Here is a 110,648-nt window from a genome sequence, read left to right on the forward strand (position 1 = left end):
GTTGATGCGGGTCGACAGGGCCAGGTCGTCGGTCCACTGGGCGAGCACGTTGCCGGACGCCAGCACGTCCCCGGTGTCGGGCCGGACCAGCTTCACCCAGCCGGCCCTGATCTCCTGGCCGATCTGGCCGGGCGGGACCTCCACGCACAGGTGGTACTCGCGTTCCTCCCGGCCCCACGCACCGGTCGGGTAGTCGCCCGTCAGCGGGTTGACCTCGGCACGCTTGCCGGTCAGGTCGAGCAGCGTGGGCGAGACCTGCTTGAGGAACTTGAGCGTGGCGGTCTGCGGCACCCACACGCGCAGCGACAGGTCGGGCACCGTCTTGGCCATCGCTGTCCGGGTGATCCTGCGGAAGAACTCGGCCAGCTCGTGCTGGTTCCTGACGAACTCGAACGTGCCCAGCAGCGCCTCGGACACCATCCGGAGCTGGGCGGGCGCCCAGTCGTGGCCGATGCCGAGGCTGTCGCAGACGAACCTGCCGCTCCAGGCCCGCAGCACCCCCGAGAAGACCTCCTCGCGCTCGTTGTTCTGGCCGTCCGTCATGAGGAGGGCGTGGCGGACCGCGTTCGGGTGCGCCGACAGCAGCTGACCTGCCAGATCGAGCCACGCGCCCATCGAGGTGCCGCCGCGGGGGCTCAACCGGGAGATCGCCTGCTGGGCCTCCGCCCTGGTCGCCCGGCTGGCCCGGACCATGCCGGTGCCGTGCGGGTACACCACCTTGGCCACCGAGGTCCCCGCGATCACCGCGAAGTGCACGCCGTCACGGAGCGTCTCCACCGCCGCGGCGGCCGCCGTCCGGGCGTCACGGATCTTGCTGCCGCTCATCGACCCCGACGTGTCCACGATGATCACTTCGGCCGCCTCGGCGGGGGCTTCGGGCGCCGCCTCCCCGGTGGAGCCGATGGTCAGGATGGCGTGCACCTCCCGGCCGTCCATGGACAGATACTTGTTCTGGTCGATGTGCAAGGTGAACGTGGGCTGGTCACCCATGCGTGCCTCCTAGAGGGATCAAGGCAATGGTCACGTTGTCGTGGCCGCCGGAGTCGAGCGCGTGCCGGAGCATCTGGCGCGCCTGCTCGATCGGGGGACCGGCGGCGGGGAAGCGGTAGCCGGCCAGGTAGCGCCACAGGCCGTCGCTGCACACCAGCAGCAGGCCGGGGCCCGGCGGGGTGAACGTGCGGATCCTCGGCCGCACGTCGGGATAGTCGGCGCCCAGCCACGCGGTGATCTCGCCGGTGGGCGCGGAGTCGTCCTCCGTCAGCAGCATCCCTTCCCGCCGCACCCCGCCGCCCGGGGCCGCGACGTCGGCGAGCCAGTACGCCCGGGTGTCCCCGGCCCAGCAGATCGTGACCTCCCCGGGCCGGGCGACCGCTGCCACGTACGTACAGGCCGGTGCGTCGTCGGGGGAGGTGGCGAGCCTGCCGACCGCCCGGCTCGCCAGCGCGAACGCCTCCTCGTGCGTCCTGCCCTCCGCCAGCGCCGCGGCGGCCGCGGTGACGGCGGCGGCGGACGCCTCATCGGCCCTGGGCGAGCTCCCCACCCCGTCACAGACCACCGCGGCGACCCCCACCTCCGCGCCGTACGTGGCGGGCGTCACGTTCGGGAGGTTCGCCCCGGCCGCGGGGATCGTGGTCGGTCCGTACGGGATGGTCCGGGCGTCGTCGGGGTGTTCGAGGGGCGTCATGGCCATGGCGTCTTCGTTGCGGGCCCGGCGCAGGCCCCGGTCCGTCACGGCGGCGGCGCCGGAGGCGTCGAGGACGATCTCGGCGTGGTCCCTGTCGGTGGTCTGGCGTACGCCGCAGCGTTCGCAGTAGCCCTCGGCGTCCACGGCGGAAGCGCCGCAGGACTCGCAGTCGGGGGAGCCGAGGGGGTGGCCGCAGGCTTCGCAGAAGGAGTCGCCCGGGGCCACGGGCGTCTCGCACAGCGGGCACTTCACAGCCACGTCCGGGGCCGGACCGTGTTGGCCAGGTCGACCAGCGCGTGCCGCTCCTCCCGCGTGGCCGCCACCCCGGCCAGCTCGCGGTAGAGGGACTCCAGCCGCCTGCGCACGCCCCGCTCGGTGAACGGGGTGTCCGCCACCCGGGCACCCTCCGGCGCCCGGTTGCCCTGCAGCCAGGCGAGCGCGGCCCGCAGGATCTCGGCCGTCAGCCGCTTGCGCCGGCGCCGGTCGAGGTCGGCCAGCCTGCCGAGCCGTTCGGCGGCGGCGGTCAGCTCGGCCGGGTCCAGCCACTGCCGGTCCCGCCGGGCGGCGGCGGCCACCAGCGCGAGCTGCGCGGCCACCCGGTGGCTGGAGGAGGACGGCACCTCGTCCAGCACCGCCATCCGGCCCGCCCTGGCCAGCCCGAAGGCGGCGCTGACGTAGGCGTGGTCGGTCCGCCAGACGCTCTCGTACCAGGGAACCGGATCGCGCCCGGCCCGCTCCAGCGCGAAGGCGAGCGCGAGCTTGGGCGCCCGCTCGCCCGGCAGCAGCGACACGCACCGGTCGAACGCCCCGATCGCCAGGTCGTGGTGCCCGGTCGCGAGCCCGGCCACGCCCCGGTACCAGGTCACGCGCCAGTCGCCCGGCAGCGCCCGGTCCAGCTGGTCGAGCAGCGGGTGCACGCCCGCGTCGCCGTCCTCGGCCAGCAGCCTGGCCAGCGTCAGCTGGGTCTCCGGCGTCTCCGGCATGGCCCGCACCTGGGCGGCCAGCTCGCGCGGGTGGCTGCCGGCCAGCCCGGCCAGCGCCCCGGCGGCCGGGTCGGCGGGGTCGGCCAGCGGCACCGGCAGCGCCGTCACCGCCTCCACCGGGTCCAGCTCCTCGAACACCCGGTGCGGGTCCTCGGCCAGCGCCCCGCCCACCGCGTCCCGCTCGGGCCCGAACAGGTGGGACGGCGCCGGGTACGGCACCCCGTCCTCCAGCGCGGAGACCTCGCGCAGCACGCCGACGAGCTGCTCCTCCATCTCCAGCGCGCTCTGGAACCTGTCGGCCGGGTCGGGGGCGGTGGCGCGGCGCAGCAGCCGGGCGAAGGACTCGTGGCCGCAGTCGTCCGGCAGCGGCGCGGCCACGCCGCCCCTGGTCGGGCTGAACCCGGGGACGGCCAGCACGGCCAGCGTCCGGGCCACCGTGTAGAGGTCGGAGGCGACGGACGACGGCTGGGTGTCCAGCTCGGGGGCGTGGTAGCCGGTCGTCACCCAGGAGGTCCCGGGCGGCGAGCCGATGCGCTGCACCGCGCCCAGGTCGATCAGCTTGAGCTGCCTGCCGACCCGGATCACGTTCGCCGGTTTGAGGTCGCAGTAGACCAGGCCGTTCTCGTGCAGGTAGGCGAAGGCACGCAGGATCTCCCGCCCGTACATGAGCACTTCCCGCAGCGGCAGCGTGCCCTGGCGGCGCAGCTCGTGCAGCGACTGGCCGCCGACGTACTCCATGACGATGTAGCCCTGGCCGGCGTGGCGCTGGAAGTTGAAGATCTTGACGATGTTCGGGTGGTCGACCATCGTCAGGAAGCGCCGCTCGGCCTCCGCCGCCGCGAGCGCCTCGGCGTCGGCGGTGTTGAGCAGGCCCTTCAGCACCATCCAGCGGCCGTCCAGGTTCTCGTCGGAGGCCAGGTAGATCCAGCCGAGCCCGCCGTGCGCCAGGCAGCCGAGCACCCGGTACTGGCCGCCCACCAGGTCGCCCTTGGCCAGCTTCGGGCTGAACGAGTAGGGGGTGCGGCAGTGCGGGCAGAACCCCTCGGTCCGGCCCGGCCGCCCCTGCACCGACCGGCCGACCGGCTGGCCGCAGTCGAGCTTGGCGCAGAACCGCTTCTCCTCCGGCACCTGCGGGTCGCTCTGCACCGCGCTCGCGGGGTCGCGGTACGGCACGGACGGCAGGTCCGCGATCTCCGCCAGCACCCCGGCCCGCGACCGGCCGCTGCTCGCCGGCCCGGTCACACCCCTGCTGGAGGGACCCGTACCGCGGACCGGCCGGGTGGCGGAGGACGGCTGCGTCCACACTCCCGCGCCGGAAGGAGCGGGCTGGGGTGAGGCGGCGGTGCCGCACAGGTCGCAGTAGCCCTCGTCGATCGTGCCCGTGCAGCCGGGCTGGGCGCACGAGGCCGTCGTCCCGGCCGGGGCGGGCGGCTGGGGTGAGGCCGCGGCGGTGCCGCACAGGTCGCAGTAGCCCTCGTCGATCGTGCCCGTGCAGCCCGGCTGCGCGCACGACGTCATCGCCCACCTCCGTGGATCGCCCGCTTGTACTGATCGACGGCCGCGGCCGCCCTCGTCAGGTCGCACGGCGCGGTCCACAGCAGCACCCGCGCCTCCTCGTACAGCCGCATCGCGACCGGATCCTCGACCATGCCGGTGCGCGCGGCCTTGGCCTGGATCGCGCCGAGCAGGCCGCGCAGCTCGTCGCGCCGGCCCAGCAGCCCGTGCAGGGCCCGCGCCGCCGCGCTCGCCCGCGCCTCGGCCTCCTCGGCCCGTTTCTCCAGCTCCGCCAGCCGCCCGGCCCGCTCCAGCCAGCCGCCCGCCGCGACGTCCAGCCTCGCCAGCTCGGCCTCCAGCTCGGGCACGCCGCTCCGGGGACGCGCCTGCGGCGGCAGCGCGATCTTGGCGACGACCGCGCCGTGCGCCAGCCGGGCCTCGCTCTCGGCAGCCCGTACGCGGTCGAGCGCGGCCTGCAGATTCTCCCTGCGCGTCCCGTACTCGTCCTTGACCTTCAGCGCCCGCTCCAGGTCGGCGCGGACCCCCTCCGCGCGGCGGACCAGGGCGTCCAGCTCCTGCTTGACGTGCCCCGCGCCGAGCGGATCCGCCAGCACGACGTCGCGCAGGCGGGCCAGGTCGGCGTCCTCGCGGGACAGGTCCACCGGCTCACCCAGCCGGTCGCCCAGCTCGCGCGCGCCCGCCAGCGCGGCGGCGGCCGAGTCCAGCCGGGGGAGCAGCGCCGACCAGACGGAGTCGATCTCGGTGAGCGCGTCGGTGGCGAGCTGGAAAGCGGCGTCCATGCGCAGGACCGTCTCGTCCAGCGTGAGCCGCTCGTCCGCCGGAGGCAGCAGCGAGCGCTCCTCGACCGGCCGCCTGGGCGCCTTCAGCACCACCGACGGGCCCGACAGCAGCGCGGTCAGCGCCTCCAGCTGCTCGCCGCCGAGCCGGGACCGCTCCGCCCTGATCTTCTCCGCCTCACGCAGCACGCCCCGGTACGCGTCGTACAGAGACCAGAGCGTGGCCAGCGCGGCCTGCGCCTCCGCCCAGCGCCGCCGGGTCGCGTCCGTCAGGGTGGCGCTCTTGAGCACCTGGTAGGTCGTGTGCGACTCCAGGTCGAGCAGGTCGCCCGAGATGCGGTCGCGCTCGGCCGCTCTCATCCGCAGCGCGTGCTCGGCTGCCTCGCTGCTCAGGGGTGGTCGCTGGCTCATCACCCTCCTAGGGGGGACCCTGACTTGTCCCTGATTGAACCCTGTCTTACCTGCAATTGGCTTAAATCGTCTCGTACGGTCAGGTCATGGGACGAATTCTGCTGATCCTCGCGGCCGTCGTCGCGGCCCTCTTCCTCATCGGGCCGCTCGTCGGCCTCTTCTTCACTCTGGTCAAGTGGACCCTCGTCATCGGCGCCGTGGTGCTCGGCGTCATGCTGCTGACGAAGGCGGTGGGTAGAACGTAGCGTGATCGGACTTGGCGGCGCATAGTGGGTGAATGACAGCGCGGCCCGCGGTCGACGACGCCGCGCTCGGGCGCGAGGCACTTGCCGTGCTCGAGGCGAACTGGACGGGGTGCGCGACCGTGCCCGCGCCCGGCCTCTATCCGCACCAGTGGAGCTGGGACTCGGCGTTCGTCGCCATCGGCCTGGCCCGCCACCGGCCCGGCCGGGCCCGCGCCGAGCTGCTCAGCCTGCTCGACGGGCAGTGGGCCACGGGCATGCTCCCGCACATCGTCTTCCACACGCCCGAGGCGTACTTCCCCGGCCCGGACGTTTGGCGCTCCCAGGACCACCCTCTGGCGCCGCGGGTCCGCACCTCAGGACTGACCGCGCCCCCGCTGCACGGGCTGGCGCTGTGGTGGCTCTACCGCCACACCGGCGACGCCGCCTTCGTCAGGCGGGCCTTCCCGGCGCTCGCCGCCCAGCACGCCTACCTGGCCCGCGACCGCGACCTCGGCGGCGCCGGGCTGGCCGCCATCGTCCACCCCTGGGAATCCGGCATGGACGACAGCCCCGCCTGGGACGCCGCGCTCGCCGCCCTCCCCGAGATCCGCTACGGCTACCGCGACGCCTGCCTGGAGGAACGGCACCCCGACAGCGACCACGACCGGTACGTCTGGCTGGCGCTGCGCTACCGCGACGCGGGCTACCGCGCCGAATACCTGCGCGACGAACACCCGTTCGCCATCGAGGACCCGATGTTCAACGGCATCTGGCTCGCCTCCAGCCAGGCCATGGCCGAACTCGCCCCGGTCGCCGGAGCCGACCCCGTCCCCTACGCGGAACAGGCCGAACGCATCAGGAGCGCCCTGCTCGACCGGCTCTGGGACGACGGCTTCTACGCCCGCGACCTGCGCGCCGGCGAACTCGTCCGGATCCACACCATCGGCGGGTTCGGGCCGCTGCTCGACCCCGGGCTGCCCGCCCAGCACCTCGCCGCCGCCGTCGAGACACTCGAGTCGGCCCGGTTCATGGGCGCCACCGGCTACCCGGTGCCGAGCTGCGAGATCCGCGCCGCCCAGTTCGACCGCACCCGCTACTGGCGCGGCCCCTCCTGGGTGAACACCAACTGGCTGCTCCGCCACGCCGCCGCCGTGCACGGCCTGGAATCCCTCGGCAGGCAGCTCACCAACGGCACCCTCCGCCTCGTCAGGCAGGCCGGGTTCCGCGAGTGCTTCGACCCGTTCGACGGCAGCGGGCGCGGCTGCCGCGACTTCTCCTGGAGCGCGGCGCTCACCCTGGATCTGCTCGCGGATACGGTGGAGAGGTGAAGCTCTTCCGACGCCTGCCCGCCGGCGTGCGCGCGTCCCTGGCCACCGAGCCGGGGGAGCGGGTGCTCGCCTTCACCTCGTCAGACGACGGCCACCTCGTCGCGACCACGCTCGCGCTGTTCCTTCCCGACGGCACGCGAATCCCGTACGAGACGATCGACAAGGCGTCGTGGGACGAAGACGGGCTCCGGCTGGTCCTCACCGGCGGCGACCGCCACGAGGTCAGGGTCCCGGAGCCGCGGCTGCTGCCCGAGACCCTGCGCGAACGCGTCAACGCCACCATCATCGTCAACAAACACGTGCACCTGCCCGGCCGCGGCGGCGTGCGCCTGGTGGCCAGACGGCGGCCGGCCGGCGAGGTCGTCGGCTGGACTCTCGTCTTCGACGAAGGCCTCGACCCGGACGACCCGGGGTTGCGCGCCCAGGCCGAGCAGGCACTCGAAGGGATGCGCCGCAGTATGGGCGTGTGACGCCGTCAGTAAGGGATACCCGTGCGGTCGGCCGTGGTCGTCTCGGCGACCTTCTTCTCCTCCGGCCACCCGGTTCCGGGCTCCTCACGGGTCTTCTTGCCGAACGGCATCTTGTCCTGCATCGACCCGCTCATCTTCGACCGGGCCGTCTCACCCATCTTCGCGGCCTTCGCGCCCACCACCCCCGCGGCCTCCTGCACCCTGGGGTTGTCGGCGACACGCTGGGCCGTCCGTTTGATCTGCTCGTACCGCTCACGTCCGGCCCTGCTGCCGAGCACGTACCCGACGGCCAGTCCCATGACGAATGGCATTCGATAACGCATCTTGCACCTCCGCTCTGACGGCACTACCCGCATCACGATGCGACACGCACTCCAGGAGTGCGCTAATCTATTCCTGCGCCCGACGGAGCGGCCCCCAAAGGCCCTCTGGTCAGCGTGGATCACCCGATCCCGCGTAGCTCAACGGCAGAGCAGCCGGCTGTTAACCGGCAGGTTATTGGTTCGAGTCCAATCGCGGGAGCTGCCACCAGGCCCCCTCACCATCAGCAGGTGAGGGGGCCTGAGTCGTTCCCGGGCCTACCGTGTTTCAGGCTGGCCGGTGCGTACACTCTGCCCGTATGCGATTACGGCTGATCTTCACGCTTTGCGCCCTTTACGGTGTCGTAGCCGCGCCCACGTTCTTGCCAGGAGACGGGCGGATCATCGTGCAGCCTGCGACCAAGGACGCGGTTGAGGTCTACGTCATGCCGGTCAATCCTGTGCTGCTCAGGTCCTACGAGGGCGTCGAACCGTTCAATCGCGCTCTGGAGATCGCTCAGCGTCGGGCGGAGGCCTACCCGCACGATCTTGCTCCGCCGTACATCCTGCATGCGCCGTACCGGCTCGTCGTGCCCTACGTCACCCCGCGCGGACGCGAACTGGCCGCACCGCCGATCTCCGGGGCGTACTGGGAGAACGGGAAAAACGTCCGCTTCAGGATCGTGCCTCGGCTGAGACTGGTGGAGAACAGCCGCGCAGAGCTGGAGACCTTGACAGACGTGGCGAGCGGGCCGGTGGAGGAGACGGAGGCTTCTCTGAGCCTGAGAATCGCGCCGGAACTCAATCGGGTGGTTCTCGGAGTGAACGCGTTCGACCAGGATCTGCGTCGCAGGTTGGCCAGGAAGTACGGCGGGCTCATCGCTGTCCACTGGGAACCCTTCGAGCGGCGAATGGTGCTCGGCTAAGAAGTCGGCCGCCGTGTTTCAGGCCAGGCGGTGGCGCGCGAACTCCGGATGAGGGGTGCCGAGTTCGATGCCGTTCTCGTCGAGGGCGTTGGCGATGAGAAAGCCGCCCGTGTCGAAGACGAACTCCACCGCGACGGTGCCGTACGCCAGGTCATAGCATGACGGACGCCACTCCAGCAGGGCGACCTCGCGGAGCTCCTGGCCGGCGAACGCCTCCAGCCGCTCGTCGTCGCCGGACCATACCGGCGTCAGCTCGTACCACTCCCAGTCGGTGATCGGTGCGGATGTGTCGATGGTGTTCCAGCCGATCGACAGTTCGTCGAGTTTCCAGTGGCAGATCTCGACCCGGACGCCGTCGAAGTCCAGGATGACGGGGCAGTCGGCGAACCACTCCCCGTCCTCGGCGAAACGGACGATCGCGAAGGACGTCAGCCGGCGGCCGGGCAGCGTGGCGAGCCTTGGTCCGTGGGTGTCGCGGACGGCCTCAAGCCCGACGAGGAAGGTGGGGGAGAAGCCGGAGATCCCTAGCACGATGGATGATTGTTCAGGTTTCTCGTGGAGCCGGCCAGGGGAAATCAGGAAACTCACCGGTTGTAGTCAGAACGTCACACAGTTTCCCGTTTTGCCGGACAGGGGCACCCTCGGCAGACCAAGATGGGGCTGCTGCGGACAAGCCGTCATGGCGGTGTGGAAAGGGGCGCCGCCACCAGGACGTGCCGCCGGCCCGGAACCGGTGGGGCGATCCGTGACCGGAAAAGTGCTGGTTACCTGCGTGCCTACCTGGATCAGAACGCTCAGACCCTTCGATGCCCTGCCCGTCCCGGGCCTCATCGAGCGCACCACCGACTACCGCGAGGCGGAGCGCTTCGTCAGGCTCTTCCACGCCGAGAACCCGAAGGCCGGCGGGATGGCCGCGCGGCTGCGGGACGTGGCCAAGGAGATCTCCCGGCGTGGCTCGTACACGCACACCTACGAGGAGCTGGAGTTCGGCGCCCGGGTGGCGTGGCGCAACAGCAACCGCTGCATCGGCCGCCTGTACTGGAAGTCGCTGAAGGTGCGTGACCGCCGGAGCACGACGAGCGCCGAGGGGGTGGCCCTGGAGTGCGTGGAGCACCTGCGGGAGGCCACCAACGGCGGCAAGATCAGGCCGGTCATCACCGTGTTCCCGCCCGACCGGCCCGCCCGGCCGGCGCCCCGGGTGCTGAACGAGCAGCTCATCCGCTACGCCGGGCACCGCTGCCCGGACGGGTCCGTCGTCGGGGATCCGCGGAACACCGCCATCACCGCGCTGGCCCGGTCGCTGGGCTGGCGCGGCGGGGAGGGCAGGTTCGACGTGCTGCCGCTGGTGATCCAGCCGGGGGCGGGGGAGCCGCTGCTGTGCAACCTGCCGGGCGACGTGGTGCTGGAGGTGCCGATCGAGCATCCGGAGTTCCCGTGGTTCGCCGAGCTGGGGCTGCGGTGGCACGCGGTGCCCGCGATCTCCGGGATGTGTCTGGAGATCGGCGGGATCTGCTACCCGTGCGCGCCCTTCAACGGCTGGTACATGGGGGCCGAGATCGGCGCCCGGAACCTGGCCGACACCGACCGCTACGACCAGCTTCCCGTGGTGGCCGAGCGGCTGGGGCTGGACGTCTCGACCGAGCGGTCCCTCTGGCGCGACCACGCGCTGGTGGAGCTGAACGTGGCCGTGCTGCACTCGTTCGAGAAGGCCGGGGTGACGGTGACCGACCATCACACCGAGTCGCGGCGGTTCCTCACCCACCTGGCCAAGGAGGAGAAGGCGGGGCGGGTCTGCCCGGCCGACTGGTCGTGGATCGTGCCGCCGATCTCGGGCGGGGCCACCCCGGTGTTCCACCGCTACTACGACGAGATCCAGCTCATGCCGAACTTCGTGCCGCGTCACTGAGGGGGTTGGACGGCACGACGTCTGTCTCACGCCGAGCTTCGTGGCGTGCCACTGGAGGGGCGTTGCGCGGCGCGGCATTCAGCTCCGTGGCGCGCCGCTGGAGGGCGTTGCGCGGTCATCTAGAACATGGTTCGGTTGGCGCATGGCAGAACTCGTACTCTCCTCGCTCGACCGGGGCGTGCTCACCCTCACCTTCAACCGCCCGGACCGGCTCAACGCCTGGACCGACGCCCTCGGCCGGCGCTACTTCGACCTGCTGGCGGAGGCGGAGGAGGATCGGCGGGTACGGGCCGTCGTCGTGACGGGCGCCGGCCGGGGCTTCTGCGCGGGGGCGGACTTCGAGACGCTGGGCGCCATCCAGCAGGGCGCGTACGAGGCGGAGCCGGACCCGAGGCCCAACACCTTCCCCCTTACGATCGGCAAGCCGGTGATCGCGGCGGTGAACGGCGCCTGCGCGGGGCTCGGCATGGTGCACGCGCTCATGTGCGACCTGGTGTTCACCGCCGAGGAGGCCAAGTGGACGACCGCCTTCGCGCGCCGCGGGCTGATCGCCGAGTACGGGCTGGGGTGGGTGCTGCCGCGCGTCATGGGGCAGCAGCGGGCGATGGACGTGCTGCTGTCGGGCCGCACCTTCAGCGGGCGCGAGGCGTACGAGATGGGGCTGGCCCTGCGGGCGGTGCCGGGGGAGCGGCTGCTGGCGGAGGCGCGGGCGTATGCGGGGGAGCTGGCCGCCTACAGCTCGCCCGCGTCGATGGCGGTGATCAAGCGGCAGGTCTGGGGGGACTGGGCGGCGACGCTCGACGAGTCGTACGAACGAGCGACGCGGGAGATGCTGACCTCGTTCCGGCGGCCGGACTTCGCCGAGGGCGTGGCCAGCTTCGTGGAGCGCCGCGACCCCGACTTCCCCGCCCTTGGGAAGGACGTCAGCTGAGGCGCCCTTGAGAGGGATGTCAGGTGAGGTGGCCTAGGGAAGGGCGTCAGCTGAGGCGCCCCGGGAAAGGCGTCAGCTGAGGCGGTGCGCCCCGGCGGCCGGGGTGGCCGGGAGGAAGCGGGGCTCCTGCCAGGAGCGCTCGGCGAAGGACGACGTGACCTGCTGACGGACCGCGTCCAGCCGGTCCTCGGCCACCAGGGCGATGGCGGCGCCGCCGAAGCCGCCGCCGGTCATGCGCGCCCCCCGGGCCCCGCCGCGGACGGCCGCCTCCACCGCGACGTCGAGCTCCGGCGAGGACACCTCGTACTTGTCCCGCAGCGACAGGTGGGAGGCGTTCATCAGGGCGCCGATCTCCGCCGGATGGCCGGCGCGGAGCAGGCCCACGACCGCCTCCACCCGGTGGCTCTCGGTCACCACGTGCTCGACCCGCTTGCGCTCGTCCCCCTGCAGCCGGGCGAGCGCCGCGCCGAGGTCGGTGACGTCCCGCAGTGCCTCGACGCCGAGGGTGCGGGCGGCGGACTCGCACTCGGCGCGCCGCTTGGCGTACTCGCCGCCGGCGTGCTCGTGGTGCACCCGGGTGTCGATGATCAGGATGCGCAGCCCGTCGGCGGCCAGGTCGAGCGGGACGTTGCGGGAGCCGAGCGTGCGGCAGTCGAGGAAGAGCGCGTGGCCTTCCCGGCAGAGCGCCGATGCGGCCTGGTCCATGATGCCGCACGGCATGCCGACGAACTCGTTCTCGGCCCGCTGGCTGAGCAGCGCCACCTCCATGGGGCTCATGCCGAGGTCGTGCAGCTCGTTCAGCGCGGAGGCCACCGAGACCTCCAGGGCGGCGCTGGAGCTGAGCCCGGCGCCCTGGGGGACGTCGCCGTCGAGGGCGATGTCGGCGCCGCGCACGCGGTCGCCGAGCACGGCGAGGACGCCGACGGCGTAGCGGGTCCAGCCCTGGGCCTCGTCGCGGGAGGCGAGGACGACGGGCTCGGGGGAGGGCGCCTGGAGCGACAGCAGGCGGATCGTCTGGTCGTCGCGCGGGCTGACCGCCGCCGTGACGCCCCACGGGACCGCGAACGGCAGCACGAAGCCGTCGTTGTAGTCGGTGTGCTCGCCGATCAGGTTGACCCGGCCGGGCGCGCGCCAGACGGTGGCCGGATCGGCGCCGAACGCGGCACGGAAAGCTTCAACAACGCGCATAATCGAACACCCTTCAACAAGGACCCGACCGTAGACTAGCGCCACGGACGGCACGAGGGGCACACAGGACGGTGATGGAGGAGCTGCGCCATCCCGCGCTCGGCGCGGTGCGGGTCTTCCTCATGCCCGACGACAACAAGGCGCGCAAGCTCCGCTACAACCTCGGCCACCCGCGTGTCCTCACCTTCGGCGGCGCCTACTCCAACCACATCAGGGCCGTGGCCGCCGCCGGGCGCCGCCACGGCTTCGAGACCATCGGCGTGATCCGCGGCGAGGAGCGCCTGCCGCTCAACCCCTCGCTGGCCTACGCCGCCGCCTGCGGGATGCGCCTCGACTACCTCGACCGCGGCTCCTACCGGCGCAAGCACACGCCCGAGGTGCTGGCGCGGCTCCGCGAGCGCTGGGGCGAGGTGACGATCCTGCCCGAGGGCGGCAGCAACGCCGCCGCCGTGCGCGGCTGCGCCGAGCTGCCCGCCTGCATAGACGTTCCGTACGACGTCGTCTGCTGCCCGGTCGGCACCGGCGGCACGCTCGCGGGGATAGCGGCCGGGCTGCCTCCGGGCAAGCGGGCCCTCGGGTTCGCGGTGCTGAAGGGGGCCGGGTTCCTCGCCGGCGAGGTGGCCAGGCTGCAGCGCGAGGCGTGCGGGCGCGTCCTGGACAACTGGTCGATCGACCTCGACCACCACTTCGGCGGATACGCGCGCACCACCCCGGAGCTCGACGCGTTCGCCGCCGAGCACGGCGTGGAGCGGCTGTACGTGGCCAAGATGCTGCTCGGGATCGTCGACCTGGCCCGCCGCGGCGCGTTCGCGGCCGGCACCCGCGTGGTGGCCGTGATCACCGGTCAGCCCTGGACCCCGGTGGCCGAGTGGGGCGCGCCGACCGGCTTCGACTCGGGCGAGCCGCGCTGACGCAGGTAGATCGAGAGCACCACCATCGACAGCACGGCCAGCAGCTCCGACTGCCAGTTCTGCAGGCTGCGGTTCCAGAAGTCGGGCGAGGTCACGTACGCGCCCCAGCCGACGGGGTCGCGCAGGTCGGCCAGCCGCTCCGAGTTGTACGACGACTGCCCCGCCACCGACTGCGCACCCCACGACAGCAGGAAGATCAGCCCCATCACCAGGCCGAGCGAGTTGCTGAAGAGCCACAGGCGGGCCCCCTTCGCCCGGGCACAGGCGGGCGAGTCAGGCGCCGCGTGCCGGCCGACCAGCTGCCGCTCGTCGGACTCGGCCCCCTCCTGGCCCGGCTCCTTCGACTCCGGCGAGCCGCGCTGCACCACCCAGACGGTGACCATGATGAACAGGAAGAACTGCAGGTACTCCGACTGCCAGTTCTCGGCCACGTTCGCCGCGTAGTCGGACGAGAACACGTACCGCCCGAAGGAGACCGGATCGCCGCCGCGCACGAGCTGCCGCTCGTTGTAGTCCAGCATCCCGGCCAGCGCCTGCCCGGCCAGGCTCAGCAGGAACATGACGAGGAAGACCAGAGACAGCGCATTGTCCTTGAACCGCCTCACAGGTGCGACCATCCGATGGCGTAGACGAAGACCAGGCCGGACGCGATGACGAGCAACGTCAGCGTGAACATCACCCTCATCAGCTCTCGACCTCGCACTCGTACGGCAGATCGCGGACCGGCACGCAGCCCGCCGCCACGACCCGCCAGCCGTCGCCGAAGTGGCGCAGGAACAGGGTGTCGTCCTCCAGCCGCACCTGCGCCTCGTCGCCCCAGACGCTCACCTCGGTGACGGGGCCGCCCGCCCGCAGCCGCAGCTCGCGCAGCGCGGCGGCGCACGACTGGCCGGGGCCGGGCAGCTTCTCGGCCGTCTTACGGGCGAGCAGGCCGCAGGCGACCTCCGCCTGACCGGCGGCGAGCGCGGCCGTGAAGCGCTCCGCGGCCCGCGCGGCCCCGGCCGTGTCGGCGGCGCAGCCCGCCGCGAGAGCAGTGAGCAGCACACCCGCGAGGAGTCTCATGCGCCTCCGCTACCCGGACGGTCATCCGGCATGCTCAGGGGCCGAGCTGCTCCAGGATGGGCGCGACCAGCGCGTCCAGCTCGCGGGCCAGCACCGTCACGGCCCGCTGGGCGCTCTGCTCCACCTCGTCGTGCGGCCCCTCGGGCTCCGGCGGCAGGTCGCCGAGCGGCACCGGCGCCTCCACCAGCAGGCTCGCCCGCAGGAACGGGTTGCGGGCCAGGTCCTGCTGGCTCGGCTCGACGTACTGGCCGAAGGTCTCCTGCCAGCCGAGCCAGCCGCGGTCACGCCACCAGGCGCGCGAGCGGGTCAGCTCGGCGGGCAGCGGCGAGGCCAGCCGGACGCGCGCGGTCAGCGAGCCGTCCCAGGTGTTGCGGACGCAGGACGCCTCCAGCACCCGCCGGTCCCAGCGCACGTAGCCGGGCGAGAGCGACGGCGGCGTGGCCAGCTCCCAGGCCGCGCACGCGAACCGGACCGGCGCGATGTCGCCCCACTCGAACGCGTCGAGGTTCTTGCGCACGTGCATCGCGAAGCGGCCGTCGCGGTCCCTGTCGAACTCCTGGTCGATCCAGAACGCCTTGCCCATGCCCCTACGGTACGGCCCCGAGTATCGGCGAATGGCGAGTGACCACAGGGGCAGATGTGTAGCTTTTTCACTTCAGGGGGCGACCAGGGAGCGGGATATGACGTCAGGGCGGCTCGGATCGGCCATGGACCGCTGGGAGGCGGGAGACCTCGAAGGGGCCGCCGCGCTGTTCCGGGAAGCGGCGGCGGCCGGGGACGCCCAGGCCGCCCACCTGCTGGCGAGCCTGCTGGAGGAGCAGGGCGACCTGGACGGGGCCGAGGCGGCGCACCGGTCGGTGATCCGGTCGGGCGACCCCGTGTACGGGCAGCGCTCGGCGATGGCCATGGGCATGATGCTGATCGAGGCCCGGGAGTGGGCCGCGGCGCACCGGGTGCTGTCCATCGCGGCCGACGGGGCCGACTTCGAGGTGGCCGCGCTCGCCGACACCGCGCTGGTGCTGGTCCGTACCGAGCTGGGCGACGCGGCGGGCGCCGGGGAGGCGCTGGAGCGGGCGCGCCGCTCCGACAGCCCCGCCGTGGCCGAGCTGGCGGCCCGGCTCCGGCTGCCGGACCTCCCCCCGGTGGACGACCTGCTCGCCGTGCGCGACCCCGAGGCGGTGTCGCTCACGGCGTTCCGGCTCTATCGGCGGTACGCGGACGAGGCCCGGTACGAGGAGGCCCGCGCGGTCTGCGAGCACGCCGTCGCCGCCGGTCACCCCAGGCACCTGACCCTGACGTACCGGCTGCTCGGCGCGGCCCTGACGGACCTCGGCGAGTACGACGGCGCGGTCGCCGCCTACGCGCGCGCCGCCGAGGACCCGCGGCCCGAGATCCGGCTGCCCGCGCTGCTGGAGCAGGCCAAGGTCATCGGCCAGCTCGGCGACGTGGACGAGACCAAGGCGATCTTCCGCCGGGTGATCGCCGGCGGGCGGCCCGAGTACGCCCTGGAGGCGCAGGCCTGCCTGGCCCAGCTGCACACCGAGGCGGGCGAGGTGACCGAGGCGCTGGCCGCGCTGCGCGCCGTGCTCACCGCCGGGGAGACGGAGTGGGCCTCGGTGTCGGTGACGCTCCTGGCCATGCTGCTCGAACGGCACGCCGAAGCGTACGAGGAGATCATGGATCTGGTGTACCTGGCGGCGCGGAACCCCGACCCCGACGCGGCCTTCAAGGCGACGCTCCTGCTGGACCAGGACGCCCGGCGGCGGCCGTCCGGTCCTGCCGGGAAAGAGACGCTGCGGGATGCCGGCGAGGGGCCGGACCGGCTGCGCACCGGCGGCCTCGGGTGAGGCCACGTCACCGGCGTGTCCGGTGCTCTCGCCCAGCTTGATCACGACATGTACTCGGCGGGTCTGACGGGCCACGGCCCCGACCCTCCCGCCCGAACGTCACAGCCACGACCGGGCAGGAGAGACACCGGCCACCCCCCGAGTCCACGCTGGCGGTGTGATAGCGCTCCCGGACGTTCTTCCCGGTCGTCGCCTACCCGCCCACCCAGTGACCGTTCGGTCCGTGCCGAACCCCCCTAGAATTAAATGACCAAATATGATTATCTGGTCAAATATCTAAAAGGGGGGTGGATGGCCAGGCCAGGACGACCTCCACAGGATCCGGCCCGCCATCTGGAGCGGGCGCACCGGATCCTGGACGCCGCCGCCGAGCTGATCCTGCGCTGGGGCTACGACAAGACGACGGTCGAGGACGTGGCCCGTGCAGCCGGCGTCGCCAAGGGCACGATCTACCTGCACTGGAAGACCCGCGACGCGCTCTTCACCGCGCTGCTCCGGCGCGACCGGGTGCGCCTGGTCGAGGAGGTGCGTGCGGCGGAGCCGGCCACGCTGCCGGAACTGATCGGCGAGCTGACCGCGGCGCTGCTGCGCCGGCCCCTCACCCGGGCGGCCGTGGTCGGCGACTCGGAGGTGCTCGGCAAGCTGACCCGGCAGAAGCTGGAGCGCGGCACCAGCGAATCCGACGCCGCCTTCGGGCGCTACCTGGACGAGCTGGCCCGGCTCGGCGCGGTCCGCGCCGACCTCACCGCCGACGAGCGGACCGCCCTCGTCACCGCGCTGGTGTACGGGTTCCTGATCCCGCAGAGCATGCTGCCGCAGGACCGGAGACTGCCGGACAAACGCGTCGCCGAACTGGTCGCCGACGCCACCGCCCGGGCGCTCGGCACCGGCGCGCCCCCCGGCCAGGACGTCACCCGCGCCACCCGCGCCCACCTCGACGAGATCGAGGAGACCGCCGCCCATCGGCTGGCCCGCTCCCTCGGCCAGGAGACGCGATGAACCGCCACGACGGGTGGTCTGCCCACAATCAGGACCGTGCTGCCGCTGGGCACCGGGGATCACGCCTGCCCACGGTCAGGACCGGGCCGCCGCTGGGCGCCGGGGATCACGCCGCGGCGGGGGTGCTGTCCCGCTGTGTTCACCTCGCGGTAAGGAGATGCGATGAAGACCGTGCTGCCGCTCGGCGCCGCCGGGGATCTCGCCACGGCGGGTGGGAAGGGCGCTTCGCTGGCGCGGCTGGTGGGTGCGGGGATGCCGGTGCCCGGCGGGTTCGTCGTCACCACCGGCGCCTACAGGGCGTTCACCGCCGCCTTCCGGGACGAGATGCTCGAAGCGGCCGCCGCCGGGGATGACGCGCGCATCGCCGGGCTGTTCGCCGCCCACGACCTGCCCGCGGACCTCGCCGACGACATCCGGGCCGGCTATGCGGCGCTGGGCGACGGGGTGCCGGTGGCGGTGCGCTCGTCGGCCACCGCCGAGGACCTGCCGGACCTGTCCTTCGCCGGACAGCAGGACACGTACCTGAACGTCCGGGGCGACACGCTCCTCGACGCGGTCAAGCGCTGCTGGGCCTCACTCTGGAACCCCCGCGCCATCGCCTACCGCGACCGCAACCGGGTCCCGCACGCCGACGTGGCGCTCGCCGTGGTGGTGCAGGAGCTGGTGGACGCCGACGCGGCGGGCGTCCTGTTCACCGCCGACCCCGTGACCGGCGCCCGCGGCGAGACCGTGATCAACGCCGCCTGGGGTCTCGGCGAGGCGGTCGTCGGCGGCCACGTCACCCCCGACACGGTGGTGGTCTCGGAAGGCAAGGTCACGCGCTCCCGTACCGGGGACAAGGCCGTCATGACCGTACGCACCGGCGACGGCACGCGCGAGCGGCCGGTCCCGGCCGAGCTGCGCCGCGCGCCCGTGCTGGACGAGCGGCAGGCGGTCGAGCTCGCCGCGCTCGGTCAGCAAGCCGAGAAGCTGTACGGGACCCCGATGGACGTGGAGTGGGCCAGGCGCGACGGCGCGTTCGTCATCCTCCAGGCGCGCCCGATCACCGCGCTGGGGCGGCAGCACGAGGAGTGGAACGACTCGCTCAAGGGCGACTACCTATGGACGGCGGGCAACCTGGGAGAGGCCATTCCCGACGTGATGACGCCCGTCACCTGGTCGTTCGTGCGGCTGTTCATCGCCGAGGCCATGTCCGCGTCCACGATCCCCGGCTTCGATCTGGTCGGCAACATCGGCGGCCGGTTCTACATGAACCTCAGCATCGCGTTCTCCGTCGCCCGCGCCTTCGGGCTGCGGAGCCGGCGGAGCGCGCTGGAGCAGGTGTTCGGCAGAGTGCCGGCCGGGCTGGACGTGCCGATGCTGGACGCGTCCCGCTGGGAGCTGCTGAGGCGGGTGCTGCCGGTGGCCGTCCAGGTGCGCCGGCGGGTGCGCCGCAACCTCAGGGGCATGCGGGCGTTCCTGGCCGCCTCGCCACAGCGGGCTGGGGAGCTGCGCGCCCGGATCGCCGCCATCTCGGACCCGGCGGAGCTGGCCGGCCTGGCGGACCGGGAGATCCTGCCGTACCTGGTCACCGCCTGCCGGACGCTGGAGGCCGCCGGTCGGCAGGGCGGCGCGACGCTGGTGCTCACCCGCGTGCGGCTCACCAAGATGGCGGGCGAGACGGACGCCGAGGCCATGCTCACCGGCGCGAACGCCGACGGCGAGCTGGCCAGCCTCGGCCTGCTCGTCGGGCTCGGCCGGGTCGCCGCGGGCCAGCTCTCCCGAGAGGAGTTCGCCCGGCGTCACGGGCATCGGGGCCCGCACGAGTTCGAGCTCTCGGCGCCGCGGCCCGGCGAGGACCCGGCCTGGCTGGACGCCCAGCTGGCGGGGCTGCGCGAGCTGCCCGACGACCCCGAGACGCTGCTGGAACGGCAGCGCGAGGCGGCGGAGGCGGCCTGGGACCGGTTCGCGCGGCGTCACCCGCGCCGGGTCGCCGGGATGCGGAGGCGGGTGCGGCGCTGGAACGCCGTGGTGCGCGACCGGGAGGCCGCCCGCTCGGAGGTGGTCCGCGCGTTCTGGGTGCTCCGCGCGTACGTGCTGCGCGCCGGGGAGCTGACCGGGCACGGCGACGCGCTCTTCTTCCTGGAGCGGGAGGAGATCGCCGCGGTGCTCCGCGGCGACACCGCGCCCCTCGCCGAGGTTCCGGTCCGGCGGGCCACCTACGAGCGTTACGCCGCGCTGCCCGCCTACCCGGCGCTGATCGTCGGCCGTTTCGACCCGGTGCGCTGGGCGGCCGACCCCGACCGGCGCGCCGACCTGTACGACGCGCGCGGCGGCGTCCCGCCCGAGGACACGGTCACCGGTTTCCCCGGCGCCCCGGGCGTGGTGGAGGGCGTCGCCCGGCTGATCGGCAGGCCGGAGGACGGAGACCGGCTCCGGCCGGGCGAGATCCTGGTGACGACGCTGACCAACGTGGGCTGGACCCCGCTCTTCCCCCGGGCGGCGGCGGTGGTCACGGACATGGGCGCGCCGCTGTCGCACGCCTCGATCGTGGCGCGGGAGCTGGGCATCCCGGCCGTGGTGGGCACCGGCAACGCCACGATGCGGCTCCGCGACGGCGACCGCGTCCGCGTCGACGGGGAACGAGGCACGGTTGAGGTGCTCGGCTGACCCGCGGCTCGCGTCCGCGTGCCGGGAAGCGGTGCCCGGCTCGCTGGGCCGGCCCCTGGGCGCGTCGCGGGAGCGCTCCCGCGACGCATCCAAGGGCGCAGGCTGGACGCGCCGCTGTCACACGTCCCGAACGCCACGTGAGCCGGGCACAGCATCCCGGCTTACCTGGGGTTTCGTCGCGGGAGCGCTCCCGCGACGGGCCTGACGACGTGAGCGGGATCAGGGCGTGGTGGCCTCGGCGGGGAGGGCGTTGGCGGCCACCACGTCGCGGTACCAGTGGGCGCTGTCCTTCCAGGTGCGCTCCATGGTGTCCCGGTTCACGCGGATGATGCCGAAGCGCTTGCCGTACCCGTGGGCCCACTCGAAGTTGTCCATCAGCGACCACAGGAAGTAGCCGCGCACGTCGGCGCCGCCCGCGATCGCCTCCGTCACCGCCGTCAGGTGGCGGCGCAGGTAGTCGATCCGGTCGGCGTCGTGGACGCGGCCGTCGGCGGAGACCTCGTCGGGGAAGGCCGCGCCGTTCTCGGTGATCATCACGGGCAGCGACGGGTAGTCGCGGCGCAGCCGCAGCAGCAGCTCGGTCAGGCCGGTCTCGTCGATGTTCCAGCCCATCTCGGTGTACGGTCCGGGCTGCTGCACGAACTCGACGTCGTCGCAGTTGATCCAGGGCGAGGCCGCGCCGTCCCCGTGCCCGTCGGCCGTGTCGCGGGGGCCCTTGCCGTCCCACTGCCGCACCAGGACCGGGTTGTAGTAGTTGACGCCCAGCACCTCGATCGGGGCGGCGGCCGTGGCCTCGTCGCCGTCCTTGACGAACGACCAGTCCGTGACGGAGGCGGTGTCGTCGATGAGGTCGCGCGGGTAGGCGCCGTCCAGCATCGGGCCGAGGAAGGCCCGGTTGGCCAGCGCGTCCACCCGCCGCACCGCGTCGGCGTCCCCCTCGGAGACGCCGCGGGCGTGGTGCAGGTTGAGAGTCACCGACACCTGGGCGGCCGGGTCGATGACCTCGCGCAGGGCACGGGCGGCGAGCCCGTGGCCGAGGTTGAGGTGGTGCAGCGCGGCCAGCGCCGCGGCGGGCTCGGTGCGGGCGGGGGCGTGCACGCCGGAGGCGTAGCCGAGGTAGGCCGAGCACCACGGCTCGTTCAGCGTGATCCAGGTGGCCACGCGGTCGCCGAGCGCCTCGCCCATCCGGTGCGCGTAGGCGGCGAACCGGTAGGCGGTGTCGCGGTTCGGCCAGCCGCCCGCGTCCTCCAGCTCCTGCGGCAGGTCCCAGTGGTAGAGGGTGGCGACGGGGGCGATGTTCCGGGCCCGCAGCCCGTCCACCAGCCGCCGGTAGAAGTCGAGCCCGGCCTGGTTGAGCCGGTCGCCGCCGCCGGGCAGCACACGCGGCCAGGAGATGGAGAAGCGGTAGGCGCCGACGCCCAGCTCGGCGAGGATGTCCAGGTCCTCTTCCAGGCGGTGGTAGTGGTCGCAGGCCAGGTCGCCGGTGTCGCCGTTGGTCACCAGGCCGGGGGTGTGGGAGAAGGTGTCCCAGATGGACGGCCCGCGGCCGTCCTCGTTCCAGGCACCCTCCACTTGGTAGGCGGCCGTGGCCGTACCCCACAGGAAGTCGTCGGGGAAAGCGGGCATGACGGATCTCTCCTCATTGTTCTCGCGGGTCATGCGTCGATGGTCCGCAGCGCGGCGACGCCCTGGGGGGCGAGCGTGACCGCGCCGTCGGCGGCGGCCCCGGTCAGCAGGTCGCGTGCCGGGGCGGGGATCGGCACGCGGGCCGTCTCCGCGCCGTGGTTGAGCAGGAAGAGCACGGGGCCGCGGCGGACGGCCTCGACGCCGGGCGGCGGCGGGCCGGGCAGCGCGCCGGTCACGCCCGCGTCGGCGAGCAGCCGTCCGGCCAGCGCGGTGAGCGCGTCGTGCCCGGGCAGCGTGGCGACGTACCACGCGGTCCCGGCACCGTAGGAGTGCCGCAGGACGGCTGGGCCGCCGCCGTCGGCGAAGACGGCGACCGGTTCGGCGCCCTCGGCCCGGACCAGCTCGGTCCAGAGGCTCGCGGTGAACGCGCCGCCGTCCGCCCAGGCGCAGCGCACCTCCCGGTCCTCGGGCACGGGCAGCCACTCCTCGCCCGACATGCCCAGCACCTCGCGGAGCGGCACCGGGAAGCGCCCCTGGTAGACGCGCGCGTCCAGGTCGGCGACCGCGGAGAAGGGACCGGCCGCGAAGGTGCCGCCTGCTCGTACGTACGAGGTCAGCGACGCGGCGTCAGCCTCGGCGAGCAGGAACAGGCTGGGGGCCACCACCAGCGCGTAGCCGGACAGGTCGGCCGACGGCGGGATCACGTCCACGGCGACCCCGCGCTCCCAGAACGGCCGGTAGTAGCGGAACAGCTCCTCCACCGGGTCGAGGCGGTCGGTGGGCAGGCCGCGCTCGGTCGCCGCCCACCAGCTCGGCCAGTCGAAGATCAGCGCCACCCGCGCGGGCGCCCGCGTGCCGGCCACCCCGGCGAGTCTCCGCAGTTCGGCGCCGTGCGCGCGCACCTCGCGGTGGAGACGCGTGTCCGGGCCGGCGTGCGGCAGTATCGCCGAGTGGAAGCGCTCGGCGCCGGAGCGGGAGGCCCGCCACTGGAAGTAGCAGAGCCCGTCAGCGCCGCGGGCGACGGCCTGGAGGGACTCCAGCCGGAGCCGCCCGGGCGGTTTGGGCAGGTTGTGGGAGCGCCAGTTCACGGCCGAGACGGACTGCTCCATGAGCATCCACGGTCCGCCGGCGAGGGAGCGCATCAGGTCGTGCGTGAGCGCGGCCCGCACGTGGGTGAGCGGGTCGGCCGGGTCCGTGTACCAGTCGTTGGAGACCACGTCCTCCTCGGGCGCCCACGACCAGTAGTCGGCGTGCGGGAAGAACCCCATGAAGTTGGTGGTGACCGGGATGTCCGGAGTGTGCGCCCGTAAGACGTCGCGCTCGGCCTTGAAGTGCGCCAGCAGCGCGTCCGAGCAGAACCGCCGGAAGTCCAGCCGCTGCGCCGGGTTGATCAGGTACGGGGCGCGCCGCGGCGGCAGCACCTCCTCCCACGCGCTGTAGCGCTGGGACCAGAAGGCGGTGCCCCACGCCTCGTTGAGCCCGTCCAGGCCGCCGTGCCGTCCGCGCAGCCAGGCCCGGAACGCCTCCGCCGTGGTGTCGCAGTGGCAGACCTGCCCGTACTCGTTGCCCACGTGCCACAGGGCCAGCGCCGGATGCCCGGCGTACCGGGCGGCCAGGTCGGTCACCAGCGCCAGCGCCCGCTCCCGGTAGACGGGCGAGGACGGGCAGAACTGGTTGCGCGAGCCGTACCAGAGCCGGTGCCCCGACTCGTCCACCGGCAGCGTCTCCGGCCACCGGTGCCCCATCCAGGGCGGCGGAGACGCGGTGGGGGTGGCCAGGTCCACGGCGACGCCCGCCCCGGCGAGCAGGTCGAGCACCCGGTCCAGCCAGCCGAAGTCGCGGACGCCCGGCTCCGGCTCGATCCGCGCCCAGCTGAACACGCCGACGGTGACCAGGTTGACCCCGGCCTCCTTCATCAGCCGGACGTCCTCCGCCCAGACCTCCTCCGGCCACTGCTCGGGGTTGTAGTCGCCGCCGAACAGCAGCCCCCGGTCCCGGGTCAGGCCGCGCAGGCCGGGGCTCACCGCCCGGCCCCGCTCCCGCGCGGCGCCGCCGAGCTGTCGCCCACCACCAGCCGGCACGGCACCAGACGGCTCATCGGCGGCGCGTCCGGGCACTCCAGCCGGTCGATCAGCATGCGGGCGCCCAGCCTGCCCAGCTCGGCCCCGGGCGGCTCCAGCGTCGTCAGCCGGGGCCGGAACATCTCCGCCACCCGGGCGGAGGCGCTGGCCAGCATGAGCGTGAGGTCGCCGGGGACGCGCCGGCCGCACTCCTCGACCGCCTGCAGCACGCCGACGGCGGCGCGGTCGCTCATCACCGCCACCGCCGTCACCTCGGGGTGCTCGGCCATCAGCCGCTCGAAGGCGAGCCGTCCCTCCTCGGCCGTCTCGGCGCGCACGTCTCCCGCGTACCACAGGCCCGCCTCTCCGGCGGCGGCCGCCCACTCGCGCCCGGCCCGGACCGAGGGCCCGTACTCGGGGGAGTAGGCGCTGGTGGAGTGGTTGAAGAAGGCGATCGCCCGGTGTCCCAGCCCGGCCAGGTGCGCGACGGCGTCCCTGGCGGTGCGGGCGAAGTCGATGTCGGCGTGGTCGATCGCGCCGGGCTCCCGGGTACGCCCGATCATGGCGAACGGCACCCCCGACTCCAGCAGGAAGTCGGTCCGCTCGTCGGCCAGCCGCACCTCCATCAGCAGCACCCCGTCCACCAGGCCCATCCCGGTCAGGTAGCGCAGCTCCTCGACCGGGTCGGCGGACTCCGGCGACAGCAGCATGTGGTAGCCCAGCTCGGCGGCGGCCTCGGCGGCCCCGGTGGCGAACCGCATCTCGGTCAGCCCGAACCCGCTGCCGGGCGGCGGGAACAGCAGCGCCAGGATCCGGGTGCGCTTGCTCACCAGGCCGCGGGCCAGCAGGTTCGGCCGGTAGCCGAGCTCGGCCGCCGCCTGCTCGATGCGGCGTTTGGTCTCCGCCTTCACCGGCCGGGTGCCGTTGAGCGCGGCGGAGACCGTGCTGACCGCGACCTGGGCGCGCTCGGCCACGTCACGCAACGAGGTCATGCCCCTCCGGTTCCGCCGGTCGAAACGTTTCGCACCGAACGTATGAGGCGGTTTGGGGGAATGTCAACGGTCTGACCGGATCTTTCAGGGCTCTATGAGTCCCGCCCTGATCGCGTAGCGGGTCAGCTCCAGCCGGTCCCGCATGCCCAGCTTGGCCAGCACGTTCGCGCGGTGCCGGTCGACCGTCTTCGTGCTTATGACCAGGAGGTCCGCGATCTCCCTGGACGAGTGACCCTCCGCTATCAGCTTGACGATCTCCTCCTCACGCGGCGTGAGCAGGCTCGACGGGTGCTCGTTGCCCTGGTGCTCGCGCTGCAGGAAGTCGCGGATGAGCGCGGTCACCGCGCCCGGGTAGAGAAAGGGCTCGCCGCGCATCGCGGCCCGGCACGCCTCCAGCAGGTCGCGGTCGGCGACGGACTTGAGCACGTAGCCGGAGGCTCCCGCCTTCAGCGACTCGAACAGGTACTGCTCGTTGTCGTACATCGACAGCATCAGCAGGCGCACCTCGGGCGCGCGCCGCGAGATCTCCCGCGCGGCCTGGATGCCGGTCATGCGCGGCATGGCGATGTCCAGGATCGCCAGATCGACCCCCTCACCGGCCAGTTCGACGGCCTCCGCGCCGTTGCCGGCCTCCGACACCACCACGAGATCGGGCTCGGCGTCCAGGATCAGCCGCAGCCCCCGGCGCACCAGCGCGTGGTCGTCGGCGAGCAGGATGCGGGTCCGTTCCAACCTGATCAGTTCCTTCCCGGCCGCACCGGAATGGTCAGCCGTACAGTGGTTCCGCCCCCCGGCGGGTTGGTGATGGACAGGCGGGCGCCGATCAGCAGCGCGCGCTCGCGCATCCCACGGACACCCGCTCCCTCGGCGATCGGGCCGCCGCGGCCATCGTCGGCGATCTTCAGGATCACGTTGCCGGGCTCCCGGCAGAGCGAGAACTCGACCCTGGACGCCTTGGCGTGCCGGGCCACGTTGGTCAGGCTCTCCTGGGCGATCCGGTAGATCACCAGCTCCGCCTCCTCGCCCAGCTCCGGGAGGTCGGACTCCATCCGCCGGACCACGATCGCGTCGGACATCTCGGCGAAGTCGGCGGCCAGCGCGTGCAGCGAGGCGATCAGGCCCAGGTCCTCCAGCATGCCCGGCCGCAGCCGCCGGGCGACCTGGCGCACCTCGTCCAGGCTGCTGCGGACCATCTCCTGGATGCCGTGGAGCTCCTCGCACAGCTCCTGCGGCGCGCGGTCGACGGCGCGCTTCAGCCCGAGCAGCACCACGGTCAGGCTCTGGCCGATCTCGTCGTGCAGCTCGCGGGCGATGCGCTGCCGCTCGCCCTCCTGGGCGGCCAGCGCGTGCGCGGCGGCGGTGCTGCGCTCGGCCTCCAGCCGGTCCAGCATCTTGTTGAACGTGGCCACCACGTCGGTCAGGTCGCCGTTGCCGCTCTCGGCGAGCCGGTCACGGGAGCTCAGCAGGTCGACCCGCTGCATGAGCGCGGTCAGCGCCACCAGCGGCGCCAGACTCCGGTGCAGCAGCACCGCGTTGATGGCGAGCATCACCGTCAGGCCGATCGCGAGCACCGGGATCTCGGTGGGCAGCACCAGCGGGGACACGGTGGCCGGGGAGACCGCCAGGATCAGAAAACCGGTCGTGAGCACCAGCCCGTTGATCAGAATGAGCCGCCGGAACAGCGCCTGCGCAGGTGAGCGCGCTGAGACCGGACCTCGCTGGTTCATAGCATCAGCGTCGCCGCAGGACCGCTTCGATGTCCATCGGTGGCAGCACCCATCTACCTAGGCGGCCCTACATGCTGTCCCCCAGCCGAGATGGGTGTCAGACCTGATGGCGTCTTTACCCTCTCGTTACCGAAACTGTAGGCCATGAGATCTCTGGACATATCAGCACCGTATCTGTTGCCCATGGCCCGCCCGGCCCGCACCGGCCCGCCGGGGCGCGCCCGATGAGCGGTGTCATCGCCCTGACCGTCTTCGTGGTGGCCTACGCCTTCATCGCCACCGAGAAGGTGAACAAGGTCAAGGTGGTGCTCGTCGCCGCCGGTGTCATGGCGGTGCTCGGGCTGATCCCCGGCGCGCACGTCTTCTTCTCCGAGACCGAGGGGATCGACTGGAACGTCATCTTCCTCCTGCTGGGGATGATGATCATCGTCGGGATCGTCAAGCAGACGGGCCTTTTCGACTATCTCGCCATCTGGGCCGCCAAGAAGTCCCAAGGCAGGCCGTACCGGTTGATGGTGATGCTGATGGCGATCACCGCCGTCGCCTCGCCCTTCCTGGACAACGTCACCACGATCATGCTGGTCGTGCCCGTGACGCTGATGGTCTGTGAGCGGCTGGACATCCCCGCTCAGCCCTACATCATCGCCGAGGTGCTCGCCTCCAACATCGGCGGCGCGGCCACGCTCATCGGCGACCCGCCGAACATCATCATCGGCAGCCGCGCGGGGCTCACCTTCAACGACTTCCTCGTCCACATGACGCCCATCGTCGTGGTGACCTTCGCCGCCTTCCTGCTGCTGGCCTTCTTCATGTTCCGCCGGTCGTACGTGTACAACCCCGAGCGGGTGGCCGAGGTGATGAAGCTGCAGGAGAAGCGGGCCATCACCGACGGCCGGCTCCTCATCCGCTGCATGGTCGTGCTCAGCCTGGTCATCGTCGGCTTCGGCCTGCACGCCCTCGTGGACGTCGAGCCGTCCATCGTGGCGCTGGTGGGCGCCGGGGTGATGATGCTCGTGGCGCGGGCCGAGACCTCCGAGGTCATGGCCGAGGTCGAGTGGCCGACGCTGGTGTTCTTCATGGGCCTGTTCGTCATGGTCGCCGGGCTGGTGCACACCGGGGTGATCGAGACCATCGGCACCTGGGCGATCGCCGCCGTCGGCGACAACTTCTTCGGCGCGGCCACCGCGCTGGTCTGGGGTTCGGCGATCCTCGGCGCGTTCTTCGACAACATCCCCTACGTGGCCACCATGGCGCCTATCGTGGAAGGGCTGGTCGCACAGGCTCCCGATCCTGGCACCGGGCAGGCGTTGTGGTGGGCGTTCGCCCTGGGCGCGGACTACGGCGGCAACGGCACCGCGGTGGCGGCCAGCGCGAACGTGGTGGCGATCGGGCTCGCGGCCCGGTCCGGTCACAAGATCACGTTCTGGCAGTTCACCAAATACGGCATCCTCACCACGGCGATCAGCACGGCAATGGCCTGGCTCTACGTCTGGCTGCGCTACTTCGTCTGAGTAGGGAGGGCAACGATGACGTTGCCGCAGCTGTACGTGGTGTTGCTGGCGGGCGGCCTGGTGCTGCTCGCCAGCATCGCCGCGGCGCGCACCGCCGCCCGCCTGGGCCTGCCCAGCCTCCTGCTCTTCCTCGGGCTGGGCGTACTGGTCGGCGAGGACGTGCTGGGCGTGCCCTTCGACGACGCCCAGCTCGCCCAGACGCTCGGGACGACCGCGCTCGCGGTCATCCTCGTCGAGGGCGGGCTGAGCACCCGGTGGGCCGACGTCCGGCGGCTGCTCGCCCCCTCGGCCCTGCTGGCGACGGCCGGCGTGGTCATCAGCGTGCTCGTGACCGCCGCGGGCGCGCACTACCTGCTCGGCATGGACTGGCAGCTCGCGCTGCTGCTGGGCGCCATCGTGTCGTCCACCGACGCGGCGGCCGTCTTCGCGGTGCTGCGGTCGCTGCCGCTGCCGCGCAAGCTGGCCAGCATGGTGGAGGCCGAGTCCGGTTTCAACGACGCGCCCACCGTGATCCTGGTGCTGGTCTTCAGTGCCTCCGGGGGAGTGCCCGGCCCGGGGGCCATCGCAGGGCAGATGGTCTACCAGATCGCCACCGGCGCGGCGATCGGGCTGGTCGTCGCCATGGCCGGCGTGGCGACGCTGCGCTACGTGGCGCTGCCCGCCAGCGGCCTGTACCCGCTGGCCTCGTTCGGCTTCGGCATCATCGCCTTCGCGGCGGCGGGGGCGGCCAACGCCTCCGGGATCATCGCCGCCTACCTGTCGGGGATCGTGCTCGGCAACGCCGTCCTGCCGCACCGGGCCGCCACCCGCTCCTTCGCCGAGGGGGCCGGCTGGCTGGCGCAGATCGGGCTCTTCGTCATGCTCGGCCTGCTGGTCGACCCGAGCGACCTGCTCGGCGCGCTGGTCCCGGCGCTCGTCATCGGCGCGTTCCTGCTGCTGGTGGCCCGGCCGATCTCGGTGTTCCTGTGCCTGTTCCCGTTCCGGGTCCCCTGGCGCGAGCAGGCGTTCATCTCCTGGGCGGGGCTGCGCGGCGCGGTGCCGATCGTGCTGACCACGTTCCCGATCGTGGCCCAGGTGCCCGGGGCCATCTACGTACTGCACATCGTCTTCGTCCTGGTCGTGGTCTTCACCCTGATCCAGGGGCCCGCCCTGCTCGGGATCACCCGCATGCTCGGGCTGGTCAGGCCGGAGGAGGCCAGGGAGGTGGGCATCGAGTCCGCGCCGCTCGACGTGCTCGACGCCGAACTGCTCACCGTCACGGTCCCCGAGGGGTCCAAACTGCACGGCGTCGAGGTGTCGGAGCTGCGGCTGCCCAGACCCGCCGCCATCAGCCTGGTCATCCGCGGCGGGACGGCGCTCGTGCCCGCTCCCGACAGCAGGCTGTACGAGGGGGACCAGCTGCTGATCGTGGCCACCGCCCGTACTCGCGACGAGGTCGAGCGGCGGCTGCGCGCGGTGGGCCGCCGGGGCCGGCTGGCCCGCTGGCACGGAGAGGACGGCGATCCGGACCCCCGCCCCGGCCGCACCGACGGGAACGGCGGCGGATGGAGACCACACCGGCCGCGCTTCCGGAAACCGGCACCGCCGGCCGGACCCCGGCCCGAGGAGGAGGCCGGCTCCAAGCCGTCGGTCTCCGCCACGGCCGACGCGGGCTGACCGGTGCGGCACCACCGTAGCAAGCCCTCGCCCGGAGGCGAGGGCGGGGGTGCTACGGCCGCGGGTACCCGAGGGCGCAGGACAGCTCGTTGGCCGTCTTGGCCACGGTCATCCCCAGCTCGTGCAGGTGCGGTTCCTCCGGGACGCGGGTCAGCGTCATGCTGATGGCCGCGACGATGAGGCGCCGGTGGTCGCGCACCGGGGCCGTCACGCCCGCCGGGATGTCGTCCAGCTCCATCTCGGTCACCACGTACCCGAAGGTCCGCACGTGCGTGAGGTCGGCGAGCCACTGCTTCTCGCTGGCGACCGACGAGTCGAGCTCGGCCGGCAGGGTGGCGCGCAGCAGCTCCCGCACGTGCTCCTGGTGCCAGTCGGCGAGCAGCGACCGGCCCGCGCCCGCCATGATGACCGGGACCGTGATGCCCTCCCAGACCAGGTGGTAGGCCCGCGACGAGGGGGCCGACAGCAGCGTGAGAACCTGTTCGCCGCGGAGGACGCACAGGTGGACGTCCTCGTCGTAGGCGGTGGCCAGCCGCCGCAGGTACGGCTCGGCCACCTGGACGAGCCGGGACTGCTGGGTGCGGGCCGCGAGCGCGAAGAGCCGCCAGCCGAGGCGGTAGCGCCGGGTGAGTGGATCGCGCTCTACCATGCCTTCAGCCTCGAGTGCGCGCAGCGCCCGTGAAACCTGGCTCTTCTCGCGTCCCAGGCGTTGCGCGATCCAGCTCACGCCGAACCCGTCGGCATCGCGTTCATCGCCGTGACCAGCGAGAACGTCAAGAATCTCCAGGTCGCGGCGGAGTCCCGCCGACGGCACTGTCGGCCTCTCGGTCATCCTCATCCGTTCATAACAATGGTGTTGCGCTAAGTGCAACGAATTTTGCAATCACTGCAACACGGCCATACGTTTACAAACCAGTGCAAGAGTAAGCGAAGGCGGTTCATCCATGACTTTCGGCGAGTACGTGGTCTCGCGATGGGAGACTCTCTCGCTGGCCGCCGCCGAACACGCGCTGGTGGTCGCCATAGCGATCGGCATCGCCACGGTGGTCGGAGTCGGCATCGGGCTCCTCGGTTTCGAGACGCCCAAGCTGCGGGCGGCGTCCCTGACGCTCTCCGCTGGCATCCTCACCGTCCCCTCGCTCGCGCTGCTCACCCTGCTCATCCCGCTCACCGGTCTCGGCTGGGGACCGACCCTCGTCGCGCTCACCGCGTACGCGTTTCTGCCGATCATCAGGAACACCGTGACCGGGCTGAGCGGCGTGGACGCCGCCACCGTTGAGGCGGGTCGCGGAATGGGACTGAGCGCGGCGCGAGTGCTCCTGAAGGTACGGCTTCCCCTGGCCTGGCCGCTGATCCTGACCGGTATCCGGATCTCAGCCCAGATGCTCATCGGTATCGCGGCCATCGCCGCCTACGTCGACGGCCCCGGCCTCGGCACCCAGATTTTCGAAGGACTGTCCCGGCTCGGCTCGGTGAACTCACTGAACGCCACGCTCGCCGGAACGCTCGGCATCGTCATCGTCGCGGTGCTTTTCGACGCGTTCTTCTTCGCAGTCCGTCAGTTCACCACCCCGAGGGGGCTTCGTGTTCGACCGTGATTCCGCAGGCGTCCGCATCGAGTTGCGGGGGCTGACCAAGCAATACCCGGGACAGCCCGCTCCAGCGGTCGACAACGTCACCCTCGACATCCCGGCGGGCGAGCTCGTCGTCTTCGTCGGGCCGTCCGGGTGCGGCAAGACCACCACGATGAAAATGATCAACCGGCTGGTGGAACCCACCTCCGGCGAGATACGCATCGGCGGCGAGGACGTCCTCAACCTCCACCCCGACGAGCTGCGCCGGCACATCGGCTACGCGATCCAGCAGGTCGGCCTCTTCCCGCACCTGACCGTCGGCGAGAACGTGGCCCTGGTGCCCAGGCTGCTCGGCTGGCCCGCGACCAAGGTCGACAACCGGGTCGAGGAGCTGCTCGCGCTGGTCAACCTGGAGCCGGGCGTGTTCCGCGACCGCTACCCGCGCCAGCTGTCCGGCGGACAGCAGCAGCGGGTCGGCGTGGCCCGCGCGCTCGCGGCCGACCCGCCCGTCATGCTCATGGACGAGCCCTTCGGCGCCACCGACCCGATCACCCGCGAGCACCTGCAGACCGAGTTCGCCAAGCTCCAGAAGCAGCTGCGCAAGACGATCATCTTCGTCACGCACGACTTCGAGGAGGCGATCCTGCTGGGCGACCGCATCGCGGTGCTCCGCGAGCGCTCGCGCATCGCCCAGTACGACACGCCCGCCAACATCCTGGCCGCGCCCGCCGACGACTACGTGGCCGGCTTCATCGGCCAGGACGCCACGCTCAAGCGGCTCGCGCTGCTGACCGTGGAGGACATCGAGCCCACCGAGCCCTTCCCGTCCAGCAACGGGCTGCCCCGGGTCGACGCCGGCGCCAGCCTGCGCGAGGCCCTGGACGCCATGGTCGCGCACGGCAGCGACCGCTGCGCCACGCCGACCGGCGTGCTCACCTACAGCGCGCTCTGCGACGCCGTGGGGTCGAACGGCGCGGTGACCCCCAAGGGGGTGTCGGCAGGTGACCGCTGACACACTCACCCTCGGCGGCCGCGCCGAGGCACCCACCCGCACCACCTCCGGGCTGCGCCAGGTGGTCACCCCCGTGGCGATCGTGGCCGCGCTGGTCGCGCTGTACGCCTGGGTGAGCACGCTGGAGCTGGACTCCATCGAGCAGCGCAGCCTCAACCGGGAAGTGATCGTCGCCAAGGCGATCGAGCACATCCAGATGACGGTGGCGGCCACCGTCCTCGTGGTCGTGATCGCGATCCCGCTCGGCATCGTCGCCTCCCGGTCCAAGAACCGGTTCATCACCCCGATCATCCTCACCGGGGGCAATCTCGGTCAAGCGGTGCCGGCCATCGGGCTGCTCGTGCTGGCCACGTTCATCATGGGCGTGGGCTTCCAGACGGCGCTGCTCGGCCTGGTCGCCTACGCCATCCTGCCCGTGCTGCGCAACACGATGGTCGGCGTGCAGCAGATCGACCCGACGCTCATCGAGGCCGCCCGGGGCATGGGCATGACCAAGGGTCAGGTGCTGCGCCGGGTCGAGCTCAAGCTGGCCGTCCCCACCATCCTGGCCGGGCTGCGCACCGCGCTGGTCCTCACCGTCGGCATGGCCACGCTCGGCGCCTTCGTCGCCGCCGGCGGCTTCGGCGAGCTGATCATCAACGGGCTCAAGCTGAACCGGATGCCCGTCACCATCGTGGGCGGCGTGCTGACCGCATGCCTCGCCTTCTTCATCGACTGGCTGGGCGCGCTCGCCGAGAGCCTGCTCAAGCCCAAGGGCATCTGACCCCGCGTCGATTTCCCAACCCCCCGATTTCCTGTTAGTTCCACCGTGAGAGGTGTTTTCACGTGCTATCCCGCCCCCTCCGCACCAGTTTCGCCGCGCTCGCCGCAGCAGCTCTGACCCTTACCGCCGCATGTGGCGGTGGCGGCGGCGCCGTCGAGGAGGCCAGCGCGGGCAACGAGCTCGAAGGCGCCTCCATCGTCGTCGGCTCCAAGGACTTCACCGAGAACATCGTGCTCGGGAAGATCGCCGTCCAGCTGCTGAAGGCGCACGGCGCCTCGGTCACCGACAAGACCAACCTGGGCGGCACCGTCACCAACCGCCAGGCCCTGCAGTCCGGTGAGATCGACCTGTACTGGGAGTACTCCGGTACCGGCTGGATCGAGCACCTGAAGAAGACCGAGCCCATCCAGGACTCGGCCGAGCAGTTCAAGGCCACGGCGGACGAGGACCTGGAGAAGAACCAGATCCGCTGGATCGGCCCGACCCCGCTCAACAACACCTACGCCCTGGCCATCCGCTCGGAGAAGGCCCAGGAGCTGGGTGTCAAGACGGTCTCCGACGTGGCCGAGCTGTCCCGGACCAAGCCGGAGGAGGTCACGCTCTGCATCGAGACCGAGTTCTCCACGCGGGACGACGGCCTGCCCGGCCTGCTCAAGACGTACGACATGGAGATCCCGAAGGACCGGATCGCGCTGCTGGACACCGGTGTCGTCTACACCGAGACCGACAAGGGCGAGACCTGCAACTTCGGTGAGGTCTTCACCACCGACGGCCGGATCGCCGCGCTCGACCTGACGGTGCTGGAGGACGACAAGAGCTTCTTCCCGCTCTACAACGCCGCCGTCACGGTCAAGGAAGACCTCTACCAGAAGCACCCCGAGCTGGAGCAGGTCTTCAAGCCGGTGATCGAGAAGCTGGACGACGCCACCATGCAGCAGCTCAACGCCAAGGTCGACGTCGACGGCATGGAGCCCGGTGACGTCACGGCCGAGTGGCTGAAGGAGAACGGCTTCCTCGGCTGATCCGTACGAGCTGAGACGACCGACAGGCCCGGGCCCGCGCGCCCGGGCCTCGGCGTGTTCCCAGAGATCCCGAAAGTTTCGGAGTCCCGGCGCATCCCCTACCCTCGTTGAGTCGGCGTCGCGGAAGAAGGGAACGAGCCGAATGCCTCACGCGGCGAGACGCACGGTCACGCTGCGGGACGTCGCGGCGGCCGCCGGTGTCTCGGTCGCGACCGCCTCGCGGGTGCTGGGCGGCAGCTCCCGCGCCGTCGCCCCCGAGTACGAGCGGCGCGTCCTGGCCGCCGCGTCGGCCCTGCGCTACACCGCCGACGCGGCCGCCCGCGCCATGCGGCGGGGGAGCGAGGCCGTCACGCTCGTCACCGACGACCTGACCACCCCCGCGATGGGCATGATCGTCTCCGCGATGGAGCGGCAGGCCACGATGAGCGGCGTCTCCGTGACCGTCTCCGCCACCCGCGGGGCCCTGGAGCGGCAGCTCGAAACGGTGAGCCTGCTGCGCGCGCTGCGGCCGCGCGCGCTCGTGCTGACCTCCTCCCGGTTCCGCCCGGACGCGCTCGACGCCCGCCTCATGGACGAGCTGCGCGCGTACGAGCGAGCAGGCGGCAGAGTCGTGATCGTCGGCGTGACGCACCGGGCGTTCGACTCGATCGGCTTCGACAACGACGGAGCAGGCCGGATGCTCGGCGCCCACCTGGCCGGGACCGGGCACCGGAGGGTGGCGATCCTGGCCGGTCCAGGGGAGCGGGCGAACTTCGCCGCCAGGGTCGTGGGCTGCGCCGACGCCCTGCGCAGGGGCGGCGTCCCGGCCCGGGGGATCCGCGTGGTGCCCTGCGAGGCCAGCAGGGACGGCGGTTACGCGGCGGCCCGGCGGCTGATCGGCAGAGGGCTGCCCGGGGCCGTGGCCGCGGTCAGCGACGTGCTCGCGGTCGGCGCCCTGACGGCGTTCCGCGAGGCCGGGGTGGCGGTGCCGGCCGAGGTGTCGGTGGCGGGCATCGACGACATCCAGCTCGCCCAGGACCTGACGCCGCGGCTGACGACGGTCGCGCTGCCGCTGGCCCACGTCGGCGCCGAGGCCATCCGCCTGGCGCTCCGGGCGGCCCCCGGGCCCGAGAACCTGATGGTGCGGGGCAGCCTGGTCGTCCGCGAGAGCACGCGCCCCTGACCCCTGCCGTCCCGCGGAAACCCCCTTGACGGTGATCTCCGGGAAAGGCAGACTGCGGAATGCGTTTTCCCGGCGCGCGTCCCCCACCCCCCGAAGGGTCACATGTCTCAACGCCACTACCGGTCCGCCGTCGTCGGCACCGGTGGGATCGCCACCGCCCACGCACAGGCCGTCGCCGGGTCCGGCGGGCGGGCCGGCCTCGTCGCCGCCGTCGACGTCGACCCCGCCCGCGCCGAGTCCTTCGCCGCCGTCTGGCAGGTGCCCGCCTACAGCAGCCTCACCGAACTGCTCCGCGAGGAGCAGGTCGACCTGGTCCACCTCTGCACCCCGCCGCTCCTGCACGCCCCGCTCGCGCTCGAATGCCTCGAAGCCGGCGTCACCGTGCTGGTCGAGAAACCGCCCGCGCTCTCCCTGGCCGAGCTCGACACGCTCATCGAGGCCGAGAACCGCTCGGCCGCCCACATGGCCACGGTCTTCCAGCACCGCTTCGGCCCCGGCGCCGCCAGGCTGCGCCGCATGATGGCCGCCGGAGAGCTGGGCCGCCCGCTGGTGGCGACCTGCCTCACCCAGTGGTACCGCGGCGACGCCTACTTCGAGGTCCCCTGGCGCGGCACCTGGGAGTCGGAGGGCGGCGGCCCCACCATGGGACACGGCATCCACCAGTTCGACCTGCTGTTCTCGGTGCTCGGTCCCTGGCGCGAGGTCAGCGGCCTGGCCGTCCGGCAGGCACGCGACACCCAGACCGAGGACGTCTCCATGGCGATGGTCACCTTCGAGAGCGGCGCGGTCGCCTCCGTGGTCAACTCGCTGCTGTCGCCGCGCGAGACGTCCGTGCTCCGCTTCGACTTCGAGCGCGCCACCGTCGAACTGGAGCACCTGTACGGGTACACCGACGCCGACTGGACGGTCACCCCCGCCCCCGGCCACGAGGACGTCGCCAAACGCTGGACCGCCGGCGGGCTCAGCACCGACCCCAGCGGCCACCGCGGCCAGCTCGCCGCCGTGCTCGACGCGCTCGACCGGGGCGAGGCGCCGCCCGTCACGCTCGCCGACGCCCGCCGGACGATGGAGTTCGTGGCCGCCCTGTACGCCTCCGCCTTCACCGGCGAACGGGTCACCAGCGGCCAGATCGGCCCCGGCAGCCCGTTCGCCCGCCGCATGGACGGCACCGGCGCCCCCTGGAAGGACCGATGACCGCACTTCAGGCCGTCCACACCATCGGCCGCTCCGTCTCGGTCTCCTTCGGGGCCGTGGAACTGTTCGCCTACGTCTACCGCCCCGACACCCCCGTCCTGGAGTCGCCCAAGCCCTACCTGCACCCGGTGCGGACCCTGGCCGGCGACCTGGTCTCGCTCTACCGGCCGCACGACCACGTCTGGCACAAGGGCATCGCCTGGTCGCTGCCGCACGTCGGGGAGCACAACTTCTGGGGCGGTCCCACGTACGAACGCGAACGCGGCTACGTGCAGCTCCGCAACAACGGCAGCGCCGTGCACCGCGAGATGACCGCGGTCGGCGCCGACGGCGACCGCGCCGGGCTCGCGCACCGGCTCGACTGGATCTCCCAGGAGGGCCGCCCGATCATCGAGGAGCGGCGCTCGCTCACCGCCGCCGTGCTGGACGACTCCGCCTGGGCGCTGGTGTTCGACACCGCCATGACGAACGTGTCCGGCGGCCCGCTCGACTTCGGCTCCCCGACCACCAAGGGCCGCGAGAACGCCGGATACGGCGGGCTGTTCTGGCGCGGCCCGCGCTCGTTCACCGGCGGGATCATCCAGTCGCCCGCCGGGGCGGGCGGCGACGAACTGCGCGGCACGCGGTCCGGGTGGATGGGCTTCCGCGGCCGGCACGACGAGACCGGCGGCTGGTCCACCGTCGTCATGGTCGACGACGCGGCCAACCCCCGGCACCCGCCGCAGTGGTTCGCCCGCAGCGAGATGTTCGCCTGCCTGTGCCCCGCGCCGTTCTTCAGCGAGGAACTGCGGGTCGAGGACGGCCGGACGCTCTCCTTCCGGTACGCGGTCGTCATCGCCGACGGCGACCACGGCGAGGAAGGCACCGCCCTCCTGGCCGAGCAGGGCCGCACCGCCCTGACCGCCCCGCCCCTCAGCCCCTCCGCCACCCCGTCCTTCACCACCCCCGCCACCCGCCCCGCCACGACCTCCCCTCCGGCTGCTCCCACCGGGCAGGCGCCGCCCGGGCGGGGCACGTCATGACGGCGTTCCCCGGCGGCACCTCCGTCTCGCGGGTGTCGGTCTACAGCGGGGCGTGCGCCGACGGCCTCGAAGGCGGCACCCCGCACCTGCACACCGCCTCCACAGAGGCGTACGTCGTCACCGGAGGGCGCGGCGCGCTGCAGACGCTCGACATGAACGGCCTGCGCGAGACCGAACTGGCCCCCGGCACCACCGTCTGGTTCACGCCGGGCACCATCCACCGGGCCGTCAACCGGGGCGGCCTGGAAGTGGTCGTCGTCATGCAGAACGCCGGGCTGCCCGAGGCGGGCGACGCCGTCATGACGTTCCCGCCCGAGGTGGTGTCCGACCCGGACGCCTACCGGGACGCGGCCCTGCTGCCGTCCGGCGGAGAGGAGCCCGCGGTGGCCCGGCGCCGCGACCTCGCCGTCGAGGGGTTCCTGAGGCTGGCCGAGAGCGCCCGCGCGGGCGACTTCGGGCCGCTGCTGCGCTTCTACGACAGCGCTGTCGCCCTCGTCCGGCCCAAGATCGCGACGTGGCGGCGGATGTGGGAGAGCACGGTCGCCGCCGAGACCCGCAACACCGCCGAAGTGCTCGACGCGCTCGGCCGCGGCGACGGCATCCACCTCCGGCACGCCACGCTCCTGGAGGCACCGCCGCAGGAGCGCTGGGGCATGTGCGGCCACCTGCGCGCCCACGACGTCACCCGGCCCTTCGTCCACCCGCCGGTGCAGCCGTCCGTCCACCCGCCCGTCCACCCCACCCAGCCGCCCGACCGCCCCGTCCATCCGCCGGTGCAGCCGTCCGTTCACCCGCCCGACCGCCCCGTCCACCCGCCCGACCATCCGCCGGTGCAGACGCCCGGCCATTCGCCCGACCACCCCCGGGCCGGTCACGATGCCTGAGGCTCCGGAGCGGCAGACCGCGGTGACCCTGCACGACGTGGCCCGGGAGGCGGGCGTCTCCGTCGCCACCGCCTCCCGCGCGCTCAACGGCAGCAGCCGCAAGGTCCGCACCGAGAACGCCACCCGGGTCCGGGCCGCCGCCGCCAAGCTCAACTACCGGCCGCACCTGTCGGCCCAGGCCACCGCCCGGGGCCAGACCAGGACCGCCGCCCTGGTCGTGGGCGACATCGCCGACCCGTACTTCTCGGCCATCGCCGCCGGGGTCACCCAGGCCGCCGAGGAGGCCGGGCTGATCGTCACGATGGCGGTCGCCGGCCGTTCCCCCGCACGCGAGCTGGAGATCGTCCGCACGCTGCGGGGCCAGCGCCCCCGGCTGATCGTCATCGCGGGCAGCCGCATCGACGGCGCCGAGACGAGGACCGCGCTCATGGGCGAGTTGGAGGCGTACCGGTCCGCCGGGGGCCGCGTCGTCATGATCAGCCAGCGTGACCTGCCGTTCGACACGGTGACCATCGACAACGCGGGCGGCGCGTACCAGCTCGCCCGCGCGCTTGCGGCGGCCGGTTACCGGCGCTTCGCTGTCTTCCGCGCCCCGGCGTCCGTGCGCACCTCGCGCGACCGGTGCGCCGGCTTCCTGGCCGGGTTACGTGAGATGGGCCTCGGCGTCGAGGACCGCTTCGTGATGGAGACCGAGTTCACCCGGGCGGGCGGCTACGAGGCGGCGCGCCGGCTCGCCGAGCGCGGCCTGGACGGGGTCGAGATGGTCTTCGCCGTCACCGACGTGATGGCGATCGGCGCGATGTCCGCCTTCCGCGACGCCGGTCTCGTGCCCGGCCTGGACGTCGGGGTGGCCGGCTTCGACGACATCGACTCCGCGCGGGACGTCACCCCGGCCCTCACCACCGTGGCCGTGCCGCTGCGGCAGGTGGGGCTGACGGCGATGCGGATCGCACTGTCGGACGACCCGGGGCCGGTGAACGTGCAGACCTCGACGACTGTCCTGCTGCGGGAGAGCACTCCGTCTCGCAGAACCCAGTGACAGCGCCCAGGCCGGCAAATCCTTCTGTCGGCACCCGAAACAGCAGAACCCTCTGACGGCGCCCAGGCCGAAGGTCCCCGGGACGCGGGACCTTGGCCCCTCCGCGCGCCGCCGCCACGCGGCGCATGATGGAGACGCGGTTCCTTACCGGCTCGAAGGGCCGCGGCACCGTTCCCCCCTGGCGCCGGTGGGGTCCCAGGGGGGACGGCGCGTGCCTCAGGTGGCCGTGCCGGGCGCGCTCTCGTGCCCCCGCAGGCCGGGGGTGCGGCGGCGGGCCTTCATCTCGGCCTCGTAGACGTGCCGGCGGCCGCCCATCAGCAGCTCCCGGGCCTCCGCCTCCAGCCCCTGGAACGCCGCGTAGTAGCCGTCGTCGTACTCCTCGACGACCTGGTACGTCCACCGGCCCTCCAGCACGTTCAGCCCGATCAGCTCCCGCTCGATCCGCCCGGCCAGTTCCTCGTGCCCGGCGCCGCGCAGCAGCTCGGCCACCCGGTCCAGGGCGCCGTCGGCGCCGCCGGTGAGCTGGTGGAAGGCGTACAGGTGGCCGCGCGCCCGGTGGATCTTCTCCAGTGCCTCGCTGAACAGGCCGAGCGCCTCGACCACGTCGTCGCCCGCGCCGGGCGGCCGCCGGTGCGCCTCGTCGGGAACCCTGCTGACGTGCTGATCTGTCATGCACTCACCGCTACCCCGTCAGAGGCCCGCGAGCACGTCCGGCCGGTTGGTGATGATGCCGTCCACCCCGTACGAGGCGAGCCGCCGCATGGCCCGCGGCTCGTCCACCGTCCAGGTGAAGACTTCCATGCCGAGGTCCTGGATGGCCCGGACGAAGGCGGGCGTCAGATCGCGGTACGGCGGGTTGATCTGCTCGGCGAACCGGGCCAGCTCCGGCAGTTCGTCGCCCTGGGGCGTGCCGAGCAGGCCGATCGGCACGTCGGGCATCAGCCGGTGGAAGGCCCGCATCGAGTCCCAGTCGAACGACTGCACCACCACGGACCTCTCCCAGGAGCGCTGCAGCTCCCGCATGACGCGCCGCTCGATGCCGGGGTAGAGGTGCGGTGACTTGACCTCCAGCAGCAGGTCGAGGCCGGTGCCGCTCATGGCCTTGAGCGCCTCCCGGAGCGTCGGCACCCGCTCGCCCGCGAACTCGTCGCCGAACCACGAGCCGGCGTCCAGCTTGCGGATCTCGGCGAGGGTGAAGTCGGCCACCCGCCACGGCGACCGGTCCGGGTAATGGGATTTCACGTCCGTGGTGCGGGAGAGCGTGGTGTCGTGCATGAGTATCAGGTGGTGGTCCTTGGTCTCCTGCACGTCGAGCTCGAACATGTCGGCGCCCCGCCGGGCGGCCAGCCGCAGCGCGCTGACGGTGTTCTCCGGCGCGTAGGCGGAGGCCCCGCGGTGGGCGACGTTGGTGACCCCCTCGGCCGTCGCGGTGGCGGGGACGAGGTTCGTGACGGGTGCGGTCAGAGCCAATAGTGCGGTCATGAGGATGATGCGTGCGCTTCGGAACATGGATCTCCTCGTATCGGGGAGTAGCCGATGATCCGAAGCTGACTGACCGTAGTGACCGATTGTTGAGGAAGAAGTGGCCGTACGATGAGCTCTGCCGGTCAGGTCTCAGGCAGGAGCGGCAGCACCACGTACCGCATCGTGGCCCAGACCACGTACAGCAGCGGCGCGAGCGCCAGCAGCAGCCCGATGACCGGCTTGAGCAGCACGACCGCGACGGCGAGCGCGAGCACCGCGAGCGTCGGCGCCGTCAGGTACCAGCGCCGCGCCACCAGATACAGGCAGGGCCGCACCAGCTCGCGCACCCGGCGCGGCGTCTCCGCCACCACCACCAGCACCGCCACCGTCACGGCCACGACCAGCGCCGCCCCGGTGGCGAAGAACGGCACCAGGGCGGGCCCCCACGCGGTGGACGCGACCACCAGCACGTCCACCGCGAGCACGCTCACCGCCGCCGCGCCCGCCAGCCACACGAGGAGCGCGCGCTTCCCGGCCCGCCGGTAGCCGCCCCAGAACGCGGCGAGCACCGCCGTCGAGCCCTCGCCCAGCAGGGCGAAGCAGCGGAACGCGCCCGTCAGCGCGGGCGCGCAGACCGCCGACAGCAGCGCGAAGAACGGCCACGACAGCAGCGGGTCGCGCACTAGCGCGAGCGCCGCCAGCAGCGGCGCGCACGAGAGCGCGACCAGCAGGTTCGTCATCAGCCCGACGTAGACCGCATTGAAGATCTTCTCGTACGTCTCCTGCCGGGCGGGACGGAGCAGGCCGCGCACCGTGCTCATCCCTTCAGGCCGCTCGTCGCGATGCCCTGGATGAAGTAGCGCTGCCCGAACAGGAAGATCACCACGACCGGGAGCACCGACAGCGTCGCCCCCGTCATGATCATGGCGTAGTCGGCCTGGTACTGGCCGACGAACGAGCGCAGCCCGATCTGCACCGTCCACAGGTCGTTGCTCGTCAGGTAGATGAACGGCCCCATGTAGTCGTTCCAGGTGTTGACGAACGTCAGCAGGGCCAGGCTCGCCAGCGCCGGCTTGGACAGCGGCAGGATGATCCGCCGGTAGATCCCGTACTCGCTGAGCCCGTCGATCCGCGCGGCCTCGCACAGCTCGTCGGGGATCGACATGTAGTACTGCCGCATCAGGAACACGCCGAACGCGCCGAACGCCTGCAGCAGGATGATCGACAGGTGCGTGTTCGTCAGGTCGGCCCGCTGCATCATGATGTACTGCGGCACCATGTACGCCTGCCACGGCACCGCGATGGTCGCGATGTAGGCCAGGAAGAGCCCGTCGCGGCCGGGGAAGCGCACCTTGGAGAAGCCGTACGCGGCGAAGCTGCCGGTGAGCACCTGGAGGAACGTGATGACGACCGCCAGGAAGGCCGAGTTGGCCAGGTAGGTCGCCATGGGGATCTGCTCCCAGATCTCCACATAGTTCGACCAGCGGAACTCGCGGGGGATCCACTCGATCGGGATCGTGAAGACCTGGTTGTTCCGCTTCAGCGACGAGGAGATCATCCACACCAGCGGCAGCAGCACCAGCGCCGTCACGGCGGCGAGCGACGCGTACGCCAGCGTCCAGCGGAACACGCGGCGCCCGCCCGCGGGCGGGGCGGCGGGACTGCCGCCGTGCCGGGCGGCCGGGGGAGCCTCGCGCAGCACGGTCATCAGGAGCTCCTCCGTTCGTTGATGCGGAACTGGACGACGGTCACCGTGAACACGATGAGGAACAGCACCAGCGCGATCGCCGACGAGTAGCCGAACCGGCCCTCCCGGATGCCCTCCCGGTAGATGAGCTGGGCCAGCACCAGCGTGCTGCGGCCGGGCCCGCCGTCGGTCATGACCATGATCAGGTCGAGCACCTTGAAGCTCTGGATGGTCAGCATGACCAGGACGAAGAACGTGGTGGGGCGGAGCGACGGCAGCGTGACGTTCCAGAACCGCTGCCAGGCGCCGGCCCCGTCGACCTTGGCCGCCTCGTAGTACTCCCGCGGGATCGTCTGCAGCCCGGCCAGGTAGAGCACCATGTAGTAGCCCATGTCACGCCAGACGCTGGTGAGGATGACCGCGGGCATCGCCCAGTCGGTGCTCGCCACCCAGCGCGGCGGGTCGTCGAGGCCGATCGCCTGCAAGAACAGGTTGACCGGCCCCGCGTTGGGCTCGAACAGCATGTTCCAGACCACGGCCACCGCGACCAGCGAGGTGACGTACGGGAAGAACGCGGCGGTGCGGAAGAACTCCACGCCCCGCAGCTTGCGGTTGAGCGCCATCGCCAGCCCGAGGGCGGCGGCCATCGTCAGCGGGATGTGGCCGACGGCGTAGAAGAGGGTGTTGTGGAGCGCGACGTGGAAGTTCTCGTCGCCCCACATCCGCACGAAGTTGTCCAGCCCCACCCACTCGGGCGTGCTGTAGGAGTCCCAGGCCATGAACGCCAGCGCGAACGCGGCGAGCACCGGGACGAGGGTGAACAGGGCGAAGCCCAGGAAGTTCGGCAGGATGAAGCTCCACCCGATCAGGATGGAGCGCCAGTGCCGACGACGGCGGGGCGCCCGCGGTCCGCCCGGCGCCGGCTGCGTCATTACGTGCGCCATGGTCCTTCGTGACTCCTTCGCGAACCAGGCGGGCGCCCCCCGGCGCCCGCCAAGGCATTCCCTAGCTGAGGACCTGGCTCTTCACGCGGTCGTTCATCGACTTGATCCCCTCGGGCACGGTCTTGTCGCCGACCATGATCAGCTCGTGCTCTTCCCTGAGGATGGTGTCGACGTCGGAGGTCTTGTCGCTCACCGGCATCTCCAGCACGACCTTGTCCGGCTCGAACGCCTTCTTCGACAGGTCGTCGGTCGGCATGCCCGTGAGGCCGAAGTACGCCTTGGTGATCTCCGGGTCCTGCAGCGCCGGGACGACGCCCACCTTGCTGATCGCGGTGGCGCCTTCCTTGCCGGCGGCGAACTCGACGAACTTCTTGGCCAGGTCGGCGTTCTCGCTCCGCTTGTTCACCGCGAACGCGGTCGGCGAGCCGAACGTGACGACCTCGCTGGAGCCCGGCCGCTGCGGCATCGGGGCGAGCGCCCAGTCGACCTGGGTGTCACCCTTCTCCTTGGCCTCCAAGATGCCGGAGATGTACCAGGTGCCCATCGGCATCATGGCCGTCGCCCCGGTCTCGAACATGGTCCGGTAGTCGGCCTGCTGCGCCGTCGCGGTGCCGAAGTCGAGCGCGTGGCCGCCCTTCTGCAGGCCCAGCGCCATGTTGTACTGGTCCGTGAAGAAGTTGTAGTCGCCGCCGAGCTGGTCGCCGCCGGTCTGCGCCGCCGAGATCGCCTGGATCACCGACCGCCAGGTGTGGTGGTAGGTGCCGTAGGTCTTCTGGCTGCCCTCGCCCTGGGTGAGCTGCTGGGCGTGCTTGGCGTAGTCGTCCCAGGTCATGGCGCCGTCGAGGGTGATGCCGGCCTTGTCGAACAGGCCCTTGTTGTAGTACAGCAGCCAGAAGTCCTGGCGGTACGGGAGCGCGAAGTAGGTGTCGTTGACGTTGAACGCGTCCAGGCCCGCGAGCTTGGAGGTGTCGATCGACTTGACCATGTCCGTGATGTCGAGGAGCTGCCCGCGGCTGGAGTAGCGCGAGTAGTCCGTCACGTTCTTCATGGTGATGACGTCGGTCTTGTCGCCGCCGGCGAGCATCGTGGTGACCTTGTCGGGGTAGTCGTCGGCGAGGATGTCCACCGGCTCGACCTTGACTCCCGGGTTCGCCTTCTCGAAGGCCTCGAACAGGGCGCCGAACTCCGGGGTCTTGGCCAGGTTCCACACCGTGACGGTGAGGGTCTGGCTGCCGCCGCCCTCGGCCGCGGAGTCGTCGGAGCCGCCGCCGCTGCCGCACGCGGTGAGCGCGAGAGCGAGCGAGGCCGCCGCCCCCAAGGTCTTCACCAGGGTGCGGCGGGTGTACGGACGTGAAACGTTCATTGATCCGGTCTCCTTTCCTTGAAGCCGGGCTCAGGCGCTCACGACGATCTCTTCTGCCGTCACCGGCGCGCGTGGCGGCAGGCCGGTTAAGTAGCGTTCGAGCTCGTCGAGGGCGCTCTCACTCATGCGCCGGGTCTCCGATCCCAGAGACCCGGCGATGTGGGGGGTGATCATGACGTTGGGTAGGTCGTACAGCGGCGAGTCGGCAGGAAGCGGCTCCGGTTCGGTGACGTCGAGGATCGCGTCGAGCCGCCCCGACACGCACTCGCTCTCCAGAGCGGCCGTGTCCAGGACGGATCCACGCGCGGTGTTGATGACGGTCGCGCCGTCCCTCAGCAGGGCCAGCTCCGCGGGCCCGATGAGGTGACGGGTGGCGGGCAGCGCGGGCACGTGCAGGGTGAGCACGTCGCAGCGCCGCAGCAGGTCGTGCAGCCCGACGAGCCGGCCGCCGGCCGCGCGCACCTCGGCCGGGTCGGCGTACGGGTCGGCCACCAGGATGTCGACCTCCAGTCCGCGCAGTCTCTCGGTCACCCTGCGGCCCACGCGGGAGAATCCGACGACGCCGATCGTGCGCCCGCGGTTGGACAGCTCTCCGCGCTGGGCCGCGTACGACCAGTCGTCGCGATGTTTGCGCGCGTCCTGGGCGAGGAACGGGGCCTTCTTGCCCGCGAAGATGATCGCGGCGAGGGTGAACTCGGCGACCGGTATCGCGTTTTCGTCGGCGGCGTTGGTCACGAGGATGTCGCGCCGCCAGACCTCGTCGGTGACGAACGAGCGTACCGTGCCCGCGCAATGGAAGATCGCCCGGAGCCCGGGTGCGCCGTCCAGCAGCTCTTTCGTCAGCGGCGGGCAGCCCCACGAGGTCACGAGCACTTCGACCTCGCTCAGCCTCCGGCGGGCGAGCGGGTCGTCGAGGTTCTTGGTCGAGATAGGATCGGTGAGTTCGACGAGATCGTGCAAGCGGCGTAACTGCGGCTCCTGAAACTGCACCCTGAAGTGCGCAGGATCCATGACCAGCAGGGCCTGTGGTCGTCGGCGGTCTCTCACCCCGGTCCTTTCGGCAGCAAGCGCTTACCAGTGCCGCTGATCATGTCCGGGGGCTCTAACCGGGGTCAATAAGGCTGGAACGATCGTTATCGATCGTTATTCTCAGGCAGGGCGGGAAATTTCGCCTTATCGGATGATCGATATGAGTGAATCTGATCGGTCTTGCTCTTGACGTGTTCGCTCCACAATGCCAGCATCTCGTGGACCCACGCCCAAGATCGCTGACTGGAGGCCCCGATGCGCTGGCTGCGGGAGCTGGACGACCGGACACTCTCGCCGCACACCGGCTGGACCAGGGACCACTGGACGGCGCTCGCCGATCACCTGCTGCTGTCGGCCCGGCGCCACGCCTCCCCGTCGCACGCCCGCATCTCCTTCCCCGGCCGCCCCGGCGGCTACGGGCCAGACGTGGACGCGCTGGAAGGGTTCGCCCGCACGTTCCTGGCCGCCGGATTCCGGGTGGCCGGCGAGCACGGCCGCGACCCGCACGGCTACCTCGACTGGTACGCGCGCGGCCTCGCCGCCGGCACCGACCCGCGCTCGCCCGAACGGTGGGTCCGGCTCGACGAGCACGACCAGGCCAAGGTCGAGGCCGCCTCCATCGCCCTGGTGCTCCACCTGACCCGGCCCTGGCTGTGGGACCGGCTCGACGACGGCGTCCGCGAGCGGGTCGTCGACTACCTCGCCCCCGCCATCGGCGGCGCCTACCCGCCGATCAACTGGGTCTGGTTCCAGATCGTGGTCGAGCAGTTCCTCGCCTCCGTCGGCGGACCGTACTCGCGCGACGACATCGAGGCCGGACTGGAGCTCACCGACGGCTTCGTCCGCGAGGAGGGCTGGTACGCCGACGGCGACCGGCGCGCCTACGACCACTACGCCGGCTGGGCGCTGCACTTCTACCCGCTGCTGTGGACCGAGATGGCCGCCGGCGACCCCGCCGCCGACGCCCGCCGCCCCGCCTACCTGTCCCGGCTCGAACGCTTCCTCCACGACGCCGTCCACCTCGTCGGCGCCGACGGATCCCCGCTCATCCAGGGCCGCAGCCTCACCTACCGGTTCGCCGCCGCCACCCCGTTCTGGGCGGGCGCCCGCGCCGGCGTCGCCACCCCCGCGCCCGGCCTGCTCCGCCGCGCCGCCTCCGGCATCGCCCGCCACTTCGCCGAACACGGCGCCCCCGGCGACGACGGGCTGCTCACGCTCGGCTGGCACGCCCCCTGGCGGCCGATCGCCCAGACCTACTCCGGCACCGGCTCCCCCTACTGGGCCGCCAAGGGCCTGTACGGTCTCACCCTGCCCGCCGACCACCTGGTGTGGACCGCGGTCGAGGAGCCCCTGCCCGTCGAAGAGGACGACTTCCGGCTCGCCGTCCGGTCACCCGGCTGGCTGGTCTCCGGCACCCGCGCCGACGGCGTCGTCCGCGTCGTCAACCACGGCACCGACCACGCGCTGCCCGGCGACCAGCTGACCGACTCCCCGCTCTACGCCCGCCTGGGCTACTCCACCGCCACCTCACCCGTCCTCGCCGGCCCGCACGCCGCCGACCCCCTCGACCAGTCGGTCACCCTCCTGGACGCGTCCGGCAGGCCCAGCCACCGCACCGGCTTCGACACCCTCCTGACGGACCTCCTCCCCACCGGCACCGCCGTCGGCGCCTCCCGCTGGCAGGCCCACTGGGTCGACCCCGACACCGACCTCCCCGACCACGGCCACGGCCGCCCCGGCACCGTCACCCTCGGCCCCCACCTCACGGTCCTCTCCGCCCTCCGCGGCCCCTGGGAGATCCGCCTGGTCCGCGTGTCGTCCCCCTGCCCGCACCCCCTCCGTATCGGCGGCTGGCCCGCCACCCCGTCCACCACCCACCTCGTCCCCGGCCCGGACCTGGACCTCACCGACGTGACCACCGCCCCCGACGCCACCCCCCTCTCCCCGGAGACCTCCATCCCCTGGTGCGGCACCTCGTCCCCGGCCCGCCCCGACCACTGGTACACCGCCTCCCTCCACCTGGGCCCCACCCCGGCCACCCCGCCCACCCTGAACTGGACGTCCACCACCGTCCACATCACCTGGCCCGACGACGTGACGGACACCCTCGACCTCCCCGCCCTCCTCCCGTAGCGCTCCCTCCGTACGGACCTCACGGACGCGCAACGGAATGAACTGCGGACCCCGTCGGCGAGGTCAGGCGCGTGATCAACCTGCTCCTCGTCGGAGGCCCCGTCTCGTGGAGTCTTCTCGTACGGAGGAGCGGCTGATTCTTCGTGAGGCTGTCGGCGCCCGTGGTGAGGTCGCCGCACCGAGAGCGGCCGATGGACCCGCTCCTCCGGGGAGGTGTCGCGTTCTCTCGTACGGAGGAGCGGCTGAGGGTCAGGCGGAGGAGGAGCGGACGATCAGACGCGGTTCCACGACGACGCGGTGAGCAGGGCGGTGGGGGTCCTGGTCCGCGAGGCGGGCCGACAACAGAGAGAACGCCGCGCGGCCGATCGCCGCCTTCGGGGGCCGGACCGCCGACAGCGGCGGGTCGCAGAGCTCTGCCACCTCGTCGTCGTAGGTGACGACCCCCAGGTCGCCGGGCACCCGGATGCCGCGTTCCTGGCAGCGTTCGACCAGGCTGATGGCCTCCGGGTCCGAGTGGACGAGGAGCGCGGTGGTGCCGGTGGCGAGGCAGGCGTCGAGGGTGTCGTCCAGGGCGGCCGCCCAGCCGGGGTCGCGCTGGTCGACGGTGGTCATGTCGGGGGTGCCGTCGAGCTCCAGCCCGAGCTCCCGGCACGCATCCCGCCAGCCGCGCCGCACGTGCGGGGTCGTCGGGCTCTGCACGGTGGTGACGACGCCGACCCGGCGGTGCCCCAGCGCGGCCAGGTGCCGCACCGCCATGGCGGCCCCGAGCGCGTGGTCGCTCACCACCGACTCCATGGCCTCCTGGTAGGGCCCGGTGGTGGCGGCCCGTTCCACGAGCACGACGGGGACGGGCGCCTGCCGCAGCCACCGCACCAGTTCCTCGCCGTCGTCGCCGGTGGTGGTGGGCGCGACGAGCAGCCCGTCCACGCCGACGAACTCCACCAGCCACGACAGCTGCCGCCGTTCGTCGGCCGCCTGGTAGGAGGCGCCGCGCAGCACGATCCGGGCCCCGGCCGCGGCGGCGGCCTCTCGGACCCCGCGGATCACGTCCGGCCAGTAGTAGTCGAGCGACGGCACCACCATCCCGATCGTGAGCCGCCGCGCGTCGCCGCCGTTCTCCTCGGGGGCGGGCTGCGGCTGCGCGGCCCCGTCCGGCTCGCCGACCAGCACGCCGCCGTGGAGCACGGCCCCGCCGCGCACCCGCCGGATCACCCCCTGGGAGGCGAGCAGCGCGATGTCGCGGCGGATGGTGATGGCGGAGACGTCCAGCTCCTCGGCCAGGTCGGTGACGCGTACGACGCCGCGCTGCCGCAGCAGCTCGACGACCTGGGCGCGGCGCTCGTCGGGCAGCGGCGCTGGCGAGCCGCTCATCCCCGCACCTCCGCCCGCACCCGGACGGATCCGCCGGCGGTGCCGGGCAGCGCCAGCTCCAGCCGGGTCAGCCGGTCGCCCCACACGCCGGTGAGCATGGGGTCGTCCAGCTCGCGCACGTCCAGCGAGCCGGCCGCCAGGTCCGGATCCCAGCAGAGGGCCAGGCCGCGCCCGCCGCCCGGCGGCCGCACCTCCACCTCCCCGGGCCGGTCCTGCCGCACCTCACCGGCCAGCAGGAACCGCAGCACGCTCGGCTCCCCGTCGGCGGCGAAGCGCCAGGTGTCCTCGATCGTCACCTCGCCGGACGACCGGTCGAGCCGCGCCGTGCGCCACCACCGCTCCAGCCCGTCCACCGGGTAGGCGCCCGCCAGGTCCATCCGTACCTGGAAATGGTCCGGCTGGTCGGCCACCTCGACGTCCCCGGCCCGGAACGACGCCCCCTCCCGCTGCGGCGTGCCGCGCACCTCGGGCACGTTGTGCCAGTCGCTGCGCATCGTCCAGATCTCGTACCGGTCGGGCCCGAATGTCTGCGCCGTGTACGTGGGCCGCCCCGCGTCGACCACGACCGGCACTCCGTCGACGGCCACCATCACGGAGCCGACGTCGTTGTGGTTGTGGTTCTCCGCGTTGTGGCCGCCCTTCACCACGAGCGCCGGCCCGCGCGCGCTGCCGCCCGCCGTCCGCGCCACCCCCACCTGCGTGCCGGGCAGCCACGCCGAGGCGACCAGCGGCGGCTCGGCCGCCCCGGCCGACATCCAGGCCGGGTCGCCCAGCTCGGCCATGACCCGCCCCAGCTCGGCGCCGGGGGAGACGGCCCCGGTGCGCTGCGCCGCCGCGTGGCGGACCCCGTCGGGCTCGCCGACCCGCCGCGCCCACCGGTGCAGGACGTGCCAGGGCTGCCCGGCGGGAGGCAGCGCGCGGGCGTCGGCGACGTTCACGTACCATCCGCCGCCCAGATGCATGAGGTACGGGAAACGCACGGTCGCCCGGACCACCGGCACCGCACTGGCGTCCAGCGCCCCGGCGGTGGCGTGCGCCAGCACGTCGAGCGCCTCCAGCGCCCGGCAGGCGCCGTTCCACCAGTACTCGTAGCCCTCGTCCACCGACCCGTCGGCGGGCAGCGCGCCCAGGTAGCGGTCGATGCCCTCGACGGCGAGCGCGACCTGCAGCGCCCGCTCCTCGCCCGGCTCGGCCAGGCGCAGCGCGGCGACCAGCACGTTGCCGCAGATCCACGGGCACCAGTTGTGGACGTGGCCGTCGAGCCCGAGCCAGTGCCAGTCGCGCCGCCGGGTGAACGGCTCCAGCACCCGCGTCCGCACCTCGGCCCGCACCCGCTCGCGCAGCCCGGGGAAGCGCTCGTCGAGCCGTTCGCCGAGCGCCTGGTCGGCCCAGGCGAGCTGGGCGGCCACGTCACCGGCGCCGAGGTCGAGGCAGGGGGAGGCCGGGTCGGGCAGCACGGTGCCGCGCGGCCGGCAGGACTCCTCGTGCGCGGGCCAGCACCACGAGCTCTGCTCGCACAGCAGCACGATCCCGTCGGCGGCCTCGGCCAGCCACCCGTCGTCTCCGGTGGCCGCCGCCATGAGCACGGCCCGGGTGAGCCGGGCCTGACGGCCGAACACGTTCTCCTCGTAGCCGGTGCGGTCGCCGTCCTGGAAGTAGCGCGCGTACTGGGAGGCGAGCGGCTGCGGCCACGGCGAGCCACGCTCGGCCTCCGCCCGCTCGCGCACCGGCTCCAGCGCCCGCCGCGACAGCTCGCTCCGCAGGTCGGCGGGCGGCAGCGCGCGGCCGGGGTCCAGCAGGACACGGGCAAGGGTACCGGGGGAGGCGGTGGCCCCCCAGGCGCGGAGCAGCGGGCCGGAGGCCGTGCTCGCCGCGGCCGGGGCGGGTGAGCCGGTCGCCGTGTTCGTCATGGTCCTCCTCAGGGCCACCACATGGTACCGATCGAATCTGATCGAAGATGATCCTCTGCGAACCTCCGTGGAGCAACTGATCGAAGCCTTACACTTCTGCGGATCATGAAAAAGAAGCTCGCGGCCGTCGCCGCCGCACTCGTCCTCCTGGCCGCGTGGGGCGGCTACGAGCTGATCAACGCCCGGACGTTCCAGCTGGCCGGGACGCTCGTCCACCGGGTGGAGACCGCGGAGAAGGTGGTCGCGCTCACCTTCGACGACGGCCCCGGCGAGCAGACGCCGGAGATCATCGACGCCCTCGCCGGGGCTCCGGCGACGTTCTTCGTCGTCGGATCGGAGCTGCGCGAGCACGAGGCGACATCCCCTTCCGCCCGCCCACCGGCAAGAAGCTGCTCACCCTCCCTCGCTACCTGGCCGACCGCGGCACCGTCACGGTCATGTGGGACGTCGAACCCGACTCCGGCCGCACCCCCACCGCCTCGCAGCTCGTGGCCGAGGTCCGCGAGCAGGTGCGGCCGGGCTCGATCGTGCTGCTCCACCCCTGGTACGCGAGCGGAGCCGAGACGCGGGCCGCCATCGCCGGGATCGTCGCCGGGCTCCGGGCGGACGGCTACCGGTTCGTGACCGTCGCCGAACTCCTCGCCCAGGACTGAAGAGCGGACCTGCCGGGCAGTGGCCCCGGATGGGCATCGAGCAGCAGGCGGAACGGGTCGCGAGAGAAGCCCTCGGGCTCGACGAGCTCCGCCCCGGGCAACTGGAGGCCATGACGGCGCTGGCGCAGGGCCGCGACACGCTGGTGGTGATGCCCACCGGGGGCGGCAAGTCGGCCATTTACCAGGTGCCCGCCCTCATGCTGGACGGCCCCACGCTGGTCGTGTCGCCGCTGATCGCCCTCCAGCGCGACCAGGCCCAGGCGCTGCGCGAACGGGACGAGCAGGCGGTCAGGCTGGACGCCGACACCTCGAAGGGCGAACGGGCCTCGTCGTTCGAGTCGCTGCGGGCGGGCGCGGCCGAGTTCCTGTTCTGCGCGCCCGAACAGCTCGCCAGGCCCGACGTGGTGCGCGAACTCGCCGCCGCCCACCCGTCCCTGCTCGTGGTGGACGAGGCGCACTGCGTCTCGGCCTGGGGCTACGACTTCCGGCCCGACTATCTGCGGCTGGGCGCGGTCGCCGACGCGCTCGGACGGCCGGTCGTGGCCGCGCTCACCGCGACCGCCGCGCCGCCGGTGCGCGCCGAGATCGCCGAACGGCTCCGCATGCGCGACCCGCTGGAGGTGGTGTGCGGGTTCGACCGGCCCAACATCGATCTGGAGGTACGTCGCGCGACCGGCGACGGGGAGGACGTGGCCGAAACCGTCGAAGCCCTCGTCTCCGGCGGCCACCCCACCTTGGAACCCCCGGGCAAGCCCGGCCTCGTCTACACCGCCACCCGCAAGCGCACCGGCGAACTGGCCGCCCGGCTCGGCGGGCGCACCGCCGCCTACCACGCCGGGATGCGGCGGGCCGACCGCGACGCCGTCCAGGAGGCGTTCATGGCCGGGGACCTCGACGTGGTGGTGGCCACCAGCGCGTTCGGGATGGGCATCGACAAGCCGGACGTCCGGTTCGTGGTGCACGCCCAGGTGCCCGGCTCGCTCGACTCGTACTACCAGGAGATCGGCCGTGCGGGCCGGGACGGCGAGCCCGCCGCGTCGGTGCTGTTCTACCGGCCGGAGGACCTGGGGCTGCAGCGGTTCTTCACCGGCGGGCTGCCCGGCGAGGACGCGCTGGCGGCGGTCGCCCGCGCCCTCGCCGAGGAGGGCGGGCACACCGGCCGCAAGGACCTGCGCGAACGGCTCGGCCTCACCGCGCGCCGCCTGACGTCGCTGCTGAACCTGCTGGAGAAGGCGGGCGCGGTACGGCTCGGCACCCGTACGGTCACCGCCGCCGAAGACGCGCCCTCACCGGAGGAGGCGGCCCGGGCGGCCCGCGAGGTGGCGGAACGGCACCGCGAGGTGGAACGCACCCGCCTGGAGATGATGCGCCGCTACGCCGAGACCCGCGACTGCCGCCGCGGCTTCCTGCTCGGCTACTTCGGCGAGCGGCTGCCCGGCCCGTGCGGCCACTGCGACACCTGCCGGGCCGGCACCGCGTCCTCCCCGGAGCCCGTCCGCGGCGTCCGCTTCCCCGTCCACGCCCGCGTCGAACACGTCGAATGGGGCCCCGGCGAAGTCATCCGCCGCGACGAGGACCGGCTGACCGTGCTGTTCCACGAGAGCGGCTACCGCGAACTGCTGCTGTCGGCCGTGCTCGCGGAGGACCTGCTGCACGAGTCCGGATGACCGGGCATTTCGCTCGGTCGTGCACCATGGACACTTGACATCCTCCCCGCGCTGAAGCTGAAGCACGGGGATTCCAACGGCAACTACCCCACGAGGAGGAGGTCGCGTTGAGGTTCGCGGTCCACCGGCCCGGCAACCCGTGGCCCTTCCCGCGCAGGCACGGCATGCCCTGCCGCGTGTGCGATGTTCCTGGCCGCGTTCACATCGGCGTTGCCGGCGTATCCGCAGGACCGGCACCGGTAACGCGCTTGGCTCTCACGCGCTCGCCGGTCCACGGTGCCACGCGCCGACCGGGTTATGGCACGGATCTTCAAATCCTCGACGCCGATCACGTCGAAGCGCCGGGCCAGGTCCGTGCTGACCTTCTCCACCCAGTCCTTGCGCCGGTCGCTCTCGCGCGCCTTCAGCCGGGCGATGGCCGCCTTGACCCTGCCGCGCCGGTTCGACCCCCGCTCGGCCCGCGCCAGCTTGCGCAGCAACCTGAGCAGGCGAGCCTTCTCCGCATCACCCAGACCGGGGGCCTTCAACTGCTGCCCGGTGGACAGGGCCGCCGACACAGCCACACCCCGGTCCATGCCGACGACTTCGCCCAGGCCCGGCGCCGGGATGGGGTCGGGGATGGCGGCGAACGCGACATGCCAGCGGCCCGCCCGGTCACAGGTGATCCGGTAGGACTTCACCCCCTCGGGAAGGGCGCGGGACCAGCGGAACCGGATCCAGCCCACCTTCGGGACCTTCATCTCGCCCACGTGCCGCGACACGCGGTGCACGTCACCCGCTTTGACGGCGACGATCCGGAATCCTTCACTCTGGCCGCGTTTGCGCCAGGTCGGACGACGGTGGGTTCCGCCGAAGAAATTGCTTATGGCCTGCACGAAGTCCTTCAGGGCCTGCTGCTGGACGATGATCGACCCCGCCCGCAGCCACGCGAATGCCGCCCGCGCCTCGGTCAGCTGGCGGCACTGCTCGGCGAACCCCGGCGCACTCTTACGGCCCGGCTTCCAATGCGCGTGCTGCTCAACCGCGAGATTCCACACAAACCGGGCATGCCTGCAATGCTCCAGCAATGCCTGCTCCTGGGCAGGCGAAGGCTGGAGCCGGTAGCGGGACACGCCGATCAAACTACCGACCGCCACCGACAGAACCAGGAGACAGAAGTGTCCGACCGTTTCAGCTTTCCTCCCCGCCCTGAAGGACGGGGCCTCCAGCCTGTAGATATCCGGTGACCGTACGAGCAGAAGGCACCGCGCTCGCCCGGCTGGCCGGGCTGGTGGGGGACGGCGGGGTGGTCGTGCTCAGCGGGGCGGGCCTGTCCACCGAGTCCGGCATCCCCGACTACCGCGGCCCGACCGGCCGGTCCCGGAACGCCGAGCCGATGACGTACCAGCGGTTCGTCGGCAGCGAGGAGGCGCGCCGCCGCTACTGGGCGCGCAGCCACGTCGGCTGGCGGCAGATCGCCGCCGCCCGCCCCAACGCCGGTCACCGCGCGGTCGCCGACCTGGAGAGGCGCGGCCTCCTGGCAGGCATCGTCACCCAGAACGTCGACGGCCTCCACCAGGCGGCCGGAGCACGCCAAGTGATCGAACTGCACGGCGGCCTGGACCGCGTGGTCTGCCTGTCGTGCCGCGAACGCACCCCGCGCGCCGACCTGGACGCCCGGCTCCGCGCCGCCAACCCCGGCTGGGCCGCCGACGCCGGCCAGATCAACCCCGACGGCGACGCCGTACTCACCGACGACCAGGTGAAGGGCTTCCGCGTCGTCGACTGTCACTCCTGCGGCGGCATCCTCAAACCGGACGTGGTCTTCTTCGGCGAGAACGTCCCCCGCCCCCGAGTAGACCACTGCTTCGCCCTCGTCGGCTCGGCGCGGGCGCTGCTCGTCCTCGGCTCGTCCCTGGCCATCCGCTCCGGCCTCCGCTTCGTCGCCCGCGCCGCGGAACTCGGCCTCCCCATCGCCATCGTCAACCAGGGCCCCACAGGCGGCGACCACCACGCCACCCTCACCCTGGACGCCCCCCTCGGCCCGACCCTCACCGCCCTCACTTCCGTCGGGCCGCGTGACGCTGGTGCGGTGGGGTCTGGGACGCGCGCGGCACAATAGGGGCCATGCCTGCCACCTGTCATTGCGGCTTGCCTGCCGCTTACGCCGACTGCTGCGGACGGTTTCATCGGGGTGATGCCGTCGCCGGGACGGCTGAGCAGTTGATGCGTTCCCGGTTCGCCGCGTTCAAGGTGGGTGATGCCGCTTATCTGTTGCGGACGTGGGATCCGGGGAGCCGGCCGGCGAGCCTTGATCTCGATCGGAAGATGCGGTGGGTGAAGCTGGAGATTCTGGAGACGACCGGGGGCAGCGTCATTCACACCGAGGGGACGGTTCGGTTCCGGGCCCACTACGTCCATCGCGGTGAGCCGGGGCAGATGGAGGAGCGCAGCCGGTTCGTCCGCCACCAGGGCCGCTGGGTCTACGCCGGCGCGCTCTAGGTGGCCGGTGCTGAGCGGGTCATCTCGATCGGACGATCCAGAGTGACCCCCCTCAGGGCCGGCCCGGCGCATTCCAGATGTCGCGCAGGGGGCGCATGCCTTCCTCCACATAGTCGGCGATGGGGCGGTCGCCGTCGTTGAGGTACCACTGCTCGAGTGCGGCGAAGTAGCCGAAGGCGAGGGCGTTCGCGAGCACGCGGGCCTGCGTCTCGCTCATCTTTCCGGTCGCCGCGATCAGCGGTGCGAGCCGTTGACTGGCGCGGTCGAGCGTGGCGCAGACGGCCATGCGCACCGACGGCTCGGCGAAGAAGTAACAGACCCTGCGCCACGGGCTTCTCCCGGTCCGGGAGTCTTCGCCGGCACCGGTTGTGCCCACCGGCTGAGATTCGTACGCGCGGACGGCCTGGAGCAGGCTGCCGACGGGATCAGCGGGGTCCAGGAGGCTTTCGAGCGCTTCCGGGCTCATCTGGTCGAACTCGATGTCGGCGACCACGATGCCTTCCTTCGTACCGAAGATGCGGTACACCGACGACGGCGAGACCTCGGCCGCCGCCGCGATCTCCTCGATCGTGACGGCGCCGAACCCTCTCTCGTCGAACAGGTCGAGGGCGCGTTCCTGGATGGCGCGCATGGCCTTGAGCCGCCAGCGCTCACGAAGTCCGCTCATGCTTCACGGTATCAGAATGTCACTATCTCGTGCATGTCACTGTCTGAAGCAATTGACTGCCCGCTGTGTCGTGCTTAGAGTCACTCGCCAGAGATAGTGACTGTCTCAATTCACCGGAAGGACTCATGGCATGACGACGCCGAAGAAGAGGCCGCCCAACCAGGTCGTGCTGGCGTTGATGTACGCGGGGGCCGCCCTCACCGCGTTCGCCGCCCTTTTCCCGTTCATCGACCGAGCCACCGCCACCGTTCTGGCGGACCACATCAGGGCGGGCTACCCGGCCTACGAGCCAGGGGCGATCGACGCCGCCGTCACCGCGTACCTGATCCTCCTGTCCGTGGTCGGGGCGCTGGGGCTCCTCGGCTGGATCAGCACGATCTGGGCGGCCCGCGCCGGCAAGCGCTGGACTCCCTGGCTGGCGATCGGGCTGCTCGCGACCGCGCTCTGCGTTTCGATCGCCGCACTGACCACCCAGGACACCTCGGGTGATGTCGGGCTGGCTCCGCTGCTGGGCTGGCTACTGGTTCTTCCGTGCGTTCCCGGCCTGGTCGCGGTCACGCTGTGGAGAAGGGCGGGATGACCGAACGCTCCGCGGTGACGGGGGGTATCGGCCGTGCTGCGGCGCGCGGGGCTGCGGCGTTCAAACGGGCGATGTATCGAGGAGGGCGGCCGAACGCGCTCATGCGGCTCATGAACCGGCTCGATGTCCTGATGTATGGGGCACGTCGGCTGTCACCGCGGCATGCCGCCGTCTTGAAGGTGGCGGGGCGCCGCAGCGGGAACATCACGTCGGTTCCGGTCGCGGTCACCCACTACCGCGGCTCCGGGTTCCTTGTCTCGATGCTCGGGCCGGATGCGAGCTGGGTACGGAACGTTCAGGCCGCGGGCGGCAAGGCGACGCTCCGCCGCCAGGGGCGGGATTCTCCGATCATGCTCGAGGAGATCCCGGCCAAGCATCGAGCCGAGATCCTGCGCCGCTATCTTGCCGCCGCGCCCGGTGCGCGGCCTCACCTGGGGCTGGGGCCGGCGGCACCGCTGCCCGAATTCCACCGGATCGCGCCTCGGCACCCCGTGTTCCGCATTCACGAGCGTCCCGTCCACTGATCGAGATGACCCGCTCGACACCGGCCACCTAGGAGGCCCGCCCCCGCCGGGACCGCCGGTTCCGGCGGGTGAGGGCCGGGACCAGGCCCTGGGGGAGGAACAGCACGACCCCGATCAGCACCAGGGCGTAGACCGCGTACGACAGGACGCTGGGCGCGTACGACGGCATGCCCGGCAGTGCGGCCAGCCGGTCGAGGCCCTGCACGAGCAGCGTGATCGCGCCCGCCCCCGCCACCGCGCCCCAGACCGTGCCCAGCCCGCCCACCACCGCCATCACGATGAACTGGATCGAGATCAGCACCGGGAACGACCCCGGCGCCACATAACCGGTGTAGAAGCAGTAGATGCCGCCCGCCAGCCCAGCAAAGGCGGCCGACAGCGCGAACACCACCAGCTTGTAGCGGCCGACGGGGATGCCGGAGGAGGCGGCGGCCGTCTCGCTGGTGGCCAGCGCGCGCAGCGCCCGCCCGGGCCGTGAGGTGATGACGTGGTGGGTGATCAGCATGACGAGCGCCAGCGCCGCCCAGGTCAGCCAGGCGTACGAGGCCGCGCCGTCCATCTCCCATGACCCGATGCCGAACTGCGGGATGCCCTGCAACCCGATGTCGCCCCCGGTGAATTCGAGCTGCCCCGCCAGCGACAGCAGGATGAGCTGCACGGCGAGCGTCGCGAACGCCAGGTGGTGGCCTCGGAGCCGCAGCAGCGGCATCCCGATCACCGCCGCGAAGACGGCGGCCACCAGCGGCGCGGCCACCAGCCCCACCAGCGGCGGGAACCCGTTGAGGGCGAGCAGCGCCGCCGTGTACGCGCCGACGCCGTAGAACGCCCCCTGCCCGAGCGACACCTGCCCGGCGAACCCCATCAGCAGCGACACCCCGACCGTCACAATGGCCGCCAGCCCCAGCAGGACGTAGACGGCCAGCGCGCTGTCGTCGAGCACCAGCGGCAACGCCAGCGCGACGGCCAGCGCCGCAGCCCCGGCGACGAACCGCGCGGTGATCCGGTTCAAACCGCCTCCTCGTGGATCGCCGAGCGGCGGCTGGCCTGGACGATCATGACCACGAGCATGAGCCCGAGCGCCACCTCCAGCTGGTGTGCGCCGTACCCGTACCCGGCGGCCATGGTCTCGGCCACCCCCAGCAGCAGCGCCCCGCCGAGGGCGACCACCGGCCGGGTGAGCGCGCCGAAGACGGCGGCGGCGAAGGCGTTCACGATCAGCGTCACGTCCGTGTCGAACGAGATGGGCCGCAGCGGCGTGATCAGCACCCCGGCGAGCCCGCCGAGCAGCCCGCCCAGCGCGAACGCCAGCAGCCCCATCCGCCGGACGTCGATGCCGACCACCCGGGCCGCGTACGGGTTGGACGCGCAGGCGGTCAGCGCCTTGCCCAGGTAGGTGCGGCCGAAGAAGAGCGCGAGCAGGACGAAGGCGGCGGCGGTGACGGCGATGACGAGCAGGTGCTGGGTCTGGATCCGGGCTCCGGCGATCGTGACCGACCCGGCCAGGCCGGGCGCCGAGCGGGGCTGGTCGCCCCAGAGCACGATCTCGACCGCGTACGCCAGCACCCCCACCCCGAGCGTGATGATCAGGGACGACAGCGGCGTGGTGCCGGGTTTGCCGATCGCGGCGAGCCCGGTGAGCAGCCCGGCCACGCCCGCCAGCAGGACGGCCGTCACCTCGCTGATCCCGTGCGGCAGCCCGAGCCCGAGCAGGGAGGAGGTGCAGAGCCCGGCGACCACGGCGAACGTGCCCTGCGCGAAGTTGACCACCCCGGTCACCCGGTGGATGGCGACCAGCCCGCTGGCGATGAGCGCGATCGCGCATCCGACGGCGAGCCCGTTGAGCAGGTAGGTCAGGAACGCGCTCATGTGATCGCCCCGCCCAGGTAGGCGCTGGCCACCCGCGGGTCGTCGGCCAGCTCGGCGCACGGCCCCTCGGCCCGCACCTGGCCGGATTCGAGCACGTACGCGCGGGTGCACAGCTCGAACGCGAGCCGCGCGTTCTGCTCGATGAGCAGCACCGCGAGGTCCTGTTCGCGGTTGAGCCGGGCCAGATGCCCGGCCAGGTCGGCGGTGATGTTGGGGGCCAGCCCGAGCGACAGCTCGTCCACCACGAGCACCTGCGGCCGGGACATGAGCGCCCGCCCGACGGCCACCATCTGCTGTTCGCCGCCGGACAGCACCCCGGCCCGCCGTCCGGCCAGGCCGGCCAGGCGGGGCAGCAGCTCGTACACGGGGGAGGGGTCGCGCTGCCCGGAGCGCCAGCCGCCCAGCGCCAGGTTGTCCGCGACCGACATATCCGGGAAAAGCTGGCGGCCTTCCGGGACCAGCGCCAGCCGCCCCCCGATCCGCACCGTGCCCGACACCGGGGTGAGCAGCCCGGCCAGCGTGTTGGCCAGCGTGGACTTGCCGGCCCCGTTCGGCCCGAGCAGCGCCACCATCTCGCCCTTGCCCACCGCGAGCGTGACGTGGTCGAGCGCGGTGGCCGTGCCGTACGAGACGACCAGGTCGGCGACGTCGATCATGAGGCCTGCCCGAGGTAGGCGGCGAGCACCAGCGGATCCTCGCGGACCTCGGCCGGCGGCCCCTCGGCGATGACCCGCCCCAGATCCAGCACCACGACCCGGTCGGCGAGCCGGGTCACGAAGCCCACGTCGTGCTCGATGAGCAGGATCGTCAGCCCGCCCGCGCGCAGCTCCTCCACCAGCGCCGCCAGCCGCTCCCGCTCGTGCCCGCGCAGCCCGGACGCGGGCTCGTCGAGCAGCAGCAGCCGGGGCCGCGCGCAGAGGGCGCGGGCGAGCTGAAGCGCCCGCTGCTGGCCGATAGGCAGCCGGTCGGCGGGCCGGTCCGCCCACTCGGCCAGCCCCACCCGTTCCAGCGCCGTGTCGGCCTCGCGGCTGATCTCCCGTTCCTCGCGGTGGTGCCGGGGCAGCCGCAGCGCCGCCGACACGAACCCGGACCGGGTACGGCCGTGCGTGCCGACCATGACGTTCTCCCGGACGGTCATGCCGCGGAACACCCGCGCCCCCTGGAAGACGATCGACATGCCGAGCCGGGCCCGCCGGTGCGGGGCCAGCCGGTCCACCCGCCGCCCCAGGAAGGCGATCTCCCCGTGGTCGGCCGCCAGGTGGCCGGTGACGAGGTTGAACAGGGTGGACTTGCCCGCCCCGTTCGGCCCGATGATGGCGCACACCTCGCCCTCGGCGACCGCCAGCGAGACGTCCCGCACGGCGTAGACGCCGCCGAAGGAGCGCGACACCCCGGTGATCGCCAGCACCCGCTACCCCAGCTCGGCGACGGTCTTGTTCAGCTGTTCCTGCGCCCACTCGGTGGGCACGAACGCGCCATCCCGCACCGTGTTGACCGAGATGAAGTCGGGCGTCAGGCCGGAGTGGTCGGTGGGGGAGTAGCGGAACCGGCCGTTCGGGGTGATCAGGTCCATGGTCTCCAGCGCCTGCTGGACGGCCTCCTTGTCGGTGCTGCCCGCCTTCCTGATCGCCTCGAAGAGCAGCAGGCTGGCGCTGTAGCCGTCCTGGGCGAACTGCGGCGGCAGGTAGCCGTGCTTCTCCAGGTAGGGCTTGGCCATCTGCTCGATGACCTGTTTCTGTTTGCCGTCCGGCAGGTGCTCGCCGATGACGCCGATCGCGCTCTGCACGGTCATGCCCTCGGCGGCCTCGCCCATCGGCTCCAGCCACAGCTTGCTGGCCTGCGACGCGGTGAGGTACAGCGGCGTCTCCAGCCCCGACGCCGCGTACTGCTTGGCCGCCGTCACGCCGGGCGCGCCCGAGCCCCAGAACACCAGCACCTCCGCGTCGGAGTCGCGCACGTGCTGGAAGAGCGGGCTGAAGTCGGAGGTGGTGGTCTCGTACGCCTCGTCCACCGCGACCGTGACCCCGTACTTGGGAGCCAGCTCGATCATGGAGTCGTGCCCGGAGACCGAGTAGGCGCTCTTGGAGTCCCAGGCCACCGCGACCGTCTTGATGCCCTGCGCCTGGATGTACTGCAGGTAGCGCTCGGCGTACATGCTGGACAGCGCGGGGGTGACGAAGATGTACGACTTGATCGGCTCGACCTGCTCCACGGCGGGGGCCAGCGACAGGTAGGGCATCTTCTCGCGCTGCGCGAGCGGTTCGATGGCCAGCGCCGAGTTGGAGAAGACCGGGCCGATGAGCGCGTCGATGTCGCCCTTGATCTGGTTGTAGGCGACGATGCCCTGGTCGGGGGCGGTCTTGTCGTCCCGTACGATCAGCTCGACCTTGCGGCCGAGCAGGCCGCCGTCCGCGTTGACCTGCTCGACGGCGAGTTCGACGGCCTTCTTGTCCTCGCTGCCGAGCGGGGTGTAGTTGCCGGTGAGGGAGACGATGAGGCCCACCCGGATCGGGTCCTGCTCGCCCGAGCCGCCACCGCCGCCGCCGCCCGCGTCGCCGCCGCATGCGGCCAGCGCCACCGTGAGACTTGCCAGGATCGGGAGCAGCTTGCGCATCAGGTCCTCCTGGTGGGCGTGGCCCGAATGTAGGCATGTACATTACGGCTGTCAATAGAGTGCCTAACATTGCGGCGGGGCGGCTGTGGTGGAACGGGGCGGCGGCGTGCGGCCGCAGTCGGTGATGCTCACCTTCCTCGGTGATTACGTGTACGGACGAGGCTTCTGCGTGTTCTCGGGCAGCTTCATCGAGGCGTTCGCCCGGATCGGCATCTCGGAGGAGGCGACCCGTTCCACGCTCACCCGGATGGTCCGGCGCGGCCTGCTGCGCCGCCAGCGCGCCGGGCGGCGCATGTACTTCGGGCTCACCCCGGCCAGCGCCGAGGTGCTCAAGGACGGCGAGCGGCGGATCTGGCACACCGGGGTGGTCAACGACGCCGACGGCGACCGGTGGACGCTGGTCGGCTTCTCGCTGCCGGAGTCGTGGCAGCGGCAGCGGCACGAGCTCCGCTCGCGGCTCGTCTGGGCCGGTTTCGGGCCCTTGCAGAACGGGCTCTGGATCGCTCCAGGAGAGGTGGAAACCGCCGGGCTGATCAAGGACCTGGACGGCGGGGTGAAGGTGTTCGCCGCCGAGCCCCGGCAGCCCACCGACATGCAGGCGCTGGTCGCCGACGCCTACGACCTGGCCGGGCTGGGCCGCCGCTACGAGGAGTTCCTGTGCCGCTGGGACCGGCCCGACCCGGTGCCCGCCGCCCCCGACGACCTGGCCCGCTCGCTGCTGCTGCTCACCGAGTGGCTGGAGATCATCCGGACCGACCCGCGGCTGCCGCTGCGCTACCTGCCGCGCGACTGGCCGGCCGAGCGGGCCCAGCGGGTCTGCCACGCGCTCCACGACCGGTTCAAGCCGGAGGCGACCGCGATCGCCGCCGGGCTCCTCGACACCGTTCCCGATCTATGTTGGGCAGAACCGTGACAGCTGTCGCATAGTGGCCTAACTTGAGGGCGGGAGGAGCGCGATGCGGAATCAGGGGCTCGGCTCATGGCCGGCACGCAGGACCCGGATGACGCCCGACCGGGTGGCTCTTACGTACCGGGAAGGACACCGCACCTACCGCGAGCTGGCCGCCCGCGTCGACCGGCTCGCCTCGGCGCTGCGCCGGCTCGGCGCGCGGCGCGGCGACCGGATCGCCTACCTGGGCCCCAACGACCCCGCGCTGGTCGAGACGTTCTTCGCCGCGGGGGCGCTGGGCGCGGTGTTCGTGCCGCTCAACACCCGCCTGGCCGCGCCCGAGCTGGACTACGTGCTGCGCGACTGCGGCGCGGAGATCCTGCTGCTCGGCGCGGGCCACGACGGTGCCGGCCTGCCCGGGCGGCACGTCACGGCGGCCGAGTACGAGGACCTGGTGGCCTCCGGCGACCCCGGCCCGCTCGACGAACCGGTGGACCGCGACGACCCGTGCCTGATCATGTACACCTCGGGCACCACCGGACGGCCCAAAGGCGCCGTGCTCACCCACGCCAACCTCATCTGGAACACCTTCAACCTGCTCGTGGACGTGCCGTTACGGCACGACGAGGTGACGCTGATCAGCGCGCCGCTCTTCCACATCGCCGCGCTCGCCCAGACCCTCATCCCCAGCGTCCTCAAGGGCGGCCGGGCCATCCTGGAGCCGTCCTTCGACGTCGAGCGGACCTTCGACCTCGTCGAGAGCGAACGCGTCACGGTCATGTTCGGCGTGCCCGCCATGTTCACCTTCCTCGCCCAGTCGCCCCGCTGGCCCGACGCCGACCTCGGCAGCCTGCGCCACCTCCTCTGCGGCGGCGCCCCCGTGCCCGAACCCCTCATCCGCCGCTACCAGGAGCGCGGCCTCACCTTCCTCCAGGGCTACGGCATGACCGAGACCGCCCCCGGCGCGCTCTTCCTCGCCGCCGAGCAGTCCGTCGCCAAGGCCGGCACGGCCGGCGTCCCCTGCTTCTTCTCCGACGTCAAGCTGGTCGCCGCCGACGGCTCACCCGCCGCCCCCGGCCAGCCCGGCGAGGTGTACGTGCAAGGCCCGAACGTCACGCCCGGCTACTGGGGACGCCCCGAGGCGACCGCCGAGGTGCTGTCGGCCGACGGCTGGTTCCGCTCCGGAGACGTCGGCGTCGCCGACGAAGACGGATATATCCGCATCTCCGACCGGATCGGCGACCTGTTCATCTCCGGCGGCGAGAACGTCTACCCGGCCGAGGTGGAGAGCGCGCTCTACAGCCACCCGGCGGTGGGGGAGGTCGCCGTCATCGGCGTCCCCGACGACAAGTGGGGCGAGGTCGGCAAGGCCCTCGTCGTGCTCCGCCCCGGCGCCCGGGCCGAACCCGGCGACCTGATCGCCCACCTGTACGGCCGGCTCGCCCGCTACAAGATCCCGAAGCACGTGGAGTTCGTGCCCGGACTCCCCAGGAACGCGGCGGGCAAGCTGCTCAAGACCCAGATCAGATCCCTGTACGGCGGGACGGCCCGCCGCGCGCACCCATGACAGCGCACATCCATGACAACGAGGAGATGACCCGCATGCGTACCTCACCGCCGTTCCGCGCGGACCACGTCGGCAGCCTGCTGCGGCCCCAGCACCTGCTCCAGGCCCGGCAGACCCTGTCCGGGCAGGAACTGCGCGAGGCCGAGGACGAGGCGATCCGCGAGGTCGTGCGCAGGCAGGAGGAGATCGGCCTGCAGTCGGCCACCGACGGCGAGTTCCGGCGCGCCTCCTGGCACATGGACTTCATCTACCAGCTCGGCGGCATCGGCCAGGCCACCGACGAACAGATCACGGTCCGCTTCCACAACGAGCAGGGCGACATCGAGTTCACCCCCGCCGCGCTGCGCGTACACGACAAGATCCGGCTGGAGCGCCCGATCTTCGCCGACGACTTCGCGTTCCTGCGCGACACCGTCACCAGCGCCGTGCCCAAGCTGACCATCCCGTCGCCCAGCATGGTCCACTACCGTGGCGGCCCCGCCTCCATCGACGCCGGCGTCTACCCCGACGTCGAGGAGTTCTGGGCCGACCTCAGCGCCGCCTACGCCGAACAGGTCCGCCGCATCGGCGAGCTCGGCTGCACCTACCTGCAGTTCGACGACACCAGCCTCGCCTACCTGAACGACCCCGCCCAGCGCGCCGAACTGGCCGAACGCGGCGACGACGCCGACCACATGCACCTGCGCTACATCAAGCAGATCAACGCCGCGCTCGCCGCCAAACCCGAGGGCATGACCGTCACCACCCACATGTGCCGCGGCAACTTCCGCTCCTCCTGGGCCGCCTCCGGCAGCTACGACTTCGTGGCCGAGGCGCTCTTCTCCGAGCTGGCCGTCGACGGGTTCTTCCTGGAGTTCGACGACGAGCGCTCCGGCGGGTTCGAGCCGCTGCGCTTCGTGCCGCCCGGCAAGATGGTGGTCCTCGGGCTCGTCACCACCAAGCGCGGCGAGCTGGAGTCCAAGGACACCCTCAAGCGCCGCATCGACGAGGCCGCCAAGTACGTCGACCTCGACCAGATCTGCCTCTCGCCGCAGTGCGGCTTCTCCTCGACGGTGGAGGGCAACGTGCTCACCGCCGACCAGCAGTTCGCCAAGCTGGCGCTGATCGCGGAGACCGCCCGGGAGGTGTGGGGCTGACGGCCCGGACGCCCCCGTCAGCCCCCACCGCCCTCTACCTTCACCTCCCGCCGTGGGGAGGTAGAGGTAGAGAACGGGCAAGAGACCCTGAGGTCGTACGTCCGAGCCGGGTCACGATGGTGGCCGGGCACGTTCACCTGAGTCGTGACCCGGGGGTGTCAGGGCAGGAGGTCGCGGATGCGGCCGATCACGTCCACGATGACCGTCACCTCGGCGGCCCTGCGGGAGAGCCGCTTCAGGGCGTCGAGGACGCGGTCCCGGTCGGGCTCGGGCTCCGCCAGCTCCCGCCCGATGTCCTGGACGTCCCGGCGGGCCAGGGCAGGCTCCGCCACCTGGGCCTCGTGCTCGTCGATCAGGTCGCCCAGCTGCTGGACCAGCGGCTGGGCGGCCGTCATGACGGCCCTGGCCTGATGGCCGACCGCGATCGGGCCGTTCACGTTGCCGCCGTGGATGTTGACGGTGTTCTGTTCGGACATCTCTCTCCTCAACCCATCGAGGCCGACGAATGGTCGCCGACGGAGACGGGGGCGTTGATGTCGCCGTCGATGTTCAGCTGGTTGCCGAGGATCACGTTCGCCGCCTGCAACCGGTACCCCCTGGTCTCCACGTCCCGCTCCTCCAGGAAGTCCAGCACCGCCTCGGTCAGCCGCTGCTCGATGAGCTTGATGTACTTGGCCGCGTCGAGCCGCTGGATGTGGGTGTCGAGCCGGTCGCTCGCGCCCAGCTCACGCACACTGAGCCGCGCCCCGTACGGATAGACCGCCTCGCCGGACGGGTCCGGCTGGGAGAGCTGCTGACGGACGGTCTGCACGCCCGCCCGCACCAGCCGGACCGGCGCGGCGAGCACGTCGCGCAGCAGGTGGAGCCCCGTCCCGCGGAGCGCCTCCCACGCGATCCGGGACCCGGCCATCGCCGGGAGCCGGTCGACCACGTGGTACTCGGCCTTCACCGGCGGCAGCACCGTGACCACGAACTGCGTGTAGAGCATCCGCCCCTCGACCGCCAGGTGGATGAACGCGGAGGTGAGCGCCTCCTGGTCCTCGGCCGGGGCGATCAGCCGGTTGGCCGTGTCGCGGATCTCCTGGCCCGCGTTCGCGATGGTGACCCGCTGGTAGTGGCGGACGCCGCCCTGCGGGTGGCGGGCGATGGCCTCGATCTCCTCGGGGCGGGTGCGGTGGCGCGGGAGCCCGGCGTGGTCGATCATCGGGTGCGAGGGCTGGCCGCGCTTCCAGTCGGCGACCCGGTAGACGCCCCTGGTCACCACGTGATCGCCGATGTCGAGCCGGTGGATGCTCTCGTTCTGCCGGTTGACCTGGTCGCGCATCTCCAGCAGCCGGGCGCGGACGAACGCGTGCAGCTCCATCGGGTCGATGTCCACGGCCCGCTCCCGGCGGCCCTTGCCCTTGCCCGCCCGGTCCAGCTCGACGGCGATCGACCAGCTCCGCCAGACGTCGCCGGTGCCCATGAACGGGTTCTCGTTCGCGTACATCGTGATGTCGCCCCACTGCGCCCGGCCCACGTAGTCGAGCCGCCGCCCCGTACGAGGGGACGCCGGCCCGGGGGCGGGCGGCGGCGCGCCGGGGCCGAGCTGACCCGCCATCGTCAGGTAGACCCCGATCCGGTAGGCGACCGCGACGGCCAGCGTGGCCAGCGGCACCATGAGCGCCTCCACCAGCGCGCCGGTCAGGGCCCCGCTGAGCGTGGACACCGGCGCGTAGGCCATCGACACGGTGATCGCCGACAGCGCGGTGAGCGGCAACAGGAGGCTGGAGCCGATCCAGATCCACAGCAGCGCCCGCACCAGCACGGACCCGCGCCGCACCGGTTCGGTCGTCATCAGCGCGAACGGGATCAGGAAGCTCAGCCAGGCGACGACGGGCGTAGGCGACACCAGGAAACCCACCACGAGGACGGCGGTGATCAGCGCGTCGCGGACGACGAGCATGGCCCGCGCCCGGCGGCAGTGGTGGGCGATCGGGATGAGGTCGCACCCGCCGTACGAGGGGGCGACCGCGCGGTAGCGGTCGAGCAGGAGCTCGCCCAGGACGCGGTCCCGGAACCACGCGTCGAGATAGGCGGCGGCGCTCAGATATCTCGTCACGTTGCTCATCTGAGGATGATTCATTTCCGCTGGCGCCGTGATGGTGGGGGATCTCTCCGGGTCCATGCGCTTCCTCCTCTGTCGGATCGAGCGTACGACCGGAAAGAAGGTCGGGAGCGCGCCGTTATCGAATATTCTCCATAAAGGGAGAAGCGCTTCGGGGGTTTCTTGTTTCCTTAATTTCATACTTTTTCAGGAGGTGTCCTTTATGGAGGATTTTGCCCCCGAACGCGTATGTCCCCGCTGCTCCTCCCGCGTCCCTGCCACATCCCCCTGCCCCCGCTGCGGCACACCCCCCTCCCGGCCGGCCCCCACCTCCTCGCCTGACGCAGACCCCTCCCGGCGTGAAGGACCGGAGCCCACTTATGCGGACTCCTCCTGGAGTGGAGGGCCGGAGCCCGCCCCGCCTTACGAGGAACCCTCCTGGCGCGGGCAGCCCGACTCCACCCCCTCCTCCTCGTATCGGGACTCCAAGGCCGCTGCCTCTTCCTCGTCTTACGACGACTCCTCGTGGGAGCCGCGGACGGGGTGGGTGCCGGGGCGTCGGCGGCGGATGCCCTTCCTGCTGCCTCTGCTGGTGGTCGTGCTCGGGGGTGCGCTGCTCGCCTGGGTTCTGATGGGCGGGGACACCGGCGGGCCGACTGTCGGGGCGTCCACTCAAGCGTCACCGGCGGATCCTGCGGCCGTGCCACCGGACGCCGCTCCGACGGATGACGCACCGAACGACGTCTTGCCGTCGGACGACGGGACCAGCTCTGATGAGGCCTCCGCAGGCCCGTCGGATCCCGAAGGCGGGTGGCAGGCGTCCGCGATGAACGGGCTGCTCTCCGACAGCCGCAGGTCCAGGAGCGGCATTCAGCAAGCCGTGGACGCGGCTGTCCGGTGCGACGCCTCCGCCGTACAGGAGCTGAAGAAGATCACCGACGCCCGCGCCGCCCAACTCGCCGAAGCCGGGGAACTGACGGTGGACGCGCTGCCCGGCGGACAGGAGCTCAAGGACACCCTGATCGAGGCACTGGACGCCGCCCGCGACGCCGACGCCGGCTTTCTGGCCTGGGCACGCCGCCACCGGGACCAAGGCTGTACGGGCAGTCCCACGGACGACCCCGGGTACAGGCGGGGCATGAGCCGCTCAGTCGACGCCCAGGCGGCCAAGGAACGCTTCGTGGAGCTGTGGCGGCCCGTCGCCGACTCCTTCGACCTCCCGTACTGGGAAGCGAACGACATCTGACCCGTACGGCGGCACCTCCCGCGCGAGGTCTCGCCCCCACGGATTCGCAGCACGCGAAGTTGCCACCACGGCCCCGCAGAAGGCGAGGTTGCCACCACGGACCCCCAGGACGCGGGGTTGTCACCCGCGAACCATGGCACGCGGGCTTGTCGCCCGCGAACCATGGCACGAGGGGTTATCGCCGCGAACCCACGGCACGGGGGTTCCCTGCATCGGTCCGCCGCCCTCCGCTGTCAGCAGGCAGGAGGCGCCCCCGGCGCGGGCCGCGTCAGGAACAGATGCGGACGTCCTGGCGGTCGAGCACGACCACCACCAGAGGGCGGCCCTCGTCCCCGCAGGACTCCGCGCCGGTGGACGGACCCGCGAAGGGCCGGGCGTTGATCAGCCGCGGGCATCCCGGGTGCCGCTCGCACGACGGGCGGGAGACGGGCATTCCGAGCGCGGTCATCAGGGCGTGGGCGCCGGTGGTGGTGAGGCTGACCGGAGGTCCTGCCAAGGCCTCCGGGCGGACGGTCTTACGGGAGCGGGGCGGTGGCGGCTCCCCGCGCACCCGCAGGATTCCGAGGGTGCTCAGGACCAGGAAGAGACCGGCGATCACACCGGAGACCTCGTCGGCCGCGTTCGTCCCGTCCACGATGAAGGTGAAAACCAGATACACCAGCCCGATCGCGGCAAGGATGGTGGTAATTGTCTTTTTCGCTCTATTCTTCTGGCTCTTCGACATGGAGGTACGACTCGGCTTTCCCGTAAGCGGTGCATTCACCGGGATCTGACGCAGGTCGGCCGAGATTCGCCGATGTCAGCCCGTCACGATTCCGCAACGTTGAAACTTGTACGAGCTGAGCCGGGCGACATTTCCATAAATGTCAGAGAACAGTGCACGAAAGGGATGGCGCGCTGTTCGTACCGTCCCACGACGCCAGGAATCCGAAAGCGGTGGACCCGCCGGGCGTGAGGAGCGCGTTCCACCCGACATGCGTCACCGTCACGTCGGCCCCGTCGGCGGTCAGCGTCCCGTTCCAGATCTGGCTGATCCGCTGCCCGTCGGCGAACGTCCACGACACCCGCCACCCGCTGATCGCGGCGGCGCCGGTGTTGGTGACCGTCACCTCGCCCTGGAACCCGCCTTGCCACTGGCCCGCGTTCCGGTACTCGGCGGTGCACCCACCGGTCGGCGTCACCGTCGGCGTCACTGTGGGAGTGACGGTGGGAGTGACGGTCGGCTGCGGACCCGACAGAACGTCCACCAGCGCCGGATACCACCGATCGGCGATCTTCTGGTCACCCGACGCGTTCGGATGCACCCCGTCGTAGGTGTCGGCCCCGGTGCTGAACCCCGTCCACTGGTCGACCACCACCACCGGCGACTGCGCGGTGGAGATGCCCGCCGCCCACCCCGGGATCGCGTCGTTCAGCGCCACCACCCGCTGGGCGCACTCCCCGCAGGTGGCCGGCGCCATCGGGATGATCTGCGCGACCAGGATCCGCATCGCCGGGTTGCTCGCCCGCATCTGTCCCACCAGCGTCGTGTACGCGTCGAGGATCGCGGTGGTCGGGACGTTGCTCCACACGTCGTTGGTGCCGAAGTGCATGAGCACGACGTCCGGGCTGGTCGCCGCCAGCCAGCCGGGAAGCTGGTTCTGCCGGGCCACGTTGGTGACGAGCGCGCCGCCGTGCCCCTCATTGTCCCCGTCGTACGCGACCGAGCAGCCCTGCGGCGGCAGCGTGCCCACGAAGTCGACATCCCGATAGCCGGCGTCCTGCAACTGATTCCAGAGCAGCGCCCGCCAGCACCCCGGAGACCCGGTGATCGAGTCACCCAGCGGCATGACCCGGGTGGCGGCGGCGCCCGCCGCGATCCCGTTCGCGGCCACCAGCATCCCCGCCACCAGCGCCAGCACCGCCACCAGGATGACCCGCACCCGCACCATCGCCCGCTCCCGTCGTTCGCCTGCGCCGATCGTAAGAAGCACCCCCGCCCCCGCAAAGCCACCCAGCCCCCGCCAAGCACGTGACCTGCGGAGACGACCCCAGAACCCCTGCAACTTTCACCCGGCTCCCACGTAGGTGGCCTCCTCCAGCAGCCGCGGCGTCATCGCGATCCCGGTGAGGCGCCCGGCGAAGAGGAACGCCGGCCCTTCGTGAGGGGCGGGAATCGGGTAGACGGGGGAGTCGATCCGCTTCATGATCTCCGCGAGCTCGTCCGGCATCTCGTCCGAAGAGCTCGCGTCGTACGAGAGGTGCGCGTGAGCGCGGGCGCAGGCGGGGCAGGGGTGTTGGATGAAGAAGACACTTCTCGCCACGGCGCTCGGGACCGCCGCGGCCGCCGCCGTGGGTGGGATCGCCACCCGGGCGGGCATGCCGTGGTTCCAGAAGCTCGACAAGCCCTCCTGGCAGCCGCCCCCGGTCACCTTCCCGCTGGTGTGGAACCCGCTGTACGCGCTCATCGCCTACGGCGGGGCCCGCGCACTGGACCGGGCGGGTGGCGAACGTGCCGCGCTCGGCCGTACGTTCGCCGCGAACCTGGCGCTGAACGCCGCCTGGCCCGCGCTGTTCTTCCGCGCCCGGCGCCCCCGCCTGGCGCTCGCCGAGCTCGTCGCGCTCAACGCCGCGAACGTGCTGCTCGTCCGCAAGGCCCTGCGCGCCGACCGCGCCGCGGGGCTGCTCCTCGTCCCGTACGCGTCGTGGACGGTCTTCGCTACGGCGCTTAACGCGGCGATTGTACGGAAGAACCCCGAGTAAAGGTCGCGGGATCAGAACATTAAGTACGCAATCCCTCACCAAGGGTAGTGATCACCTCGAACGAGCAGATCACTGCCCTCAGGGGGATGCATGTACAAGCACGCCATAACCGCACTGGCCACCGCGGCCACCAGCGTGATGCTGGTCGCGAGCCCCGCGACGGCCGAGGAGACCCGGCCCGCGACGGCCGCAGAGGCCCACGCGTGCGTGCCCGCGGCCGTCGCCCCGCAGTCGACCTCCGACGTCGTCGACGCCTTCAGCGACGAGGTCGAGCGGCTCGTCGAGCGGCTGGTCCAGGTGCTCACGGCGGGCCCGGCGGCGTCCTGGAACCAGCCGGCCACGCCGATGCTGGACCAGGCGGGAGCCCGGGCGCTGCTCGGCGAGTTCGGCTGCGCGTCGGTCGGCAGCGTCCCGACCGCGGGCGTCGCGGCCACGACCGGGACGCAGCCGGCGGCGACGCCCGAGGCGCAGCCGGCGGCGACGGACGACAAGGACAACTGCCTCAGCTACAAGGTCGGCCCCGGCTGGGCGCCGAACTGGCCGATGCTGGACGCACTGGGCATCCGGGAGCTCATCCTGCAGTCGTCGGGCGTAGCCACCCTCTGCGTCGTCGAGTCGGACGACGAGACCACGCCGGAACAGACCCCCAGCACCACGGCCGTCCATCCGCAGCCGCAGACCCAGACCCAGCAGCAGCCGTCCCAGCCGCAGCCCTTGTCGCAGACGCAGGTCCAGCAGCCGAGCGCGCCCGGGTCCCAGGTGGCCCAGCAGCCGGTCCAGACGGCGCCGCGGATCCGGAACGAGACGCGGGTCACGCAGGTGAGGACGGAGTCCAACCGGGCGAAGTCGAACGTCAACGTCTCCGTCCAGGGCACCCCGCTGATCGGGCTGGGGTCCGGCGAGGGATCGCTGCTCGACAGAGTCGGCGTCACGGCGCAGCTGCGCCTGCTGGCCGGTATCTAACGAGTTCCGGGGCCCGCCGAGGCCGTACGCTGCTGCCCATGGGGAATCGGGTGATCGACGGCCGCTTCGAGCTCGTGGAGCGGCTCGGCGGCGGGGGCATGGGGCTGGTGTGGCGGGCCTGGGACCAGGTGCTGCACCGGGAGGTCGCGCTCAAGGAGGTGCGGCCGCCCGACCCCGCCCTGGGCGGGCACAGCCCCGCCGAGGCCGCTGAGCTGCGCGCCCGGATGCTGCGCGAGGCGCGCGCCCTGGCCCGGCTCAACCATCCCCATGTCGTCACCGTCCACCACATCGTGGACACCGGTGAGGAGAGCTTCCCGTGGCTGGTCATGGAGCTGGTGAGCGGCGGCTCGCTGCAGGACCGGCTGTCCGACGGGCCGGCGGAAGCCGCCGAGGCGGCCCGGATCGGGCGGGAGGTGCTGTCCGCGTTATGCGCCGCGCACGCCGTCGGCATCCTGCACCGTGACGTCAAACCCGCCAACGTCCTGCTCCAGGCGGACGGGCGCTCCATCCTCACCGACTTCGGCATCGCCGCCTTACGGGAGTCGTCGGGGCTGACGGCGACCGGCGCGTTCATCGGGTCCCCGGAGTACATGGCGCCCGAACGGATCCAAGGCCATGAGGGCGATCCCGCCTCCGACCTGTGGTCGCTCGGCATGCTCCTGTACGTGGCCGTCGAGGGCCGCCATCCGCTGCGCCGGGCCACGCCGCTGGCGACCCTGGCCGCCGTGCTCAACCAGGAGGTCCCGCCGCCGGAACGGGCAGGCGCGCTGGCGCCCGTGCTGTCGGCCCTGCTCAACCGCGACCCCGCCGCCAGGCCCGACCCCGAAACCCTGGACCGCATGCTCGCGGCCGCCACCCAGAACCCCTCGTCCCACGCCGACCTGGCCCAGACCACCCGGGTACGTCCGGCCCCGCACAGCGGCCCCACCCATCCGGGCATCTACGGCAGCCCTCCGCACCCCACCCAGCCCTCACACCGCAAGCCCGCCCACCTCCAGCCGGGCACTCCCACCCACCCCAGCTCGTCGTTCCCGGGCGGTGTGTCCTACTCCGGCTCACCCTCGGGCGGTCCTTCCTATCCCGGCCCGCCGTCCCCCGGTGGCGCTTCGTACTCCGGCACGTCCCCGAGCGGTGTTCCGTACTCCGGCTCGCCGACCCCGGGAGGCCCGGCGTATCCCGGCTCGTCCCCGGGCGGTGTCTCTTATCCCGGCTCGCCCTCTCAGGGTGGTGCTCCGCACTCCGGCCCTCACTCCGGCCCTCACTCCGGCCCGCACTCTGGCCCTCACTCCGGTCGTGCTCCGCACTCCGGCTCGCCATCCCAGGAAGGCCCCGCGTACCCCGGCGTGCCGGGTTCCGCGTACTCGGGCTCGGTGGCGCCGGAGGGCGGGTCTCCTTCGTACGGTGAGACGGCGCCGACCGGCTCGGCCGGGCGGCGCGGCAGGGCGACGGCGGCCATCGTCATCGGCGTGGCGGCGGTGCTGGTGACGGCGGTCGTGATCTGGGTGCAGCAGGGACAACGCGGCGGTGCCGAGACCCCGGCCGTGGAGTGGCAGACCGACATCGAGCCCACCGGAGAGACGACCCCGACCGAGGCCGCCGGCAGGAGCCCGGACAGAAGCTCGGACGAGAAGCCGGGCGAGACCGGGGATCAGGCGCCCGTCGATCTGCTGACCCCGGCGGGCGTCCGCCGGGTGATCGCCGAGCTGCGCCCGGTGATGGGCGGCACCAGGGTCGTCGACCTGGTCGTCTATCCCTCGTACGCGATCGCCGAAGCCCCGGTCAAGGGACGGGAGACGGTGTCCGACCGGTTCACGTTCCTCGGGGGAGTGGCGTCCAAGGACGGCCCCGGCGGCCCGGTCCGCAAGCCCATCGTGGACCTGCGGAAGTACGACTGGGACAAGCTGCCCGCCCTGCTCCGCCAGGCCGAGAGGGAGCTCGGGGTCAAGAACCCCACTACCCGCTACATCATCGTGGACGCCGCCTTCCACAAGACGGGCGCGATCCGGGTCTACGTCGCCAACGACTACCGGGAGGGCGGCTACCTGGCCGCCGACCCGACGGGCAAGGTCCTGTCGAAGTACCCCGCGGGCGAATGAACCGGTCCGATCCGGGCACCTGATCGGCCATGACGGAGCGCGGGTACCTGGTGATCGGCAACGCCGCGGCCGGCGGCGTGGACGACGAGGCGCGGGAGGCGGTGCTGGCCGCCCTCCCGGGCGACGTGGTCTCCTGGGACGGGCCCGGCGACCTCGACCAGGCCCTGGCCGCGCACCCCGAACGGGTCCCGGTGGTGCTGGGCGGCGACGGGACCGTGCACGCCGTGGTGGCGGCGCTGCTGGCCAGGGGAGAGCTGGCCGACCGCCCGATCGGGCTGGTCCCGCTGGGCACCGGCAACGACCTGGCCCGCTCGCTGAACATCCCGCTCGACCCGCGGGAGGCGGCGAAAGCGCTGACCGGCGGCCGGGAGCGGGCGCTGGACCTGCTGGTGGACGACGAGGGCGGCATCGTGGTGAACGCCGTCCACGTCGGCGTCGGCGCGCAGGCCTCCGAGCGGGCGGCCGCGCTCAAGCCGCTGCTGCGCAAGGCCGCGTACGGGGTGGGCGCGCTGGTCGCGGGGGTGCGCGGCAAGGGGTGGCGGCTGCGGGTGCGGGTGGACGGCGAGCCGGTCACCGACGGGCGGCGGCGGGTCCTCATGGTGGGGGTCGGCAACGGCGTCTCGATCGGCGGCGGCACCCCGCTCGCGCCGCGCGCCCGCCCGGACGACGGGCTGGCCGACGTGGTCGTCTCGTACGCGGTCTCGCCCCTGGCCCGGCTGGCCTTCGGGCTCCAGCTGCGGCGCGGCAGGCATCCGGAACGCGCCGACGTGGTCACCGTCAGGGGCAGGGGAATCACGGTCGAGGGCGAACCGGCCCCGGCCAACGCCGACGGCGAACTCTTCCCTCCGGCACCCCGCCGCGCCTGGACGCTCCATCCCGCGGCCTGGCGAATCATCGTCCCCAAGGACGCCTGAGCCCTGGCGGTTTGGCGGATCACCGTCTCCAACGTCGCGTGAACCCTGGCGGTGTGACGTGAGATCGATGGCCCTCCACCCCTGCGGTTTTGCGGATCACCGTCTCCAAGATCGCGTGAACCCTGGCGGTGTGGCGTGAGATCGATCAGAGTGGGTTTGTGAGCGAGTCGACGTTAACGCCGATGTACATGCGCAGGGACGGCTTCGGCCCCGCGCCCGAACTGTCAGCCCTGCGCGAGGAGCGGGTCAGCAGGGTCAGCACCCCGTTCGGGGTGGACGCCTGGATGGTCACCCGCTACGCCGACATCCGTGAGGTGCTGAGCGACGCCGAACGGTTCCCGATCGCCATCCGCGGCCTGGCGCAGCTGCCCGGCGCGCCCGAGATGACCGAGGAGCAGCACGCCCGTCTGCGCGCCGGCAACCTGCTCCAGATGAACCCGCCCGACCACACCCGGGTGCGCCGGCTTCTGGCGCCCGAGTTCACCCTCCGCCGGATGCGCCGCCTGGAGCCGCGCGTCGCCCGCATCGTCGCCGACCACCTGGACGCGATGGAGGCGGCCGGTTCGCCCGCCGATTTCATCCGGTCGTTCGCGCTGCCGATCCCGTCGCTGGTCATCTGTGAGCTGCTGGGTGTCCCGTACGAGGATCGCGAGGGTTTCCAGCGGCGCACGAGCCGCATGATCGACATGCTCACCCCGCCGGAGGAGGCGGTGGCGCTCCAGCTGGAGTCGCGCGCGTACATGGCCGAGCTGGTCGCCCGCGAGCAGGCGGACCCGGGCGATGACCTGATCGGGACGCTGGTGCGCGAGCACGGCGACGAGCTCACCGCCGACGAGCTGGTCGGCGTCGGCGGGCTGCTGCTGCTCGCCGGGCACGAGACCACCTCCAACATGCTGGCGCTGGGCACGCTCGCCCTGCTGCGCCACCCGGAGCAGCTGGAGTTCCTGCGCAAGGAGCCGTCGCGCATCGACGCCGCGATCGAGGAGCTGCTGCGCTGGCTGAGCATCGTGCATTCGGGCACGCTGAAGCTGACCAGCACCGAGGTGGAGATCGCGGGCCAGCGGATCGGGCCGGGTGAGCTGGTGGTGTGCGCGCTCCCGGCGGGCAACCGCGACCCCGAGCTGATCGACGACCCGGACCGCCTGGACTTGTCCCGCGGCGAGCCCGGCCACCTCGCCTTCGGCCACGGCGTCCACCACTGCCTGGGAGCCCCGCTGGCCCGGATGGAGATGCGCATCGCCCTCCCGGCCCTGCTGGAGCGCTTCCCGGGGCTGAGGGAGGCGGAGCCCGCCCCGGGGTTCCGCCCGCAGGCCATCGTGTACGGCCTGACCTCGATGCACGTCGCCTGGTGATTTCTGTACGGGCTGACCGCCAAGAACGTCGCCTGGTAGCGGTCAGGCGGGGTTGACGGGGAAGTTGTGCCGGAAGACGTTGGCCGGGTCGTACGCGGCTTTGACCTGCCGCAGCCTGGCCAGCGTCGCCGGCGGGAACGCCCTGGTCAGCAGCTTCTCGTCGAAGTTCGGCTCGAAGCTGAGGTAGGCGGCCGTCACGCCGAGCCCGTCCCATGCCTGCTCCGCCCGGTCCGCCGCCATCGGGGAGAACACGCCGTTGATGGAGAAGTTCTGGGTGCGGTGGGCGTAGGCGGTGGCGTCGGGGGCGACGTCGTTGACCGCGCCGCCGACCGAGCGGACCTGGAGGAGGCCGAGCAGCCTGCGCTCGAACATGTCGGCCAGCCGCCCGGCGGTGCCGGGGTCGAGGTGGTCCACCAGGGCGGAGTGGCCGCGCAGGCCGCCGGGCTGCCCGGTGTGCCGGTTGTGCTGCGGCGTGACGACCGCCGCGTACGGGGCGAGCTGCGCCTGCTGCTGCACCACCGGCGCGACCTCCAGGAACGGCTCCAGCGCCGCCACCGCCTGGTCGGTGTCGTCGCCGGCCCACACGGCGATCGTCTGGGCCAGCGCCTCGTACCCCTGCCCGCCCCGGAACATGGTGAGGAACGGCGTCAGCTTCCGCGGGCTCGCCTCCACTGCCCTTCCCCAGCGCTCCAGGAACGTGGCCGTGTCGGAGGCGTCGTGCACGAACACCGCGAACACCACGTCGGAGAGTTCGGCCGCCTCGATGTCGAAGGCGGTGACGACGCCCAGGTTGCCGCCCGCGCCGCGCAGCCCCCAGAACAGGTCCGGGTGCTGCCCGGCGTCGGCCCGCACGATCCGGCCGTCGGCCAGCGCCACCTCGGCGCCCACCACGTGGTCGAGCGTCAGCCCGTAGGAGCGGGCCAGGAACCCCTGCCCGCCGGCTGTGGCCAGCCCGCCCACGCCGACGTCGCCGTAGTCGCCGGAGCTGATCGCGAGCCCGTGCGGGGACAGCGCCCGCGCCACGTCGCCCCAGCGCGCCCCGGCGCCGACCCGGACCAGCCGCCGCTCGCGGTCGAGCACCTCCACCTTGTCGAGCGCGCCGACGTCGACGACGATCCCGCCGTCGTTGGTGGAGCGCCCGCTGATTCCGTGCCCGCCGCTCCGCACGGCCAGCGGGACGTCCTGGCTTCGCGCGTACGTGATCGCCTCGGCCACCTGCTGGGCCGTGGCGGGACGGAGGACCAGGCCGGGGGAGCCGGTCCAGATGTAGGAGGAGCGGACGCGCTCGTACTCGCGGTCCCCGGGCTCCACGGCGGTGCCCGCCAGCGCGGCGGGGACGGCGTCGTAGTCGATTCCGGGGCGGCGCAGCGCGAGCGCCCGGGCCGGGCGGGCAGGCCGGGCCGGGCCGCTCGGGACGCCGCGCGCGGCGCGTTCGGCGGCGACGGCCTCGCGCAGCGCCGGGGCCACCTCCCGGGCGAAGCGCTCGATGGCGGCCGGGTCGTCGCCGGCCAGGATGAACGTGCTGACGCCGTCCTCGACGGCCAGGGGCAGCAGCCGTTCCACCGACTCGGCGAAGTCGGCGGTGATGTTGAGCAGGCGGCGGATCTCGCGAGGGTCGCGGCCCGCCCCGGCCGCCGCCTCGTCGATGATCTTGTTGCCCGCGGTGATGTCCTCCGGCGTGGCGTAGCCGAGGCTGGGCAGCCAGCCGTCCGCTTTGGCGCCGACCAGCCGGAGCATCCTGGGCTTGTACGCGCCGAGCCAGATGGGCACGTCGTGGGCCGGCGCGGGACCCCGCTTGGCGCCCTTGACCGGGTAGTAGGCGCCGTCGACCTCTAACGGGCGGCTCTCGCCGGCGTCCCACACGCCGCGGATCACGTCGATGGCCTCGCTGAGCGCGTCCACCGCCTGGCCGGGGCCCAGTCTCCGGCCGCCCATCGCCTCGATCGCGTCCCAGAACCCGCCCGCGCCCAGGCCCAGTTCGACCCGCCCGCCGGACAGCAGGTCGAGGCTCGCCACGGATCTGGCCAGCACGGCGGGCGGGCGCAGCGGCAGGTTGAGCACGTCGCCCGACAGGTGGATGCGCTCGGTGCGCGCCGCCACCCAGCTCAGCAGCGTCCAGGTGTCCAGGAAAGCCGGCTGGTACGGGTGGTCCTGGAACGTCACCAGGTCCAGCCCCGCCTCCTCGCTCAGCAGCGCCAGCCCGACGGCCTGCTCGGGGCGGCTGCTCTGCGGGGTGATGAACGAGCCGAAGCGCAGCTCATGACCGTAGTCGGGCATCGCGTCCTCCATTTGGTAGATGTATCAACCTTAATCCACATGGATGACATGTCAACCTTCCTCGCTTAGGCTGAGGGGCATGACAGCCACGACCGCTTCCGGCCTGGCCGCGTGGCGCGCCTACAACACCGTCCACACCCAGCTCGCCGCGCACCTGTCCCGCGAGCTGACCCGGGCCACCGGGCTGTCCGAGGCCGACTACCAGATCCTCGACGCGCTGCTCGACGCCCCCGGCGGGCGGATGCGGGCGCTGGAGCTGCGCTACGTGCTGCAGTGGGAGAAGAGCCGGCTGTCCCACCAGGTGGGCCGGATGGCCAAGCGCGGCCTCCTTACGCGGGAGTCGTGCGTGGAGGACGCCCGGGGCTGGGACCTCGTGCTGACTCCCGAGGGACGCACGGCAGCGGCCCGGGCCCGGCAGGTCCGCGAGGAGTCCGTCAGCCGCATCGTCCTCGACACCCTCGGCCCCGGCCGTCTCGCCCACCTGGCCGAGACGGCCGCGCTCCTCGCGGCCCGCCTGGAACGGGCCGCGGACGAGGACCCGGCCTGCCGTGCCGCCAGGGACGAGCTCTTCCCACCGTCACGCGGCTGAGCGGAGCAGCAGCAGCGCGGTGTCGTCGAGACGGTGCTCGACGATGGCCATCGGTTCGATGAGGGCGTCGGCGAGCTCCTCCAGCGGGTGCTCCGCGTGGCGGGTCAGGCGCAGGATGAGGTCGGCGATGGAGTCGTCCAGCAGCGTGCCCGGCACCTCGACCATCCCGTCCGTATACAGGACGAGCGTGGCGCCCGGCGGCAGCGCGACGTGGATGGACTTGTACTCGGTCTCCGGTTCGATGCCGAGCAGCAGCCCTGGCTCGGGCTCGATGAGCTGCACCGCGCCGCCGGGGTGGTGCAGCAGCGCCGGCAGGTGACCGGCGTTGGCCACCTCCAGCAGTTGCCTGCCCACGTCGACAGTGAAGTAGAGGCAGCTGGTGAACCGGTTCGGCGACAGGTCGACGAGCAGCCGGTTGGTCTGCGCCAGCACCTCCCCGGGGTCGGCTCCCGCGGCCGTGTAGGCGTGGATGGCGGTGCGCACCTGCCCCATCAGCGCCGCCGCCGTCGGGTCGTGGCCCTGCACGTCGCCGATGACGGCGGCGGCGTACCCCTCGTCCAGCTGCATCAGGTCGTAGAAGTCGCCGCCGATGTCCATGCCGTGGGTGGCGGGCAGGTAGCGGGCGGCCGTCTCCAGCCCCTCGACGTGCGGCAGCCTGCTCGGAAGCAGGCGGGCCTGGAGGCTCTGCGCGAGCTTGGCCTTGATGTCGTAGAGCCTGGCCCGGTCCAGCGCCTGCGCGACCAGCCCGGCCAGCGAGGTGAGGGTGGCGCGCTCCTCGGCGGTGAAGTGGTGCGGCCGGTCGTAACCGATCACCAGCGTGCCCAGCGTCCGCCTCGGCATGGTCAGCGGCAGCGCCGCGTACGCCGACAGCGGGTCGTCCACGGCTAGGGGATAGACCGTGCGCAGCTCCCGCCGGGAGGCGAAGAACGCGGGCTCCTTGGCGTCGGCCGGAGCCCCCTCCGGGGCCGAGGAGGTGGTCGACCACTTGTTGAACCTCTCGATGCGCTCCTGGCTGGCGCCCTGGCTGCCGATCAGGACCAGCCGGCCGCTCTCGGCCGACACGATGGCCAGAACCTGCGCGTTGAGCACCGGCAGCGTGTGATCGGCCACCAGGTCGACGACCTCCTGCACGGTGGCCGCCTGGGTGAGCGTGGTGGCCAGCCGCAGCATGCCGTAGAGCGCGGACGCCTCCATCCTCCTGCCGCTCGCCAGCACCGGGTCCGGTATGAGATGGTCCGGGTCCCGCGCCATCGTGCTGGGCGTGACGCGGACGCTGATGCCCTGCGGCGCCGGATAGAGCTGGAAGGCCAGCCACTGCCCGCTGGGACGCCGGGCGGTGAAGGAGGTGGTCTGCTGGCTGATCACCGCCGCCCGGTAGCGGTCCTCGTACTCGGGGGTGTTGAGCCACGGCAGCGCCTCCCAGGGGCGCTCGCCGATCAGCTGGGACGGTGACTCGCCGAGCAGTTCGGCGGCCGGTGCGGTGAGGAACGTGATCCGGCCGTCCAGGTCCAGCGCCAGATAGCCCTCGGGCAGCCCGTTGAGGCAGTCCAGGGCGGCCAGCCCGGCGTCGGGGTCGATGAACCGCCTGCGGTAGGGAGAGAGCATGCGCGGCCGGCCGCCCGGCTTCACCGGCACCCCCGACAGGTGTGCCTCGTGCAGCGCCGTCCCCATCTGCTCGCACGTCCACTCGATCGTGTGACGCCGCTCCTCGGCCAGCTCCGCCTGGTCCGACGGCCAGGCCAGCAGCACCGCACCCCAGTCGGCGTCGCCGGCGCGGATCGGCGCGGTCGCCACCGCGAACCGGTAGGGCAGTGCCAGCGCCGCGCCGGGGAAGGTACGGGCCAGCTCCTCCTGGTCGGCCATCCAGACCAGCCGCCGCTCGCGCAGCGCGACCGCCACCGGGGTCGGCTCGGTGACGCGCATCCTGGACCACGCCTTGGCGATCGCGGTCGGGATGCCCTGCCAGGCGTCCATCAGCAGGACCCGCTTGTCCTCGTCGAGCAGGTAGAGCGAGCCGAGATGCGCGCCGGTCTCGCTCATGGCCAATACCAACAGGTCATGGAGGTACCGCGCGTCCCTGCGGGGACTTGTCGCGGATACGCCCTCTCGCCGCATACCGCCGGCCCTCCCCCTGTATCGGCCGCCGTCACCTCCGGAAACGGCCCTTCCGAAATCCCCCTTATAGGGAGGATGCGCCATTTGGCCATGGCCAAACCTAAAATCCCCGGGAACGACAACCGGTGTCATCCCCGCCCGACCAGCGGCCGTCTGCAGGAGTCACGTCCCCGGGGGCGGCCGTCTGTCCGGGTATGGAGAGAGGAATCGAATCCTCCAAGAATGACAACCGATGTCGTCGCCGCCCGATCAGCCGCCGTCTCTCCGGGTATGGGGGAGGAGTCGCAGGGCATCGGGGGAGGCGTGAGGCTAACGAGACGGTCGAGGCGAAGGCCGACCTATCTGTTGTGGTCGACGTTCGCGGCCATGCTGCTGCTGGTGCCCGCCGCGGTGATCGGGCTCGGCCTCCTGGTCGGGGAGGTCAACCGGCTGGTGCCGCTGCTCATCTTCCTGCCCGGGATCATCGCCGGCCTCGGCAGCGTCGCCCAGACGACCGCCGCGTCCGTCTGGACGGTCGCCGTGATCGGCGCGGTGCTGTCGTTGGAAGGCGAAGGCGTAGGGGTGGACCTGGGCGCGATGGCGTTCGCGGCCATGTTCGGCGTGTGGAGCGTGCTCGGCTGCCGCTACCGGATCGAACGCGAGGAGGAGGTCAGCCGCCTGCGCTCGGCCGGGGCGGCGCTGCAGCGCCAGATCGTCCGCCCGCTGCCGCTCCGCACCCCCGACGTGGTGGTGGACGGGGCCTACGAGCCGGTCGAGGAGGACGCCACGGTGGGCGGTGACATGTACGAGGTCGCCGACACCGATCACGGCACCCGGGTGATGATCGCGGACGTGCAGGGCAAGGGCCTGCACGCCATCGGGGCGGCCATCGCGCTGCTCGGCGCGTTCCGCGAGGCGGCCTACCGGGAGAAAAGCCTCATCCAGGTGGTGCAGGCACTGGAGACCGCCGTGATCAGGCACAACGAGGTCGCCCGGCGTACGGGGGAGCCCGAGCGGTTCGTCACCGCCTTGGTCCTGCATATCGACGCCAGCCCGGACGTGGAGGCGGTCAACTGCGGCCACATCCCCCCGTACCTCATAGCGCACTCCCGGGTCTGGCAGCCCGACCTCGGCGACCCGGAACTCCCGCTCGGCCTGGGCCGGCTGGGCAGCAGGGCCTCCGAGCCGGTGCGCTTCACCTTCCCGCAGAAGGCCAGGATGCTGCTCTGCACGGACGGCGTCACCGAGGCGCGCGACGCCGGCGGCGCCTTCTACCCCTTGGAGGCCCGGCTGCGGAGCTGGGCCCGGCGCCCGCCGCCTGGCCTGGCCGACGCCCTGCTGGCCGACCTGCACCGGTTCACCGGGGCGGCCTTCTCCGACGACCTGGCCGTTCTCACGCTGCGCAGGACCACTTCGGGGCGGAGCTGATCAGGGGGAGACCGCTGCGCAGGACCAGCTCGGGGCGGAGCTGATCAGGGGGAGATCGCCGCGTAGAACCAGCTCGGGGCGGAGCTGATCAGGGAAGACCGCCGGGCTGCTCCAGGTCGCGGTGGCGGAACATGTCGAGCAGCGCCTGGACCGGGATGCCCGCCTCGGTGTGGTGGCGCAGCTCCGCGCTCGGGTTGATCTGGTAGTGGTTGCGGCGCCCCATCCGGGTGCGCTGCAGATAGCCCGCCTCCTCCAGATCGGAGACGATCCCCTGGGCCGCCCTCTCGGTGATGCCGATCGACGCGGCGATGTCGCGCAGGCGCATCTCGGGGTCGGCGGCCACGGCCATCAGCACCCGCGCGTGGTTGGTCAGGAACGTCCAGCCTGCTCGCCGGTCGACGACATCGCTCATTCCCTCGCCACCCTCCCTTGGGGCTTGATTTCCTTACCGGAACATTTTATACAGAAAACTTCTTCCTGTATTCTGTTGGCAGGGAGAGGGTTGGTCCGCACTAGACCAAGGGGAGGAGGGGTCGTGTCCGCGCATCGCGCCGAGGCGACGGAGCACCGCACCCTCGATCCCGCCGCCACAGGCTCGCTCGCGGGAGTGACCATGGTGATGGGGGAGACCGGCCACGCCCGCGAGGCGGCGGCCGAACACCTGCTGTACGTCGACGACCAACTCCGCGTCACCTGCACGGTGATGCCGGGCCCCTCGCTGGTACGCCTGGAGGGCGAGGTCGACCTGACCAACCGCGACGAGGCGATGGCGGCGCTGAGACGCGCGCTGCTCATCGACGCCGACCTGATCGTGGACTGCGGCGGGATCGGCTTCATCGACCTCGCCGGGCTGCGCGCGCTGCTCGGCTTCGCCGAAGGCTGCGGCGCCGTCGTCCGCGACATCCCCCACCAGATGCGCCGCCTGATGGACGTATCCGGGCTGCCCCAGCCCGGATAGCCGCCGGCGCCCGCCCCCTGGGGGAACGGGCGCCGAAGAGAGTTTCCGCGCCGGGCCGAGCGCCGGGTCCGCGTCCCTTGGGGGGCGAGCGCCCAGGGAGAGTTTCGTGCCGGGCCGAGCGCTAGCTCTGCGCCTCTGCGGGGCCGTGCTGGTGGGCGGCCTGGGTGCGGGCCGCTGCCCGGGTTCCGGCCGTGCCGATCGTGCCGGTGTCGAAGGCGTACGTGGCCGCCAGGGTGGCGATCGCGTCCGCGTTCACGTCCAGCGCGTGGTCACTGATGTTCTTGATGGTGTCGCAGGCCTGGTGGTAGCACGGGTCGAGCGGGATGCCCGCGGTGCCGCCGAAGATCGCGGCCTCCTCCTCGGTCTTGAGCTGCTCGGCGCCGGTGAACAGGCCGCCCGAGGGGATGCCGACCGCGATGAACGGCCCGTAGTCCGACCGGCCGGTGAACGCCGTCGCCTGGAACGGCTGGCCGCGGTCGGCGAAGAACTTCTCGAAGTCCGCCTCGATCTGGTCGGATCCGGGCGGCCCTGCGGTGCCGAAGGCGTCGCCGTCGCCGTCGTAGATGCCGAAGGTGTAGTTCGGCGAGGCGATCATGTCGAAGTTCAGGTACAGGGCGATCTTGGCCCGCTCCTGCTCGGAGAGGTTCGCCACGTAGTGCTCGGAGCCGAGCAGGCCGAACTCCTCGGCGCCCCAGAAGGCGAAGCGCAGCTTGTTCTTCGGCTTCAGCTTGGCCATCTGCAGCGCCACTTCGAGCACGCCGGCGCTGCCCGACCCGTTGTCGTTGATGCCCGGTCCCTCCTGGACGCTGTCCAGGTGCGCGCCGAGCATGACGACCTTGTTCGGGTCGCCGTGCCGGCTCTCCGCGATCACGTTGTACGTGGTCCGGGTCTCGGAGATCGGGTCCCAGTTCATGGTGACGGACGTGCCCGGGGCGGCGAGTTCCTGGCCGACCGCGAAGCTGGTGAAGAACGACGGGATCGTGATGCCCGGCCCGCCGAGCACCGGGTTCAGGTCGACCTCGGTCCGGCCCTCCTGGCCCTCGTTGAACACGATCGCGCCGCTCGCGCCCGCGGCGACCGCGTTCTCCACCTTGTCCCGGAAGTTGCAGGTGCCGCGCTGCATGAGCGCGATGCGGCCCGGGGTGAAGCCCTCGAAGTCGCTCGGCTCACAGCCTGAGGTGGAGCTGTTGGGCTCGCCCGGCGGCAGGGTCAGGTCCACCGGCTGGATCTCGCCGCTCAGGGCGCCCGCGGGGGAGTCGCCCATGGCCACGTAGTCGCTGAAGAATCCGTACTGGTAGGTCTCCTGCTCCGGCGCGGTCCGCTTGAGCACCGGCGGCGTCCGGTAGCCCTCGAAGGGGAACTCGAACGGCTGGATCTTCACCTTGTAACCGGCCAGGCCGAGCCGGAGGGCCACGTAGTCGCGGGAGGCGTCGTAGCCCCGGGTGCCCGACACGCGGGTGCCGCCGTGCAGCTTCGCGATCGCCTGGAACACCTTGAGGTGGTTCTTGACCTTCTTCCCCGAGACGGCTTTGACGATCTTGCGAACGTGGTCGTGCTTGGGATGTGCGCTGACCGGGGCGGCGGCGACCGTGGAGAGCGCCACTGCGGCGGCGACCGCGCCGACCAAGCATGTACGCAGGCGGGAACGCATGATTGCTCCTCGGAACAATGGGGGGTGACCCGGGTCGGAAGCGCGCGTTCCCCGAATTTATTGAAAAATCGTGGGATGGGGGAGATGGCGGAAAGCATCTGTTGAGTCACGGAGTCAGAACGGGTCAGAGGTATTACCGACTCCTCCATGAGAGGCCCCCACTAAGGTGATCTCCATGGCTCCGAAGATCGCGACCGCCCAGCGCGTGGAACTCCCCGAACTCCTCGACTTCCTCCGCCCCCGCCACCGCGGGCTGCTGTCCACGGCCCGCGCCGACGGGCGGCCCCAGCTGTCCCCCGTCACCTGCGGCGTCGACGGCGACGGCCGGATCGTGATCTCCACCTACCCGGAGCGCGCCAAGACCCGCAACGCCCGCCGCGACGACCGGCTGTCCATCTGCGTGCTCTCCGACGACTGGGACGGCCCGTACGTGCAGGTCGACGGGCGGGCCGAGGTGCTCGACATGCCCGAGGCGCTCGACGGCCTGGTCGAGTACTTCCGCTGCATCGCCGGCGAGCACCCCGACTGGGACGAGTACCGCGCGGCCATGCAGCGCCAGGGCAAGTCGCTCATCCGCCTCCACATCGAGCGCTGGGGCCCGATCGCCACCGGCGGCTTCCCACCCCACCTGGTTTCCTGACCTCCCCGCACACCTGATGACGCCCCGGCGCCGAGACCGGCGCCAGGGCGGAGGCCGGTGAGGGGAGCGTCTGACCTGCCCGTTCACCCTTGTGATGACCTGGCGCGGAGGCGGAGACTGGAGACGTGACGGAGGGGGAACGTCATGATCGAAGTCAAGAGTCTCGACAAGCCGGACGAGCGCCGCGACTTCCCGATGGGGCACATGGAAGTCCTGAAGCTGAGCGGGCTCAGCTTCGGCGTGGCCACGTTCGAGCCGGGATGGCGCTGGTCCGAGTCGGTCAAGGAGATCGCCGGCACCGAGTCCTGCCAGGTCCACCACACCGGGCTCGTGGTGCAGGGCAGGCTCGCCATCCGGATGGACGACGGCACGGAGACCGAGGTCGACCCCGGCGAGGTCTTCGTCTGCCCGCCCGGGCACGACGCCTGGGTGGTCGGTGACGAGCAGGTGATCCTGTACGACTTCGCGGGCGGTGCCGCCGACTACGCCAAGGCGAAGGGGGCCTGAGGACAGATCGCGCGGGGCTCTCACAGAGGCCCCGCGTCTTCATGCGTCGCGGGTGCCGGTGGTCTGGGGTGCGCATGGCCGGCGCCGCGTCGTATCCTTCGCCGTCGCATTCTCGGCGTTGGCGCATGGACAGGGCGAGCCCTCGCGCCCTTACGATCGGAAAAGTCGAGCTTCTCCGGAGTGGCCGTGGTGCGCTGGTTCTTCGCGCTGGTCTTCGCCTTGGCGGTCCCGTTCTGGGTCGCCGGCGCGTTCACCGGCCGTCTGCCCGGCGCGCCGATGGATCTGCCCCTGGCCGCGCTGATGTTCCCCGCGCCCCTGGTGGCGGCCCTGGTGCTGGTGCGGCGGCGCGAGGGGCCCGGCGCGCCCGGGCGGCTGCTGCGGGCCTCGCTCGTGCCGGGGCGGGCGTCGTGGCTGGCCGTCGCTGTTCTGGTGGCCGTCGCGGTCGAACTGGGCGGGTACGGGCTCGCCGCGGTTCTGGGCTGGCCGGTGACCGGAGAGCGGGAACCTCTGTCGTCCGCGCCCGTGCTCCTCGTGGTCTTCCTGATCAGCGGATTCTGCGAGGAGGCGGGCTGGACGACGTACGCCACCGGGCCGCTCCGGGACCGGTTAGGGCGGGCCGGCGCGGGTCTCGTGCTCGGCATTGTCTGGGCGGTCTGGCATCTGGTGCCGCTCGCGCAGGCCGGACGGGCGCCGCTCTGGATCGCCTGGTGGTTCCTCGGCACCGTGGCCGCCCGGCTGATCATGGTCTGGGTCTGGGACCGCTCGGGTGAGGTGACGATGACGGCGGTCGTCTTCCACGCCCTGCTGAACGTGGGGCCGTCGCTGCTGCCCGGCTACGCCGCCCACGACTCCCTGGTCGCCGCCACCGCCCTGACCGGCGCGACGGTGGCGGCGGTGCTGTTCGCGCTGCCCCGCCGGGTCGCCGCGCCGCGGTGAGGGGCTGCTCAGGCGGCGTCGCGGTGCCAGTGGTCGGGGGTGCGCATGGTCAGGTCGGCGCCGCGCGGGGCGTGGTAGGGGTCCGGGGTGTGCAGGCCGGAGGTCTGGATCGCGCGGCTGATGTCGGTCGGCGTGAGCAGGCCGATCAGGTGGCCGTCCTGGTCGAGTACTACGGCGCGGCCGTCGGCGCAGCCCGCCATCCGGGGCAGCAGGTCCATCAGCGGCTCCTCCGGCCGGGCGGTGGGCACGTCGTCCGGTGGGCAGGCGATGTCCGACAGCCGGGTGGTGGCCCGTGCCTGGGGGGCGACCTGCCGGATGCGGTTGAGCGTCACCAGCCCGGCGAACCCGCCGCGCTCGTCCACCAGCGGGTACGTCGACAGGCGGCGGCTGAGCACCACCTCCTCGATCAGTTGGGCCACGGTCTCGCCGGGGCGTGACACCACCGGGCCGGCGGACATGACGTCGCCCACTCGTACTCCGCGCAGCGCCGCGCCGACCTGGGCCTGCTGCTCCTCGGCGCTGGCGGCGTTGACCAGGAACAGCCCGATGAGCGCCAGCCAGATCCCGCCGAAGCCCAGCCCGACGGCGACCTGGAGGAAACCCAGCGCGATCAGCACGTACCCGAAGACCCGCCCGGCGCGGGCGGCGGCGACGGCGGCCCGCCCCCGGTCGCCCCAGCGCCACCACAGCGCGGCCCGCAGCACCCGGCCGCCGTCCAGCGGCGCGGCCGGGATCAGGTTGAAGATGGCCAGCAGCACGTTCACGGCGGCCAGATAGACGAACATGCCCCCGACGAGCGACGGTCCGGCGACGGCCTGGATCAGCAGCGCGACCACCCCGAAGACCAGGCCCGCCACGAGGCTCGTCACCGGCCCCACCACCGCGATCTTCAGGTCGGCGCCCGGCGTGCGCGGCTCGCCGCGCAGCTCCGCCAGCCCGCCGAGCAGCCAGAGGGTGATCCGGTTCACCCCGATGCCGTGCCGCAGGGCCATCAGCGCGTGCGCCACCTCGTGCGCCAGCAGCGAGACCATGAACAGCACGGCCGCCACCACCCCGGCCGCCAGGTAGGCGCCGGTGGACAGGCCGGGGAAGGTCAGCGGGAACCGGCCGAAGGCCAGCCCGAACACCAGGATCGCGATGATGACCAGCACGCTGATGTTCATGCCGATCTGAATGCCGCGGATCCGGCCGAGTGGGATCGTCGAGCGCATCTTCCCTCCAGAGATCAGCCGTCGGCCTGCCAATACCCGGAATCGGCCCATACGTCACTGCCGGGTCTGTTTCGCGGCCGGTGCCCCGGGCAGTCCGCAACGGATGACGAGACGTTTCACCCTGGGTGACCAGACCCTCGCCCTGCTCTCCCGCGGTTACGCCTGGCTGCCCGGCCTGCGCCGGCGGGCCCGCGGGGACGCGGCGGCCCGCGTGCTGGGCCGCCGCGCCACCGGACTCGGCGGGCCGGAGGCGGTGCGGTTCTTCTACGACGAACGCCATGTGCTCCGGGACGGCGCCGTCCCCGAGCTGGTCCAGGGCACCCTGTTCGGCAAGGGCGGGGTGCAGACGCTCGACGGCCCCGCGCACCGGGCACGCAAGGCGCTGTTCCTGACCGTACTGACGGACCCGGACGCGATCGCCCGGCTGGTCCGGCACGTGGGCGACGCGTGGGACGAGACGGCGGCGGCCTGGCCGGGACGCTCGCCCGTGGTGCTCTTCGACGAGGCCGCCGAGATCATCGCGAGGGGCGCCTGCCGCTGGGCGGGCGTGCCGGTGGCGGAGGCGGGCGTCAAGGCGGTGGCCGCCGACCTGGTGGCCATGGTCGACGGCTTCGCCACGCTCGGGCCGCGCCACTGGCGGGCCAGGCGCGCCCGGGGCCGCCGCGAGCGCTGGCTCACCCGGCTCTTCGAGGACGCCCGCGCCGGCGCGGTCACCCTGCCCGCCGGTTCGCCCGCCGACCTGACCGAACGCCACCGCGACCTGGACGGACGGCCGCTGCCGCCGCACGTCGCCGCGGTCGAGCTGCTCAACTTCATCCGCCCCACGGTCGCCGTCGCCTGGTTCGCCGCCTTCGCCGGGCACGCGATGCACCGCTGGCCGCACACCAGGCAGGAGCTCCGGAACGGCGATCCCGCGTACGCCGAGGCGTTCGCCCAGGAAGTCAGGCGTTTCTACCCGTTCGCCCCATTCGTCGGCGGCCGGGCCGCCGCTGACCTGACCTGGCGGGGGCTCCGCATCCCGGAAGGCTCCCTCGTCCTGCTCGATCTGTACGGGCAGAACCACGACGCCGCGCTGTGGCGGGAACCGTACGCCTTCGAACCCGGCCGGTTCCTCGGTGCCACCGTGCCCCGCGACCACCTGGTGCCGCAGGGCGGCGGCGACCCGGCCACCGGCCACCGCTGCCCCGGCGAGGCGGCCACCGTCGCCCTGCTGAAGGACCTGTCGGCAAGGCTGGCCGCCCTGGAGTACACGCTGCCGCCGCAGGACCTGACGATCTCGCTGCGGCGTCTCCCCGCCCGGCCGCGCAGCGGCGTCGTCATCGGCGGCGTGCGCGTCCCGGCTCGGCCCAGGTCCGCCGCGGCGGGCGCGTGAGTGCCATGCCGGAATGGCGGCCGGGGAACTCCTCGGAAGTATGCGCAGCTCAGTCGGTATATGGTCACGCGACTGCGGCGGGAAAGGTCAGTAAAGATCCACAGAAAGCGTTCCGAACGTGCAAGAGAATGGATAAGGTCCGATGGCGGTGGGAAATATGTGGATTTCGGACGCCGTGAACCGGAGCACCACCGCATAGTCCGGATCCGGCGCTTCCCTCCAGGTCAGAGCCTTTCGACGGCGACGTAGGACGGGAGATGCCGAGCTTCATGACGGCCCGTGGTGACACTCCGCAGTCTCCGTTATCCCCGTTACGCCCCGATTCCGCGGAACCAGGGGAGGCCGCCCCCTCCCGATGGGCCGCGCACGTGTGGTGGATCGCCCTCGCCGCCGGAACCCTCGGCTTCGCGTTCGTCTGGCTGGTCACCCCGCACGGCCGGGAGATCGGCGCCGCCTGGGAACTCGGCGCCAAGCTGGTCGCCTTCGCCTTCCTGTGCTGCGCGATCGCGTTCTTCCCCTGGGTGTCGCAGCGCCTGCACTGGCTGCTGTGCGTCCCGTTCGTCTTCTTCACCGCGTACGTGATCCCGCGGGTCAGCTACTTCTACTACGGGGACGTCGAGCGCGCCCAGGGCGACAGCTTCTACACCCACCTGTACCTGCTGCTCTACCCCGGGATCGTGCTCACCGTCGCCGCCGCCTACCGCATCGGCGGCGGGAGCCCGGGACGCTGCCTGAAGATCGCGATGAGCGGCATCGTCATCGTGTTCTCCGGTCTTCTCGACGTCATGTGGCAGGTCGTCAACCCCGTGGACATCCCCGACCTCATCGACGCGCCGCACATCAACGTGATCACCGGCGGGCCGATCCCGTTCGGCGGGGCCATCCTGTTCACGCTGGCCCACGTGCCGATCGTCGTCGGGATCAACCTGCTCCCGCTGGACCGCTGGATCTCTCGCCTGCTGGGAGGCGGCGCGCGCCCTCACTGACGCGACCGGACCCACCACGAGGAGGCGAAGCTGGACACCCACGAACTGCCGTCGACCGTCGACATCTCGGTGGCGGCACCCGCCTACAACGAGGAGGCGAACATCGCGGCGGCGGTGACCGAATGGCGGGAGTACCTGGCCGGTCACCCCGCGATCGGCGCCTGGGAGATCGTCGTCTGCAACGACGGGAGCGACGACGCGACCGGCGCCATCCTCGCCGGCCTGCGCGAGGACTGCCCCGAACTGGTCGTCGTCGACTTCCCCGAGAACCGCGGCGCCGGCGCCGCCATCGCCGCCGCCATCGCGCACACCCGGATGGACTGGGTCGTCCTGCTCGACTCCGACGGGCAGTTCCCCATCGCGAACCTGGACGCCTTCCTCGACCGGGTACGGGCCGGCGAGGCCGACGCCTTCTCGGGCGCCCGCGTCAAGAAGGCCGATGGCCTGGCCTACCGGTGGGGTTCGGCCGCCAGCGGCGCGGTCAGCAACCTCACGCACGGCACCCGGTACCGCGACTTCAACTCGATCTTCAAGGTGGTACGCGGCCCGCTGCTGCGCGCCCTCTGCCTGGAGTCCGGCGGCATGAACTGTTCCACCGAGATCACCGCCAGGATCGCCGAGCTCGGCCGTCCCTGGGTGGAGATCCCCATCGAGCACCGGGAACGCGGCGGCGGCGCCCGCGGGTGGCGGTTCTGGCGCGGCGCCCGGGACCGCGCCCTGTTCGTGGGCTATCTCGGCTACCGCCGATGGCTGTTACGCCGGGGCGTGCTCCGCATCCCGGAGCCGCCGCCGATGCTCAGGGAGCGGGCCCGATGAGCGGCCGGCTCGCGGTCGCCCTCTTCAGCGGCGGGCGCGGCGGGGCGAGCATCGCACGCGGCCTGCTTCACACGCCCGGCGTCGACCTCACCCTGGTGATCAACGGCTACGACAACGGCCGGTCCACCGGCGCCCTCCGCCGCTACCTGCCCGGGATGCTCGGCCCCTCGGACTTCCGCAAGAACCTCCTGGTCCACCTCGACGGCCGCGATCCCCGCCAGGCCGCGCTCCGCTCGGTCCTGGAGCACCGGCTCCCGGCCGGGACCACCCGCGCGGACCTCGCCGACCTGGCCGGGCTGATCGCCGACCCGCCGGCCCGGCCGCGTGACGGGGCCGCGCGGGAGTTCGCCGCCCTGCCGCCGCCGGCGCGTGAGGCGATCACCCGGGACCTGGCCGCGGTCCGGGCCAGGTTCGACAGCCACCCCGGCGGCCTCGACCTGACCGACTGCGCGCTGGGCAACCTCGTCCTCGCCGGTGCGTACCTGCGGCTGGGCGAGGACTTCAACGCGGCCGTACGCGCGTGCGCCCGGACGTTCGAGACCCCGATCGCCCTGCTGAACGTCACCAACGGCGAGAACGCCTACCTGGCCGCGCTCAAGCAGGACGGCCGCCTCCTCGCCGACGAGGCCGACATCGTCGCCCCGCAGGACGCCGCCGCGATCACCGACCTGTTCCTGCTCCGCGAGCCGGTCAGCGCGGCCTGTCAGGCCGAGCTGGAGGGGCGGCCCGCCGAGGAGGTGCGGCGGATCCTGGAGTGCCACCGGGCCGAGACCTCACTCAACCCGGCCGTCCGGGACGCGATCAGGGACGCCGACCTCCTCCTGTACGGGCCGGGCACCCCGCACTCGTCGCTGCTCCCCAGCTACCTGACCCCCGGGATCGCGGACGCCATCGCCGAGAGCCGCGCCGCGGCCAAGGTGTTCGTCGTCAACACCCGGGACGACCACGACGTCCAGGGGCTGAGCGCCCCCGAGCTGGTCGGCCGTACCCTGCACTACCTCGGCGACCCCGGCAACGACCGCGGCACCGTCACGCACGTCCTCAGCCACTGTGCACCCAACGCGCCGGCGGTGCCCCCCTATCTCTCGGGCGGCGGCGTCTGGGCCGGGGCCCGGTGGGTCACCGCCGACCTGGAGGACGCCGAGCGGCCGGGCGCGCACTGCGGCGCGCGCACCGTCCGCGCGCTGACCTCGATCGCCGGTGCGGCCGCGCCGGCGAGGGCATGATGCGGGCCGCCACCCTCGTCGCCGGGCGGCGCGTCTGGCTCTGCGACCTGGACGGCACGCTCGTCGACTCCGCCCCGGCGCACGCCGCGGCCTTCCGCGCCGCCCTCGCGGAGTACGCGCCGTCCCTGCTCGGCTCCTTTCGGTACGAGTCGTACGCGGGGGCGACGACCCGCGAGGTGGTGACCGCCCTGGGCGCCGGGCCCGAGGTGGCCGACCTGCTGGTGCGGCGGAAGCAGCGGCTCTACCGGGAGTACGTGGCCGCGGGCGAGGTGGCGCTGTTCCCCGGCGCCCGCCGGCTGCTCGACCGCCTGACCACCGGCGGCCGCGTGGCCTATTTGGTGACCAGCGGCAGCAGGGGGTCGGTCGAGCGGGTCCTGAAGGGCTGCTCGCTGGACGGCTACTTCAGCGGGGTGCTCACCGGAGACGACGTGGCCGCGGGCAAACCGGACCCGGCGTTCTACCGGCACGCCTGCGAGCGCTGGTCCGTCGCCCCGGACGACGCCGTGGCCGTGGAGGACTCCGAGCACGGGGTCGCCTCCGCCGTCGGCGCCGGGCTGGTGACGCTGCAGGTCAACGCGGCGACCCCGGCCGCCGGCGCGACCTGGGTGCGGGACCTGGACGAGATCGTGGCCTTCCTCGACATGGGAGTGAGCGGAAGTGAGTGACCAGCGCGTCTGCGCGGTGATCCCGGCGGCAGGCAGCGGGACCAGGCTCGGCCTCGGCATCCCGAAGATCCTGGTGGAGGTCGCCGACGGCGTCACCGTGTGGCATCTGCTGCACCGGCGGCTGAGCCCCTGGGTGGAGCACGTCCACGTGGTCGTCTCCCCGGCGGGGGAGCTCCCGTTCCGCCGGCTCGCCGCCGCCGAGATCGAGCGCGGCGCCGTCTCGGTGAGCGTCCAGGAACGGCCCAAGGGCATGGGCGACGCCATCTTCGGCGCCGCCGCGCACTGGGAGGGCTACGACCGGATCCTCGTCGTCTGGGGCGACCAGGTGAACCTGTCCTCCGAGACCGTCCGGCAGGTGGTGCACGCCCGCTCCGCCGGGCTCACCCTCCCGCTGGTGCCGATGCCCGACCCGTACGTGGAGTACGAGCTGGACGGGCCGGTCCTGACCGGGGTGCGGATGTCCCGCGAAGGCGACCTGTGCCGGCCCGGCGGGCTCAGCGACGTCGGCGTCTTCTGCCTCGGCACCGACGCGCTGCCGGAGGCGTGGGAAGGCTACCTGGCGGGCGCCGAACCGGGGGCGGCCACCGGCGAGGTCAACTTCCTGCCGTTCCTGCCGTACCTGTCCCGGGTGCGCGGCCGGCCGGTGACCGTGGTGCCGGTCAGCGACCCCGACGAGGCGCGCGGCATCAACACCCCGGATGACCTCGACTTCGCCCGGCGGGCGTTCCAGCGGTGCCCGGACTGACCCGGCCGCGCCGCTGCTACGTCGTCTGCACCGAGGTCCCGCCGAACGTGGTCGGCGGCCTGGGACGGTACGCCGAGCGGCTGCTGGCCGCCCTGCGCGACACCGGCGTCCCCGTCGAGGTGTTCGGCGCCGTCGGACGCCGCCTCCCGCCCCGGACCCACCGGACCGGCTCCGTCACCCTCCACCTCCTCCCCACCCCAGGCCAGCCTTCCCCCGAGACACCCCAGAAGGCACCCCGGCGGGACTCCGCCGGTCCTCGTGTGCCCGTGGACGGTGAGGTGGGAGACGCGGCTGGTGTCTCGCCCAGGGCCGGTGATCCGGGGCGCGGAGGGATCGGGGCGTTGGTCAGGGTCGGCGGGTTGATCTGGTTCAACGTGCGGGTCGCGGCCCGGATCCTGCGGAGTGGGAGGCGGGCCGGGGCGGTGGTGGCGGTGCACGACTGGATGGGGGCCGTCGCCGGGATCCTGTGCCGGGTGCTCGGACGTACGCCGGTGGTGTTCCACGTGCACACCTGCGAGCACAACACCGCCCCCGGCGCCCGCCGCACCTTCGTGAACGCCGGGATCACCGCGCTGGAGAACGCGCAGGCCAGGCTGGCCGACCTGATCGTGGTGCCCAGCGCGGGCATGCGCGACGAGCTGGTGGCGCGCGGCTGGCCGAAGGACCGGCTGCGGGTCGTGCCGCACGGTTACGAGGATCCGGAGCTGATCCGCCTGGCCGAGCTTCCTGGAGCCCGCCGCGACCGGCTCCGTGCCGAGGTCAGGGAGCGTTACCTGCCGGGCGGCGCGGGGCGGCTGGTCGTGTTCGCCGGCCGTCTGTCACCGCACAAGGGCGTGCACACGCTGATCCGGGCGGCGGCGCTGCTGCGCGGGCGGGACGACCTGCGGGTCGTGCTCATCGGCAGCGGCGACGACGCCCGGGTGGCCGGGCTGATCGAGCGGGAGGGCGTGGCCGGGCAGGTGGTCGCCGGCTACCGGTTCCTGGACCCGCCCGAGGTGTTCGCGCACTTCCTGGCCGCCGACGTGTGCGTCTTCCCGTCCGTGTACGAGCCGTTCGGGCTGGTCGCGGTGGAGGCGATGGCGCTGGGCCGGCCGGTCGTGGTCGGGCCGGGCTACTCCCCGGAGGTGGTGGGGGAGGGCGCGGTCCGCTGCCGGACCGGCTCGCCGGAGGAACTGGCCGCGGCCCTGTCGCGCTGCCTGGACGACCCGGAGCACGCCGCCGGGCTCGCCCGGCGCGGCGCGGAGCACGTCCGCGCGCGCTACTCGTGGGCGCGGACGGCTGAGGCGACGCTCGCGGCGTACGCGGAGGTGGCGCGGTGACGTCCGCCCCGGTCCGCGACCGGGTGTCGCGGCTGCTCGGCGGCCGGGGCTGGGCCGTCTGGCCCACGCTGATGAGCATCGCCGCCAGCGGCACGGCGGCGGCGACCACGCTCGGCATCGCCTGGGGGATCGGCGCCGCGGCGTTCGGCCGGTTCACCCTGGTGCTGACCATCGCGCTGATCGTCACCGTCGGCATGCTGCTGAACCTCCACTACGTCATGTACCAGGAGCTGCCGAGGGCCGAGCCGCAGGACAGGCCCGCCCTGGTGACGACGGCCCTGTTCACCACGCTGGCGCTGGGCGGCGGCCTGGTCGCCGCCGGCCTGCTGGCCTCCCCGGCGCTCACCCCGCTGCTCGGGATCGACGTCCGCACGCTCTGCTTCGCGCTGGCGCTCGCCCTGTCGATGACGGCGAACCAGCTGACCGAGAGCTTCCTGCGCGGCCTGAAGAAGTTCGCGTTCGTGGCGGCACTCAAGCTCGCCGTCGCCGCCGTCTATCTCGCCGCCGCGGCCTGCTGCCTGCTGGTGGCCGGGGTCCGGGACGCCGAGGTCTACCTGCTCGCGCTGATCGTCACCAACGTCGTCTTCGCCCTGGTGGCGGTGGCCGGTTTCGAGGTCGTACCGCGCTCCTGGTCGGCGTCGCTGGCGCGCTCCCTGCTCCGGCACGGCGCGTATATGAGCGCCGTCGCCGGCTTCACCTCCGTGCTGTTCGGGGCGGACATGATCTTCCTCAACCACTGGGCGCCGGGGAGCGACGTCGGCGTGTACTCCGTCTACAACGGCTTCCCCAAACGGCTGCTCGGCGTGGTGTTCACCGAGGGGATCGGCCTGGTGCTGCTGCCGGTGCTGGCGACGGCCGACAAGGTGGCCGCGCTGCGGCGGATCGGCCGCCTCGCCCCCGCGATCGCGCTGGCCACCGCGGCCTTCTCCTTCGCCGCGAGCGCGCTGTTCTTCCTGGTGCTGCGCGCGGAGTATCCGTACGAGCCCGGCCTGATGGCGCTGTCGGCCGTGGGGATCGGCCTGCACACGGTGTTCAACCTGTATCTCTTCGCCCTGTCGATGGACGGGGTCCGGGGCGCGAAGGTGCTCATCGCCTGCCTCGCCGCGGGGTCGCCCGCCGCGCTCGCCTGCCAGGCCGCGTTCATCTCCTGGCAGGGCCTGACGGGCGGGCTGGTGGCGTTCGCCCTGACCAATCTCATCCTGGTGGCCGTCGTGGCCGCCGTCGCCGCGCGGGTGTACCGGGCGCGTACTTCGGAGGTCGAACGGTGAGGGTCGCCTACGTCATCAACCAGTTCCCGCCCAACATCACCGCGGGGCTCGGCCGCTACGTCGAGGAGATCACGCCGCACCTGGCCGGCGGCCTCCGGCTGGCCGTGTTCACGCTCAACGACGGGCACCTGCCGGTGCACGAGCGGCGCGACGGCGTCACCGTGCACCGGCCGCTGGGGCGTGTGCTCGGCGCGATCAGCCGCCGCCGAAGGCTCAACCGCACCCGCCGGACCGAGTTCCTGCTGCTCGCGCTGAACGTCGTGGTGAGCAACTGGCGGTACTTCCTGCGGCTGCGGCGCCTGCCCCGACAGGAGCGGCCCGACCTGGTCGCCGTGCACGACTCGACGAACTTCCTGGCCGCCCTGCTCTGCCACTACGTGCTGCGGCTGCCGGTCGTCTTCCACGTGCACACCACCGAGTACGGGGTCGCGCCGCAGCGCAGCTTCACCGACCCGGCCGGCGTCTTCGCCGCGGTGGAGCGGTGGCTGGGGCGGATCGCCCGGCGGGTCGTCGTCGCCACCCCGGAGGTCCGCGACCAGCTCGCCGCCGCCGGCTGGGACCGGGACACGATCGACGTGGTCTGCCTGGGCGGCACGTTCGAAAGGCGGCTCGCCGGCGTCGACCGGGCCGCGCTCCGCTCCGGCGCCGCCGCGCTGCGCGCCCGGCTCGGCATCGCGGACGGCGACCCGGTCCTGCTCTTCGTCGGCCGCATCGAACGGCAGAAGGGCGTCTACGAGCTGCTGGAGGCGATGGAGAAGATCGCCGTGGCGGTCCCCCGGCTCCGGCTGGTGATCGTCGGCGAGGGTGACGAGGCCGGGGTCGCCCGGATCGTCGCCGAGGCCGGGCTCGACGGGCGGGTGCTCACCTCCGGCGGGTTCGTCGACGGCCCGGCGCTGCTGGAGTACTACGAACTGGCCGACCTCTGCGTCTTCCCCTCGCTCTTCGAGCCGTTCGGCCTGGTCGCGACCGAGGCGATGGCCCTGGCCAAGCCGACCATCCTGGGCGACGGCTTCTCCCGGATCTTCCTCGGGGACCCGGCGGAGCCCGCCGTGCGCTACACGCGCACCGACCCCGGCGCCATCGCCGACGCCGTGATCGGCCTGATGAACGATCCGGCGGCCCGCCGCGCCCTCGCGAGCAACGGGGAACGGTTCGTACGGGAGCGGCTGAGCTGGGCCAGAGCGGCGGAGGAGACGATCGCGGTCTACCAGGAGGTGCTGCGCGCCCGCTGACGGCGCGCAGCCCGCTCAGGCCAGGTCGACCACGATGGGCGCGTGGTCCGACGGGCCCTTGCCCTTGCGGGCCTCGCGGTCCACGTACGCCGACCGCACCCGCCCGGCGACGCCCGCCACCGCGTACACCAGGTCGATGCGCATCCCCATGTTCTTGTGGAACATGCCCGCCCGGTAATCCCAGTAGGTGAACGGGTGCGGCCCCTTCATCGGCTCCGGCACCACGTCCCTCAGCCCGAGCGCGCGCAGCCCGGCCAGCTCCTGCCGCTCGGCCGGGGTGACGTGCGTCGAACCGACGAACACGGACGGGTCCCACACGTCGGCGTCCGTCGGCGCCACGTTGAAGTCGCCGCACGCCACCACCGCGTGCCCGGCCCGCAACTCGGCCTGCACCGCCTCCCGGAACGCGCCGAACCAGGCCAGCTTGTACGTGTAATGCGGCGAGTCGACCGTCCGCCCGTTCGGCGCGTAGATCGACCAGACCCGCAGCCCGCCGCAGGTCGCCCCCACCGCGCGCGGCTCCGGCGTGGCCGTGACGACCCCCTGCGCCGAGTCGAACCCCGGCTCGCCCGGGAACCCGCGCGACACGTCCGCCAGCCCCACCCGGGACAGCAGCGCCACCCCGTTCCACCGGCCGTCGCCGTGCGCGGCCGTCTCGTACCCGAGCGCGGCCACCTCCTCCACCGGGAAGGCGTCCGCCGGGCACTTCGTCTCCTGCAGGCAGACGACATCCGGCTCCTTCTCGGCCAGCCAGTCGAGCAGCCGGGGCAGCCGGGCCTTGACCGAGTTCACATTCCACGTCGCCAGGCGCATGCCCCCAGCTTGTCAGAGCCCAGCGACGGCGTCGCACGCCCTCACCTGAGTCGTCCGTACAGCCCGCGGAGATACCGCGGTACGGCTCTTGAGCGGTTGTGACGGGGCCGCCACGCCGTGTCACCGGCTGCCTTGATCGTGCTGAAGTGCGCATCTAGCCTCGTTCGCGGGTGATCGAACCTGTTCGGCGGGGGGAACTTCATGGCAAGGACGAACAGCAGGATCGCGGTGACGACGGCGGCCACCCTGGCGGTGTCCGTCCTGACCGCGCCGGCGCCGACGGCGGCGGTGCAGAAGCAGCGATGTCCGCTGATCTTCGGCCACGGAGGCTATCCCAAGGGCCCGGACGCCACCGTGAAGGACCGCATCCGGCAGGCGAACAACCCCAGCGCGCTGCGCGACATGCGGCGCTGGGGCGCCGACGGCGTCGAGGCCGACGTCCAGCTCACCAAGCGCGGCACCAAGGCCGTCATGTGGCACAACACCACCACCAACGGGCTCAACGGCCCCCGCCGGGCGATCACCGACCTCTACTGGAAGACCGGCCCCGGCGCGCTCAAGTTCCGGCGGATCTCGCGTGGCCCCTACAAGGGAGAGCGGGTCTACACGCTGCGCTCGTGGCTCGACTACGCGGCGAAGCTGCGGCTGATCGTCCTGCTGGAGGTCAAGCCGATGGCCAAGCGCATCCTCGCGAGCAAGACCTACGGCAAGGAAGCGTGGCGGCAGCTCTCCGGCCCCATCCTGGAACGGCAGAACGACCAGCCGATCATGGTCTACTCGTTCGACCCGTGGATCCAGGAGCAGTTGTCCAAGCGCCACCCGTCGCTGCTCAAGGACGGGCACGCCCGGTGGACCGACGGAGTGTCCTGGGACGAGCCGCCGCCCGGCTGGAAGGGCAACACCACCCGCTGGCAGAGCATCTTCAAGCTCCGCCCGTTCAGCGTCATGACCAACTACCCGAAGCAGTACCGCCGCTGGATGGAGCGCCGGTGCACCTGACGGGCTACCCGACCGGGCAGAAGTCGTTCAGCTCCCTTACGGCACGGTCCATGTCGTCGGCGGTGCCGCAGCGCAGCAGCTTGGTGTAGAGGATGTCGCCCGCGGCGGCGCCGCGGCGGATCGCCAGCGCGCGGGCCGTCATCCGGGCCTGGATCTCCTTGACGATCACGTGCGGGTCGCCCCGCCAGCCGTACTCCGACAGGAACAGCCGCAGCCGCCGGGGCCTGGCGTCGAACGCGGTGAAGCCTTCCGATGCCGCCACGTGCCGCGAGTGCAGAGGCACCCAGCTCAGCGCCACCCACGCCACGTCCGACTCCACCGAGGCCGGGGCGGCGAAGTCCCAGTCGAAGAAGCCGTTCAGGCGGCCGTCGTGCCAGGCGGCGTTGAACGGGCTGGCGTCGTTGTGCGCGATGATCAGGCCGGGCCGCCACCGGCCGCCGCCGCGCCAGGCCGCGCCGGGCGGCGGCACGAATCCGGCCACGGCCTCGTGGTAGTCGCGCAGCCAGCGGGCCACCTGGCGCAGCGCGTTCTCCGTACGCGTCCACTCGGGCCAGATCTGGCGGCTGCCCAGCGTCTCGCCTTCGAGGTAGGTCAGGACCTCGCGTCCCCGGTCGTCGATGCCGAGCACGCGCGGCGCCCCGGCGAAGCCGGCCCGCTCCAGGTGCCTCAGCAGTTCGTGGACGGCCGGGGTCCATGCTCTGACGGCCCTCCTGACCGTCGCGCCCATGCGGACCGCGCCCCCGTCGTTGCCTCCGTCGAGGCGAGTCTCCACCTCACCCACCTGCCTCTGGGCTCGCCTGAACGCCACAGCCCAGGCTCTCAACAGGCGCGGGAATCTCCAAGAAGGGGATTTGCCAACATCCCGTCTTTGTCCACATGTGGACACGACAAAACGCCAGCTATGTGGCGCGCCAACTTATATCGCTCTTATTCGTCTTTTACAAGATCTTGTCAGGGCAATCCGGGCGGTGTACCTCTTGCGATGCGGGTGAACCGCGCGTCCCGGGCATCACTGGAGGAACCCTGTGCCGACCACACCCTGGTTACGCAGCACTGTGATAGTCGCCGCCACCGCGGCGTTAGTCCTTCCCCTCGCCACCCCGGCCATCGGCGAACAGCACGAAACCGCCGCGAACAACGCCGTCGTCCACGACTTCCAAGCCGAAGAGCACGGCAAACCCGACGTCGACAACCGGCAGGGAACGGTCCCGCCCCCGATCTCGGCCAACGCGCGCACCGCCGCCCCCGACGCCACCATCCGATGGAACGCTCTCGGAACCCCGGCCGTCGTCACCTCCGCGCAGCCGCTCGCCGAAGGACTCGGCGCCGACCCCGAGCAGGCCGCCCGCGCCTACCTCAAGGCCAACGAGCGGCTGTTCGGCCTCCCCGCCGAGCAGGTCGACGCGCTGGAGACGGTCGCCGTCAACCCGATCGGCGAGGGCCACGCCGTGCTCCTGCGCCAGCGCTTCGGCGACCTGCCCGCCGGCGTGGACGGCATGGTCGCCGTCGGCGTCCGCGACGGAGCCGTACGGCACGTCACCTCGACCCTGTCACGTGACACCTCCGCGCCGCCCGCCGCCGCCATCACCGAGCAGCAGGCGCTGGAGATCGCCGCCACCGACGGCGAGATCGACCTGGCCACCGCCGTCACCCAGCGGGTCACCAAGGTCGCGGTCCCCGCCCCCGACGGCGTGCACAGCGCCTACGAGGTCGTCCTGATCGGCGGCACCGACGGCGACCCCGCCGCCTACACCACCCACGTGGACGCGGTCAGCGGCCGGATCCTGGTCCGCGAGAACCTGGTCGACCACCACCACGACGGCGACAACCCCAAGTGGGACGTCTTCCCGGCCAACCCGCCGGCCAACTACTCCTCCCGCGACACCCGGGAGACCTGGTGCCACCGGAACGAGCGCGGCTGCGACTACGTCCCCGGCGGCGACCCGGCCACCGGCAAGGCCTGGGACGTGGACCACGAAACCGGCGAGTCCTCCCACAGCAGCCTCGGCAACGCCGCTCGCACGTACGAGAACCGCGCCAGCGGCGACCCGTTCACGGTCGGCACCCGCAGCAACGTGCTCACCCCCGACCGGAACTACCGGTACCCGTGGCGCAACACCTGGTTCGAGGCCAAGTGCGACCCGGCCGTGCTCGACCAGCCGGGCGAGGCCGACCTCGAGGCCGCCATCGCCAACCTGCACGTGAAGCATCAGCGCATGCACGACTGGTCCTACAAACTCGGCTTCACCGAGACCGCGTGGAACATGCAGCAGGACAACGGCGACCGCGGCGGGCTCGGCGGCGACCCCGAGCAGGGCAACGCCCAGGCCGGCGCCCGCGACCTGACCGTCCGCGACAACGCCAACCAGATCACCGGCCCCGACGGGGTCGCCCCGATCACCAACATGTACCTGTGGCAGCCGATCGCCGGCGCGTTCTACGCGCCCTGCGTCGACGGCGACTACGACATGTCCGTCATCGGGCACGAGTACAGCCACGCCATCTCCGGCCGCATGATCGCCGGACCGGACGCCGGCTGGAGCGGCTCCCAGGCGGGCGCCATGAACGAGAGCACCTCCGACCTGTTCTCGATGGAGTACCTGTACGAGTACGGGTTCCGCCCCGCGGGCAAGACCCCGTACGTCACCGGCGGATACGTCTCCGGAGACCCCGAGCGCGGCATCCGCAACTACGACATGTCCAAGTCGCCGCTGAACTACAGCAACGTCGCCTACGACCTGGTCGGCCAGCAGGTGCACGCCGACGGCGAGATCTGGTCGGCCACCCAGTTCAGCGTCCGCGAGGCGTTCCTCAAGCGGTACGGCAAGGGCACCGCCAAGCAGCAGCGGGAGTGCGCGGACGGCAAGCGGCCGGTGGACAAGTGCCCCGGCAACCGGCGCTGGGTGCAGCTCTCCTTCGACGCGCTGCTGCTCATGGCCTCCGGCGCGGTCAGCTATGTCGACCACCGCGACGCGCTGCTCGCCGCCGACTCCATCCGGTTCGGCGGCAAGAACCACGACATCATGTGGCGCGCGTTCGCCGAGCACGGCCTGGGCGAGGGCGCGTCCAGCAACGGCGGCAACGACCCCGACCCGACGCCGAGCTTCGCCGACCCTGAGGGCCGCAACGGCTCGCTGAAGCTCAAGCCGCTCGGCGAGGCCAAGGACGCGGCGCTCCGCCTGTACGTGGGCGACTACGAGGGCCGCGCGGTGCCGGTCGCCGACACCGACCCGGCCACCGACCTCGGCGACACCGTCGAGATGACGCCCGGCGTGTACGACCTGCTGGTCACCGGCGACGGCTTCGGCCACACCCGGCTCAAGGGCGTGGTGCTGCCCGGCGTCACGCTGCCGCTCCCGCTCGCCCTGACCCGCAACCACGCCTCCGCCGCCTCCGGGGCCACCGCCACCGGCGACGGCGTCAACCACGACAAGCTCATCGACGAGACGGAGGCCACCAACTGGGCCTCGCTCACCGGCGCCCCGGCCGGCAAGTCGGTCGTCGTGGACCTCGCGGGCGACCGGCCCGTCAAGATCCGCCGGGTCCAGGTGAGCGCCATGCTCAGGCCCAACGTCAACGACCCGGCCGACCCCGGCGGGCAGAACCGGTTCTCGGCGCTGCGCTCGTTCGAGGTGCTGGCCTGCGCCAAGGACTGCGCCGACCCGGCCAGGTTCAAGAAGATCTACACCAGCAAGGCCGACGCCTTCGACACCTCGCGGCCCCGGCCGCGCGGAGCCGACCTGCTCATCAGGTCGTTCCGCGTGCCCGCCACCGACGCCACCCACCTCATGTTCCGCGCGCTGACCACCCAGTGCACGGGCAACCCGTTGTACGCGGGAGAACAGGACGAGGACCCCAACTCGGCGACCGACTGCGGGACGGCCAGCCCGTTCCGCGACCAGGTCAGAGCGGCCGAGTTCCAGGCGTTCTCGCACTGACCCGGTGACGCGCGGGGCCGGGTGACCGGCTCCGCGCCGTCGTCTCCTCCGGGGCCGGTTCATCCGTGAATCTCGGGTGAGTCGGCTTCCGGCGTCGTGCCCCGGCGCCGGTCCGGCGGGTGATCCCCGCCGCCGGCGCCGTGGCGGGCTCACGTAGGATGGAACGGTGTTCTGCAACGTCAGGGACGGCGTCGTGCCGGAGAGGAACGGATGAGGCTCACGCTCGGCTCCCGGACGTTCGGCGAGGCGCCGCTGGTGATGGCGATCGTCAACCGTACTCCCGACTCCTTCTACGACCGCGGCGCGACGTTCGCCCGTGAAGAGGCGCTGCGCCGGGTCGACCAGGTGGTGGCCGAGGGCGCCGACATCGTCGACATCGGCGGGGTCAAGGCCGGGCCCGGCGGCGAGGTCGACGTGCGGGAGGAGATCGAACGCACCGCGCCGTTCGTGGCCGAGGTACGCGAGCGCCACCCCGACCTGGTGATCAGCGTCGACACCTGGCGTCACGAGGTGGGCCGCGAGGTCTGCCAGGCCGGGGCCGACCTGCTCAACGACGCGTGGGGCGGGGTCGACCCCAAGCTGGCCGAGGTGGCCGCCGAGTTCGGGGCGGGGCTCGTGTGCGCCCACACCGGCGGCGTGCAGCCGCGCACCCGGCCGCACCGGGTGGAGTACGACGACGTGATGGCCGACGTGATCGAGCGGACCGTCGCGCTGGCCGAGCGGGCGGTGGCGGCCGGGGTGCCGCGTGACCGCATCCTCATCGACCCGGCCCACGACTTCGGCAAGAACACCTGGCAGTCGCTGGAGGTGACCCGGCGCGTCGGCGAGATGGTCGACACCGGCTGGCCGGTGCTGGTGTCGCTGTCCAACAAGGATTTCGTGGGCGAGTCGCTCGGCCTGCCCGTGGGGGAGCGGTTGATGGGCACGCTCGCGGTGACGGCGCTCTGCGCCTGGCAGGGGGCGCTGGTGTTCCGGGCGCACAACGTGCCCGAGACGCGGCAGGTGCTCGACATGGTGGCGGTGACCCGGGGGGTCCGGCCGCCCGCGCGCATCGTGAGGGGGCTGGCATGATCGTCGCCGCTGCCACCGTCCCCGGCGCTCCGTTGCTGCTGCCCGGTGTCACCGGCGGGCCCGTACGGGAGGTCGAGAAGGCGCGCGAGGCGATGGCGGCGGCCGTCACCGTGCTGCTCGACCAGGGCGTGGAGGAGATCGTCGTGGTGGGCGGTGCGCCTGCCACCCGCCCGTACCCCTCCGACGCCCCCGGCCCCGAACACCGCGTGGCCCCTCACCCCGCCCGGCGGCCTTGCGGTGGTGGGGGATCTGCTCCCGGGGAGGTTCTGCCCGTTTCGCTGGCCGTGGGGCGGTCGCTGCTGGACGGGTGCCCGGTGCCGTGGACGTTGCGCGGGGTGGGCGAAGGCGAGTCACCCGACCGCTGCCGGGCTCTCGGGCGCGAGCTGGGCGCGGGTGAGCGGCCCGCGGGGCTGCTCGCCGTCGCCGATGGAAGTGCCCGCCGTAATGAGAAGGCTCCCGGTCACTTCGACCCGGCCTCGATCGAGATCGACACCCGGATCGGGACCGCGCTCGGGGCTGCCGACGCCGGTGCGCTGCTGAGCCTGGATCCCGCCGCCTGCGAGCGCGTCCTGGTCGCCGGGCGGGCCGCCTGGCAGGTCATGGCCGCCGCCTGCGAGGGCCGGTCGTGGCAGGCGCGGGTCTTGTACGAGGAGGACCCGTTCGGCGTCGCCTACTGGGTCGCCACCTGGACCTGACCGGTTCCCCACGTTGACGTCCCACACCCGGTCGCCGGTGCGCTGCCGGTCCAGGGTGACGCCTTCGAAGGTGGTGAACGGGTAGGTGACCGCGCTGCCCGAGCGGGGCCCGGGGAGGCGGCCCATGCCGTTGGCGTCCAGCCCGTACCCGTAGCCCGCCACCTGGTGGGCCTGCCGGATCGGCGCGCTCCGCCGCCACTCGGCCACGAACTCGCCGGCGTCGTGACCGTACTGGGTGACCATGCCGCCGAGCGCCCAGATGCGGTCCAGGTAGCGCTGGTCGGTCCAGCTGTGGGAGGAGACGACGCCCGGGTAGGCGGCGGCTTCGAGCAGGTCGAGGGCACGGCCGGCGGCCTTGACGCTCATGTGGTCGATCTCGATCAGCATGCCGCGTCGCATCATGCCCTGGACCATGTGCTCGCCGAGCGAGGTGAGGCCGCGGGTGTTGCAGTGCGGCGGCGCGGGATAGGCGGGCAGCGAGATGCCGGGCGGCAGGAGCCGGGCGATCTGGCCGGGCAGCACGCCCGCGGGTTCGATGGTGTTGTCGTGCTCGGCGGTGGCGCAGGTGCGGGCCTGCCAGAACCGGCCGGTGCCGAGCAGGTTGCCGATGTTCACGATCGCGCCCTGGGTGCCGGAGTCGAACCGCACCCCGCAGAGCGCGTTGTCGTACTTGTGGCAGACGAACATGCTCCGCACGCCCAGCTCGTACATCTCGTCCAGGCCGCGGCTGAGCGCGATCAGCGAGCCTCAGAGGACGACGGCGGTCAGGATCAGCCCACGCCCCGCCATCCAGCGCCCCGGGAAGACCTCCAGCCCCTCGGGCCCGTCCACCAGCAGGCGGGCCGAGAACGTCCCCCGGTCGGGGTCGAAGTCGATGACCGCGTCCTCGAAGCCGAGCCACCTCCCGGCCAGCGGATACCACGCCTTGTAGACGGACTCCTTGGCGGAGAACAGCAGCCGCTCCCAGTGGACGCCCGGACGCGACGCCTCCAGGGCCCGCAGCGCCTCGCGCTCCTCCGGCAGCGAGACCATGTCCAGCACGCCGCCGGTCAGCGGCGCGTTCGGCTCGGCGTCGATGCCGATGCTCCGCACCTGGCCCAGCCTGCCCAGCGCCGCGCCCCGGTACCCCGTGCAGTGCGTGATGCTGCCCACCACCCCCGCCGGCCACAGGGGCTCGCCGCGCGGGCCGGACGGCAGGGGAGAGGCGGGCAGGCCGAGCTTGCCGAGCGCCTCCCGCGCGCAGTGCCGCCCGGTGGTGAACTCCCTGCGGCGTTTGTCCACCGCCCGCTCGATCAGCCGCTCCTCCTCCGGGAAGAGCTTCACATCCGGCGGGTCGTGGAAGAAGTCGACGGCCACGACGCCGGCCGGGAGGATGGCCTCGATCACGCCATCCCCCGCGGGGGAGCCAGGAAGTTCAGCACGCCGCACATGCTACTTCGGGGCGTTCATCCGGAGATATGGTGCTGCGATGTCCATTCGGTTCATCGGTGCCAATCCGTGCGTCACCCTGTCCGCCTCGGGCGAGCGCGTCGCGTTCGCCTCCGTCTGGCGGGCCGACTGGTCCGAGCGGGGCAGCGGGCGCGCGCTCGTCCTCTGGTACGGGGGAGCCACCCGCGTCGTCGCGCCCGACGCCGCACTGGGGCGGTGGCTGGCCCAGAGCTTCACCCGGCACTTTCCCGAGGTGCGCGGCCTGCCGTGGCCCGAGCCCGAGATCACCCTGGCCCCGGTGGGCCTGGAGCTCGACCTGGAGGCGGGCATGCGGGCGGTCGCGGCCGACGTGGTCGTGGAGATCCCGGGGCCGCCGCTGGAACGCCGGGCCGTCCGCGTCGAGTCCTTCGACCTCGGCGGCGAGCCGCACCTGCTGACCAACGTCTACATGCCGTGCGCCACCGGCGCTGTCACGATCGGCGGAGTCCCGGTGGCTGCGGATGCGGCGGACGCGTTCCTCGCCGACGCCGAGGTCTGGAGCCGCCCCTGACCGGTCAGGAAGCGGTCCAGGGCGGGCCGTCGAGCCGTTCGCCGTTGTGCAGGGCGGTGAACAGCCGCTCCCACATCGGCATGACCACCTCGGGCGAGTAGCTCTGCGCGGTCTTGGCCGCGGCGGTGCCCAGCCTGCGGCGCGCGTCGATGTCGCCCATCAGCTTCGACAGCTCGGCCCCCAGCGCCTCCGGGTCGCGCGGCGGCACCAGGATCCCGTCCACGCCGGGCGTCAGCACGTCCGCGGGCCCGGTCGGGCAGTCGAAGGCCACCACCGGCAGCGCGTGCCCCATCGCCTCGATCATCGCCATCGGCAGGCCCTCGATGCGGGAGCTGAGCGCGTAGATCGACGCCGCGGCGAACTCGTCGTTGATCTTCTCGGTCCGGCCCATCAGCCGGAACCGGCCCGTCAGCCCGGCCTCGTCGATGCGCTGCTGCAGCTTCTCCTGGGACGGGCCGGTGCCGAAGACCTTGAGCTGCCACTCCGGGTGCTGGTCCGCGATCGAGGCGTACGCCTTGATGAGATAGTCGAAGCCCTTCTGCTTGACCAGCCGCCCCACCGCGATCACGACCGGGGCCGAGTGGTCGGAGGGGGCGCGCCCGGCCATCGGGATGCCGTTCGGGATGCGCACGATGGGGGCGCCCGGCAGCGCCTCCAGGTACTCCCTCCGGCTGGTCTCGGTCAGCACCACCACCGCGTCGAAGCGGTCGTAGTGGCGGGCGATCTCCTCCCGTACCGGCTTGCGGTACGAGCCGAGGTTCATGTGGTCCTGGGCCACCCGGATCACGCCGGAGGTTGCCCGGCGGGCGGCGATGAGGTTGAGCGCGGGGCGGGTGGTGACCAGGATGCCGTCGCTCAGCGGGCTGACGTACTCGATGACCGCGCGTTCCACGCGCTCGGTGAAGTAGCTGGCGGCGAACTCGCCCGCGGGCACGATCTTGCCGCGCGCCCGCCGCCAGACCTTGCGGGCCAGGGAGTCGGTCTCGACCGCCTTGCGCTGATCGACCAGGGCCCAGACCTTGACGCGCGGATCGATGTCGAACTGCGGGCTGGTCCGCCTCCGGACCACGCTGACGATCTCCACGTCGTGGCCCGCCGCCGCCATCGCGTTCGCCTGGTTGACCACGGTGCGAATGGTCCCGCCCATGCCGTAGGCGTGCAACAGCATGTACCGGATCTTCATGTCTTGCGTCTCCGAGGCACGTCTCATCCTGGTGGCGTCGCGGGGCCACCCCTTTATGCGCAATGAGGCTAGTGCCTCTTGCTGGGTGTTCACTGTCAGCGTGAGCGGACCGGCGACACCGTCCGGCAAGAGTACTGATATTTCACACCACTTGGTGATCTTTGGGCACCGCGTGCTCAGGGATGGATGGACCGGTGCAGCAGGGCCCAGGCCCGCCCCGCCACCTCGGCCCGCTCCTCCGCCGGCCTCCCGGACAGCACCCCGGCCAGCAGGCGGGTCACCCGCGCCCTCGCCGCCGCCATCCGCTCCTCGGACGAGGTCACCGGATATCTACAGGCTGGATGCCTCGTTCTTCAGGGCGGGCAGGAAAGCCGGAACGGCCAGGCACTTCTGTCTCCCGGTTTTGTCGGTGGCGGTCGGTAGTTTGATCGGCGTGTCCCGCTACCGGCTCCAGCCTTCGCCTGCCCAGGAGCAGGCGTTGCTGGAGCATTGCGGGCATGCCCGGTTTGTGTGGAATCTCGCGGTTGAGCAGCACGCGCTGTGTCGGCGGCCCTGTCCACCGGCGAGCTGTTGAACGCTCCCGGTCTGTGTGATGCGGAGAAGGCTCGCCTGCTCAGGTTGCTGCGTAAGCTGGCGCGGGCCGAGCGGGGGTCGAACCGGCGCGGCAGGGTCAAGGCCGCCATCGCCCGGCTGAAGGCGCGCGAGAGCGACCGGCGTAAGGACTGGGTGGAGAAGGTCAGTACGGGCCTGGCCC

The 110,648-nt window shown here is 72.2% G+C and carries 106 protein-coding genes, 1 tRNA gene and 1 pseudogene (2 of these 108 cut by a window edge); 59 read left to right on the forward strand and 49 right to left on the reverse strand.

Translation table 11 applies throughout. The features are described from left to right. The 4 genes in view from AB0J42_RS08220 to AB0J42_RS08235 are tightly spaced (each overlapping or abutting the next) and all read right to left on the reverse strand, a layout consistent with a single transcriptional unit that may run on beyond the window. Positions 1 to 990, reverse strand: the 5' portion of a protein-coding gene (locus tag AB0J42_RS08220; protein ID WP_364290256.1) for a VWA domain-containing protein. Its footprint begins 294 nt before the window's first position; only the first 990 of its 1,284 coding nucleotides appear in the window; it begins with the start codon at positions 988 to 990; its stop codon lies beyond the left edge, outside the window. Further along, on the reverse strand, positions 983 to 1,942 hold the full coding sequence (locus tag AB0J42_RS08225; protein WP_364290258.1) for a protein phosphatase 2C domain-containing protein: 960 nt from the start codon (positions 1,940 to 1,942) through the stop codon (positions 983 to 985). The genes AB0J42_RS08220 and AB0J42_RS08225 overlap by 8 nt, the downstream gene beginning before the upstream one ends. Beyond that, positions 1,933 to 4,185 carry a tetratricopeptide repeat protein gene (locus AB0J42_RS08230; protein WP_364290260.1) on the reverse strand — a complete coding sequence of 751 codons (2,253 nt, stop codon included), beginning with the start codon at positions 4,183 to 4,185 and terminating at the stop codon, positions 1,933 to 1,935. Before AB0J42_RS08230 ends, AB0J42_RS08225 begins: the two co-directional genes overlap by 10 nt. Continuing rightward, complete coding sequence (locus tag AB0J42_RS08235) at positions 4,182 to 5,369, reverse strand: hypothetical protein (RefSeq protein ID WP_364290262.1); 1,188 nt, start codon at positions 5,367 to 5,369, stop codon at positions 4,182 to 4,184. The genes AB0J42_RS08230 and AB0J42_RS08235 overlap by 4 nt, the downstream gene beginning before the upstream one ends. A gap of 86 nt (positions 5,370 to 5,455) precedes the next feature. On the opposite strand from AB0J42_RS08235, the gene AB0J42_RS08240 reads away from it, so the two are divergent. The 3 genes from AB0J42_RS08240 to AB0J42_RS08250 are packed head-to-tail and all read left to right on the forward strand — an operon-like array spanning position 5,456 to position 7,391. Further along, on the forward strand, positions 5,456 to 5,614 hold the full coding sequence (locus tag AB0J42_RS08240; RefSeq protein WP_364290264.1) for a hypothetical protein: 159 nt from the start codon (positions 5,456 to 5,458) through the stop codon (positions 5,612 to 5,614). 32 nt (positions 5,615 to 5,646) lie between these two features. Beyond that, complete coding sequence (locus tag AB0J42_RS08245) at positions 5,647 to 6,921, forward strand: hypothetical protein (RefSeq protein ID WP_364290266.1); 1,275 nt, start codon at positions 5,647 to 5,649, stop codon at positions 6,919 to 6,921. Then, a complete protein-coding gene (locus tag AB0J42_RS08250) occupies positions 6,918 to 7,391 on the forward strand; it encodes a hypothetical protein (protein ID WP_364290268.1) in 474 nt (157 codons plus the stop codon). Before AB0J42_RS08245 ends, AB0J42_RS08250 begins: the two co-directional genes overlap by 4 nt. 5 nt (positions 7,392 to 7,396) lie before the next feature. Here the strand turns inward: AB0J42_RS08250 and AB0J42_RS08255 are convergent, their stop codons facing one another. Then, positions 7,397 to 7,714, reverse strand: coding sequence for a YtxH domain-containing protein (locus tag AB0J42_RS08255; protein ID WP_364290270.1), 318 nt, complete (start codon positions 7,712 to 7,714; stop codon positions 7,397 to 7,399). Between the two features lie 127 nt (positions 7,715 to 7,841). Here AB0J42_RS08255 and AB0J42_RS08260 point away from each other — a divergent pair. Next, positions 7,842 to 7,913 (forward strand) — tRNA-Asn (locus AB0J42_RS08260). 97 nt (positions 7,914 to 8,010) lie between these two features. Then, entirely contained in the window at positions 8,011 to 8,616 is a 606-nt protein-coding gene (locus AB0J42_RS08265) for a hypothetical protein (RefSeq protein WP_364290272.1), read from the forward strand. Between the two features lie 18 nt (positions 8,617 to 8,634). On the opposite strand, the gene AB0J42_RS08270 is transcribed toward AB0J42_RS08265, so the two are convergent. Next, on the reverse strand, positions 8,635 to 9,147 hold the full coding sequence (locus AB0J42_RS08270) for a hypothetical protein (protein ID WP_364290274.1): 513 nt from the start codon (positions 9,145 to 9,147) through the stop codon (positions 8,635 to 8,637). Between the two features lie 241 nt (positions 9,148 to 9,388). Here AB0J42_RS08270 and AB0J42_RS08275 point away from each other — a divergent pair, with 241 nt between their 5' ends. Both AB0J42_RS08275 and AB0J42_RS08280 read left to right on the forward strand, forming a co-directional pair. Beyond that, on the forward strand, positions 9,389 to 10,522 hold the full coding sequence (locus tag AB0J42_RS08275) for a nitric oxide synthase oxygenase (RefSeq protein WP_364290276.1): 1,134 nt from the start codon (positions 9,389 to 9,391) through the stop codon (positions 10,520 to 10,522). Positions 10,523 to 10,664: 142 nt separating this feature from the next. Beyond that, positions 10,665 to 11,453, forward strand: a complete 789-nt coding sequence (locus AB0J42_RS08280; RefSeq protein WP_364290278.1) for an enoyl-CoA hydratase-related protein — start codon at positions 10,665 to 10,667, stop codon at positions 11,451 to 11,453. A 72-nt stretch (positions 11,454 to 11,525) separates the two neighbouring features. On the opposite strand, the gene galK is transcribed toward AB0J42_RS08280, so the two are convergent. Then, entirely contained in the window at positions 11,526 to 12,641 is a 1,116-nt protein-coding gene (gene galK / locus AB0J42_RS08285) for a galactokinase (RefSeq protein WP_364290280.1), read from the reverse strand. Between the two features lie 74 nt (positions 12,642 to 12,715). Between galK and AB0J42_RS08290 the strand changes: the two genes are divergently transcribed. Next, entirely contained in the window at positions 12,716 to 13,552 is an 837-nt protein-coding gene (locus AB0J42_RS08290; RefSeq protein WP_364290282.1) for a pyridoxal-phosphate dependent enzyme, read from the forward strand. On the opposite strand, the gene AB0J42_RS08295 is transcribed toward AB0J42_RS08290, so the two are convergent. The 3 genes from AB0J42_RS08295 to AB0J42_RS08305 all read right to left on the reverse strand — a co-directional run bounded on the left by AB0J42_RS08295 (position 13,486) and on the right by AB0J42_RS08305 (position 15,197). Further along, positions 13,486 to 14,157, reverse strand: a complete 672-nt coding sequence (locus AB0J42_RS08295; protein WP_364290284.1) for a DUF6766 family protein — start codon at positions 14,155 to 14,157, stop codon at positions 13,486 to 13,488. The two genes, AB0J42_RS08290 and AB0J42_RS08295, sit on opposite strands and share 67 nt — an antisense overlap. A gap of 79 nt (positions 14,158 to 14,236) precedes the next feature. After that, entirely contained in the window at positions 14,237 to 14,614 is a 378-nt protein-coding gene (locus AB0J42_RS08300) for a hypothetical protein (protein ID WP_364290286.1), read from the reverse strand. Between the two features lie 34 nt (positions 14,615 to 14,648). Then, positions 14,649 to 15,197 (reverse strand): hypothetical protein, encoded by a 549-nt coding sequence (locus AB0J42_RS08305; RefSeq protein WP_364290288.1) that lies wholly within the window; start codon positions 15,195 to 15,197, stop codon positions 14,649 to 14,651. 97 nt (positions 15,198 to 15,294) lie between these two features. Here AB0J42_RS08305 and AB0J42_RS08310 point away from each other — a divergent pair, with 97 nt between their 5' ends. The 3 genes from AB0J42_RS08310 (at position 15,295) to AB0J42_RS08320 (ending at position 20,109) form a co-directional block, all read left to right on the forward strand. Next, positions 15,295 to 16,461, forward strand: coding sequence for a tetratricopeptide repeat protein (locus tag AB0J42_RS08310; protein WP_364290290.1), 1,167 nt, complete (start codon positions 15,295 to 15,297; stop codon positions 16,459 to 16,461). A 291-nt stretch (positions 16,462 to 16,752) separates the two neighbouring features. After that, a complete protein-coding gene (locus AB0J42_RS08315; protein ID WP_364290292.1) occupies positions 16,753 to 17,460 on the forward strand; it encodes a helix-turn-helix domain-containing protein in 708 nt (235 codons plus the stop codon). A 162-nt stretch (positions 17,461 to 17,622) separates the two neighbouring features. Then, positions 17,623 to 20,109 carry a PEP/pyruvate-binding domain-containing protein gene (locus tag AB0J42_RS08320; protein WP_364290294.1) on the forward strand — a complete coding sequence of 829 codons (2,487 nt, stop codon included), beginning with the start codon at positions 17,623 to 17,625 and terminating at the stop codon, positions 20,107 to 20,109. A 219-nt stretch (positions 20,110 to 20,328) separates the two neighbouring features. On the opposite strand, the gene AB0J42_RS08325 is transcribed toward AB0J42_RS08320, so the two are convergent. The 5 genes from AB0J42_RS08325 to AB0J42_RS08345 form a co-directional block, all read right to left on the reverse strand. After that, positions 20,329 to 21,768 carry a GH1 family beta-glucosidase gene (locus tag AB0J42_RS08325; protein WP_364290296.1) on the reverse strand — a complete coding sequence of 480 codons (1,440 nt, stop codon included), beginning with the start codon at positions 21,766 to 21,768 and terminating at the stop codon, positions 20,329 to 20,331. Beyond that, positions 21,765 to 23,816: a beta-galactosidase gene (locus AB0J42_RS08330; RefSeq protein WP_364290298.1), complete on the reverse strand. Its 2,052-nt coding sequence runs from the start codon at positions 23,814 to 23,816 to the stop codon at positions 21,765 to 21,767. The genes AB0J42_RS08325 and AB0J42_RS08330 overlap by 4 nt, the downstream gene beginning before the upstream one ends. Beyond that, positions 23,756 to 24,787, reverse strand: coding sequence for a LacI family DNA-binding transcriptional regulator (locus AB0J42_RS08335; protein WP_364290300.1), 1,032 nt, complete (start codon positions 24,785 to 24,787; stop codon positions 23,756 to 23,758). Before AB0J42_RS08335 ends, AB0J42_RS08330 begins: the two co-directional genes overlap by 61 nt. An 84-nt stretch (positions 24,788 to 24,871) precedes the next feature. Further along, complete coding sequence (locus AB0J42_RS08340; RefSeq protein WP_364290518.1) at positions 24,872 to 25,525, reverse strand: response regulator transcription factor; 654 nt, start codon at positions 25,523 to 25,525, stop codon at positions 24,872 to 24,874. Then, on the reverse strand, positions 25,525 to 26,514 hold the full coding sequence (locus tag AB0J42_RS08345; protein WP_364290302.1) for a histidine kinase: 990 nt from the start codon (positions 26,512 to 26,514) through the stop codon (positions 25,525 to 25,527). Before AB0J42_RS08345 ends, AB0J42_RS08340 begins: the two co-directional genes overlap by 1 nt. 224 nt (positions 26,515 to 26,738) lie before the next feature. Between AB0J42_RS08345 and AB0J42_RS08350 the strand changes: the two genes are divergently transcribed. Then, the gene (locus tag AB0J42_RS08350; protein ID WP_364290304.1) at positions 26,739 to 28,025 is read left to right on the forward strand and encodes an ArsB/NhaD family transporter; all 1,287 of its coding nucleotides are present in this window, start codon (positions 26,739 to 26,741) and stop codon (positions 28,023 to 28,025) included. 15 nt (positions 28,026 to 28,040) lie between these two features. After that, the gene (locus AB0J42_RS08355) at positions 28,041 to 29,681 is read left to right on the forward strand and encodes a potassium/proton antiporter (protein WP_364290306.1); all 1,641 of its coding nucleotides are present in this window, start codon (positions 28,041 to 28,043) and stop codon (positions 29,679 to 29,681) included. Positions 29,682 to 29,733: 52 nt separating this feature from the next. Here AB0J42_RS08355 and AB0J42_RS08360 read toward each other — a convergent pair whose 3' ends face one another. Continuing rightward, a complete protein-coding gene (locus tag AB0J42_RS08360; RefSeq protein WP_364290308.1) occupies positions 29,734 to 30,519 on the reverse strand; it encodes an IclR family transcriptional regulator C-terminal domain-containing protein in 786 nt (261 codons plus the stop codon). A 106-nt stretch (positions 30,520 to 30,625) separates the two neighbouring features. Between AB0J42_RS08360 and AB0J42_RS08365 the strand changes: the two genes are divergently transcribed. The 9 genes from AB0J42_RS08365 (at position 30,626) to AB0J42_RS08405 (ending at position 39,353) form a co-directional block, all read left to right on the forward strand. After that, positions 30,626 to 31,279: an ABC transporter permease gene (locus AB0J42_RS08365; protein WP_364290309.1), complete on the forward strand. Its 654-nt coding sequence runs from the start codon at positions 30,626 to 30,628 to the stop codon at positions 31,277 to 31,279. Next, the gene (locus tag AB0J42_RS08370; RefSeq protein WP_364290311.1) at positions 31,266 to 32,267 is read left to right on the forward strand and encodes an ATP-binding cassette domain-containing protein; all 1,002 of its coding nucleotides are present in this window, start codon (positions 31,266 to 31,268) and stop codon (positions 32,265 to 32,267) included. The genes AB0J42_RS08365 and AB0J42_RS08370 overlap by 14 nt, the downstream gene beginning before the upstream one ends. Further along, positions 32,257 to 33,030, forward strand: coding sequence for an ABC transporter permease (locus AB0J42_RS08375; protein ID WP_364290313.1), 774 nt, complete (start codon positions 32,257 to 32,259; stop codon positions 33,028 to 33,030). Before AB0J42_RS08370 ends, AB0J42_RS08375 begins: the two co-directional genes overlap by 11 nt. A gap of 62 nt (positions 33,031 to 33,092) precedes the next feature. Beyond that, complete coding sequence (locus AB0J42_RS08380) at positions 33,093 to 34,052, forward strand: glycine betaine ABC transporter substrate-binding protein (RefSeq protein ID WP_364290315.1); 960 nt, start codon at positions 33,093 to 33,095, stop codon at positions 34,050 to 34,052. Between the two features lie 142 nt (positions 34,053 to 34,194). Next, complete coding sequence (locus AB0J42_RS08385) at positions 34,195 to 35,214, forward strand: LacI family DNA-binding transcriptional regulator (RefSeq protein WP_364290317.1); 1,020 nt, start codon at positions 34,195 to 34,197, stop codon at positions 35,212 to 35,214. A 102-nt stretch (positions 35,215 to 35,316) separates the two neighbouring features. Next, positions 35,317 to 36,408, forward strand: a complete 1,092-nt coding sequence (locus AB0J42_RS08390) for a Gfo/Idh/MocA family oxidoreductase (RefSeq protein WP_364290319.1) — start codon at positions 35,317 to 35,319, stop codon at positions 36,406 to 36,408. Continuing rightward, on the forward strand, positions 36,405 to 37,430 hold the full coding sequence (locus AB0J42_RS08395) for a PmoA family protein (RefSeq protein ID WP_364290321.1): 1,026 nt from the start codon (positions 36,405 to 36,407) through the stop codon (positions 37,428 to 37,430). Before AB0J42_RS08390 ends, AB0J42_RS08395 begins: the two co-directional genes overlap by 4 nt. Continuing rightward, complete coding sequence (locus tag AB0J42_RS08400; protein WP_364290323.1) at positions 37,427 to 38,314, forward strand: cupin domain-containing protein; 888 nt, start codon at positions 37,427 to 37,429, stop codon at positions 38,312 to 38,314. The genes AB0J42_RS08395 and AB0J42_RS08400 overlap by 4 nt, the downstream gene beginning before the upstream one ends. Further along, positions 38,307 to 39,353 carry a LacI family DNA-binding transcriptional regulator gene (locus AB0J42_RS08405; protein WP_364290325.1) on the forward strand — a complete coding sequence of 349 codons (1,047 nt, stop codon included), beginning with the start codon at positions 38,307 to 38,309 and terminating at the stop codon, positions 39,351 to 39,353. Before AB0J42_RS08400 ends, AB0J42_RS08405 begins: the two co-directional genes overlap by 8 nt. A gap of 216 nt (positions 39,354 to 39,569) precedes the next feature. On the opposite strand, the gene AB0J42_RS08410 is transcribed toward AB0J42_RS08405, so the two are convergent. The 7 genes from AB0J42_RS08410 to AB0J42_RS08440 all read right to left on the reverse strand — a co-directional run bounded on the left by AB0J42_RS08410 (position 39,570) and on the right by AB0J42_RS08440 (position 45,771). Then, positions 39,570 to 40,025 (reverse strand): hypothetical protein, encoded by a 456-nt coding sequence (locus AB0J42_RS08410; protein WP_364290327.1) that lies wholly within the window; start codon positions 40,023 to 40,025, stop codon positions 39,570 to 39,572. Between the two features lie 18 nt (positions 40,026 to 40,043). Next, a complete protein-coding gene (locus tag AB0J42_RS08415; protein ID WP_364290329.1) occupies positions 40,044 to 40,862 on the reverse strand; it encodes a glycerophosphodiester phosphodiesterase family protein in 819 nt (272 codons plus the stop codon). A gap of 98 nt (positions 40,863 to 40,960) precedes the next feature. Continuing rightward, on the reverse strand, positions 40,961 to 41,638 hold the full coding sequence (locus tag AB0J42_RS08420; protein WP_364290330.1) for a hypothetical protein: 678 nt from the start codon (positions 41,636 to 41,638) through the stop codon (positions 40,961 to 40,963). Then, positions 41,635 to 42,525 carry a carbohydrate ABC transporter permease gene (locus AB0J42_RS08425; RefSeq protein ID WP_364290331.1) on the reverse strand — a complete coding sequence of 297 codons (891 nt, stop codon included), beginning with the start codon at positions 42,523 to 42,525 and terminating at the stop codon, positions 41,635 to 41,637. Before AB0J42_RS08425 ends, AB0J42_RS08420 begins: the two co-directional genes overlap by 4 nt. Beyond that, complete coding sequence (locus tag AB0J42_RS08430; RefSeq protein WP_364290333.1) at positions 42,525 to 43,448, reverse strand: sugar ABC transporter permease; 924 nt, start codon at positions 43,446 to 43,448, stop codon at positions 42,525 to 42,527. The genes AB0J42_RS08425 and AB0J42_RS08430 overlap by 1 nt, the downstream gene beginning before the upstream one ends. Positions 43,449 to 43,509: 61 nt before the next feature. Beyond that, positions 43,510 to 44,811, reverse strand: a complete 1,302-nt coding sequence (locus AB0J42_RS08435) for a sugar ABC transporter substrate-binding protein (RefSeq protein ID WP_364290335.1) — start codon at positions 44,809 to 44,811, stop codon at positions 43,510 to 43,512. A 30-nt stretch (positions 44,812 to 44,841) separates the two neighbouring features. Then, positions 44,842 to 45,771 (reverse strand): hydroxyacid dehydrogenase, encoded by a 930-nt coding sequence (locus AB0J42_RS08440; RefSeq protein ID WP_364290337.1) that lies wholly within the window; start codon positions 45,769 to 45,771, stop codon positions 44,842 to 44,844. 324 nt (positions 45,772 to 46,095) lie between these two features. Between AB0J42_RS08440 and AB0J42_RS08445 the strand changes: the two genes are divergently transcribed. Then, positions 46,096 to 47,973 (forward strand): DUF2264 domain-containing protein, encoded by a 1,878-nt coding sequence (locus AB0J42_RS08445; protein WP_364290338.1) that lies wholly within the window; start codon positions 46,096 to 46,098, stop codon positions 47,971 to 47,973. Positions 47,974 to 48,222: 249 nt separating this feature from the next. On the opposite strand, the gene AB0J42_RS08450 is transcribed toward AB0J42_RS08445, so the two are convergent. The 3 genes from AB0J42_RS08450 to AB0J42_RS08460 all read right to left on the reverse strand — a co-directional run bounded on the left by AB0J42_RS08450 (position 48,223) and on the right by AB0J42_RS08460 (position 51,544). After that, on the reverse strand, positions 48,223 to 49,344 hold the full coding sequence (locus AB0J42_RS08450; RefSeq protein WP_364290340.1) for a substrate-binding domain-containing protein: 1,122 nt from the start codon (positions 49,342 to 49,344) through the stop codon (positions 48,223 to 48,225). Next, positions 49,341 to 51,254 (reverse strand): heparinase II/III family protein, encoded by a 1,914-nt coding sequence (locus tag AB0J42_RS08455; protein WP_364290342.1) that lies wholly within the window; start codon positions 51,252 to 51,254, stop codon positions 49,341 to 49,343. The genes AB0J42_RS08450 and AB0J42_RS08455 overlap by 4 nt, the downstream gene beginning before the upstream one ends. A 164-nt stretch (positions 51,255 to 51,418) precedes the next feature. Next, positions 51,419 to 51,544: a hypothetical protein gene (locus tag AB0J42_RS08460; protein WP_364290522.1), complete on the reverse strand. Its 126-nt coding sequence runs from the start codon at positions 51,542 to 51,544 to the stop codon at positions 51,419 to 51,421. Here AB0J42_RS08460 and AB0J42_RS08465 point away from each other — a divergent pair. Beyond that, positions 51,492 to 51,878 carry a polysaccharide deacetylase family protein gene (locus AB0J42_RS08465; protein ID WP_364290520.1) on the forward strand — a complete coding sequence of 129 codons (387 nt, stop codon included), beginning with the start codon at positions 51,492 to 51,494 and terminating at the stop codon, positions 51,876 to 51,878. The two genes, AB0J42_RS08460 and AB0J42_RS08465, sit on opposite strands and share 53 nt — an antisense overlap. Positions 51,879 to 51,936: 58 nt before the next feature. Continuing rightward, entirely contained in the window at positions 51,937 to 53,574 is a 1,638-nt protein-coding gene (locus AB0J42_RS08470; protein WP_364290344.1) for a RecQ family ATP-dependent DNA helicase, read from the forward strand. Between the two features lie 83 nt (positions 53,575 to 53,657). Here AB0J42_RS08470 and AB0J42_RS08475 read toward each other — a convergent pair whose 3' ends face one another. Further along, the gene (locus AB0J42_RS08475; RefSeq protein WP_364290346.1) at positions 53,658 to 54,686 is read right to left on the reverse strand and encodes a transposase; all 1,029 of its coding nucleotides are present in this window, start codon (positions 54,684 to 54,686) and stop codon (positions 53,658 to 53,660) included. 110 nt (positions 54,687 to 54,796) lie between these two features. Here AB0J42_RS08475 and AB0J42_RS08480 point away from each other — a divergent pair, with 110 nt between their 5' ends. Together AB0J42_RS08480 and AB0J42_RS08485 are read left to right on the forward strand one after the other, a co-directional pair. Next, positions 54,797 to 55,675: an NAD-dependent protein deacetylase gene (locus AB0J42_RS08480; protein WP_364290348.1), complete on the forward strand. Its 879-nt coding sequence runs from the start codon at positions 54,797 to 54,799 to the stop codon at positions 55,673 to 55,675. 5 nt (positions 55,676 to 55,680) lie between these two features. Then, positions 55,681 to 56,055, forward strand: a complete 375-nt coding sequence (locus AB0J42_RS08485) for a YchJ family metal-binding protein (protein ID WP_364290349.1) — start codon at positions 55,681 to 55,683, stop codon at positions 56,053 to 56,055. Positions 56,056 to 56,107: 52 nt separating this feature from the next. Here AB0J42_RS08485 and AB0J42_RS08490 read toward each other — a convergent pair whose 3' ends face one another. Next, a complete protein-coding gene (locus tag AB0J42_RS08490; RefSeq protein WP_364290351.1) occupies positions 56,108 to 56,722 on the reverse strand; it encodes a helix-turn-helix domain-containing protein in 615 nt (204 codons plus the stop codon). A 130-nt stretch (positions 56,723 to 56,852) separates the two neighbouring features. Between AB0J42_RS08490 and AB0J42_RS08495 the strand changes: the two genes are divergently transcribed. Together AB0J42_RS08495 and AB0J42_RS08500 are read left to right on the forward strand one after the other, a co-directional pair. Continuing rightward, positions 56,853 to 57,302 (forward strand): hypothetical protein, encoded by a 450-nt coding sequence (locus AB0J42_RS08495; RefSeq protein ID WP_364290353.1) that lies wholly within the window; start codon positions 56,853 to 56,855, stop codon positions 57,300 to 57,302. Then, positions 57,299 to 57,826: a nitroreductase/quinone reductase family protein gene (locus AB0J42_RS08500; RefSeq protein WP_364290355.1), complete on the forward strand. Its 528-nt coding sequence runs from the start codon at positions 57,299 to 57,301 to the stop codon at positions 57,824 to 57,826. The genes AB0J42_RS08495 and AB0J42_RS08500 overlap by 4 nt, the downstream gene beginning before the upstream one ends. A gap of 28 nt (positions 57,827 to 57,854) precedes the next feature. On the opposite strand, the gene AB0J42_RS08505 is transcribed toward AB0J42_RS08500, so the two are convergent. Genes AB0J42_RS08505 through AB0J42_RS08525 form a run of 5 tightly spaced genes read right to left on the reverse strand, consistent with a single transcriptional unit; the run spans position 57,855 to position 62,306 of the window. Next, positions 57,855 to 58,835, reverse strand: coding sequence for a branched-chain amino acid ABC transporter permease (locus tag AB0J42_RS08505; protein ID WP_364290357.1), 981 nt, complete (start codon positions 58,833 to 58,835; stop codon positions 57,855 to 57,857). Next, positions 58,832 to 59,692 (reverse strand): branched-chain amino acid ABC transporter permease, encoded by an 861-nt coding sequence (locus tag AB0J42_RS08510; RefSeq protein ID WP_364290359.1) that lies wholly within the window; start codon positions 59,690 to 59,692, stop codon positions 58,832 to 58,834. Before AB0J42_RS08510 ends, AB0J42_RS08505 begins: the two co-directional genes overlap by 4 nt. Then, complete coding sequence (locus tag AB0J42_RS08515) at positions 59,689 to 60,348, reverse strand: ABC transporter ATP-binding protein (protein ID WP_364290361.1); 660 nt, start codon at positions 60,346 to 60,348, stop codon at positions 59,689 to 59,691. The genes AB0J42_RS08510 and AB0J42_RS08515 overlap by 4 nt, the downstream gene beginning before the upstream one ends. Then, positions 60,345 to 61,100: an ABC transporter ATP-binding protein gene (locus AB0J42_RS08520; protein WP_364290363.1), complete on the reverse strand. Its 756-nt coding sequence runs from the start codon at positions 61,098 to 61,100 to the stop codon at positions 60,345 to 60,347. The genes AB0J42_RS08515 and AB0J42_RS08520 overlap by 4 nt, the downstream gene beginning before the upstream one ends. 3 nt (positions 61,101 to 61,103) lie before the next feature. After that, a complete protein-coding gene (locus tag AB0J42_RS08525; protein ID WP_364290365.1) occupies positions 61,104 to 62,306 on the reverse strand; it encodes an ABC transporter substrate-binding protein in 1,203 nt (400 codons plus the stop codon). Between the two features lie 85 nt (positions 62,307 to 62,391). Here AB0J42_RS08525 and AB0J42_RS08530 point away from each other — a divergent pair, with 85 nt between their 5' ends. The 3 genes from AB0J42_RS08530 to AB0J42_RS08540 are packed head-to-tail and all read left to right on the forward strand — an operon-like array spanning position 62,392 to position 65,898. After that, positions 62,392 to 63,219 carry a PaaX family transcriptional regulator C-terminal domain-containing protein gene (locus tag AB0J42_RS08530; protein WP_364290367.1) on the forward strand — a complete coding sequence of 276 codons (828 nt, stop codon included), beginning with the start codon at positions 62,392 to 62,394 and terminating at the stop codon, positions 63,217 to 63,219. 43 nt (positions 63,220 to 63,262) lie between these two features. Next, positions 63,263 to 64,762, forward strand: a complete 1,500-nt coding sequence (locus AB0J42_RS08535; protein WP_364290369.1) for a long-chain fatty acid--CoA ligase — start codon at positions 63,263 to 63,265, stop codon at positions 64,760 to 64,762. Positions 64,763 to 64,797: 35 nt separating this feature from the next. After that, positions 64,798 to 65,898, forward strand: a complete 1,101-nt coding sequence (locus AB0J42_RS08540; protein WP_364290371.1) for a 5-methyltetrahydropteroyltriglutamate--homocysteine S-methyltransferase — start codon at positions 64,798 to 64,800, stop codon at positions 65,896 to 65,898. 158 nt (positions 65,899 to 66,056) lie between these two features. On the opposite strand, the gene AB0J42_RS08545 is transcribed toward AB0J42_RS08540, so the two are convergent. Both AB0J42_RS08545 and AB0J42_RS08550 read right to left on the reverse strand, forming a co-directional pair. Continuing rightward, complete coding sequence (locus AB0J42_RS08545; protein ID WP_364290373.1) at positions 66,057 to 66,374, reverse strand: hypothetical protein; 318 nt, start codon at positions 66,372 to 66,374, stop codon at positions 66,057 to 66,059. A gap of 8 nt (positions 66,375 to 66,382) precedes the next feature. Beyond that, positions 66,383 to 68,008, reverse strand: a complete 1,626-nt coding sequence (locus AB0J42_RS08550) for a hypothetical protein (protein WP_364290375.1) — start codon at positions 68,006 to 68,008, stop codon at positions 66,383 to 66,385. Positions 68,009 to 68,810: 802 nt separating this feature from the next. On the opposite strand from AB0J42_RS08550, the gene AB0J42_RS08555 reads away from it, so the two are divergent. Further along, the gene (locus tag AB0J42_RS08555) at positions 68,811 to 69,230 is read left to right on the forward strand and encodes a hypothetical protein (protein WP_364290377.1); all 420 of its coding nucleotides are present in this window, start codon (positions 68,811 to 68,813) and stop codon (positions 69,228 to 69,230) included. 268 nt (positions 69,231 to 69,498) lie between these two features. On the opposite strand, the gene AB0J42_RS08560 is transcribed toward AB0J42_RS08555, so the two are convergent. The 3 genes from AB0J42_RS08560 to AB0J42_RS08570 all read right to left on the reverse strand — a co-directional run bounded on the left by AB0J42_RS08560 (position 69,499) and on the right by AB0J42_RS08570 (position 71,440). After that, positions 69,499 to 69,888: a hypothetical protein gene (locus tag AB0J42_RS08560; protein WP_364290379.1), complete on the reverse strand. Its 390-nt coding sequence runs from the start codon at positions 69,886 to 69,888 to the stop codon at positions 69,499 to 69,501. Positions 69,889 to 70,096: 208 nt separating this feature from the next. Then, the gene (locus AB0J42_RS08565; RefSeq protein ID WP_364290381.1) at positions 70,097 to 71,161 is read right to left on the reverse strand and encodes a cellulose binding domain-containing protein; all 1,065 of its coding nucleotides are present in this window, start codon (positions 71,159 to 71,161) and stop codon (positions 70,097 to 70,099) included. 117 nt (positions 71,162 to 71,278) lie between these two features. Next, positions 71,279 to 71,440 (reverse strand): hypothetical protein, encoded by a 162-nt coding sequence (locus AB0J42_RS08570; RefSeq protein ID WP_364290383.1) that lies wholly within the window; start codon positions 71,438 to 71,440, stop codon positions 71,279 to 71,281. Positions 71,441 to 71,510: 70 nt separating this feature from the next. Here AB0J42_RS08570 and AB0J42_RS08575 point away from each other — a divergent pair, with 70 nt between their 5' ends. The 5 genes from AB0J42_RS08575 (at position 71,511) to AB0J42_RS08595 (ending at position 77,297) form a co-directional block, all read left to right on the forward strand. After that, positions 71,511 to 71,972 (forward strand): TspO/MBR family protein, encoded by a 462-nt coding sequence (locus tag AB0J42_RS08575; protein WP_364290385.1) that lies wholly within the window; start codon positions 71,511 to 71,513, stop codon positions 71,970 to 71,972. 90 nt (positions 71,973 to 72,062) lie between these two features. Further along, positions 72,063 to 72,935: a hypothetical protein gene (locus tag AB0J42_RS08580; protein WP_364290387.1), complete on the forward strand. Its 873-nt coding sequence runs from the start codon at positions 72,063 to 72,065 to the stop codon at positions 72,933 to 72,935. A 38-nt stretch (positions 72,936 to 72,973) separates the two neighbouring features. Next, a complete protein-coding gene (locus AB0J42_RS08585) occupies positions 72,974 to 75,031 on the forward strand; it encodes a protein kinase (protein WP_364290389.1) in 2,058 nt (685 codons plus the stop codon). A 29-nt stretch (positions 75,032 to 75,060) separates the two neighbouring features. Then, complete coding sequence (locus AB0J42_RS08590) at positions 75,061 to 75,945, forward strand: diacylglycerol kinase family protein (protein WP_364290391.1); 885 nt, start codon at positions 75,061 to 75,063, stop codon at positions 75,943 to 75,945. A 182-nt stretch (positions 75,946 to 76,127) separates the two neighbouring features. After that, positions 76,128 to 77,297 carry a cytochrome P450 gene (locus AB0J42_RS08595; RefSeq protein WP_364290393.1) on the forward strand — a complete coding sequence of 390 codons (1,170 nt, stop codon included), beginning with the start codon at positions 76,128 to 76,130 and terminating at the stop codon, positions 77,295 to 77,297. A 42-nt stretch (positions 77,298 to 77,339) separates the two neighbouring features. On the opposite strand, the gene AB0J42_RS08600 is transcribed toward AB0J42_RS08595, so the two are convergent. After that, complete coding sequence (locus AB0J42_RS08600; protein WP_364290395.1) at positions 77,340 to 79,574, reverse strand: LLM class flavin-dependent oxidoreductase; 2,235 nt, start codon at positions 79,572 to 79,574, stop codon at positions 77,340 to 77,342. 79 nt (positions 79,575 to 79,653) lie between these two features. Between AB0J42_RS08600 and AB0J42_RS08605 the strand changes: the two genes are divergently transcribed. Further along, positions 79,654 to 80,163, forward strand: a complete 510-nt coding sequence (locus AB0J42_RS08605) for a MarR family winged helix-turn-helix transcriptional regulator (protein WP_364290397.1) — start codon at positions 79,654 to 79,656, stop codon at positions 80,161 to 80,163. On the opposite strand, the gene AB0J42_RS08610 is transcribed toward AB0J42_RS08605, so the two are convergent. Then, complete coding sequence (locus AB0J42_RS08610) at positions 80,152 to 82,203, reverse strand: SpoIIE family protein phosphatase (RefSeq protein WP_364290399.1); 2,052 nt, start codon at positions 82,201 to 82,203, stop codon at positions 80,152 to 80,154. The genes AB0J42_RS08605 and AB0J42_RS08610 overlap by 12 nt on opposite strands. Before the next feature lie 441 nt (positions 82,204 to 82,644). Between AB0J42_RS08610 and AB0J42_RS08615 the strand changes: the two genes are divergently transcribed. Beyond that, positions 82,645 to 83,685 carry a PP2C family protein-serine/threonine phosphatase gene (locus AB0J42_RS08615; RefSeq protein WP_364290401.1) on the forward strand — a complete coding sequence of 347 codons (1,041 nt, stop codon included), beginning with the start codon at positions 82,645 to 82,647 and terminating at the stop codon, positions 83,683 to 83,685. An 88-nt stretch (positions 83,686 to 83,773) separates the two neighbouring features. On the opposite strand, the gene AB0J42_RS08620 is transcribed toward AB0J42_RS08615, so the two are convergent. Beyond that, positions 83,774 to 84,097 carry a helix-turn-helix domain-containing protein gene (locus AB0J42_RS08620; RefSeq protein WP_364290403.1) on the reverse strand — a complete coding sequence of 108 codons (324 nt, stop codon included), beginning with the start codon at positions 84,095 to 84,097 and terminating at the stop codon, positions 83,774 to 83,776. 123 nt (positions 84,098 to 84,220) lie between these two features. Between AB0J42_RS08620 and AB0J42_RS08625 the strand changes: the two genes are divergently transcribed. Further along, positions 84,221 to 84,643 (forward strand): STAS domain-containing protein, encoded by a 423-nt coding sequence (locus AB0J42_RS08625; RefSeq protein WP_364290405.1) that lies wholly within the window; start codon positions 84,221 to 84,223, stop codon positions 84,641 to 84,643. Between the two features lie 121 nt (positions 84,644 to 84,764). Here AB0J42_RS08625 and AB0J42_RS08630 read toward each other — a convergent pair whose 3' ends face one another. Then, positions 84,765 to 86,294 carry a M28 family metallopeptidase gene (locus AB0J42_RS08630; protein WP_364290407.1) on the reverse strand — a complete coding sequence of 510 codons (1,530 nt, stop codon included), beginning with the start codon at positions 86,292 to 86,294 and terminating at the stop codon, positions 84,765 to 84,767. 175 nt (positions 86,295 to 86,469) lie between these two features. Between AB0J42_RS08630 and AB0J42_RS08635 the strand changes: the two genes are divergently transcribed. The 3 genes from AB0J42_RS08635 to AB0J42_RS08645 all read left to right on the forward strand — a co-directional run bounded on the left by AB0J42_RS08635 (position 86,470) and on the right by AB0J42_RS08645 (position 88,377). Then, entirely contained in the window at positions 86,470 to 86,934 is a 465-nt protein-coding gene (locus AB0J42_RS08635) for a PPOX class F420-dependent oxidoreductase (protein WP_364290409.1), read from the forward strand. 144 nt (positions 86,935 to 87,078) lie between these two features. After that, on the forward strand, positions 87,079 to 87,441 hold the full coding sequence (locus tag AB0J42_RS08640) for a cupin domain-containing protein (RefSeq protein WP_364290411.1): 363 nt from the start codon (positions 87,079 to 87,081) through the stop codon (positions 87,439 to 87,441). Positions 87,442 to 87,621: 180 nt separating this feature from the next. Beyond that, positions 87,622 to 88,377: a CPBP family intramembrane glutamic endopeptidase gene (locus AB0J42_RS08645; RefSeq protein WP_364290413.1), complete on the forward strand. Its 756-nt coding sequence runs from the start codon at positions 87,622 to 87,624 to the stop codon at positions 88,375 to 88,377. Positions 88,378 to 88,385: 8 nt separating this feature from the next. Here the strand turns inward: AB0J42_RS08645 and AB0J42_RS08650 are convergent, their stop codons facing one another. After that, complete coding sequence (locus AB0J42_RS08650) at positions 88,386 to 89,588, reverse strand: site-2 protease family protein (RefSeq protein ID WP_364290415.1); 1,203 nt, start codon at positions 89,586 to 89,588, stop codon at positions 88,386 to 88,388. 103 nt (positions 89,589 to 89,691) lie between these two features. Here AB0J42_RS08650 and AB0J42_RS08655 point away from each other — a divergent pair, with 103 nt between their 5' ends. From AB0J42_RS08655 to AB0J42_RS08695, 9 genes are all read left to right on the forward strand, one after another. Beyond that, on the forward strand, positions 89,692 to 90,960 hold the full coding sequence (locus AB0J42_RS08655; protein WP_364290417.1) for a cytochrome P450: 1,269 nt from the start codon (positions 89,692 to 89,694) through the stop codon (positions 90,958 to 90,960). Between the two features lie 368 nt (positions 90,961 to 91,328). Further along, positions 91,329 to 91,946, forward strand: a complete 618-nt coding sequence (locus AB0J42_RS08660) for a hypothetical protein (RefSeq protein WP_364290419.1) — start codon at positions 91,329 to 91,331, stop codon at positions 91,944 to 91,946. A gap of 69 nt (positions 91,947 to 92,015) precedes the next feature. Continuing rightward, positions 92,016 to 92,762, forward strand: coding sequence for a glycosyltransferase family 2 protein (locus AB0J42_RS08665; RefSeq protein ID WP_364290421.1), 747 nt, complete (start codon positions 92,016 to 92,018; stop codon positions 92,760 to 92,762). After that, positions 92,759 to 93,988: a 2-phospho-L-lactate transferase CofD family protein gene (locus tag AB0J42_RS08670; protein WP_364290422.1), complete on the forward strand. Its 1,230-nt coding sequence runs from the start codon at positions 92,759 to 92,761 to the stop codon at positions 93,986 to 93,988. Before AB0J42_RS08665 ends, AB0J42_RS08670 begins: the two co-directional genes overlap by 4 nt. After that, on the forward strand, positions 93,985 to 94,653 hold the full coding sequence (locus tag AB0J42_RS08675; RefSeq protein ID WP_364290424.1) for an HAD family phosphatase: 669 nt from the start codon (positions 93,985 to 93,987) through the stop codon (positions 94,651 to 94,653). The genes AB0J42_RS08670 and AB0J42_RS08675 overlap by 4 nt, the downstream gene beginning before the upstream one ends. Further along, positions 94,646 to 95,398, forward strand: a complete 753-nt coding sequence (locus AB0J42_RS08680; protein WP_364290426.1) for an NTP transferase domain-containing protein — start codon at positions 94,646 to 94,648, stop codon at positions 95,396 to 95,398. Before AB0J42_RS08675 ends, AB0J42_RS08680 begins: the two co-directional genes overlap by 8 nt. Beyond that, positions 95,386 to 96,717 carry a glycosyltransferase family 4 protein gene (locus AB0J42_RS08685; protein WP_364290428.1) on the forward strand — a complete coding sequence of 444 codons (1,332 nt, stop codon included), beginning with the start codon at positions 95,386 to 95,388 and terminating at the stop codon, positions 96,715 to 96,717. The genes AB0J42_RS08680 and AB0J42_RS08685 overlap by 13 nt, the downstream gene beginning before the upstream one ends. Continuing rightward, positions 96,714 to 97,985 (forward strand): hypothetical protein, encoded by a 1,272-nt coding sequence (locus AB0J42_RS08690; protein WP_364290430.1) that lies wholly within the window; start codon positions 96,714 to 96,716, stop codon positions 97,983 to 97,985. Before AB0J42_RS08685 ends, AB0J42_RS08690 begins: the two co-directional genes overlap by 4 nt. Next, positions 97,982 to 99,217 (forward strand): glycosyltransferase family 4 protein, encoded by a 1,236-nt coding sequence (locus tag AB0J42_RS08695; RefSeq protein ID WP_364290432.1) that lies wholly within the window; start codon positions 97,982 to 97,984, stop codon positions 99,215 to 99,217. The genes AB0J42_RS08690 and AB0J42_RS08695 overlap by 4 nt, the downstream gene beginning before the upstream one ends. Positions 99,218 to 99,232: 15 nt before the next feature. Here AB0J42_RS08695 and AB0J42_RS08700 read toward each other — a convergent pair whose 3' ends face one another. Further along, entirely contained in the window at positions 99,233 to 100,030 is a 798-nt protein-coding gene (locus AB0J42_RS08700) for an exodeoxyribonuclease III (protein ID WP_364290434.1), read from the reverse strand. Positions 100,031 to 100,231: 201 nt separating this feature from the next. Between AB0J42_RS08700 and AB0J42_RS08705 the strand changes: the two genes are divergently transcribed. Beyond that, positions 100,232 to 101,029, forward strand: coding sequence for a glycerophosphodiester phosphodiesterase family protein (locus AB0J42_RS08705; RefSeq protein WP_364290436.1), 798 nt, complete (start codon positions 100,232 to 100,234; stop codon positions 101,027 to 101,029). 4 nt (positions 101,030 to 101,033) lie between these two features. Here the strand turns inward: AB0J42_RS08705 and AB0J42_RS08710 are convergent, their stop codons facing one another. Next, complete coding sequence (locus tag AB0J42_RS08710; protein ID WP_364290438.1) at positions 101,034 to 101,801, reverse strand: phosphotransferase; 768 nt, start codon at positions 101,799 to 101,801, stop codon at positions 101,034 to 101,036. Positions 101,802 to 102,054: 253 nt separating this feature from the next. Here AB0J42_RS08710 and AB0J42_RS08715 point away from each other — a divergent pair, with 253 nt between their 5' ends. Both AB0J42_RS08715 and folP read left to right on the forward strand, forming a co-directional pair. Further along, the gene (locus AB0J42_RS08715) at positions 102,055 to 104,967 is read left to right on the forward strand and encodes a M36 family metallopeptidase (protein ID WP_364290440.1); all 2,913 of its coding nucleotides are present in this window, start codon (positions 102,055 to 102,057) and stop codon (positions 104,965 to 104,967) included. A gap of 210 nt (positions 104,968 to 105,177) precedes the next feature. Then, a complete protein-coding gene (gene folP / locus AB0J42_RS08720; RefSeq protein ID WP_364290442.1) occupies positions 105,178 to 106,038 on the forward strand; it encodes a dihydropteroate synthase in 861 nt (286 codons plus the stop codon). Positions 106,039 to 106,388: 350 nt separating this feature from the next. Here the strand turns inward: folP and AB0J42_RS08725 are convergent, their stop codons facing one another. Both AB0J42_RS08725 and AB0J42_RS08730 read right to left on the reverse strand, forming a co-directional pair. After that, the gene (locus AB0J42_RS08725) at positions 106,389 to 107,444 is read right to left on the reverse strand and encodes a hypothetical protein (protein ID WP_364290444.1); all 1,056 of its coding nucleotides are present in this window, start codon (positions 107,442 to 107,444) and stop codon (positions 106,389 to 106,391) included. Between the two features lie 36 nt (positions 107,445 to 107,480). Beyond that, on the reverse strand, positions 107,481 to 108,119 hold the full coding sequence (locus tag AB0J42_RS08730; protein WP_364290446.1) for a 4'-phosphopantetheinyl transferase superfamily protein: 639 nt from the start codon (positions 108,117 to 108,119) through the stop codon (positions 107,481 to 107,483). An 82-nt stretch (positions 108,120 to 108,201) separates the two neighbouring features. Here AB0J42_RS08730 and AB0J42_RS08735 point away from each other — a divergent pair, with 82 nt between their 5' ends. Beyond that, on the forward strand, positions 108,202 to 108,711 hold the full coding sequence (locus AB0J42_RS08735; protein WP_364290447.1) for a hypothetical protein: 510 nt from the start codon (positions 108,202 to 108,204) through the stop codon (positions 108,709 to 108,711). Positions 108,712 to 108,715: 4 nt separating this feature from the next. Here the strand turns inward: AB0J42_RS08735 and AB0J42_RS08740 are convergent, their stop codons facing one another. Both AB0J42_RS08740 and AB0J42_RS08745 read right to left on the reverse strand, forming a co-directional pair. Continuing rightward, positions 108,716 to 109,894, reverse strand: coding sequence for a glycosyltransferase family 4 protein (locus AB0J42_RS08740; RefSeq protein ID WP_364290449.1), 1,179 nt, complete (start codon positions 109,892 to 109,894; stop codon positions 108,716 to 108,718). A gap of 176 nt (positions 109,895 to 110,070) precedes the next feature. Then, positions 110,071 to 110,217 carry a hypothetical protein gene (locus tag AB0J42_RS08745; RefSeq protein ID WP_364290451.1) on the reverse strand — a complete coding sequence of 49 codons (147 nt, stop codon included), beginning with the start codon at positions 110,215 to 110,217 and terminating at the stop codon, positions 110,071 to 110,073. Between the two features lie 110 nt (positions 110,218 to 110,327). On the opposite strand from AB0J42_RS08745, the gene AB0J42_RS08750 reads away from it, so the two are divergent. Continuing rightward, positions 110,328 to 110,468 carry a helix-turn-helix domain-containing protein gene (locus AB0J42_RS08750; protein WP_364290453.1) on the forward strand — a complete coding sequence of 47 codons (141 nt, stop codon included), beginning with the start codon at positions 110,328 to 110,330 and terminating at the stop codon, positions 110,466 to 110,468. Further along, positions 110,435 to 110,648, forward strand: a pseudogene (locus AB0J42_RS08755) (transposase) (its annotated part continues 44 nt past the right edge of the window); the annotation flags it as partial. The gene AB0J42_RS08750 and the pseudogene AB0J42_RS08755, both read left to right, overlap by 34 nt.

Origin of the sequence: Nonomuraea sp. NPDC049649, assembly GCF_040675175.1 — a bacterium.
GTDB lineage: Bacteria > Actinomycetota > Actinomycetes > Streptosporangiales > Streptosporangiaceae > Nonomuraea.

What these genes read in the sequence shown, in the direction of transcription:
- AB0J42_RS08430 (WP_364290333.1), bottom strand. Translation starts at nt 43,448, where the DNA reads ATGGCGCACGTAATGACGCAGCCGGCGCCGGGCGGACCGCGGGCGCCC.
- AB0J42_RS08525 (WP_364290365.1), bottom strand. Translation starts at nt 62,306, where the DNA reads ATGCGCAAGCTGCTCCCGATCCTGGCAAGTCTCACGGTGGCGCTGGCC.
- AB0J42_RS08555 (WP_364290377.1), top strand. Translation starts at nt 68,811, where the DNA reads ATGAACGGGCTGCTCTCCGACAGCCGCAGGTCCAGGAGCGGCATTCAG.
- AB0J42_RS08650 (WP_364290415.1), bottom strand. Translation starts at nt 89,588, where the DNA reads ATGCGCTCGACGATCCCACTCGGCCGGATCCGCGGCATTCAGATCGGC.
- AB0J42_RS08675 (WP_364290424.1), top strand. Translation starts at nt 93,985, where the DNA reads ATGATGCGGGCCGCCACCCTCGTCGCCGGGCGGCGCGTCTGGCTCTGC.
- AB0J42_RS08385 (WP_364290317.1), top strand. Translation starts at nt 34,195, where the DNA reads ATGCCTCACGCGGCGAGACGCACGGTCACGCTGCGGGACGTCGCGGCG.
- AB0J42_RS08450 (WP_364290340.1), bottom strand. Translation starts at nt 49,344, where the DNA reads ATGAGCGGCTCGCCAGCGCCGCTGCCCGACGAGCGCCGCGCCCAGGTC.
- AB0J42_RS08630 (WP_364290407.1), bottom strand. Translation starts at nt 86,294, where the DNA reads ATGCGTTCCCGCCTGCGTACATGCTTGGTCGGCGCGGTCGCCGCCGCA.
- AB0J42_RS08335 (WP_364290300.1), bottom strand. Translation starts at nt 24,787, where the DNA reads ATGACCTCGTTGCGTGACGTGGCCGAGCGCGCCCAGGTCGCGGTCAGC.
- AB0J42_RS08245 (WP_364290266.1), top strand. Translation starts at nt 5,647, where the DNA reads ATGACAGCGCGGCCCGCGGTCGACGACGCCGCGCTCGGGCGCGAGGCA.
- AB0J42_RS08350 (WP_364290304.1), top strand. Translation starts at nt 26,739, where the DNA reads ATGAGCGGTGTCATCGCCCTGACCGTCTTCGTGGTGGCCTACGCCTTC.
- AB0J42_RS08445 (WP_364290338.1), top strand. Translation starts at nt 46,096, where the DNA reads ATGCGCTGGCTGCGGGAGCTGGACGACCGGACACTCTCGCCGCACACC.
- AB0J42_RS08700 (WP_364290434.1), bottom strand. Translation starts at nt 100,030, where the DNA reads ATGCGCCTGGCGACGTGGAATGTGAACTCGGTCAAGGCCCGGCTGCCC.
- AB0J42_RS08235 (WP_364290262.1), bottom strand. Translation starts at nt 5,369, where the DNA reads ATGAGCCAGCGACCACCCCTGAGCAGCGAGGCAGCCGAGCACGCGCTG.
- AB0J42_RS08705 (WP_364290436.1), top strand. Translation starts at nt 100,232, where the DNA reads ATGGCAAGGACGAACAGCAGGATCGCGGTGACGACGGCGGCCACCCTG.
- AB0J42_RS08395 (WP_364290321.1), top strand. Translation starts at nt 36,405, where the DNA reads ATGACCGCACTTCAGGCCGTCCACACCATCGGCCGCTCCGTCTCGGTC.
- AB0J42_RS08490 (WP_364290351.1), bottom strand. Translation starts at nt 56,722, where the DNA reads ATGAGCGGACTTCGTGAGCGCTGGCGGCTCAAGGCCATGCGCGCCATC.
- AB0J42_RS08305 (WP_364290288.1), bottom strand. Translation starts at nt 15,197, where the DNA reads ATGGGCAAGGCGTTCTGGATCGACCAGGAGTTCGACAGGGACCGCGAC.
- AB0J42_RS08610 (WP_364290399.1), bottom strand. Translation starts at nt 82,203, where the DNA reads ATGAGCGAGACCGGCGCGCATCTCGGCTCGCTCTACCTGCTCGACGAG.
- AB0J42_RS08365 (WP_364290309.1), top strand. Translation starts at nt 30,626, where the DNA reads ATGACTTTCGGCGAGTACGTGGTCTCGCGATGGGAGACTCTCTCGCTG.
- AB0J42_RS08455 (WP_364290342.1), bottom strand. Translation starts at nt 51,254, where the DNA reads ATGACGAACACGGCGACCGGCTCACCCGCCCCGGCCGCGGCGAGCACG.
- folP (WP_364290442.1), top strand. Translation starts at nt 105,178, where the DNA reads ATGAGGCTCACGCTCGGCTCCCGGACGTTCGGCGAGGCGCCGCTGGTG.
- AB0J42_RS08620 (WP_364290403.1), bottom strand. Translation starts at nt 84,097, where the DNA reads ATGAGCGATGTCGTCGACCGGCGAGCAGGCTGGACGTTCCTGACCAAC.
- AB0J42_RS08265 (WP_364290272.1), top strand. Translation starts at nt 8,011, where the DNA reads ATGCGATTACGGCTGATCTTCACGCTTTGCGCCCTTTACGGTGTCGTA.
- AB0J42_RS08570 (WP_364290383.1), bottom strand. Translation starts at nt 71,440, where the DNA reads ATGCCGGACGAGCTCGCGGAGATCATGAAGCGGATCGACTCCCCCGTC.
- AB0J42_RS08515 (WP_364290361.1), bottom strand. Translation starts at nt 60,348, where the DNA reads ATGATCGACGTCGCCGACCTGGTCGTCTCGTACGGCACGGCCACCGCG.
- AB0J42_RS08580 (WP_364290387.1), top strand. Translation starts at nt 72,063, where the DNA reads ATGTACAAGCACGCCATAACCGCACTGGCCACCGCGGCCACCAGCGTG.
- AB0J42_RS08310 (WP_364290290.1), top strand. Translation starts at nt 15,295, where the DNA reads ATGACGTCAGGGCGGCTCGGATCGGCCATGGACCGCTGGGAGGCGGGA.
- AB0J42_RS08670 (WP_364290422.1), top strand. Translation starts at nt 92,759, where the DNA reads ATGAGCGGCCGGCTCGCGGTCGCCCTCTTCAGCGGCGGGCGCGGCGGG.
- AB0J42_RS08605 (WP_364290397.1), top strand. Translation starts at nt 79,654, where the DNA reads ATGACAGCCACGACCGCTTCCGGCCTGGCCGCGTGGCGCGCCTACAAC.
- AB0J42_RS08360 (WP_364290308.1), bottom strand. Translation starts at nt 30,519, where the DNA reads ATGAGGATGACCGAGAGGCCGACAGTGCCGTCGGCGGGACTCCGCCGC.
- AB0J42_RS08230 (WP_364290260.1), bottom strand. Translation starts at nt 4,185, where the DNA reads ATGACGTCGTGCGCGCAGCCGGGCTGCACGGGCACGATCGACGAGGGC.
- AB0J42_RS08280 (WP_364290278.1), top strand. Translation starts at nt 10,665, where the DNA reads ATGGCAGAACTCGTACTCTCCTCGCTCGACCGGGGCGTGCTCACCCTC.
- AB0J42_RS08575 (WP_364290385.1), top strand. Translation starts at nt 71,511, where the DNA reads ATGAAGAAGACACTTCTCGCCACGGCGCTCGGGACCGCCGCGGCCGCC.
- AB0J42_RS08355 (WP_364290306.1), top strand. Translation starts at nt 28,041, where the DNA reads ATGACGTTGCCGCAGCTGTACGTGGTGTTGCTGGCGGGCGGCCTGGTG.
- AB0J42_RS08590 (WP_364290391.1), top strand. Translation starts at nt 75,061, where the DNA reads ATGACGGAGCGCGGGTACCTGGTGATCGGCAACGCCGCGGCCGGCGGC.
- AB0J42_RS08420 (WP_364290330.1), bottom strand. Translation starts at nt 41,638, where the DNA reads ATGAGCACGGTGCGCGGCCTGCTCCGTCCCGCCCGGCAGGAGACGTAC.
- AB0J42_RS08535 (WP_364290369.1), top strand. Translation starts at nt 63,263, where the DNA reads ATGCGGAATCAGGGGCTCGGCTCATGGCCGGCACGCAGGACCCGGATG.
- AB0J42_RS08255 (WP_364290270.1), bottom strand. Translation starts at nt 7,714, where the DNA reads ATGCGTTATCGAATGCCATTCGTCATGGGACTGGCCGTCGGGTACGTG.
- AB0J42_RS08415 (WP_364290329.1), bottom strand. Translation starts at nt 40,862, where the DNA reads ATGTTCCGAAGCGCACGCATCATCCTCATGACCGCACTATTGGCTCTG.
- AB0J42_RS08565 (WP_364290381.1), bottom strand. Translation starts at nt 71,161, where the DNA reads ATGGTGCGGGTGCGGGTCATCCTGGTGGCGGTGCTGGCGCTGGTGGCG.
- AB0J42_RS08600 (WP_364290395.1), bottom strand. Translation starts at nt 79,574, where the DNA reads ATGCCCGACTACGGTCATGAGCTGCGCTTCGGCTCGTTCATCACCCCG.
- AB0J42_RS08435 (WP_364290335.1), bottom strand. Translation starts at nt 44,811, where the DNA reads ATGAACGTTTCACGTCCGTACACCCGCCGCACCCTGGTGAAGACCTTG.
- AB0J42_RS08495 (WP_364290353.1), top strand. Translation starts at nt 56,853, where the DNA reads ATGACGACGCCGAAGAAGAGGCCGCCCAACCAGGTCGTGCTGGCGTTG.
- AB0J42_RS08510 (WP_364290359.1), bottom strand. Translation starts at nt 59,692, where the DNA reads ATGAGCGCGTTCCTGACCTACCTGCTCAACGGGCTCGCCGTCGGATGC.
- AB0J42_RS08315 (WP_364290292.1), top strand. Translation starts at nt 16,753, where the DNA reads ATGGCCAGGCCAGGACGACCTCCACAGGATCCGGCCCGCCATCTGGAG.
- AB0J42_RS08640 (WP_364290411.1), top strand. Translation starts at nt 87,079, where the DNA reads ATGATCGAAGTCAAGAGTCTCGACAAGCCGGACGAGCGCCGCGACTTC.
- AB0J42_RS08655 (WP_364290417.1), top strand. Translation starts at nt 89,692, where the DNA reads ATGACGAGACGTTTCACCCTGGGTGACCAGACCCTCGCCCTGCTCTCC.
- AB0J42_RS08300 (WP_364290286.1), bottom strand. Translation starts at nt 14,614, where the DNA reads ATGAGACTCCTCGCGGGTGTGCTGCTCACTGCTCTCGCGGCGGGCTGC.
- AB0J42_RS08405 (WP_364290325.1), top strand. Translation starts at nt 38,307, where the DNA reads ATGCCTGAGGCTCCGGAGCGGCAGACCGCGGTGACCCTGCACGACGTG.
- AB0J42_RS08740 (WP_364290449.1), bottom strand. Translation starts at nt 109,894, where the DNA reads ATGAAGATCCGGTACATGCTGTTGCACGCCTACGGCATGGGCGGGACC.
- AB0J42_RS08400 (WP_364290323.1), top strand. Translation starts at nt 37,427, where the DNA reads ATGACGGCGTTCCCCGGCGGCACCTCCGTCTCGCGGGTGTCGGTCTAC.
- AB0J42_RS08390 (WP_364290319.1), top strand. Translation starts at nt 35,317, where the DNA reads ATGTCTCAACGCCACTACCGGTCCGCCGTCGTCGGCACCGGTGGGATC.
- AB0J42_RS08615 (WP_364290401.1), top strand. Translation starts at nt 82,645, where the DNA reads ATGCTGCTGCTGGTGCCCGCCGCGGTGATCGGGCTCGGCCTCCTGGTC.
- AB0J42_RS08325 (WP_364290296.1), bottom strand. Translation starts at nt 21,768, where the DNA reads ATGACCCGCGAGAACAATGAGGAGAGATCCGTCATGCCCGCTTTCCCC.
- galK (WP_364290280.1), bottom strand. Translation starts at nt 12,641, where the DNA reads ATGCGCGTTGTTGAAGCTTTCCGTGCCGCGTTCGGCGCCGATCCGGCC.
- AB0J42_RS08410 (WP_364290327.1), bottom strand. Translation starts at nt 40,025, where the DNA reads ATGACAGATCAGCACGTCAGCAGGGTTCCCGACGAGGCGCACCGGCGG.
- AB0J42_RS08545 (WP_364290373.1), bottom strand. Translation starts at nt 66,374, where the DNA reads ATGTCCGAACAGAACACCGTCAACATCCACGGCGGCAACGTGAACGGC.
- AB0J42_RS08585 (WP_364290389.1), top strand. Translation starts at nt 72,974, where the DNA reads ATGGGGAATCGGGTGATCGACGGCCGCTTCGAGCTCGTGGAGCGGCTC.
- AB0J42_RS08550 (WP_364290375.1), bottom strand. Translation starts at nt 68,008, where the DNA reads ATGAGCAACGTGACGAGATATCTGAGCGCCGCCGCCTATCTCGACGCG.
- AB0J42_RS08540 (WP_364290371.1), top strand. Translation starts at nt 64,798, where the DNA reads ATGCGTACCTCACCGCCGTTCCGCGCGGACCACGTCGGCAGCCTGCTG.
- AB0J42_RS08425 (WP_364290331.1), bottom strand. Translation starts at nt 42,525, where the DNA reads ATGACCGTGCTGCGCGAGGCTCCCCCGGCCGCCCGGCACGGCGGCAGT.
- AB0J42_RS08320 (WP_364290294.1), top strand. Translation starts at nt 17,623, where the DNA reads ATGAAGACCGTGCTGCCGCTCGGCGCCGCCGGGGATCTCGCCACGGCG.
- AB0J42_RS08595 (WP_364290393.1), top strand. Translation starts at nt 76,128, where the DNA reads ATGTACATGCGCAGGGACGGCTTCGGCCCCGCGCCCGAACTGTCAGCC.
- AB0J42_RS08735 (WP_364290447.1), top strand. Translation starts at nt 108,202, where the DNA reads ATGTCCATTCGGTTCATCGGTGCCAATCCGTGCGTCACCCTGTCCGCC.
- AB0J42_RS08460 (WP_364290522.1), bottom strand. Translation starts at nt 51,544, where the DNA reads ATGATCTCCGGCGTCTGCTCGCCGGGGCCGTCGTCGAAGGTGAGCGCG.
- AB0J42_RS08240 (WP_364290264.1), top strand. Translation starts at nt 5,456, where the DNA reads ATGGGACGAATTCTGCTGATCCTCGCGGCCGTCGTCGCGGCCCTCTTC.
- AB0J42_RS08635 (WP_364290409.1), top strand. Translation starts at nt 86,470, where the DNA reads ATGGCTCCGAAGATCGCGACCGCCCAGCGCGTGGAACTCCCCGAACTC.
- AB0J42_RS08470 (WP_364290344.1), top strand. Translation starts at nt 51,937, where the DNA reads ATGGGCATCGAGCAGCAGGCGGAACGGGTCGCGAGAGAAGCCCTCGGG.
- AB0J42_RS08500 (WP_364290355.1), top strand. Translation starts at nt 57,299, where the DNA reads ATGACCGAACGCTCCGCGGTGACGGGGGGTATCGGCCGTGCTGCGGCG.
- AB0J42_RS08345 (WP_364290302.1), bottom strand. Translation starts at nt 26,514, where the DNA reads ATGAACCAGCGAGGTCCGGTCTCAGCGCGCTCACCTGCGCAGGCGCTG.
- AB0J42_RS08485 (WP_364290349.1), top strand. Translation starts at nt 55,681, where the DNA reads ATGCCTGCCACCTGTCATTGCGGCTTGCCTGCCGCTTACGCCGACTGC.
- AB0J42_RS08290 (WP_364290282.1), top strand. Translation starts at nt 12,716, where the DNA reads ATGGAGGAGCTGCGCCATCCCGCGCTCGGCGCGGTGCGGGTCTTCCTC.
- AB0J42_RS08725 (WP_364290444.1), bottom strand. Translation starts at nt 107,444, where the DNA reads ATGTACGAGCTGGGCGTGCGGAGCATGTTCGTCTGCCACAAGTACGAC.